At 68.9% G+C, this 110,464-nt stretch carries 111 protein-coding genes, 1 tRNA gene and 2 pseudogenes (2 of these 114 only partly in view); 51 read left to right on the forward strand and 63 right to left on the reverse strand.

Annotated elements, in window-relative coordinates:
* From ACZ6SF_RS16935 to ACZ6SF_RS16950, 4 genes are all read left to right on the forward strand, one after another.
* Positions 1-53, forward strand: partial view of an acetate--CoA ligase family protein gene (locus ACZ6SF_RS16935; RefSeq protein ID WP_466063066.1) — the 3' portion only. 2,065 nt of this gene lie to the left of the window's left edge; only the last 53 of its 2,118 coding nucleotides appear in the window; the start codon falls outside the window, past its left edge; the stop codon is at positions 51-53.
* Positions 54-143: 90 nt separating this feature from the next.
* Positions 144-1,265: an ABC transporter ATP-binding protein gene (locus ACZ6SF_RS16940; RefSeq protein ID WP_466063067.1), complete on the forward strand. Its 1,122-nt coding sequence runs from the start codon at positions 144-146 to the stop codon at positions 1,263-1,265.
* A 1-nt stretch (position 1,266) separates the two neighbouring features.
* Positions 1,267-3,021 (forward strand): ABC transporter permease, encoded by a 1,755-nt coding sequence (locus tag ACZ6SF_RS16945; RefSeq protein ID WP_466063068.1) that lies wholly within the window; start codon positions 1,267-1,269, stop codon positions 3,019-3,021.
* 37 nt (positions 3,022-3,058) lie between these two features.
* Positions 3,059-4,192: an ABC transporter substrate-binding protein gene (locus ACZ6SF_RS16950; RefSeq protein ID WP_466063069.1), complete on the forward strand. Its 1,134-nt coding sequence runs from the start codon at positions 3,059-3,061 to the stop codon at positions 4,190-4,192.
* Between the two features lie 143 nt (positions 4,193-4,335).
* Here the strand turns inward: ACZ6SF_RS16950 and ACZ6SF_RS16955 are convergent, their stop codons facing one another.
* From ACZ6SF_RS16955 to ACZ6SF_RS16985, 7 genes are all read right to left on the reverse strand, one after another.
* Positions 4,336-4,806: a MaoC family dehydratase gene (locus ACZ6SF_RS16955; RefSeq protein ID WP_466063070.1), complete on the reverse strand. Its 471-nt coding sequence runs from the start codon at positions 4,804-4,806 to the stop codon at positions 4,336-4,338.
* Entirely contained in the window at positions 4,803-6,014 is a 1,212-nt protein-coding gene (locus ACZ6SF_RS16960) for an acetyl-CoA C-acetyltransferase (protein WP_466063071.1), read from the reverse strand. The genes ACZ6SF_RS16955 and ACZ6SF_RS16960 overlap by 4 nt, the downstream gene beginning before the upstream one ends.
* A gap of 94 nt (positions 6,015-6,108) precedes the next feature.
* Positions 6,109-6,849: a 3-oxoacyl-ACP reductase FabG gene (gene fabG, locus ACZ6SF_RS16965; RefSeq protein ID WP_466063072.1), complete on the reverse strand. Its 741-nt coding sequence runs from the start codon at positions 6,847-6,849 to the stop codon at positions 6,109-6,111.
* Positions 6,846-8,078, reverse strand: coding sequence for a CoA transferase (locus ACZ6SF_RS16970; RefSeq protein WP_466063073.1), 1,233 nt, complete (start codon positions 8,076-8,078; stop codon positions 6,846-6,848). The genes fabG and ACZ6SF_RS16970 overlap by 4 nt, the downstream gene beginning before the upstream one ends.
* A complete protein-coding gene (locus tag ACZ6SF_RS16975; RefSeq protein ID WP_466063074.1) occupies positions 8,075-8,863 on the reverse strand; it encodes an enoyl-CoA hydratase/isomerase family protein in 789 nt (262 codons plus the stop codon). The genes ACZ6SF_RS16970 and ACZ6SF_RS16975 overlap by 4 nt, the downstream gene beginning before the upstream one ends.
* Positions 8,864-8,915: 52 nt before the next feature.
* Positions 8,916-10,115: an acyl-CoA dehydrogenase family protein gene (locus tag ACZ6SF_RS16980; protein WP_466063075.1), complete on the reverse strand. Its 1,200-nt coding sequence runs from the start codon at positions 10,113-10,115 to the stop codon at positions 8,916-8,918.
* A gap of 173 nt (positions 10,116-10,288) precedes the next feature.
* Positions 10,289-11,038, reverse strand: a complete 750-nt coding sequence (locus ACZ6SF_RS16985; RefSeq protein ID WP_466063076.1) for a GntR family transcriptional regulator — start codon at positions 11,036-11,038, stop codon at positions 10,289-10,291.
* A 209-nt stretch (positions 11,039-11,247) separates the two neighbouring features.
* Between ACZ6SF_RS16985 and ACZ6SF_RS16990 the strand changes: the two genes are divergently transcribed.
* Positions 11,248-12,792 carry an alanine/glycine:cation symporter family protein gene (locus ACZ6SF_RS16990; RefSeq protein ID WP_466063077.1) on the forward strand — a complete coding sequence of 515 codons (1,545 nt, stop codon included), beginning with the start codon at positions 11,248-11,250 and terminating at the stop codon, positions 12,790-12,792.
* A 144-nt stretch (positions 12,793-12,936) separates the two neighbouring features.
* Entirely contained in the window at positions 12,937-14,145 is a 1,209-nt protein-coding gene (locus ACZ6SF_RS16995; RefSeq protein WP_466063078.1) for a cytochrome P450, read from the forward strand.
* Between the two features lie 33 nt (positions 14,146-14,178).
* Here ACZ6SF_RS16995 and ACZ6SF_RS17000 read toward each other — a convergent pair whose 3' ends face one another.
* Both ACZ6SF_RS17000 and ACZ6SF_RS17005 read right to left on the reverse strand, forming a co-directional pair.
* Entirely contained in the window at positions 14,179-14,586 is a 408-nt protein-coding gene (locus ACZ6SF_RS17000; protein WP_466063079.1) for a winged helix-turn-helix transcriptional regulator, read from the reverse strand.
* 140 nt (positions 14,587-14,726) lie between these two features.
* On the reverse strand, positions 14,727-15,962 hold the full coding sequence (locus ACZ6SF_RS17005) for a cytochrome P450 family protein (protein ID WP_466063080.1): 1,236 nt from the start codon (positions 15,960-15,962) through the stop codon (positions 14,727-14,729).
* A 416-nt stretch (positions 15,963-16,378) separates the two neighbouring features.
* Here ACZ6SF_RS17005 and ACZ6SF_RS17010 point away from each other — a divergent pair, with 416 nt between their 5' ends.
* From ACZ6SF_RS17010 to ACZ6SF_RS17025, 4 genes are all read left to right on the forward strand, one after another.
* Positions 16,379-17,194, forward strand: a complete 816-nt coding sequence (locus ACZ6SF_RS17010) for a class I SAM-dependent methyltransferase (protein ID WP_466063082.1) — start codon at positions 16,379-16,381, stop codon at positions 17,192-17,194.
* 91 nt (positions 17,195-17,285) lie between these two features.
* A complete protein-coding gene (gene msrA, locus ACZ6SF_RS17015; protein WP_466063083.1) occupies positions 17,286-17,798 on the forward strand; it encodes a peptide-methionine (S)-S-oxide reductase MsrA in 513 nt (170 codons plus the stop codon).
* Positions 17,799-17,889: 91 nt separating this feature from the next.
* The gene (locus ACZ6SF_RS17020; protein WP_466063084.1) at positions 17,890-19,494 is read left to right on the forward strand and encodes a phosphatase PAP2 family protein; all 1,605 of its coding nucleotides are present in this window, start codon (positions 17,890-17,892) and stop codon (positions 19,492-19,494) included.
* A gap of 130 nt (positions 19,495-19,624) precedes the next feature.
* Positions 19,625-21,334, forward strand: a complete 1,710-nt coding sequence (locus ACZ6SF_RS17025; protein WP_466063085.1) for a hypothetical protein — start codon at positions 19,625-19,627, stop codon at positions 21,332-21,334.
* 63 nt (positions 21,335-21,397) lie between these two features.
* On the opposite strand, the gene ACZ6SF_RS17030 is transcribed toward ACZ6SF_RS17025, so the two are convergent.
* A complete protein-coding gene (locus ACZ6SF_RS17030; RefSeq protein WP_466063086.1) occupies positions 21,398-23,038 on the reverse strand; it encodes an MFS transporter in 1,641 nt (546 codons plus the stop codon).
* 28 nt (positions 23,039-23,066) lie between these two features.
* Entirely contained in the window at positions 23,067-23,489 is a 423-nt protein-coding gene (locus tag ACZ6SF_RS17035; RefSeq protein WP_466063087.1) for a VOC family protein, read from the reverse strand.
* Between the two features lie 286 nt (positions 23,490-23,775).
* On the opposite strand from ACZ6SF_RS17035, the gene ACZ6SF_RS17040 reads away from it, so the two are divergent.
* Positions 23,776-25,209 (forward strand): glutamate decarboxylase, encoded by a 1,434-nt coding sequence (locus ACZ6SF_RS17040; protein WP_466063088.1) that lies wholly within the window; start codon positions 23,776-23,778, stop codon positions 25,207-25,209.
* Between the two features lie 90 nt (positions 25,210-25,299).
* Here ACZ6SF_RS17040 and ACZ6SF_RS17045 read toward each other — a convergent pair whose 3' ends face one another.
* From ACZ6SF_RS17045 to ACZ6SF_RS17135, 19 genes are all read right to left on the reverse strand, one after another.
* Complete coding sequence (locus ACZ6SF_RS17045) at positions 25,300-25,722, reverse strand: hypothetical protein (RefSeq protein ID WP_466063089.1); 423 nt, start codon at positions 25,720-25,722, stop codon at positions 25,300-25,302.
* Between the two features lie 195 nt (positions 25,723-25,917).
* A complete protein-coding gene (locus ACZ6SF_RS17050) occupies positions 25,918-27,120 on the reverse strand; it encodes an NADH:flavin oxidoreductase (protein ID WP_466063090.1) in 1,203 nt (400 codons plus the stop codon).
* Positions 27,117-27,695, reverse strand: a complete 579-nt coding sequence (locus tag ACZ6SF_RS17055) for a TetR/AcrR family transcriptional regulator (RefSeq protein WP_466063091.1) — start codon at positions 27,693-27,695, stop codon at positions 27,117-27,119. The genes ACZ6SF_RS17050 and ACZ6SF_RS17055 overlap by 4 nt, the downstream gene beginning before the upstream one ends.
* A 102-nt stretch (positions 27,696-27,797) precedes the next feature.
* A complete protein-coding gene (locus ACZ6SF_RS17060) occupies positions 27,798-29,063 on the reverse strand; it encodes an amidohydrolase family protein (RefSeq protein ID WP_466063092.1) in 1,266 nt (421 codons plus the stop codon).
* Positions 29,032-30,090 carry an acetamidase/formamidase family protein gene (locus tag ACZ6SF_RS17065; protein ID WP_466063094.1) on the reverse strand — a complete coding sequence of 353 codons (1,059 nt, stop codon included), beginning with the start codon at positions 30,088-30,090 and terminating at the stop codon, positions 29,032-29,034. The genes ACZ6SF_RS17060 and ACZ6SF_RS17065 overlap by 32 nt, the downstream gene beginning before the upstream one ends.
* A gap of 2 nt (positions 30,091-30,092) precedes the next feature.
* The gene (locus ACZ6SF_RS17070) at positions 30,093-30,494 is read right to left on the reverse strand and encodes an allophanate hydrolase-related protein (protein WP_466063095.1); all 402 of its coding nucleotides are present in this window, start codon (positions 30,492-30,494) and stop codon (positions 30,093-30,095) included.
* Positions 30,495-30,546: 52 nt separating this feature from the next.
* The gene (locus ACZ6SF_RS17075) at positions 30,547-31,164 is read right to left on the reverse strand and encodes a GntR family transcriptional regulator (RefSeq protein WP_466063096.1); all 618 of its coding nucleotides are present in this window, start codon (positions 31,162-31,164) and stop codon (positions 30,547-30,549) included.
* A gap of 41 nt (positions 31,165-31,205) precedes the next feature.
* Positions 31,206-32,111 (reverse strand): hypothetical protein, encoded by a 906-nt coding sequence (locus tag ACZ6SF_RS17080; RefSeq protein ID WP_466063097.1) that lies wholly within the window; start codon positions 32,109-32,111, stop codon positions 31,206-31,208.
* 64 nt (positions 32,112-32,175) lie between these two features.
* The gene (gene allB, locus ACZ6SF_RS17085; RefSeq protein ID WP_466063098.1) at positions 32,176-33,549 is read right to left on the reverse strand and encodes an allantoinase AllB; all 1,374 of its coding nucleotides are present in this window, start codon (positions 33,547-33,549) and stop codon (positions 32,176-32,178) included.
* A gap of 28 nt (positions 33,550-33,577) precedes the next feature.
* Positions 33,578-34,636 (reverse strand): ABC transporter substrate-binding protein, encoded by a 1,059-nt coding sequence (locus tag ACZ6SF_RS17090; protein WP_466063099.1) that lies wholly within the window; start codon positions 34,634-34,636, stop codon positions 33,578-33,580.
* 47 nt (positions 34,637-34,683) lie between these two features.
* Entirely contained in the window at positions 34,684-35,487 is an 804-nt protein-coding gene (locus ACZ6SF_RS17095; RefSeq protein ID WP_466063100.1) for an ABC transporter permease, read from the reverse strand.
* Positions 35,484-36,245 carry an ABC transporter permease gene (locus tag ACZ6SF_RS17100; protein WP_466063101.1) on the reverse strand — a complete coding sequence of 254 codons (762 nt, stop codon included), beginning with the start codon at positions 36,243-36,245 and terminating at the stop codon, positions 35,484-35,486. Before ACZ6SF_RS17100 ends, ACZ6SF_RS17095 begins: the two co-directional genes overlap by 4 nt.
* Entirely contained in the window at positions 36,242-37,054 is an 813-nt protein-coding gene (locus ACZ6SF_RS17105; protein WP_466063102.1) for an ABC transporter ATP-binding protein, read from the reverse strand. The genes ACZ6SF_RS17100 and ACZ6SF_RS17105 overlap by 4 nt, the downstream gene beginning before the upstream one ends.
* A 326-nt stretch (positions 37,055-37,380) precedes the next feature.
* On the reverse strand, positions 37,381-37,830 hold the full coding sequence (locus ACZ6SF_RS17110; RefSeq protein ID WP_466063103.1) for a hypothetical protein: 450 nt from the start codon (positions 37,828-37,830) through the stop codon (positions 37,381-37,383).
* Between the two features lie 30 nt (positions 37,831-37,860).
* A complete protein-coding gene (locus tag ACZ6SF_RS17115; protein ID WP_466063606.1) occupies positions 37,861-38,562 on the reverse strand; it encodes a hypothetical protein in 702 nt (233 codons plus the stop codon).
* A 145-nt stretch (positions 38,563-38,707) separates the two neighbouring features.
* Positions 38,708-39,532 (reverse strand): AAA family ATPase, encoded by an 825-nt coding sequence (locus ACZ6SF_RS17120; RefSeq protein ID WP_466063104.1) that lies wholly within the window; start codon positions 39,530-39,532, stop codon positions 38,708-38,710.
* 47 nt (positions 39,533-39,579) lie between these two features.
* Positions 39,580-41,109: a nitric oxide reductase activation protein NorD gene (locus tag ACZ6SF_RS17125; protein WP_466063105.1), complete on the reverse strand. Its 1,530-nt coding sequence runs from the start codon at positions 41,107-41,109 to the stop codon at positions 39,580-39,582.
* Positions 41,110-41,292: 183 nt separating this feature from the next.
* The gene (locus tag ACZ6SF_RS17130; protein ID WP_466063106.1) at positions 41,293-41,901 is read right to left on the reverse strand and encodes a TetR family transcriptional regulator; all 609 of its coding nucleotides are present in this window, start codon (positions 41,899-41,901) and stop codon (positions 41,293-41,295) included.
* Positions 41,902-42,000: 99 nt separating this feature from the next.
* The gene (locus tag ACZ6SF_RS17135; protein WP_466063107.1) at positions 42,001-42,351 is read right to left on the reverse strand and encodes a DoxX family protein; all 351 of its coding nucleotides are present in this window, start codon (positions 42,349-42,351) and stop codon (positions 42,001-42,003) included.
* A gap of 109 nt (positions 42,352-42,460) precedes the next feature.
* Between ACZ6SF_RS17135 and ACZ6SF_RS17140 the strand changes: the two genes are divergently transcribed.
* Positions 42,461-43,381 carry a LysR family transcriptional regulator gene (locus ACZ6SF_RS17140; protein WP_466063108.1) on the forward strand — a complete coding sequence of 307 codons (921 nt, stop codon included), beginning with the start codon at positions 42,461-42,463 and terminating at the stop codon, positions 43,379-43,381.
* Between the two features lie 37 nt (positions 43,382-43,418).
* Here the strand turns inward: ACZ6SF_RS17140 and ACZ6SF_RS17145 are convergent, their stop codons facing one another.
* The gene (locus tag ACZ6SF_RS17145) at positions 43,419-44,333 is read right to left on the reverse strand and encodes an MBL fold metallo-hydrolase (RefSeq protein WP_466063109.1); all 915 of its coding nucleotides are present in this window, start codon (positions 44,331-44,333) and stop codon (positions 43,419-43,421) included.
* Positions 44,334-44,571: 238 nt separating this feature from the next.
* On the opposite strand from ACZ6SF_RS17145, the gene ACZ6SF_RS17150 reads away from it, so the two are divergent.
* The 4 genes from ACZ6SF_RS17150 to ACZ6SF_RS17165 all read left to right on the forward strand — a co-directional run bounded on the left by ACZ6SF_RS17150 (position 44,572) and on the right by ACZ6SF_RS17165 (position 47,786).
* Complete coding sequence (locus tag ACZ6SF_RS17150) at positions 44,572-45,081, forward strand: Arc family DNA-binding protein (protein ID WP_466063110.1); 510 nt, start codon at positions 44,572-44,574, stop codon at positions 45,079-45,081.
* 72 nt (positions 45,082-45,153) lie between these two features.
* Positions 45,154-45,996: a DUF4097 family beta strand repeat-containing protein gene (locus tag ACZ6SF_RS17155; RefSeq protein WP_466063111.1), complete on the forward strand. Its 843-nt coding sequence runs from the start codon at positions 45,154-45,156 to the stop codon at positions 45,994-45,996.
* 30 nt (positions 45,997-46,026) lie between these two features.
* Positions 46,027-46,983, forward strand: a complete 957-nt coding sequence (locus ACZ6SF_RS17160; RefSeq protein ID WP_466063112.1) for an ATP-binding cassette domain-containing protein — start codon at positions 46,027-46,029, stop codon at positions 46,981-46,983.
* A complete protein-coding gene (locus ACZ6SF_RS17165) occupies positions 46,980-47,786 on the forward strand; it encodes an ABC transporter permease (protein ID WP_466063113.1) in 807 nt (268 codons plus the stop codon). Before ACZ6SF_RS17160 ends, ACZ6SF_RS17165 begins: the two co-directional genes overlap by 4 nt.
* Before the next feature lie 82 nt (positions 47,787-47,868).
* Here ACZ6SF_RS17165 and ACZ6SF_RS17170 read toward each other — a convergent pair whose 3' ends face one another.
* From ACZ6SF_RS17170 to ACZ6SF_RS17180, 3 genes are all read right to left on the reverse strand, one after another.
* A complete protein-coding gene (locus ACZ6SF_RS17170; protein ID WP_466063114.1) occupies positions 47,869-48,297 on the reverse strand; it encodes a pyridoxamine 5'-phosphate oxidase family protein in 429 nt (142 codons plus the stop codon).
* A gap of 78 nt (positions 48,298-48,375) precedes the next feature.
* Positions 48,376-49,950: an ATP-binding protein gene (locus ACZ6SF_RS17175; protein WP_466063115.1), complete on the reverse strand. Its 1,575-nt coding sequence runs from the start codon at positions 49,948-49,950 to the stop codon at positions 48,376-48,378.
* Positions 49,951-50,033: 83 nt separating this feature from the next.
* Positions 50,034-50,828: an IclR family transcriptional regulator gene (locus tag ACZ6SF_RS17180; protein ID WP_466063116.1), complete on the reverse strand. Its 795-nt coding sequence runs from the start codon at positions 50,826-50,828 to the stop codon at positions 50,034-50,036.
* 83 nt (positions 50,829-50,911) lie between these two features.
* Here ACZ6SF_RS17180 and ACZ6SF_RS17185 point away from each other — a divergent pair, with 83 nt between their 5' ends.
* From ACZ6SF_RS17185 to dmpG, 3 genes are read left to right on the forward strand one after another with little or no spacing between them, the layout of a single operon-like run.
* Positions 50,912-51,757, forward strand: a complete 846-nt coding sequence (locus ACZ6SF_RS17185; RefSeq protein WP_466063117.1) for a 2-keto-4-pentenoate hydratase — start codon at positions 50,912-50,914, stop codon at positions 51,755-51,757.
* On the forward strand, positions 51,757-52,716 hold the full coding sequence (locus ACZ6SF_RS17190; protein WP_466063118.1) for an acetaldehyde dehydrogenase (acetylating): 960 nt from the start codon (positions 51,757-51,759) through the stop codon (positions 52,714-52,716). Before ACZ6SF_RS17185 ends, ACZ6SF_RS17190 begins: the two co-directional genes overlap by 1 nt.
* Before the next feature lie 32 nt (positions 52,717-52,748).
* A complete protein-coding gene (gene dmpG, locus ACZ6SF_RS17195) occupies positions 52,749-53,789 on the forward strand; it encodes a 4-hydroxy-2-oxovalerate aldolase (RefSeq protein ID WP_466063119.1) in 1,041 nt (346 codons plus the stop codon).
* Between the two features lie 99 nt (positions 53,790-53,888).
* Here dmpG and ACZ6SF_RS17200 read toward each other — a convergent pair whose 3' ends face one another.
* Positions 53,889-54,497 carry a TetR/AcrR family transcriptional regulator gene (locus tag ACZ6SF_RS17200; protein ID WP_466063120.1) on the reverse strand — a complete coding sequence of 203 codons (609 nt, stop codon included), beginning with the start codon at positions 54,495-54,497 and terminating at the stop codon, positions 53,889-53,891.
* On the opposite strand from ACZ6SF_RS17200, the gene ACZ6SF_RS17205 reads away from it, so the two are divergent.
* A complete protein-coding gene (locus ACZ6SF_RS17205) occupies positions 54,423-54,749 on the forward strand; it encodes a hypothetical protein (RefSeq protein WP_466063642.1) in 327 nt (108 codons plus the stop codon). The two genes, ACZ6SF_RS17200 and ACZ6SF_RS17205, sit on opposite strands and share 75 nt — an antisense overlap.
* Positions 54,750-54,821: 72 nt before the next feature.
* Entirely contained in the window at positions 54,822-56,570 is a 1,749-nt protein-coding gene (locus tag ACZ6SF_RS17210; protein WP_466063121.1) for a hypothetical protein, read from the forward strand.
* Positions 56,571-56,586: 16 nt separating this feature from the next.
* On the opposite strand, the pseudogene ACZ6SF_RS17215 reads toward ACZ6SF_RS17210, so the two are convergent.
* Positions 56,587-57,102 (reverse strand): annotated as a pseudogene (locus tag ACZ6SF_RS17215) (GNAT family N-acetyltransferase); the annotation flags it as partial.
* Between the two features lie 78 nt (positions 57,103-57,180).
* On the opposite strand from ACZ6SF_RS17215, the gene ACZ6SF_RS17220 reads away from it, so the two are divergent.
* Positions 57,181-57,786: a TetR family transcriptional regulator gene (locus ACZ6SF_RS17220; protein ID WP_466063122.1), complete on the forward strand. Its 606-nt coding sequence runs from the start codon at positions 57,181-57,183 to the stop codon at positions 57,784-57,786.
* 41 nt (positions 57,787-57,827) lie between these two features.
* Here ACZ6SF_RS17220 and ACZ6SF_RS17225 read toward each other — a convergent pair whose 3' ends face one another.
* The gene (locus tag ACZ6SF_RS17225; protein ID WP_466063123.1) at positions 57,828-58,622 is read right to left on the reverse strand and encodes a thioesterase family protein; all 795 of its coding nucleotides are present in this window, start codon (positions 58,620-58,622) and stop codon (positions 57,828-57,830) included.
* Positions 58,623-58,795: 173 nt separating this feature from the next.
* Here ACZ6SF_RS17225 and ACZ6SF_RS17230 point away from each other — a divergent pair, with 173 nt between their 5' ends.
* Both ACZ6SF_RS17230 and ACZ6SF_RS17235 read left to right on the forward strand, forming a co-directional pair.
* Entirely contained in the window at positions 58,796-59,449 is a 654-nt protein-coding gene (locus ACZ6SF_RS17230; protein WP_466063124.1) for a GntR family transcriptional regulator, read from the forward strand.
* Positions 59,446-60,645, forward strand: coding sequence for an MFS transporter (locus ACZ6SF_RS17235; protein WP_466063125.1), 1,200 nt, complete (start codon positions 59,446-59,448; stop codon positions 60,643-60,645). The genes ACZ6SF_RS17230 and ACZ6SF_RS17235 overlap by 4 nt, the downstream gene beginning before the upstream one ends.
* 14 nt (positions 60,646-60,659) lie before the next feature.
* Here ACZ6SF_RS17235 and ACZ6SF_RS17240 read toward each other — a convergent pair whose 3' ends face one another.
* The 3 genes from ACZ6SF_RS17240 to ACZ6SF_RS17250 all read right to left on the reverse strand — a co-directional run bounded on the left by ACZ6SF_RS17240 (position 60,660) and on the right by ACZ6SF_RS17250 (position 63,562).
* On the reverse strand, positions 60,660-61,721 hold the full coding sequence (locus ACZ6SF_RS17240; RefSeq protein ID WP_466063126.1) for a hypothetical protein: 1,062 nt from the start codon (positions 61,719-61,721) through the stop codon (positions 60,660-60,662).
* Positions 61,722-61,800: 79 nt separating this feature from the next.
* Positions 61,801-63,018 carry an NAD(P)/FAD-dependent oxidoreductase gene (locus ACZ6SF_RS17245; protein WP_466063127.1) on the reverse strand — a complete coding sequence of 406 codons (1,218 nt, stop codon included), beginning with the start codon at positions 63,016-63,018 and terminating at the stop codon, positions 61,801-61,803.
* A gap of 70 nt (positions 63,019-63,088) precedes the next feature.
* Positions 63,089-63,562 (reverse strand): RrF2 family transcriptional regulator, encoded by a 474-nt coding sequence (locus tag ACZ6SF_RS17250; RefSeq protein WP_466063128.1) that lies wholly within the window; start codon positions 63,560-63,562, stop codon positions 63,089-63,091.
* Positions 63,563-63,693: 131 nt separating this feature from the next.
* Here ACZ6SF_RS17250 and ACZ6SF_RS17255 point away from each other — a divergent pair, with 131 nt between their 5' ends.
* Positions 63,694-64,077: a hypothetical protein gene (locus tag ACZ6SF_RS17255; RefSeq protein ID WP_466063129.1), complete on the forward strand. Its 384-nt coding sequence runs from the start codon at positions 63,694-63,696 to the stop codon at positions 64,075-64,077.
* Between the two features lie 16 nt (positions 64,078-64,093).
* Here ACZ6SF_RS17255 and ACZ6SF_RS17260 read toward each other — a convergent pair whose 3' ends face one another.
* The 3 genes from ACZ6SF_RS17260 to ACZ6SF_RS17270 form a co-directional block, all read right to left on the reverse strand.
* A complete protein-coding gene (locus ACZ6SF_RS17260) occupies positions 64,094-64,411 on the reverse strand; it encodes a DUF222 domain-containing protein (RefSeq protein ID WP_466063130.1) in 318 nt (105 codons plus the stop codon).
* A 216-nt stretch (positions 64,412-64,627) separates the two neighbouring features.
* Complete coding sequence (locus tag ACZ6SF_RS17265) at positions 64,628-65,107, reverse strand: NUDIX hydrolase (RefSeq protein WP_466063131.1); 480 nt, start codon at positions 65,105-65,107, stop codon at positions 64,628-64,630.
* A gap of 76 nt (positions 65,108-65,183) precedes the next feature.
* Entirely contained in the window at positions 65,184-65,777 is a 594-nt protein-coding gene (locus tag ACZ6SF_RS17270; protein ID WP_466063132.1) for a TetR/AcrR family transcriptional regulator, read from the reverse strand.
* 79 nt (positions 65,778-65,856) lie between these two features.
* Here ACZ6SF_RS17270 and ACZ6SF_RS17275 point away from each other — a divergent pair, with 79 nt between their 5' ends.
* A complete protein-coding gene (locus tag ACZ6SF_RS17275; RefSeq protein ID WP_466063133.1) occupies positions 65,857-66,204 on the forward strand; it encodes a DoxX family protein in 348 nt (115 codons plus the stop codon).
* A gap of 112 nt (positions 66,205-66,316) precedes the next feature.
* Here the strand turns inward: ACZ6SF_RS17275 and ACZ6SF_RS17280 are convergent, their stop codons facing one another.
* Positions 66,317-67,153: an oxidoreductase gene (locus tag ACZ6SF_RS17280; RefSeq protein ID WP_466063134.1), complete on the reverse strand. Its 837-nt coding sequence runs from the start codon at positions 67,151-67,153 to the stop codon at positions 66,317-66,319.
* Positions 67,154-67,238: 85 nt separating this feature from the next.
* Between ACZ6SF_RS17280 and ACZ6SF_RS17285 the strand changes: the two genes are divergently transcribed.
* Positions 67,239-68,165: a LysR family transcriptional regulator gene (locus tag ACZ6SF_RS17285; RefSeq protein WP_466063135.1), complete on the forward strand. Its 927-nt coding sequence runs from the start codon at positions 67,239-67,241 to the stop codon at positions 68,163-68,165.
* A 150-nt stretch (positions 68,166-68,315) separates the two neighbouring features.
* A complete protein-coding gene (locus tag ACZ6SF_RS17290) occupies positions 68,316-69,905 on the forward strand; it encodes an AMP-binding protein (protein WP_466063136.1) in 1,590 nt (529 codons plus the stop codon).
* A gap of 90 nt (positions 69,906-69,995) precedes the next feature.
* Here the strand turns inward: ACZ6SF_RS17290 and ACZ6SF_RS17295 are convergent, their stop codons facing one another.
* From ACZ6SF_RS17295 to ACZ6SF_RS17320, 6 genes are read right to left on the reverse strand one after another with little or no spacing between them, the layout of a single operon-like run.
* Positions 69,996-70,733: a TetR/AcrR family transcriptional regulator gene (locus ACZ6SF_RS17295; RefSeq protein ID WP_466063137.1), complete on the reverse strand. Its 738-nt coding sequence runs from the start codon at positions 70,731-70,733 to the stop codon at positions 69,996-69,998.
* A gap of 10 nt (positions 70,734-70,743) precedes the next feature.
* Entirely contained in the window at positions 70,744-71,943 is a 1,200-nt protein-coding gene (locus ACZ6SF_RS17300) for a thiolase C-terminal domain-containing protein (protein WP_466063138.1), read from the reverse strand.
* A gap of 19 nt (positions 71,944-71,962) precedes the next feature.
* Positions 71,963-73,117 (reverse strand): thiolase domain-containing protein, encoded by a 1,155-nt coding sequence (locus ACZ6SF_RS17305; RefSeq protein WP_466063139.1) that lies wholly within the window; start codon positions 73,115-73,117, stop codon positions 71,963-71,965.
* The gene (locus ACZ6SF_RS17310; RefSeq protein ID WP_466063140.1) at positions 73,114-74,184 is read right to left on the reverse strand and encodes a lipid-transfer protein; all 1,071 of its coding nucleotides are present in this window, start codon (positions 74,182-74,184) and stop codon (positions 73,114-73,116) included. The genes ACZ6SF_RS17305 and ACZ6SF_RS17310 overlap by 4 nt, the downstream gene beginning before the upstream one ends.
* Positions 74,177-74,650, reverse strand: a complete 474-nt coding sequence (locus tag ACZ6SF_RS17315; RefSeq protein WP_466063141.1) for a Zn-ribbon domain-containing OB-fold protein — start codon at positions 74,648-74,650, stop codon at positions 74,177-74,179. Before ACZ6SF_RS17315 ends, ACZ6SF_RS17310 begins: the two co-directional genes overlap by 8 nt.
* The gene (locus ACZ6SF_RS17320) at positions 74,650-75,108 is read right to left on the reverse strand and encodes a DNA-binding protein (RefSeq protein WP_466063142.1); all 459 of its coding nucleotides are present in this window, start codon (positions 75,106-75,108) and stop codon (positions 74,650-74,652) included. The genes ACZ6SF_RS17315 and ACZ6SF_RS17320 overlap by 1 nt, the downstream gene beginning before the upstream one ends.
* 234 nt (positions 75,109-75,342) lie before the next feature.
* On the opposite strand from ACZ6SF_RS17320, the gene ACZ6SF_RS17325 reads away from it, so the two are divergent.
* Positions 75,343-76,878 carry an aldehyde dehydrogenase family protein gene (locus tag ACZ6SF_RS17325; protein ID WP_466063143.1) on the forward strand — a complete coding sequence of 512 codons (1,536 nt, stop codon included), beginning with the start codon at positions 75,343-75,345 and terminating at the stop codon, positions 76,876-76,878.
* 72 nt (positions 76,879-76,950) lie between these two features.
* Here the strand turns inward: ACZ6SF_RS17325 and ACZ6SF_RS17330 are convergent, their stop codons facing one another.
* The 3 genes from ACZ6SF_RS17330 to ACZ6SF_RS17340 form a co-directional block, all read right to left on the reverse strand.
* Complete coding sequence (locus ACZ6SF_RS17330) at positions 76,951-77,619, reverse strand: VTT domain-containing protein (protein WP_466063607.1); 669 nt, start codon at positions 77,617-77,619, stop codon at positions 76,951-76,953.
* A 126-nt stretch (positions 77,620-77,745) separates the two neighbouring features.
* Positions 77,746-78,258 (reverse strand): glycine-rich domain-containing protein, encoded by a 513-nt coding sequence (locus ACZ6SF_RS17335; RefSeq protein WP_466063144.1) that lies wholly within the window; start codon positions 78,256-78,258, stop codon positions 77,746-77,748.
* A 976-nt stretch (positions 78,259-79,234) separates the two neighbouring features.
* The gene (locus tag ACZ6SF_RS17340) at positions 79,235-79,684 is read right to left on the reverse strand and encodes a nitroreductase family deazaflavin-dependent oxidoreductase (protein ID WP_466063145.1); all 450 of its coding nucleotides are present in this window, start codon (positions 79,682-79,684) and stop codon (positions 79,235-79,237) included.
* A gap of 83 nt (positions 79,685-79,767) precedes the next feature.
* On the opposite strand from ACZ6SF_RS17340, the gene ACZ6SF_RS17345 reads away from it, so the two are divergent.
* Positions 79,768-80,091 (forward strand): hypothetical protein, encoded by a 324-nt coding sequence (locus ACZ6SF_RS17345; RefSeq protein ID WP_466063146.1) that lies wholly within the window; start codon positions 79,768-79,770, stop codon positions 80,089-80,091.
* 157 nt (positions 80,092-80,248) lie between these two features.
* Positions 80,249-80,322: transfer RNA gene (locus ACZ6SF_RS17350), tRNA-Ile, on the forward strand.
* 255 nt (positions 80,323-80,577) lie between these two features.
* Here ACZ6SF_RS17350 and ACZ6SF_RS17355 read toward each other — a convergent pair.
* From ACZ6SF_RS17355 to ACZ6SF_RS17365, 3 genes and pseudogenes are all read right to left on the reverse strand, one after another.
* Complete coding sequence (locus tag ACZ6SF_RS17355; RefSeq protein ID WP_466063147.1) at positions 80,578-81,837, reverse strand: SGNH/GDSL hydrolase family protein; 1,260 nt, start codon at positions 81,835-81,837, stop codon at positions 80,578-80,580.
* Positions 81,834-83,072 carry an MFS transporter gene (locus ACZ6SF_RS17360; protein WP_466063148.1) on the reverse strand — a complete coding sequence of 413 codons (1,239 nt, stop codon included), beginning with the start codon at positions 83,070-83,072 and terminating at the stop codon, positions 81,834-81,836. The genes ACZ6SF_RS17355 and ACZ6SF_RS17360 overlap by 4 nt, the downstream gene beginning before the upstream one ends.
* 165 nt (positions 83,073-83,237) lie before the next feature.
* Positions 83,238-83,357 (reverse strand): annotated as a pseudogene (locus tag ACZ6SF_RS17365) (SDR family NAD(P)-dependent oxidoreductase); the annotation flags it as partial.
* A 173-nt stretch (positions 83,358-83,530) separates the two neighbouring features.
* Between ACZ6SF_RS17365 and ACZ6SF_RS17370 the strand changes: the two are divergent.
* On the forward strand, positions 83,531-84,433 hold the full coding sequence (locus ACZ6SF_RS17370; RefSeq protein WP_466063149.1) for a LysR family transcriptional regulator: 903 nt from the start codon (positions 83,531-83,533) through the stop codon (positions 84,431-84,433).
* Positions 84,434-84,590: 157 nt separating this feature from the next.
* Positions 84,591-85,028, forward strand: coding sequence for a DoxX family protein (locus tag ACZ6SF_RS17375; protein ID WP_466063150.1), 438 nt, complete (start codon positions 84,591-84,593; stop codon positions 85,026-85,028).
* A 403-nt stretch (positions 85,029-85,431) separates the two neighbouring features.
* Here the strand turns inward: ACZ6SF_RS17375 and ACZ6SF_RS17380 are convergent, their stop codons facing one another.
* Positions 85,432-86,325, reverse strand: coding sequence for a class I SAM-dependent methyltransferase (locus ACZ6SF_RS17380; protein WP_466063151.1), 894 nt, complete (start codon positions 86,323-86,325; stop codon positions 85,432-85,434).
* 131 nt (positions 86,326-86,456) lie between these two features.
* On the opposite strand from ACZ6SF_RS17380, the gene ACZ6SF_RS17385 reads away from it, so the two are divergent.
* Together ACZ6SF_RS17385 and ACZ6SF_RS17390 are read left to right on the forward strand one after the other, a co-directional pair.
* The gene (locus ACZ6SF_RS17385) at positions 86,457-87,596 is read left to right on the forward strand and encodes a helix-turn-helix domain-containing protein (protein ID WP_466063152.1); all 1,140 of its coding nucleotides are present in this window, start codon (positions 86,457-86,459) and stop codon (positions 87,594-87,596) included.
* Between the two features lie 149 nt (positions 87,597-87,745).
* The gene (locus ACZ6SF_RS17390; protein ID WP_466063153.1) at positions 87,746-88,051 is read left to right on the forward strand and encodes a hypothetical protein; all 306 of its coding nucleotides are present in this window, start codon (positions 87,746-87,748) and stop codon (positions 88,049-88,051) included.
* A 128-nt stretch (positions 88,052-88,179) separates the two neighbouring features.
* Here the strand turns inward: ACZ6SF_RS17390 and ACZ6SF_RS17395 are convergent, their stop codons facing one another.
* Positions 88,180-89,478: an NtaA/DmoA family FMN-dependent monooxygenase gene (locus ACZ6SF_RS17395; protein WP_466063154.1), complete on the reverse strand. Its 1,299-nt coding sequence runs from the start codon at positions 89,476-89,478 to the stop codon at positions 88,180-88,182.
* A gap of 211 nt (positions 89,479-89,689) precedes the next feature.
* On the opposite strand from ACZ6SF_RS17395, the gene ACZ6SF_RS17400 reads away from it, so the two are divergent.
* Entirely contained in the window at positions 89,690-90,088 is a 399-nt protein-coding gene (locus tag ACZ6SF_RS17400; protein ID WP_466063155.1) for a PPOX class F420-dependent oxidoreductase, read from the forward strand.
* A 21-nt stretch (positions 90,089-90,109) separates the two neighbouring features.
* On the opposite strand, the gene ACZ6SF_RS17405 is transcribed toward ACZ6SF_RS17400, so the two are convergent.
* Together ACZ6SF_RS17405 and ACZ6SF_RS17410 are read right to left on the reverse strand one after the other, a co-directional pair.
* A complete protein-coding gene (locus ACZ6SF_RS17405; RefSeq protein WP_466063156.1) occupies positions 90,110-91,072 on the reverse strand; it encodes a DUF2332 domain-containing protein in 963 nt (320 codons plus the stop codon).
* Positions 91,073-91,465: 393 nt separating this feature from the next.
* On the reverse strand, positions 91,466-93,115 hold the full coding sequence (locus ACZ6SF_RS17410) for a GMC family oxidoreductase (protein ID WP_466063157.1): 1,650 nt from the start codon (positions 93,113-93,115) through the stop codon (positions 91,466-91,468).
* A 345-nt stretch (positions 93,116-93,460) separates the two neighbouring features.
* Between ACZ6SF_RS17410 and ACZ6SF_RS17415 the strand changes: the two genes are divergently transcribed.
* From ACZ6SF_RS17415 to ACZ6SF_RS17425, 3 genes are all read left to right on the forward strand, one after another.
* Complete coding sequence (locus ACZ6SF_RS17415; RefSeq protein WP_466063158.1) at positions 93,461-94,426, forward strand: SDR family NAD(P)-dependent oxidoreductase; 966 nt, start codon at positions 93,461-93,463, stop codon at positions 94,424-94,426.
* Positions 94,423-94,989 (forward strand): TetR/AcrR family transcriptional regulator, encoded by a 567-nt coding sequence (locus ACZ6SF_RS17420; protein ID WP_466063608.1) that lies wholly within the window; start codon positions 94,423-94,425, stop codon positions 94,987-94,989. Before ACZ6SF_RS17415 ends, ACZ6SF_RS17420 begins: the two co-directional genes overlap by 4 nt.
* A gap of 119 nt (positions 94,990-95,108) precedes the next feature.
* Entirely contained in the window at positions 95,109-96,392 is a 1,284-nt protein-coding gene (locus ACZ6SF_RS17425; RefSeq protein WP_466063159.1) for a M24 family metallopeptidase, read from the forward strand.
* Positions 96,393-96,469: 77 nt separating this feature from the next.
* Here the strand turns inward: ACZ6SF_RS17425 and ACZ6SF_RS17430 are convergent, their stop codons facing one another.
* Positions 96,470-97,180 (reverse strand): DsbA family oxidoreductase, encoded by a 711-nt coding sequence (locus ACZ6SF_RS17430; protein WP_466063160.1) that lies wholly within the window; start codon positions 97,178-97,180, stop codon positions 96,470-96,472.
* A gap of 219 nt (positions 97,181-97,399) precedes the next feature.
* Between ACZ6SF_RS17430 and ACZ6SF_RS17435 the strand changes: the two genes are divergently transcribed.
* Positions 97,400-97,936 carry a hypothetical protein gene (locus tag ACZ6SF_RS17435; protein WP_466063161.1) on the forward strand — a complete coding sequence of 179 codons (537 nt, stop codon included), beginning with the start codon at positions 97,400-97,402 and terminating at the stop codon, positions 97,934-97,936.
* A 15-nt stretch (positions 97,937-97,951) separates the two neighbouring features.
* On the opposite strand, the gene ACZ6SF_RS17440 is transcribed toward ACZ6SF_RS17435, so the two are convergent.
* Entirely contained in the window at positions 97,952-98,347 is a 396-nt protein-coding gene (locus ACZ6SF_RS17440; RefSeq protein ID WP_466063162.1) for a nitroreductase family deazaflavin-dependent oxidoreductase, read from the reverse strand.
* A 156-nt stretch (positions 98,348-98,503) separates the two neighbouring features.
* On the opposite strand from ACZ6SF_RS17440, the gene ACZ6SF_RS17445 reads away from it, so the two are divergent.
* Positions 98,504-99,427 (forward strand): DAPG hydrolase family protein, encoded by a 924-nt coding sequence (locus tag ACZ6SF_RS17445; protein ID WP_466063163.1) that lies wholly within the window; start codon positions 98,504-98,506, stop codon positions 99,425-99,427.
* On the opposite strand, the gene ACZ6SF_RS17450 is transcribed toward ACZ6SF_RS17445, so the two are convergent.
* Positions 99,409-100,326, reverse strand: a complete 918-nt coding sequence (locus ACZ6SF_RS17450) for a LysR family transcriptional regulator (protein WP_466063164.1) — start codon at positions 100,324-100,326, stop codon at positions 99,409-99,411. The two genes, ACZ6SF_RS17445 and ACZ6SF_RS17450, sit on opposite strands and share 19 nt — an antisense overlap.
* 114 nt (positions 100,327-100,440) lie before the next feature.
* Here ACZ6SF_RS17450 and kdgD point away from each other — a divergent pair, with 114 nt between their 5' ends.
* The 10 genes from kdgD to ACZ6SF_RS17500 form a co-directional block, all read left to right on the forward strand.
* Complete coding sequence (gene kdgD / locus ACZ6SF_RS17455; RefSeq protein ID WP_466063165.1) at positions 100,441-101,367, forward strand: 5-dehydro-4-deoxyglucarate dehydratase; 927 nt, start codon at positions 100,441-100,443, stop codon at positions 101,365-101,367.
* 43 nt (positions 101,368-101,410) lie between these two features.
* Positions 101,411-103,042 carry an aldehyde dehydrogenase (NADP(+)) gene (locus tag ACZ6SF_RS17460; protein ID WP_466063166.1) on the forward strand — a complete coding sequence of 544 codons (1,632 nt, stop codon included), beginning with the start codon at positions 101,411-101,413 and terminating at the stop codon, positions 103,040-103,042.
* A 111-nt stretch (positions 103,043-103,153) separates the two neighbouring features.
* Positions 103,154-104,002 (forward strand): ABC transporter permease, encoded by an 849-nt coding sequence (locus tag ACZ6SF_RS17465; RefSeq protein ID WP_466063167.1) that lies wholly within the window; start codon positions 103,154-103,156, stop codon positions 104,000-104,002.
* Complete coding sequence (locus ACZ6SF_RS17470) at positions 103,999-105,051, forward strand: ABC transporter substrate-binding protein (protein WP_466063168.1); 1,053 nt, start codon at positions 103,999-104,001, stop codon at positions 105,049-105,051. The genes ACZ6SF_RS17465 and ACZ6SF_RS17470 overlap by 4 nt, the downstream gene beginning before the upstream one ends.
* A gap of 36 nt (positions 105,052-105,087) precedes the next feature.
* Positions 105,088-105,867 carry an ABC transporter ATP-binding protein gene (locus ACZ6SF_RS17475; protein ID WP_466063169.1) on the forward strand — a complete coding sequence of 260 codons (780 nt, stop codon included), beginning with the start codon at positions 105,088-105,090 and terminating at the stop codon, positions 105,865-105,867.
* A 61-nt stretch (positions 105,868-105,928) separates the two neighbouring features.
* Positions 105,929-107,578 (forward strand): aminopeptidase P family N-terminal domain-containing protein, encoded by a 1,650-nt coding sequence (locus tag ACZ6SF_RS17480; RefSeq protein WP_466063170.1) that lies wholly within the window; start codon positions 105,929-105,931, stop codon positions 107,576-107,578.
* 21 nt (positions 107,579-107,599) lie between these two features.
* Positions 107,600-108,082 carry a RidA family protein gene (locus ACZ6SF_RS17485; RefSeq protein WP_466063171.1) on the forward strand — a complete coding sequence of 161 codons (483 nt, stop codon included), beginning with the start codon at positions 107,600-107,602 and terminating at the stop codon, positions 108,080-108,082.
* 79 nt (positions 108,083-108,161) lie between these two features.
* The gene (locus tag ACZ6SF_RS17490) at positions 108,162-109,352 is read left to right on the forward strand and encodes an NAD(P)/FAD-dependent oxidoreductase (RefSeq protein ID WP_466063172.1); all 1,191 of its coding nucleotides are present in this window, start codon (positions 108,162-108,164) and stop codon (positions 109,350-109,352) included.
* Positions 109,353-109,362: 10 nt separating this feature from the next.
* Positions 109,363-110,298 carry a sigma-70 family RNA polymerase sigma factor gene (locus ACZ6SF_RS17495; RefSeq protein WP_466063173.1) on the forward strand — a complete coding sequence of 312 codons (936 nt, stop codon included), beginning with the start codon at positions 109,363-109,365 and terminating at the stop codon, positions 110,296-110,298.
* Positions 110,299-110,357: 59 nt separating this feature from the next.
* Positions 110,358-110,464: the start of a hypothetical protein gene (locus ACZ6SF_RS17500; protein WP_466063174.1), read on the forward strand. The gene runs 109 nt beyond the window's last position; the window shows 107 of its 216 coding nt (coding positions 1-107); the start codon lies at positions 110,358-110,360; its stop codon lies off the right edge, out of view.

A 110,464-nucleotide genomic window follows, 5' to 3' on the forward strand; every position in this document is an offset into this window, starting at 1 on the left:
GCGGGGGCGTGGTCGCCCTCGACGCCCTCGTCCGTCTGTCTCAGGAAAGGTGAGACCACCGTGCAATCCCCGCCCCGCCCCCGGCCGGCCGCCGGACGGCGACTCCGTCCCAGATTCCATCCCCGCAGGAGCCAGTGATCCCCATGGACGTGCGCATCGACGACCTCTCGCTCACCTTCGGTGAGTTCACCGCCGTCAGGCACCTCGACCTCCACATCCAGGACGGCGAATCCCTCGTCCTGCTCGGACAGTCCGGGTGCGGCAAGACCAGCACCATGCGCTGCGTCGCCGGTCTGGAGGACCCGAGCGGCGGCACCATCACCATCGGGGGCGCGACGGTCTTCGACGCCGGTCGCAAGGTGAATCTGGCGCCGAACAAACGCAATGTCGGCCTGGTCTTCCAGTCCTATGCCGTCTGGCCGCATATGACCGTGCTGGAAAACGTGGCCTTCCCGCTGAAGATGAAGAAGCGCCCGAAGGCACAGGCGCGGGCCAAGGCCATGGAGACCCTGGAACTGGTCGGGCTGGCGCATCTCGCCGCGCGGGGCGCGAGCATGCTGTCGGGCGGGCAGATGCAGCGGGTCGCCCTGGCCCGCAGCCTCGCGATGGAACCGGCCGTGATGCTGCTCGACGAACCACTCTCCAATCTGGACGCCCGGTTGCGCGAGGACCTGCGGGTCGAACTGCGCAGGCTCCAGCTGGAACTCGGTCTCACCTGCATCTACGTCACCCACGATCAGGGTGAGGCGCTGGCGCTGGCGGACCGGATCGCCATCATGCAGGGCGGCCGGATCTCCCAGCTGGCGGATCCGTGGGAGACCTACCGGGCGCCGGCCTCGGCGTCCATCGCGGGATTCCTCGGTGTGTCCAATATCTTCCCCGTCCGCCCGCCGGAGCAGCGCTCGGACCGGCTCCGGCTCCGCGAGCACGACCTCGAGGTCGCCTTCGGTACCGAGCTCCCTGGCGATACGAGCGATCTGAGTGTCTGCATCCGGCCCGAACATGTACGCCTGGGCGCGGCCGACGGTCCGGACCCGGCGCCGCAGCGGCCGAACACGTGGCCGGGCAAGGTCGAGATCAGCGTTTTCCAGGGTTCGTTCGCGCGGTGCTCGGTGCGTCTGGACGCGGGCCCGGTGATCGAGGTGCAGAGCCACGAGGAATCCGCCGGCCTGTTCCGCAAGGACGACCGGGTCGTGGTCGAGGCCGATCCCAAACATGTCCGGGTGCTGCCCGGCGAGGTGCCCACTCCCGGAGAGGAATCCTGATATGGCACTCATGACCTCGGCCCCCGAGGCGCCGGTGCCGCCCGCGCGCAAGCCCTCGTCCGGTGGACGCTCCACGCTTCCGTGGCGTAAGAGATGGCTGCCCTCCGGCGCGCTGCTGGTGGTTCTCGCGGTGCTGATCGTGCTGCCCGCCGCACTGGTCGTTCTCGCCGCCCTGAGCACGAGCGTGCCGCGACCCGGCAATATCGGCTTCGATCTGACCCTGGACAACTTCCGGATCTTCTCCGCACCGGAGGTGCAGGGCGCGTTCGTCAACTCCCTCGTGCTGGCCGTCAGCGCGACGGGGCTGGCCTGCGCGATCGGGGGCGGGCTGGCCTTCCTGGCGGCGCGTTCGGATATCCCGCTGCCGAAGTTCGTCTACCTGATCGGGCTGATGCCGCTGTTCCTGCCGTCCTATGTGGGCGCGCTGGCCTGGTCCATCCTGGGCAGCCCGACCGCGGGCCTGCTCAATATCGCCCAGCGCGATCTCGGCTGGTCGTTGCCGCTCGATATCTACTCGCTGCCGGGAATGATCTTCGTTTTCGCGGTGTACTACTCGCCGTACACATTCCTGCTGGTCCACGGCGCGATGTCGATGATGAGCCCGGACCTCGAGGAAGCGGCCCGCGTCCACGGCGCCACACCGCGCCGCATGCTGGGCCGGGTCTCCTTCCCGCTGGCCCTGCCGGCATTGATCGGTTCGGCCATCCTGACCTTCACGCTGATCTTCGAGAACTTCCCGGTCGCGCAGGTGCTGGGGACCCCCGGCGGAGTGGATACGCTGCCCACCTTCATCTTCCGGCTGCTCAACGCGACCCCGTCGCGGGGTAACGAGAGCGCGGCCATCGCGGTGGTCCTGGTGGCGATCGTCGTCCTGGTGACCTGGCTGCAGAACCGGGCACTGCGCAAGCGCTCCTTCACCACGGTGACGGGCAAGGGTGTGCGGCAGAAGAAGTTCGCCCTGGGCAAGGCGCGTATCCCGCTGTTCCTGCTGACCCTCGGCTTCTTCGGCCTCTCCATCGTGCTGCCGATCCTGGCGTTGACGATCGCCGCCGGCCAGACCTCGCCCTATCTGACCTCCATGAGCCGGCTCACCGAGCCCGGCGGCCTGGATTTCGGCTCCTTCGGCGAGGTGCTGGGTTCCTCCGGGTTCCGCGAGGCCGCGCTGAACAGCGCGGTGGTCAGCCTCTTCGCTGCCGTGGCGGGGACGGTCCTGGCCTTCCTCTGCGGCTATGTGGTCTACCGGTCGAAGGCGTCCGGGCGGTCGCTGGTCGAAACCGTGTCGATGATGCCGCTGGCGATTCCCGCGGTGGTCCTCGGCATGGGCCTGCTGTGGACCTGGCTGGTGCTGCCGGTACCGCTCTACGGCACCCTGGCCGTACTGGTCGTCGCGTTCCTGGCGGTGCAGGCGCCGCAGGGATTCCGCGGCGTGGCCGCGTCCATCATGGCCACCGACCGGGATCTCGAGGACAGCGCGGTCATGCTCGGCGCGGGCCGCACCACGGCCGTCGCCCGGATCACGGTGCCGCTGATGAAGGTGGGTCTGCTCTCCACCTTCCTGCTGCTGCTGATGCTGAGCATGCGGGAACTCACCGTGCCGCTGTTCCTCTACACCAGCGAGACCGAGATCCTCTCGATCGCCATCTACGACGCGTTCGAGAACGGCGGCGCCCTGCGGCAGGCAGCCGCGATGAGCGTGATCTACACCGCCTTCATGTTCGTCCTGTCCTATATTCCCCGCCGGCTGGCCCGTCAGTGACGGACCCGGCGTAACCGCTCGAGAAGGAGCCAGAACCATGAAGCTCACCAGATGGGGCGCCGTAGTCGCCGCCCTGTTCCTCAGCGCATCGCTGGTCGCCTGTGGCGGCGGCGGGGGCGGATCGGACGCCGCCCGCACCGAGGAGATGCTGGCCATGCCCGCGATCGACGACTCCGACGGACTCGTCATCCACGGCGAGAAGATCGGCGACGCCGCACTGCTGGCCGCGGCCCGCGGGGAGGCGCTCACCTGGTACACCGCGTCGGGTGCGGAGAGCGCCGAGCTCACCGCCGCCCGGTTCGAGGCCGAGACGGGGGTGAAGGTCAACATGACCCGCCTGCCGTCGGGCAAGCTCAACGAACGCGTGCTCAGCGAGCACGGCGCCGGCCGGCTGTCGGCCGGGGTGGTCACCATCACCGATCCGATCCTGGCCGAGGGCTTCGCCGCGGCGGGCGTTTTCGTCCCCTACCGGACGCCCACCTACGACAAGCTCGCCGGGATGGGCGACGTGGTGTGGCAGGACGGCCGGTACTACACCGTCTACTACTCGGCCTACGCCTTCGCCTACAACGATCTCGCGGTCGAGAAGGACCAGGCCCCGTCCTCCTGGGACGATCTGCTCGACCCGAAGTGGAAGGGCAGGATCGGTGTGGTGAACGCCGGCGCCGGTGGCACCGTCCAGGGCCTGGCCGACTTCCAGGAGCGTGTCCTGGGGCCGCAGTACTGGGCGGGCCTGGCCGCCCAGCAGCCCCGGGTCTTCGACACCACCTCGGTGCAGCTCGATGCGCTGGCCCGCGGTGAGATCGAGGTGGCCACGGTCGGTTTCAACAGCACCTACGGCGCCGAGACCGCGGGCGCACCCATCGAACTGGTGGTTCCGGAGAAGGGTGTCTCGGGCACCTTCAATATGCAGGGACTGACCGGGGCGGGCGCGAACAGCCCGGCGGCGCAGCTCTTCATGAACTGGACCATGTCGCGCTCCGGTCAGGAGTTCGCGGCGGCACAGGGTTTCGTGGGGTCGCGCACCGATATCGACCAGGTCCCGACCGGTCACTACCAGTTGCCGAAGGCCGATGACGACGGCTTCGTGGTCTACACCCCGGAGGACGCCCGGAACCGTGGCCAGGACATCGTGTCCCGGTGGAATCGGACGTTCGCCTTCAGCGGCTGATACCGGCGCCGGGCAGACCGGCCCCATAGGTCACGGTCGTCGCAACCTCGATGAGGAAGGTTGCGGCGACCGTGTCTTTTCGGGCATGTGGATCCGGTCGGGCCCGCCTCCACTCACGTGAGCGGAGGCGGGCCCGGCCGGTATCAGGTGAGCAGGACCAGCGACATCTTGCGGGCCACGCAGGCCGGCCGATCGCTACCGGCCAGGTCCACGGTGAAGTCGATGGGTACCAGAAGGGCGTCTTCCCGTGGACGGACCTCGGCGATCGTGCAGCGCAACCGCACCCGGCCACCGACCGGGACGGGGGCGGGAAATCGCACCTTGTCCAGGCCGTAGTTGAGCCGCGCCGTGCCGAGGCGGAACTCGTAGAGGTCCGCCGCGAGCGAGGAAATGAGCGAGAGCGTGAGATAGCCGTGGGCGATCGTCCGGCCGTACGGACCGTCGGCGGCCCGTTCGGTGTCGACGTGGATCCACTGGTGGTCACCCGTCGCGCGGGCGAACAGGTCGATACGCTCCTGGTCCAGAGTGAGCCACGGGCCGGGGCCGAGTTCGACCCCGACGAGTGCCTCCAGTTCCTCCCGGGTGCCCGCGATGGCGGGGCCGGGCGCGCTCAACCGTCGACCCGCTCGAGCACGGCAGCCAATCCCTGACCGCCGCCGATACACAGCGTGGCCAGACCGTAGCGGCCGCCGATCCGGGTGAGCTGGCGCGCCAGCGTCCCGGCCAGCCGGGCGCCGGTCGCGCCCACGGGATGGCCCAGGGAGATACCGGAACCGTGCGCGTTCACCCGCTCGAGGTCGCCGCCGGTGAGCTTCCACTCCCGCAGCACCGCGAGTGCCTGGGCCGCGAAGGCCTCGTTGAGTTCGATCCGGTCCATATCGGCCAGGGTGAGCCCGGCCCGCTCCAGCGCGGCGGCGGTGGCCGGTACCGGACCCATTCCCATGGTGCGGGGCGGGACGCCTGCCACGGCCCAGGAAACCAGCCGGACCAAGGGGCGCAGCCCCAGCTCGGCCGCCCGCTCCGGCGTGGTGACCACGCATATCGCCGCGGCGTCGTTCTGCCCGCTGGCGTTGCCGGCGGTCACGGTGGCGTCGTCGAGGGTGCGTCCCATGATGGGCCGCAGGGCGGCCAGGGACTCCGGGCCGGTATCGGCGCGCGGGTGCTCATCGGTATCGACGACGGTGTCGCCCCGTCGCCCGGGCACCGTGACGGGCACGATCTCCTCCGCAAACACCCCGGACCGCTGGGCGGCCACGGCGCGGCGGTGCGACTCCACGGCCAGCGCGTCCTGGGCCTCGCGGGTGATGCCGTATTCGCGACGGACGTTCTCCGCCGTCTCGATCATGCCGCCGGGCACGGGATAGTCCGGACCGCCGGCGGTGGTGCGGGCGCGGGCCAGCCCGTCGTGCATCGTCATACCGCCGCGCGCCGCGCCCCAGCGGGCGTCGGTGGTGTAGAACGGCACATTGCTCATGCTCTCGGTACCGCCCGCGACGACCACCCGGGCCGCTCCGGTCTGCACCGCCATCGCCGCGTTGATGATCGCCTGGAGCCCGGACCCGCACCGCCGGTCGATCTGCTGGCCCGGCACCTCGACCGGAAGACCGGCGGTGAGCGCGACCACGCGCCCGATCGCCGGTGCCTCGCTGTTGGGGTTGCAGTTCCCCAGGATCACATCGTCGACGGCCTCGGCCGGCAGTCCGCGGGCCAGGAGTTCGCGCAGCACCGCGACCCCCAGATCCACCGCGGTCAGGGAGCGGAAGACACCGCCGTAACCGCCGATGGGGGTGCGCAGTGGTTCGCAGATGACAGCGTCGTACATAACTCTCCTGGGTCGGGCGGCCCGGCGGTGCCGGTGTGGATCGGTGGTCGAAGCGGGATCGAGCTCGGGGCGGATACGGCGCGGCGCCCCGGGCTCACATGAACCGGCCGCCCGTCACCTCGGCGACGGTGCCGGTCATATACGAGGACAGCGCCGAGGCGTAGAACAGCGCCACCCCCGCGACCTCGTCCGGTTCACCGGGTCGCTGCATCGGGATCTCGGCCATCTTCTGGTCCCAGGCCTTCTGCGGCATGGCCTCGGTCATCGCGGATCGGATCAGCCCCGGCTGGATCGCGTTGATCCGCACCCCGTGGTGGGCCATCTCCTTGGCCGCCGCCTTGGTGAGTCCGACGATTCCGGCCTTGGCCGCCGAATAGTTGGTCTGCCCAACCATTCCGACCTTCCCCGACAACGAGGAGATATTGACGATCGCGCCCGACTTCTGCTCCCGCATCCGGGCCGCGGCCAGCCGGGTGCCGTTCCAGGTGCCCTTGAGATGGACCCGGACGACGAGGTCGAAATCGTCCTCGGTCATGGTGCGCATGGTCGCGTCGCGGGTGATACCGGCGTTGTTGACGAAGACGTCGAGGGATCCGAACTCGTCCACGGCGGTGTCGACCAGGGTCTGCACCTGCGCGGCGTCGGTGACGTCGCATCGGACGGCGCGGGCCCGGTCGCCGCCGAGTCCCTCGGCGGCGGCCCGGGCGGCGGCTTCGTCGAGGTCGCCGAGGATCACCCGGGCGCCGTGCTCGACGTACAGCGTGGCGATCGCCAGGCCGATACCCTGCGCGCCGCCGGTGATGACGGCGGTTCTGCCGGTGAGAAGTGCGGTCATGAGGAACCTTCCTGTCGGTGCTGCGGGTCGCATGCCACCACCCGCCGGTCGTGCAGCCGGCCGATCTCGTGGCCGGTCAATCCCAGTTCGTGCGCCAGCACCCGCTCGGTGTCGGCGCCGAGGAGCGGGGCGGGTACGGGAGCCGAAGCGGTGTCGTTCCAGCGGAGCGGATTCCCGGTGGCCAGCATCTCCCCGATTCCGGGTTGTTCGACCGGCCGGGCCAGCGAACCCGGATCCGCCCGGGCCGTCGCGGCGGCCTCCCGGACCGATCGGTAGGGACCCCACAGCACCCGCGCGTCGTTCAATCGGGTGGTCAGTTCGTCGAGGGTGCGTGCCGCGAACCAGGGCCGCAGGATCGAGGCGATGGTCTCGCGGAGTGCGTACCGTTCGGATTCGTCGCGCAGGTCGGTGCCGAGCGCGGCTTCGAGGGCGGCGAAAACCGTTGCGGTACCGGTGGCCTCGCAGAGCGCTTTCCACTGACCTTCGGTCAGCGCGACCACCATGACGCGCCGGCCGTCGGACGTGGCGAAATCCGTACCGAAACTGCCGAAGAGATGGTTACCGAGCGGCGGCCGGTCCCCGTCCTGTTCGGCCTCGGCCAGCCAGCCCAGCGCACCCACCGCGGACAGGGCCACATCCGAGAGTGCGATATCGAGCCGCGACCCTTCGCCGGTCCGGTCACGCCGGCTCACCGCGGCCAGCACACCGAGCGCCGCGGACGCCCCCGCGAGCAGATCCCAGGCCGGCAGCACATGGTTGACCGGCTGCGCGGCGCCGGCCGGTCCGGTCATATTCGGCACCCCGACCGCGGCGTTCACGGTGTAGTCGACTCCGGGACGTCCGTCGGGGAAACCGAGCACATGCACCGAGATCGCATCGGACCGGCGCGCGGTGAGATCGTCGTGGGTCACCCGGTGGCGGCCCACCATGTTGTCGACGAGGATCCCCGCGCCCGGCCCCGGCCTGGTGCACAGCGCCACGAGCAGTTCGCGTCCCTCCGGGGTGCGGTAGTCCAGTGCGACCGACCGTTTCCCCTTGTTGAGGTTGGCCCAGTAGAGGCTGGAACCGCTGGGGGCCAGGGGCCAGCGCAGATGGTCGCTGCCCCCGCCGGGGAGGTCGACCCGGATGACCTCGGCACCCAGCTGGGTGAGGCTCATACCGCAGGAGGGCCCGGCGACGAAGGTGGCGCATTCGACCACCTGGAGATGGGCCAGCGGGGTGGCGTTCATGAGAAGCGGGGCTCCCGTCGTTCGAGGAAGGCGTGGCGTCCTTCGTGTGCATTCGTCCCGTGTCCGGCCAGGGCCATCGCGGCGCGTTCCTGGGCCAGGAACTGCCCGAGGTCGGCGCGGTCCTGCGCGAGCAGTGATTTGGTGAGGGCGTTGGATTGGGCCGGGCCGGCCGCCAGCGTTTCCGCAAGTTCGAGGGCCCGCGCGGTCGCCTTCCCGGACGGCACGGTCTCGGTCACCAGACCCGCCGCGCGGGCGTCCGGGGCGGTGAGGGGTTCGCCGAGGAAGAGATGGGCGGCGGCGCGCTGCTGACCCAGCCGGCGGGGGAGGTGGTATGCGGTTCCGGCGTCGGCGGTCATTCCCCGCGCGGCGAAGGGCGCCTGGAAATACGCGTCGTCCCCGGCGACGACCAGATCGCAGGCCAGCACGATGCCCCAGGCGGCGCCGATCGCGTATCGCTCGACGGCGGCGATGATCACCTGATCGGCCCGGACTATCGAGGTCACCAGCGCGTGAATCGAGGTCAGGCGTTCCGCCGGGCCGAAAACGCCCGTGTCCGTGCCGGGCATCGACGCCACATCACCACCGGAGGAGAAGAAGTCGTCGCCCCCGGTGAGGACCACGGCCGCGTCCCGCCGGCGGGCGGCCTCGGCGAGGCCGTCCCGCAGCAGTTCCACGGTCCGCGCGTCGAGGGCGTTGCGCCGGTGCGGGCGGTCGAGCCGCAGCACGGTGACCCCGGAGCCCGGGTGTTCCTGGTGGACGGGGGCCTGTGTTGTCTCGGAGGTCATAATCTATAGAAAATATAGTATGTCTTGACGGGTGTCGATGCTTTCGCCGCGGTCAGGCATCGATCCGGTACTCCGCCAGCAGCGCCCGGCCGATGATCATCTTCTGGATATCGGAGGTGCCCTCGCCGATCAGCATGAACGCGGCCTCGCGGTACAGGCGTTCGATCTCGTATTCCTTGGAGTAGCCGTAACCGCCGTGGATGCGGAAGGCGTCCTGGACGACTTCGTTGCAGTACTCCGCGGCCAGCATCTTCGCCATACCGGCCCCGACGTCGTTGCGTTCACCGGTGTCCTTGAGCCGCGCGGCCCGGACCATCATCGCGTGGGCGGCCTCGACCTTGGTGGCCATCTCGGCGAGGCGGAACAGGATCGCCTGGTGATCGGCGATCCGCTGACCGAAGGTCTCGCGCTGCTGGGCGTAGGCGATGGCCAGCTCGAAGGCCCGCAGCGCGATACCGCAGGCGCGGGCGGCGACATTGACGCGGCCCACCTCGACACCGTCCATCATGTGATAGAAGCCCTTGCCGGGGACGCCGCCGAGAATCCGGTCGGCCGGGATCCGGTGGCCGGCGAAGACCGCTTCGGTGGTGTCGACGCCCTTGTAGCCCATCTTGTCGATCTTTCCGGGGATGGTCAGGCCCGGAGCCGTCTCGCCGTAGCCGGCGTCCTTCTCCACCAGGAACGTGGTGAGGTTCTTGTACACGCTGCCGGCGCCCTCGTCGGTCTTCACCAGCACGGCGATCAGGTTGGAGGTGCCGCCGTTGGTCAGCCACATCTTCTGGCCGTCGATCGTGTACCAGCCGTCCTCGCCGCGGACGGCCCGGGTCTTGATCGCGGCCACATCGGAGCCCAGCCCCGGCTCCGACATCGAGAACGACCCGCGCACCTCGCCGGTGGCCATGCGGGGCAGGTACATCCGCTTCTGTTCGTCGGTACCGTGCCGCATGAGCATGTAGGCCACGATGAAGTGGGTGTTGATCACGCCCGAGACGCTCATCCACCCGCGCGCGATCTCTTCCACGCACAGCGCGTAGGTCAGCAGGGATTCACCCAGGCCGCCGTACTCCTCGGGAATCATCAACCCGAAGACGCCCAGCTCCTTCAGTCCGTCGACGATGTCCTGGGGGTACTCGTCGGCATGCTCGAGTTCGGTGGCCACCGGGAGGATCTTCTTCTCCACGAATGCCCGGACCGTGGCGATGATCTCGGTCTGGTCCTCGGTCAGTCCGTCGGTGCCGCATAGCCGGCCCATACCGGATCCTCCTTGTTCGGCGACCGGGCGCCGGCGCGCTCACGGCCGGGCGCTGTCGCGCACCCGTGCGGGAGGCTCGTCGGGGGCTCGGTCTGGAAAGAATGTCGATCCGGTCATTTGTAGCATAAGTACGTACAAATGGTGCGTGATTGTTCGTGGAGCCGGTGGCGGCGTCAGAGTGTGTTGCGGCGCAGCGTCACCCGGTAGGTGTAGTGCTCGGGCAGGAAGTAGCTGACCGACAGATCGACGGCCCGGCCGTCGGCGTCGGAGTACAGCCGGTCGACGCGGAGCATGGGATGGCCCTGCTCGCAGCCGAGCCCGGCCGCGACCTCGGCATCGGCGCCGGACACGGTGATCGACTGGGCGGCCTCGACGATGGGGTCGCCGAGATGGGGTTCGAGCAGTCCGATCACGGTATGGGAACTCTTCCCGCCCACCCCGACCTCGGCGCGGCCGGTGAGATGCCTGCCGATGTGCTCGGGCAGGTACACGGTGGTCACGACGAACGGAACACCTTCGTGGATGCGGCGGAAGGTGACCGTGTGGACGATATCGGTATCGAGCCGCAGCCGGCCCGCCGCCGCGATGTCGACCCGGCGGTGCAGGGGGGTGAGCACCTCCATCGTGGTGTCGGAGGACAGGCTCATCAGATCCTCGATCGAACCGTGATGGCGCAGGTAGTGGCCCTCGGATTCGGTGACGAACGTACCGCGGCCCGGAACCCGGTAGACGCTGCCGTCGGCGACGAGGTCCTGGAACGCGCGGCGTACCGTCTGGCGGCTGACGCCGTACTGCTGCGCGAGTTCCGCCTCGGTCGGCAATCTGCCGCCGTCGCGGTAGTCGCCCGCGGCGATACCGTCGCGCAGGGCCCGCGACACCACCTGATGGGCCGGCTCCACGCCCCGTTCCCGGTCTGTCTTCATACTCTCCTGCCCTCTCGGCGGCGCGATATGTACGGATATTATGCCGACAATGTCTGGTGCGGGCGGTCCGGAGGTGCGGACGATGCCGCGATCCGGATCGATCGGTCCGGCGGCCTCGATGTCTTACACGGATTTGACCGTTCGGACATCGGGCCGGAGGTGGTCTGTGCGAGTCTGCCGACCGAAGCCGATCGGAAGGAATACCCACCGTGGCCGACTTTCTGGACACGATCAACGGTTACATCTGGAGCGACACTCTCGTCTATCTTTGTCTCGCGGCGGGGGTCTATTTCTCGGTACGGACCAGATTTCTGCAGATCCGGCAGGTGCCGGAGATGATCGGACTGATGCTGAAGGGGGAGAAGTCCCCCGACGGGGTGTCGTCGTTCCAGGCCCTGGCCATGTCGCTGTCCGGGCGGATCGGCACCGGCAATATCGCGGGCGTCGCGACCGCGATCGCGTTCGGCGGGCCCGGCGCGATGTTCTGGATGTGGGCGGTGGCGTTCCTCGGTGCGTCCACCTCGTTCGTGGAATGCACGCTCGGCCAGATCTACAAGACGCGTGATCGTCTCACCGGCGAATATCGCGGCGGCCCGGCGTATTACCTGAGCCGGGCGATGGCGCATACCAAGGCGGCGCCCGCGTTCACCGTGTACGGGTTCGTCTTCGCCGCGGTGAGCGTGCTGTCCTGCGGAGTGCTGCTGCCCGGCGTCCAGGCGAATTCGATGGCGCTGGCGATGAACGAGGCCTGGGGACTGTCCGAGTGGGTGGTGGCGATGGGCACGGTGATCGTGCTCGCCTTCGTGATCATCGGCGGCGTGAAGCGTATCGCCGCGTTCGCGGCGGTGGTCGTCCCGTTCATGGCGGTGTGCTATATCGCGTTCGCGCTCGTCGTCGTGCTCCTCAACGCCTCGGCGGTGCCCGAGGTGCTCCGCACGATCTTCGCGAGCGCGTTCGGCGCCGATGCCGCGTTCGGCGCGATCGTCGGTGCGGCCGTTATGTGGGGGGTCAAACGCGGCGTGTACTCGAACGAGGCCGGGCAGGGCAACGGGCCGCATTCGGCGGCCGCCGCCGAGGTGTCGCACCCGGCGAAACAGGGATTCGTCCAGGCCTTCGCCGTGTACATCGACACCCTGTTCGTCTGCAGTGCCACCGGGTTCCTCATCCTCGGTACCGGCGCCTACCGGGTGTTCGAGGGGGAGACCGCCGACGGCGCGGTCATCGCCGAGGGCGGTGCGCTGCCGTCGGATGTCGTGGTCGGCCCGAGCTTCGTCCAGACCGGTTTCGATACCTTCTGGAGCGGCGCCGGGTCGACGTTCGTCGCGGTATCGCTGGCGTTCTTCTGCCTCACCACGATCATCGCCTACTACTACATCGCCGAGACCAACCTGCGATTCCTGCTCGGCAGGTTCGGCACCGTCGCTGTGCCGGTCGTGCGCGGTTCGGTCGGCTCCGCCACGACGCTGCTGCTGCAGGCGCTGATCCTGATCTCGGTGGTGATGGGTGCGGTGTCCACCGCGGCCGAGGCGTGGACACTCGGTGATATCGGGGTCGGGTTGATGGCCTGGCTCAATATCGTCGGAATCCTGATCCTGCAGCAACCCGCCTACAAGGCGTTGCGCGATTACGAGAAACAACAGAAGGCCGGGGTGGACCCAGTGTTCGACCCGGTGGCCCTGGGGATTTCCGGTGCCGACTTCTGGGAGAGCTACGAGCCGTCGAGCGGAGGCGAACGCACCCGCGCGCCCGTTTAGTACTCCCTCTGCCGAACCTGCTCGGCAACAGGCGATTACGCGGTGGCGCCGGTTCCGGTGCGGGGACGCTGCGCTGGAAGCGGCCCCGGGGCCGCGAGTAGGGTCGAACGGGCAGTCCGTGGTGCCCACAGATCGGGGGAGAGCATGGCGACCGATATCGAGACCCGGGCCGGTCGGTTGCTGGCCGCGCTCGCCGAGCCCGCGGGGCAGGCCGACCCCTATCCGCTGTACCGGGAGCTGCGGGAATTCGGGCCGGTCGTGCAGTCGCCGGACGGTTCGCTGGTGGTCAGCGGATACCGGGCGGCGACCGCGCTGGTGCGCGACCACCGATTGCAGAAACGGCCCGAACGCAACCTGGCGGCCGCCGGATTCGCCGAGTGGCGCGAACGGCCCGGGCTGCGGCTGGTCTTCACCAGCATGCTGGTGCGCAATCCGCCGGATCACACCCGGTTGCGCCGGGCGGTGTCGAGCGCCTTCACCGCCCGGCGGGTCACCGGCCTGCGCACCGCGATCGAGCGGATCGTCGCGGATCTGCTCGCCGGAATGCCGGGTGCGGGCACCGTCGATTTCGTGGACGCGTTCGCGTTTCCGTTGCCGGTCACCGTGATCGGTGAACTGCTGGGCGTGCCGGAGGCCGACCGGGCCCGGTTCCAGCCGCTGGTGCGCGATTGGACCGCGGTGCTGGACCGGTTGGACGAGGGCACCGTCGCGAAGGCCGATATCGCCGCGACCGAGATCGCCGGCTACCTGGCCGGACTGGTCGCGCACCGCCGCGCGCGACCGTGTGAGGACCTGCTGTCGGCGCTCGCGGCCGACGGCGGACTCGACGACGACGAAGTGGTGACCATGGCGGCGCTGCTGTTCGCGGCGGGTTTCGAAACCACCACGGGACTGCTCGCGAACGGTCTGCGCGCCCTGTTCGACCATCCGGAACAGGCGCGGATGTTGCGCGCCGACCCCGCTCTCGCGGTCACCGCGACCGAGGAACTCCTGCGGTACGACTCACCGGTGCAGGTGCTCACCTCGCGCACCGCACCCGAGGAGATCCGGGTCGGCGCACACACCCTGCCGGCCGGGCAGCGGGTGATCACCCTGCTCGGCGCGGCCAACCGCGATCCCGAGGTCTTTCCGGAGCCGGATGTACTGCGCGTGGATCGGGACGGTGATCCGCCGCTGTCGTTCGGCGGAGGGCTGCACTACTGTCTCGGCGCGCCGCTGGCCAGGCTCGAGGCGCAGGTAGCGTTCCCGGCACTGCTGCGCGCGTTCCCCGGCCTCGCGCCGGCCGGGCCCACCGTGCCCCGGGAAGGCCTGGCCCTGCACGGCCTGATCGCGATGCCGGTCGACACCGGATAGGGCGTCGCCGGATCGTCCTCCCGGGTGTGGGTGTCAGGGGTTGGCCGCGTCGAACTCCGCGCGGCAGCGTTCGATATCGGCGTGGTTGTCGCGGGCCCAGGCGGCCATCGCGAGGATGGCGGTGGCGAGCCCGTCGCTGCGTTCGGTGAGCGCGTATTCGACCTGGGGTGGCGCGGTCGGATAGACCGTGCGGCTGATCAGCCCGTCGCGCATCAGATTCCGGGTGCAGACGGTGAGCATGCGCTGGGACAACCCCGGCACCGCCCGCAGGAGATCACTGAAACGCCTTGGGCCACTGTGTAGCTCGACCAGGATCAGCAGACTCCACCGGTCGCCGAGGCGTTCCAGCAGTTCCTTGATCCCGCAGTGATCCCCGCCACAGGGACCGGAATCGGCGGTGGTATCTGCCTGGTCGGTTACGTCGGTGTGTGCAACGGTCATGAAAGTGCCTCCTGTCGGGCCTGCCCCGGGCTCCACCACAATCATGATGTCGCCGTGGTGACCGGGCTTGGCGAAAGAGGGGGCGACAAGCCCGCCACCGGCAGCGGATCAATCCTCGCACGGTGGCCGGATTCCGGCGGTTACCGGATGAACGGCGGTGACGGCGGGAAGGTCACCGGCAGCGAGGTCAGAGCGCGGTAGAAGGGACCGGGGCGCCAATCCGGCCCGCCGGGCAGGTCCGGCCGCAGATCCGGCAGGGCGTCGAGGAGCTGATCGATGGCCTCCTGCGCCACCAGGTAGGCCGGTGTCTGGGCGGGGCAGGAGCGCCGGCCCAGCCCCCAGGACAGATGCGACCGGTTGCCGCGGTGGTCGTCGGCGCGGATCGCGGGGTCGTGATTACAGGCGGCGATACCGATGACGACCGGCTGATGGGCGGGCAGCCAGACATCGTCGATCAGCATCGGCTGACGCGGATAGGTGATGAGGAAGTTCGCCATCGGCGGGTTGTCGAACAACACTTCGTCGAGCGCGTCACGCGTCGAAAGGCTGCCACCGAGAACACTGCCGCCGAAACGGTCCTCGGTGACGATGAGCAGCAGGGTGTTGGCGATGAGATTCTGCTGGAATTCGAGCACCGCCCCGTACAGACCCGCCAGCTGGTGCATGACCTCCTCCTCGTCGAGCCCGGCCTCGTGCCGCAGCAGCCGTGAGGTGACGTCCTCGCCCGGATGCTCGCGTTTGAAGGCGACCAGTTCGGTGAGCGCGGCATTGATCATCGTGCTGCCCTCTTCGGCGCCGCCGCCGAACATCGCCGCCATCCCGGCCGCGACCCGCCCGCCGATCTCCGGCGGACATCCGAGCAGCGCGTTGCAGACGCCGAAGGCCAGCGGGAAGCAGTAGTCGCGCAGCAGATCGGCGCTGCCCCGCTCACAGAAGGTGTTGATCAGCGGGGTGGCCAGATCGTCCACCGCGGCGCGCAGTGCGTGCAGGTCGACCTGGTCCAGGGCGTCGGCATTGGCCGCGCGGTACCGGCGGAAGTCCGCCCCGCTGTTGCGCGCCGGGACCGGGCGCCACTCCAGGATGGGCAGCACCGGGCAGTCCGCGGGCACGGTGCGCTGCCAGGCGCGGGGGTCGGCGGGGAAATGTTCGTGGTCGTTGAGGATCCGGACGGCCGTCCGATGCTCGATCACCAGGGTCGCGGGCACACCCGGCGCCAGGTCCACCGGCACCATGGACCGGTGCTCGCCGCGCATCCGCCGGTAGACCGCATGCGGGTCGGCCGCGAATTCGGGGGCGTAGAGCGGGATCCGCGGGCCGGTGTCCGCGAGCGGGGATCCGTGGGCGGTCGGGGGATTGCCGGGGGCGCTGGTGGTCAAGAAAAGCTCCATAGGTACGTGCAGTGTGCCGTGAGCTTCCGACTGAGTGTTGTCGCTCTCGGACGCTGTAGGACCCTACGCGAAGATGAAATGTATTTCCCTGTGGCGCAATCGAGAAGGGAAATTTTCCGGTTGACCGGTGGTGCGCCCGTACGGGTGTGAAGCGCCTCGCCCGGAATGTGTCCACTCGGCGGACGGCGCGCCGTCGGGCGGCACGTCCGGCCCGGCGGAACCCCCGGTGCCGGCGCGCTCCGGCCGGGGATTGCGGGCGGTGGGGGAGAGGCGGACAATGAACGCGGCTCGACAGCGATCTGACCAGCTGTTTTCGATGAAGAGTATGCGGCCGCGTGGAGAGGTACCGAGGGGCGGCGTGCCGTCGACAGGTCCGAGGTTCCGATCGACCCCAGGAGCACACCATGACGCAGTCCGTTTCCAGTGAACTCAAGACCAAGCACAGAGCGATGTGGGCGTCGGGTGACTATCCGCGCGTGGCCGTGGATGTGATCCCCGAACTCGGGCGGCGGCTGGTCGCCGCCGCGCCCGTCGGACCGGGCAAGAGGGTGCTGGATATCGCCGCCGGGGCGGGGAACGCCGCGATCCCGGCGGCGCGGACCGGTGCGGCCGTCGTCGCGAGCGACCTCACGCCGGAGCTGTTCGAGGCCGGCCGCCGCAATGCGGCCGCGGCCGGGGTGGCGGTCACCTGGGAGCAGGCCGACGCCGAGGCGCTGCCCTACGACGACGGCGCCTTCGATGTGGTCCTGTCCTGTGTGGGGATCATGTTCGCGCCGTTCCACCGGACCGCGGCCGACGAAATGATCAGGGTCACCGCGCCCGGCGGCACGATCGCCCTGGCCAACTGGACACCCGGCGGTTTCATCGGCCGGATGTTCGCCACCATGAAGCCCTACGCCCCGCCGCCACCCGCCGGTGCGCAGCCGCCCCCGCTGTGGGGTGATGAGGCGCATGTGACGGAATTACTGGGTGACCGGGTCAGCGGCGTGGAGATGCGCCGTGAGATGTTGCCCGTCGATGTGTTCGCCGACGGCGCCGCGTTCCGTGACTTCTTCAAGACCAACTACGGCCCTGCGATCTCGGTGTACAAGACCTTGGCGGGCGATCCGGACCGGGCCGCGGCACTGGACCGCGACCTCGCCGAACTCGGCGCCCGCAGCGATCTCGGCGGCGGCCGGATGGAATGGGAATACCTCCTGGTGACGGCGCGGCGAAGCTGAGCGGACCCTGTGGATCGGGCCGGACGGGACTTTCCCGGTCCGGGGGCGGGTTGTACCGAGGGCCCATAATGAGGGGGACGAAGGAGGAAGCGTGACCGAAACGCGGAAGGCGATCCTGGCCGGCGGGTGCTTCTGGGGTATGCAGGAACTGATCCGCAGGCAGCCCGGAGTGGTCTCGACTCGTGTCGGCTATACCGGCGGCAGCAACGACCACCCCACCTATCGCAACCATCCGGGGCACGCCGAGGCGGTCGAGATCGTCTACGACCCGGCGCGGACCGATTACCGGGCGCTGCTGGAGTTCTTCTTCCAGATCCACGATCCGACCACGAAGGACCGGCAGGGCAACGATATCGGCAGTAGCTACCGGTCGGAGATCTTCTACGTCGACGACGAGCAGAAGCGGGTCGCGCTCGAGACCATCGTCGATGTCGAGGATTCCGGGTTGTGGCCGGGCAAGGTCGTCACCGAGGTGAACCCGGCCGCCGAGTTCTGGGAGGCCGAACCCGAGCACCAGGACTATCTGCAGCACTTCCCCAACGGCTACACCTGCCATTTCCCGAGGCCGGGCTGGAAGCTGCCGAAGCGGCAGGCCACCGCCTAGCGTGCCGGGCGGGATTCCCGGCTCCACCGGCGCGATCCCGCGGGCCACTTCGGCTCGCGGGGTCGATGTCGTGCTGGGTAGTGTCGGTCGGGTGAGTAGGTGGACGCGCCGCAGGTTTCGCAAGATCGGCAGGATCGATCGGGCGGTAGGCGATACCGTGGCCGGATTGCCCGCCTCGAATCTGGACGCCGGATTGTTGCGCCTGACCTCGAGCGCCGATCACAGTCTGCTGTGGATGGGTGCGGCGGCACTGCTCGCGAGCAGCAGCGGATCCACCCGGCGGGCCGCGATGCGCGGGGTGGTCTCGGTGGCGGGCGCCAGTTTCGTGACCAATGTGGTGCTCAAATCGGTTTTCGCCCGGCGCCGCCCGGCGGCCGAGCTGATGCCCGGGTACCGGCGGCTGTCGCCGGCGCCCACGTCGTCGTCGTTCCCGTCCGGGCACAGCGCCAGCGCCGCGGCGTTCGCCACCGCGGTGGCGATGGAGAGCCCGCGCAGCGCGCTCTTCGTGGCCCCGGTGGCCGCCGCGGTCGCCTATTCGCGGGTCCACACCGGGGTGCACTGGGGTTCGGATGTGCTGGTCGGCGCGGCGGTCGGATCCGGTATCGCGCTCGCCACCCGGCGCTGGTGGCCGGTGCGGGAATCCGATGAGGCCGAGGCGAGTCCGGTGCCCGAGGTGCCGGTCCTGGCCGAGGGCAAAGGGCTCGTGGTGATGGTGAACCCGGTATCCGGCGATGCCAACTACGATCCCACCGATGATGTGATGGCCGCCCTGCCCGCCGCGACGGTCGTGCGGACCCGGCCGGATATCGACTGCGCGGATCAGCTCGAGCAGGTGCTGGCCGAGCAGCAGGAACCGGTGCTGGCCGTGGGCGTCGCGGGCGGCGACGGCACGGTGGCGTCGGTGGCGGCGCTGGCGCTGGGCAAGGAGCTGCCGCTGGTGGTGATCCCCACCGGCACGCTGAACCATTTCGCTCGCGACCTCGGCGTCTACGATCTGCGCGAGGTGATCGACGCGACCGGGGTGGGCGAAGCGGTCGCGGTCGATATCGCCGCTGTCGAATACGGCGACGAGAACGAGACGAGCACACGGCATCTCATCAACACCTTCAGTCTCGGGTCCTATCCGGATCTGGTCCGCCGCCGCGAGAAATGGGAGAAGCGCTGGGGTAAATGGCCGGCCTTCGCGGTGGCGCTGGTGGTGACCCTGCGCCGCGCCGAACCGATCGAGATCTTCCTCGACGGCCGCTGGCAGAAGGTGTGGTTCCTCTTCGTCGGCAACGGCCCCTACCATCCGCACGGTGCGGTGCCCGCCTTCCGGGACCGCCTCGATTCCGGTCTGCTGGATGTGCGCTGGCTGCGTGCCGATCTGCGCTGGTCGCGTACCCGCGCGGTGGTCGCGCTGGTACTGGCGGCGATCGGGCACAGCCGGGTGTACGGGGAACGGCAGCTACCGGAGTTGATCGTGCAACTCCCCGCCGCCGAGGCGCTCGCCGCGGACGGCGAGGTCATCGGCAGCGCCACCCATCTGCGGTTCACGATCGCGGGTCAGCTGCCGGTGTACCGGCGCGACGAATCCAATCCGCTGTGGATCAACCGCAGCCGTCCGCACCATCGGCGCGCGCCGTGGTTGCCGGAGGTGTTCCGGTTTCCGCGCAGCGGCCGGATGCTCCCCGACAACCGCGGTTCCGGCGCCTGATCCGAGCTGCCCGGGTTCGTGAATGCGGGCCTGCCAGGGGCGCGGCGATCCTACGATATGAGCACGTCGGCGAGTGACCGCTCGGCGACGGGTTCCACCGGCCCCGGCCGGGCTCGAGTAGGGCCGTCGTATGAGAAGTACCCTCGTTCCGATTCTCGCGGCGGCCGGGGTGCTGTTCGCCGCTACCGTGACCGCCGCCGCGGCCCCCGATCCCGCCGGCCGGACCGAGACGCCGGTCGCGTCCAGCTCGCCGGTCACTTCCGTACTGGAAACGGTTGTCGGCCTGCGTATCCCGCTGCCCGACTCGGCCGGGCCGCGGCCGGCGGCGTGTGACCGTCTCGCCTATCTGCGCTGGCGGCACGCCGAAGGCCCGGCCCGCTCCGCCGACGCCGACGCGGTACTCGTCGCCCAGCCCGGGGTTTTTGAGGGCGCCGCGGCTTTCGACACCCTGGCCCGCAACACCGTCGCGGCCGCGGCCCGCAACGGTCGCCATATCGAGTTCTGGGCCCTGGACCGCCGTTCGAACTGCCTCGAAGACCACACCGGGCGGCTGGCGGCCCTGGCCGCCCGCGACCCGCACCTCGCGGTCGACTACTACTTCCGCGGCGCCGCGGTGGCCGGGCGGACCTTCGCGGGATACGTCCCCGACTCCGCGCTGGGCTGGCTGGGCCGGGTCGGTCTGGCGCAGACCGTCCGCGATCAGTACGACCTGCTCACCGCCGAACTGCCGGATCCGGCGGTGCGGGCGCGGAAGGTGCTGTGCGGCGGGCATTCTCTGGGCGGTCTCATCACCGGGTTCTTCGCCGAATGGGATTTCGCCGGGGTGGCCGGCCGGGACCAGTGCGCGGGTTATTTCGCGCTCGACACGGCGGTCGGGACCTCGCTGTCCGCGCTGAGCGGCCTGCCGGACGCCTTGTTCGCGCCGGCCGGTCTCGGCTACGGGCCCACCCAGGCGGCCCTGGCGAGCGGCGTTCTGCCGCGGACCCTCGCGCTGCCCGCGGTGATCAATCCCGAGACGATGAATCTGCTGGGTATCGTCGGGCTCGCCGCCGCGGTGGCGCCCGCGGCCGAATCCGATCTGGCCCGCTACATCCCGCCGAACGCCAACCAGGACGCCACCTACCGGATCCTGCTGTCGCGGGATGTGCCGACCGCGCTGAGCGGCACACCGTCGGTGCGGGATTTCCGGGTCACCAACGCGGCCGCACTGGGGGCGTTCCTGGATGCCAACTCGCAGCCGGTGTCCATCCTGAAAACCGGTATCGGCTTCTTCGACGGCGGCCCGTTGGTGGACAAGGATTTCCCGCCCGATACCGCCGCGCTGTCGGCGCTACCCGGCCTGCGGGCACTCGCGGGGATGCTCGGCGGTGATGATCCGATGGCGATCACCGGACAGCCGCACGGGCCGCTCTACAGCTGGCGCGATTACAACGAGATCGCCGGTGCGCCGATTCCGGCCGGACGGAACGGCCGGCCTTTCACCACCGCCGCCGACGAGGTCACCAGCGTGCACGATCTGGCCCGCGGCCTCGCCGAGCATCCGCTGGATTTCACCGAGTGGTACTTCCCGCTGAAACTCACACTCGATATCGCCCAGAGCGGCGCACCCGAGATCACCCGCTACCGCCGCCATCCGGGGCCGGGCGCCGCGCCTGTCGTCACGCTGCTCGGCGGTTCCGGAATCGTGGTCGCGGCCGGTGGATACGGCGCTGGTGAAACGGTCGTCGCGCCCGGCTACCACCACCTGGACGTGATCACCGCGGCGGCGGTGCAGAACGACGGTGGTCCGGAGATCGTGTCCACGAGTCTGGCGCGCTTCGCCGCTCGCGTCACCGACTGACACCGGTTCGCCGCGTGCCGGCCGGAGTGCGGGGGACGACATCCGGTCGGTCGTTCGACGGAGTCACGGGTTCGACCGGCCGGTACCGGCGACCGGCGGTGCGGTCGGCGACCGGATGGGCAGCAGCCGGGTACCGAACAGCGCGGTGACCGCGAGCAGCGCGGTCGCGGCGAAAGCGGTCTGGAGTGCGTCCAGCCGCGCATCGGTGTTGATCGAGACCACGGCGTCGGCGGTGGCACCTCCCACCCCCGCGGTATCGAGTGCGTCGAGCAGCTGGGCGTCGGAGAGGAACGGGACACCGGCGGCCAGCTCGGTCGTCGCCTGCTCCTGTACGGCCGCCGGGACATCGGGATTGTTCTCGATCCCGTCGATCACCGAGGAGGTGAGCGCGCCGATGAGGATCGATCCGATCAGCGCGGTGCCCAGGGAGGCGCCCAGATAGGAAGCGGTGTTCTGCAATCCCCCGACCTCCGCGCTGCGGGATTCGGGCACCGCCGATACCGTCACCGCCCCCAGCTGTGAGGCCAGTGCGCCCAGCCCCGCGCCCATCAGCAGCATCGGCACCGCGACGACCCCCGCGTTCACCCCGGGGTCCATCCCGGCGGCGAGCAGCAGGATGCCGATGATCATCGACACCAGGCCGAGCCGCACCACGCGGCGCGGGTTCGCGCGCGGCAGGAACTTCGGAATCCCCAGCGCGGCGACGATCAACGCGATCGACAGCGGCAGCAGCCGGGCGCCGGTTCCCAGCGCACTGAGTTCCAGCACGACCGACAGGAACAGCGGTACCGCGAAGAACACCCCGGCCTGGACCGCGAACTGGGCGAAGAACATGGTGAGCCCGCCGGTGAGCTGCCCGTTGGTGAGCAGGCGCGGATCGAAGAGCGGTTCCCGTCCCGCCCGCACCCGCGCGGCCAGCCGCTCCCGGAACAACACCAGCACCAGCAGTCCGCCGAGCAGTAGCCAGATCACCGGCGACAGCCCGAGCACCACCGGACCGCCGGGGCGCGGCTGTATCCAGCCCCATTCGCCGGAGCGCAGGACGCCGTAGACGACCATGCCGAGACCGGCCACCGAGAGCGCCGCGCCCAGCAGATCCAGCCGGGCCCGCTCCGGCGGGCTGTCGGCCATCCGCCGCAGCAGCAGCATGATCACGGCCACCACGGCCACCTCACCGAAGAACACCAGCCGCCAGGAGGCGTAGGTGGTCACGGCGCCGCCCAGCAGCGGTCCCACCGCGACCGCGGACGCGCCGGCGGCCGCGATCAGCCCGTAGGCCGCGGCCCTCCGCTCGGCCGCGACATTGGCGGCCACCAGCGCCACGATCGCGGGCATGATGAGCGCGGCGCCGATCCCCTCCAGCAGCGACCAGCCCACCAGTAGTACGCCGAGATTCGGCGCGAGACCGGTGACCAGCGATCCGGTGCCGTAGACCAGCAGTCCGAGCGCGAAGACCCGGCGCCGGCCCACGATCGCGCCGATTTTGCCGCCGGTGATCATCAGCGACGCCATCACCAGGGTGTAGAGCGTGATGGCCGTCTGGATCCCGGTGATACTGGTGCCGACATCCTGGGCCACCGTCGCCATCGACACGTTCATCACCGAACTGTCGAGGGTCATCAGGAACTGCCCGGCGGCGAGCACCGCGAGCACCAGCGCGGAACCGCCGCGCGGCGGGGTGCCCGCGGCGCGGTCGCCGTTCACCGGATTCCCCGGAGTCGGGGCGGCACGGCTATTGCGCGCTGTAGTCGAACATCCACGGAATGGAGAAGCGGTCGGTGAGCATGCCGAACAGCTCCGTCCATTCGGTCTTCGCGAGATGCATATCCACCTTCCCGCCGACCGCGAGCGCTTCGAACACCCGCTCCGCCTCGTCCTTGTCACTGACCTCGAGACAGACGTTGAAATTCGGGCGCGACGAGACATCGACGGTCTGCCCGGGCGGGCAGTCCGAGCCCATCAGAATCTGCTCGGTGCCGTTGAGCGGTAGCGATACGTGCGCGACCAGGTTCTTCGCCTCGTCGGGGAGACCGGCGGCCTCACTCATATCGGCGAACCGGACCACTTGCAGTTCACCGCCGAACACGGATCGGTAGAAGGTGAACGCCTCTTCGGCGTTGCCGTTGAACATCAGGTACGGGTTGACCGACTTCACCTGGATCAGCTCCTTGACGTCGTTGTGCCGGGATGTCGGGATCGACGGAACACCTCTGCTGCCGCCGTCGCGGGGGAAGGCGGCCGTCGCATGGACTGACCGGCCGAGCGTATCCCCGATGAGCGCGATCCGGGGCAGATCCGCGGGACCGTGACCCGCGCGCGTCGCCCGACCCGCCCGGTGCGCGCGTCCTGCGGAAACTCACCCGGCGCCGGGTGAATACTCGGAGGTGTCCAGCGCCGCCCTCCGGGTGACGAGGCCCGGCCCGATGCTTGTGGAGGTTTCCATGGCATTGACCCACCCCGCGCACGAGCCGTCGTGGCAACGCGACGAGATCACCGTGAACCCGGTCTTCACCCGGGAACCGCTCGACATACCGCGTAACCGGCTGCCGTCCGGTGAGCTGGACAGCGATACCGCCTATCAGGTGGTCCACGACGAACTGCTGCTCGACGGCAACGCGCGGCTCAATCTGGCCACCTTCGTCACCACCTGGATGGAACCGGCGGCGCGGGTGCTGATGAGCGAATGCTTCGACAAGAACATGATCGACAAGGACGAATATCCGCGCACGGCCGAACTCGAACAGCGCTGTGTGCGGATTCTGGCCGATCTCTGGAACGCCGCCGACCCGGACGACGCGATCGGCTGCTCGACCACCGGATCCAGCGAGGCGTGCATGCTGGCCGGGCTGGCGTTGAAACGGCGCTGGCAGCAGCGGCGGCGGGCGGCCGGGCAGTCCACCGACCGGCCCAATCTCGTGATGGGCGCCAACGTGCAGGTGTGCTGGGAGAAATTCGCCGAGTACTGGGACGTCGAGGCGCGGCTGGTGCCGATGTCGGGGGAGCGGTTCCACCTCACCGCCGAGGAGGCGGTCGCCCGGTGCGACGAGAACACCATCGGGGTGGTGGCGATTCTCGGGTCCACCTTCGACGGCAGCTACGAACCCGTGGCCGAGATCTGCGCCGCCCTGGACCGGGTACACACCGAACAGGACTGGGATATCCCGGTGCACGTCGACGGGGCGTCGGGGGCGATGTTCGCGCCGTTCTGCGATCCCGGGCTGGAATGGGATTTCCGGCTGCCGCGCGTCGCCTCGATCAACACCTCGGGTCACAAATACGGACTGATCTATCCGGGTGTGGGATGGGTGCTGTGGCGCGACCGCGCGGCGCTACCCGACGAGCTGGTGTTCCGGGTGAACTATCTGGGCGGCCAGATGCCGACCTTCGCGCTGAACTTCTCCCGGCCGGGTGCGCAGGTGGTGGCGCAGTACTACACCTTCCTGCGGCTCGGCCATCGTGGTTACCAGCGGGTGCAGGGGTACTGCCGGGAGGTGGCCGCGGCCCTGGCGGACCGGATCGGGGCCCTGGGGCCGTTCCGGTTGCTCACCGACGGCCGGCAGTTGCCGGTGTTCGCGTTCACCCTCGCGCCGGAGGAGACCGGCTATTCGGTGTTCGATGTCTCGGCGGCATTGCGGGAACAGGGCTGGCTGGTTCCGGCCTATACGTTCCCGGCCGATCGGGAGGATCTCGCGGTACTGCGGGTGGTGGTCCGCAACGGATTCAGCCACGACCTCGCCGATCTGCTGGTCGAGGCTCTGCAGCGGGCGCTGCCACGGTTACGGGCCCAGCAGGCGCCGCAGCGCGGTCCCGAAGCCGCCTCGTTCTCGCACGGGGCCGACACCCATGTGCAGGGTGCCGGCCCGGCCGCGAGATGACCGGCCGAGCCCGAGGCCGGTATCTCCCGTCCTATCGTGCGGTACCCACACGATAGAGATCTACCTGGATGATGGACCGTTGTTCAGCGGTCAGAAAGCGCTGCCGGTGCCGGGGAGATAGATCCGGGGCAGGGGCAGGCCGTGGCCCTGGTTCCAGCCCCGGTTCCAGCCGCGGCCGTGGTTCCAGCCGCGGTTCCAGTCGTTGTCCCAGCCCTGATTCCAGCCGTGCCGGTTGCGGTTGCGGTGGCCGCGATCCCAGTCGATGCCGTCGTCGAACCAGCCGTTCCAGCTGCGCTGGCCGCGGTCGTGACGACCCCACCCGCGGTCGTGACGACCCCATCCGTCGTGGTCGTGGCGGCCGGGCCGGCTGACGTCCTCGACTGCGGCGTTGGGGGCGGGTGCGGGCGCCTCGGCGAGCGCGGGGGCGGCGGTGATCGCCAGCGGGGCCAGGGCGATCGCGGCGGTGGCCGCGATCCGGACGATGAGCCGGCGGGTCTGCGGGGTGCGATGCATAGTCGGTCCTCGGTCGGTGCCGCCGCGGCGGCGGCACGGTGTCGGTCGGATCTGACGCACTCGGGGTGCGATGTCGATGACCTGAACCGTACCGCTAAACAACGGCGCATTCAATAGGTGTCCGTTAATTGGGAAGAATCACCTGGTTCCGAGGACCGTTGTCCCGCACCCGGTTCGGCGACCGGGCGCGGCGAACTAGCCCGCCTCCGCCGTCCGGCCGGGCGCGGGCGCCGGCGGATCCAACCGCAGGACGCAGCGGGTCCGGGTGTAGATGGTCGGCATACATTCGTTGCAGTGCACACACGCCGACTCCGCCGACGCGTCGGCCCGGATGCGGTGCAGCAGATCCGGTTCCCGCAGCAGCGCCCGGCCCATGGCGACGAACTCGAACCCCTCCGACATCGCCAGATCCATGGATTCGCGGTCTGTGATCCCGCCGAGCAGTACCAGCGGCATGGCCAGTTCCCGCCGGAACTGGCGGGCGCGCTCCAGCAGATAGGCCTTCTCGTAGGGGTATTCGCGCAGGAACGCGCGGCCGATCATCCGGAACCCCCAGCGCGCCGCACCGGGCAGGGTTTTGGCGAACTCCTTGCGCGGCGCGTCGCCGTGGAACAGCAGCATCGGGTTCAGCAGCGAACTACCGGCGGTGAGTTCGAGGGCGTCGAGCGCGTCGTCGGCTTCCAGCCAGGCTGCCACCTGCAGTGATTCCGGCAGGGTGAAACCGCCGCGGATACCGTCCTCCATATTCAGTTTCGCGGTCACCGCGATCCGCTCACCCACCGCGTCGCGGACGGCTCGCGCGATATCGCGGGCCAGCCGGGCCCGATTCTCCAGCGAGCCGCCGTAGCGGTCCTTGCGCCGGTTGAGCAGTGGGCTCAGGAACGAACTCACCAGGTAGTTGTGGCCGAAATGGATTTCCACGGCATCGAACCCGGCCTCGATCGCCAGCCGTGCCGCGTTCGCGTGGGCGGCCACCAGTTCATCGATCTCGGCCTGGTCGGGCACTTTCATCGGACTCATCCCGAGCGGGCTGAAGAACCGGCTCGGAGCCAGGGCGGGGAGGCGATTGGACGCCGAATTGGCCACCGGCCCCGCGTGTCCGATCTGCGCGCTCGCGGCGGCGCCCTCGGCGTGGACGGCATCGGTGAGGCGGCGCAGGCCGGGTACCGCCTCGGGGCGCATCCAGATCTGGTGCCGGTCGGTGCGCCCGCCGGGGGCCACCGCGCAGTAGGCGACGGTCGTCATCGCGACCCCGCCCGCCGCGACCTCACGGTGGAATTCGACGAGGTCGTCGGTGACCAGTGCGTCGGGGGTGCGGCCCTCGAAGGTCGCGGCCTTGATCACGCGGTTGCGCAGGGTGAGCGGGCCCAGCGTGGCCGGGGCGAATACGTCGTTCATACGTTGTCTCCTGTCGGAGCGGTCAATCCGGCCACCACGAATTCGCGCAGGGTCGCCACGGCTCGCGGGGTCAGCGGGCGGTCGTCGACGGCCGCGCCGCCGAATCGGGTGATGATCAGGTCGAAGGCGAGCATCCAGCGGCGCCCGCTCTCGCGTTCGTCGATACCGGGCAGCAGTCCGTACCACGAATCGATCCGGAACCACTGCTGCTGCCACGGCCCGATCTGCCGGCCCAGGACGCACTGTGCGAGCAGGCGCAGGTGCAGGCGGCCGAGGGGGTCGGCGGTGAGATCGGTGAACGGTTCGAGGACCGCGTCCACGATCCGGTGCACGGGCAGCGGATCGGCGGTGACCTCGGCGAGCCGGTCGGCCCAGAGGGCCCCGAGGCGGTCCTCCAGCAGGGCCGCTACCAGGGCTTCCTTGGATCCGAAGTGGTAATGCACGGCAGCCGGGTTGGCCCCGGCGGCCGTGCAGATACCGCGGACCGAGACATCGTCGTATCGCTCGGTGAGCAGGAGCCGTTCGGCGGCGGCGAGCAGCCGCTCCCGGGTCCCGGCCGAGACTTTCTGGGGCATGCGTGTAGTGAACCACCGCGACGGGCTATTTTCAATCATTGATTGAAATATTGATTGATCGAAATCGGTCGATGCGGCGGTGCGGTGCGCCGGCCGGTCGGTTCAGTCGGCGAAGGCCGTCACGGTGGAACGCTCGGACCTGCTCGCGGCGACCAGACGGCCCCGCGACAGCACATAGCGGTCGGTGGGGGCGGTAGCGATGGCATCCTCGGTCCCGGTCGCCCGGATCGCCAGCAGATCCGCCCGGGCGCCGGGGACCGGTCCGGCGGCGGGCAGGCCCATGACCGCGCGGGCGCCGTCGCTCACCGCCGCGTACGCCTCCGCCGGAGTGAGATGTCCGGCCGTGACCAGCAGCATCGCGGTTTCCAGGGCATCGCCGCGGCCCATCGGATTGAAGGGGTCGCGGATATTGTCGGCGCCGGCCGCCAGCGCGATACCGGCGTCCAGCAACGCCCGGACCGCGGTGAGCCCCCGGGGTTTCGCCGCGTCGTGGTCGCGCCCCTGGAGATACAGATTGGTGATGGGCAGCGTGACGACGCCGATATCGGCCGCCGCGACCGCGGCGACGACCCGGGCCAGCACCTCCGGACCGGCCATACCCAGGCTGACGCAGTGACTCGCGGTGACCGGCATGGTGTCCGGCCGGTCGCGCATCTCGTGCGCGAGTTGTTCGAGCGTGAGCATGGCCGGATCGAGGCGTTCGTCGGTGTGCAGATCCACCCCGACCCCGCGAGCCCGGGCGATACCCAGTAACCGCCGCAGGTTCGGCCCGGGTTCGGGCGTCTGGTGCGGATGTCCGCCCACGAGATCCACGCCGAGATCGAGGGCGCCGTGGATCGCGGCGTCGGTCGCGGTGTAGGGGGCCAGGACCACCAGTTGGATATCCATGACCCCGGCCAGTTCGTCCCGTACCCGCACCAGCGCCCGTACCCCGCGCAGGGGGTCGTCACCGGCCAGCAGATTGATATGCGAGCGGACGGCGGTGGTGCCGTTGGAGAGCAGGCGCAGCGCCGCCCGGCGCGCCCGGTCGGCGATGGCGCCGACGGTGAGCCGCGGCCCGTAGCTCTCCCAGGCCGCGATGGCGGTCCCGAGATCGCCCGGCGGCGGGCCGATCTCGTCGAAGGACAGCGCCTTGTCGAGATGGACGTGCGGTTCCGCGGGCGCCGGAAGCAGCAGATATCCGGTGAGATCCAGTTCGCCGGGCTCCAGCGGGGTAGCCGCGGCGTCGAGCACCGAACCGACCCGGTCGCCCTCGATCCGGACGTCCACCCGGCGGCCGCCGGCCAGCCGCGCGTTGCGCAGTACCGGTACCGGCCGTCCGTCCGCGCGCCGGAAGCTAGGCGCCGAAGTCGCGTTTGCGGATCGCACAGTGGACTCCTTTCACGATATCGACCACCTGGGTCACCGAGAAATCACCGGCGGCGCTGAGGTAGAGATAGGCCTCGGTCGGCGCCATACCGGTTCGGGCGGAGAGGAATTCGACACTGCGGCGGGCGCAGTCGCGCATGGCGATATCGAGGCTCTCGTGCATCCCGAGCAGGATCCAGTGCTCGTCGGTCTCGGCGATCGGCCATCCGACGGGAGCTCCGGGTATCGACGTCACCACCGACAGCCGGGCGGTCACCCGCAGCGACCCCTCGAGCGCGGTGAGCGCGATCTCCCCGTTGCCCTGGGCGAAATGCGGGTCGCCGAGATAGAAACCGGCGCCCTCCACCTGAACGGGCAGGAAAAGCGAGCTACCGGAGACGATTTCGCGCAGGTCGATATTGCCGCCGAAGGGGCCCGGCGGGATCGTGCTCAGCGGTTCCCCGGCCGCGGGGGTGACGCCGCACAGACCCATGAACGGGCGCATCTCGATCCGCCCGCTCCCGCCGGCGAACTCGAACACCGCGGCGGGACCGTCGAGCGAACAGAATTTGCTGACCACCGGTGCGACGCCGCCGTCGGCGGTACGCGGCAGCGTCTCGGGCAGTGCGCCGCGGCCGTGCCTGCTGGAGATGATTCCGTACGGGACACGCGGGGCGAGGTCGAGGAAATCGACCCGCAGCCAGTCGCCCGGCGCGGCGCCGCGCACCCGCACCGGACCGAGCACGATATGCGGGCCCGGCGGGTTCGCTTCGCGGTGCAGCCCGGACTCCGCCAGCGCGACCGCGTCCGGCAGTACCGCCCGCGGGTCCACCCCGAACTGCCCGAAATAGGCGACCGGGTCGCGCCCCTGATCCTCCATCAGGCCCTCTTGGGAGACCGTATCGAAGGTGACGGTCTGCCCGCTGTCCACCACCAGGACCGGGGGTGTGCGCGGTACGGGCAGCGAACCCCAGCGCACGGTTTCGGGGGTGCAGTACAGGTAGTGATCCGCGGTGCCGGGGTCCGTACCGGCGGTCAGGATATCCACGGCTACGTGTGGTCGGCGAGGATCGCGCGGTGTTCGCGCCAGCCGCCCGGCGCGATGATCTCGCGGGCCGGATCGCCCGGTCCGGGCAGCCGGCGGCACACCATGCTCAGCGAGCCCCGGCCGTCCTCCAATTCGATCACCGAGAGTTCCAGTTCGGCGGGTTCCCGGGGCAGCAGGTTCTCGCGCAGATCGGCATAGGACACCCGGTAGATCTCGCCCGGTACCGGCCAGCCGCCTTCGGAAACCCTGGCGAGGCCGGGGAATACGTCGTCGAAGGAGAAGAACCGGTATTTCGGCGCGGTACGCACCGCGCCCAGGTACCGGGCCGAGGCGAGGGCGTCGTTGAGCGACCCGCCACGCATGGCCTGGCCGTTGACGAACATGAGAACGGCGTCGTCGGACATGATGAAGCTCCTTTGCGGCGTCGCGCTGCGCGCGGATACGCGGACTACGTGACTAGATGAGGGTGGTGTTACCGGGACCGCGCAGCGCGTGGATACGGGCGGCCGTGGTGGCGCGCTCGAGGTCGCCGCTGGAGAGGTCGTCGAGCAGGGTGCGGTGCTGCGACACCGGTTCGTGTCCCGGCTGCTGTACGTAGTCGTCGGTGGGGTAGAGGAACGCCTGGCGTTGCAGGAACGACGAGGTGACCGGGGTGAACGCCGCCCGGTTGATGGCCATGTGGAAGTCCAGGTGAGCCATCGAGTACTGCGGCGAACCGACGCCGTACTCGTGCAGCGCGGCGCCGAGGGGATCGAGCAGCGCGTACAGCGCGGGCCAATCCACGGTCTCGGTTTTTGCCGTGAGCATCTTCGCCGCCACCTGGTCGAAGGCGATACGCAGTTCGTGGAGTTCCGCCCGGGCCGCGGCGTCGAACTCCACCACCACGAGCTGGCCGCGCCGCACCCGCTCGACCAGTCCGTCGCTGGTGAGCCGTTGCAGCGCCTCCCGGATGGGAGTCCGGCTGACACCGAGTTCCTCCGCGATCTGCTCCTCGGTCAGCCGGATCCCACCGGCGTACTGACCGGTCGTGATCTGCTGGCGCAGGAAGCGGTACACCTGTTCGCGGACGCTCATCTGTTCGCGCGCAGGGGTGAGCCCCGTACCGGCCGGGGGGTTCACCGCGGACCCGCGCTCAGCAGGGCCGCGCGGCAGGCGTTGGTGGCGCGCTGCATGAAGGTCCCCGACATCACGTTCATTCCCGCCCGCAGTGCCGCGGTCTGGAGTGCGGAGACCCGGTTGTTCAGATCGAAGTAGCCGTTGCCCGGGCCGGTGATCTCGGCGAAATCGAAAGCGAAGGGGCGAGTCTCGGAATCGTCGGTCTCACCCCAGGTGGTGGTGTTGACGATCAGCGCCGGAAGCTGTTCGGCGCACAGCGCTTTCAGGTCCGGGGGCGCCACCTGCGCGGCCTCGAAGCGCCGCGCCCAGCCGGCCAGCGCCTCCGGATCGCGGGCGCTGCCCACCAGCCGGGCGCCGGGCCAGGCCCGGCGGCAGGCCAGCGCGACCGAATTCGAGGAACCGCCCGCGCCCAGGACCAGGACGCTGTCCGGTACGCGCCCGCCCATGATCGTCTCCATCGCCGCCTGGGCCGCCCAGCTGTTGGTATTGACCCCGGCGGTCGTACCCGCGCCCCGCACCACGGTGTCCACCACACCGGTACGCGCCGCCGATTCGGTCAGGGTTTCCAGCCGGCCCGCCACCTGTTGTTTCCACGGGCTCAGCACCAGGGCCAGATCCCAGGAGCCGTCGGCGACCAGCGCGTCCGGATCGGGAAACGGGAGGGTGTCGGCCACTTCGACATCCTGGGCGGTGAGCGCGTCGAGCAGCAGTGTCCCGCGCAGCGCATGCGGCGCGGTGGTGCCGATTCCGGCGATCACCGCGAGTGCACCGCCACAGGTCTCGGTGGCCGCCGCGCCGGTGATCCCCAGCCGGCGCACCTCGTCCAGACAGCGCGCCACGGTGTTGCGTATCGTGGCGGCGCCGTCGCCGCCGGAGTCGAGCAGAGATACTTGTGTCTCGGTCACGACTTCTCCCTCGTGATGGTCATGAACCGCGTGATATTCGCGGGCCGACGGATTGTCGCGGCACTCAGGATGCCGCGGTGACGGGCCGGCGGGCCGGGATCACCTGGCGGCCCGCGGGTTCCCCGATGATGTCACCCTTTTCGTAGACCAGACGTCCACGCAGATAGGTCGCCAGCACCGAACCGGTCAGCGGCCAGCCGTGGTAGGGCGTCACCGTATGTTTGGAGTGCAGCCCGGCGGAGTCGAGGGTGGATTCGGCGGTGGGATCGACGAGGACGAAATCGGCGTCGAAGCCCGGGGCCAGCTGCCCCTTCGACGCGATGGACCAGCGCTGTGCGGGCCGGTAGCAGCACAGCCGCACGATGTCCTCGATGCTCAGCCTGCCCCGGGCCGCCGCGGTGAGCAGCAGCGGGAGCATGGTCTCCACCCCGATGAAACCGCCGTAGGCCTTCCAGACATCGGTTTCGGCCTGCTCCTCGGCCGTATGCGGGGCGTGGTCGGTGGCGATGATGTCGACATCGCCGCGCGCGATCCCCTCCCACAGGGCCGCCACATCGGCGGCGGGCCGGATCGGCGGATTGAGTTTGACCAGGTTGCCGTAGTCGTCGTAGGCGGAGTCGTCGAGGAACAGATGGGCGACCAGGGTTTCGATCGTCACCCGGTGCCCCTGCGACCGCAGATCCATCACCCGGTTCAGGCCCGCCGCCGTGGACAGATGGTGGATATGCAGTTTCGTGCCGGCCTCGGTGGCCATGGTGATGATCCGAGTGACCGCCTCCACCTCCACGAATGCCGGCCGTCCCTCCAGATGCGCGCGGGGATCCTTGCGCCCGGACGCCTGTAACCGGTCGCCGAACATCCGCAGCAGATGGTCGTTCTCGGCGTGGACGCCGACCACCAGATCGGCGGCCGCCGCCGCTTCCAGGCCGCGGAAGATCGCCGCGTCGTTCGGGCAGCGGTTGTCGCCGGTGGTCTGGCCCATGAAGAGTTTGAAACCCATGGCCCCCAGTTCGGCCATCCCCGCGATCTCGTCGGCGTTGTCGTGGTCGAGCATGCCGTAGAGCCCGAAATCGACATACGCCTTGCCGCGCACCAGTTCCAGCTTGTCCCGATACCGCTCGGCGGTGGCGACGGGCGGTTTCGTATTCGGCATATCGACCACGGTGGTCACCCCGCCGGCTGCCGCGGCGCGGGTACCGCTGGCGAAGTCCTCCTTCTCGGTCATACCGGGTTCGCGCAGGTGGACGTGCATATCCACCAGACCCGGCAGGACCAGCAGACCGGTCGCGTCGAGCGTGGGGACGCCGTCGGCGGCGAGTCCCGCACCGACGGCGAGGACGGTGCCGTCCTTGACGGCGATATCGTGCCGGTGACGGCCGTCGTGAGAGACCACGGTGGCGCCGGTGACCACATAGTCCGGAGTGCTGAATGCGGGCATGAACTGGCCTTTCGAAAAGCGGCGGGAATCAGGACAGGGCGAGGTCGGGGTTCTCGGCGTACACCTCGCGGATGGGGCCGAGTTCGAAGAGATCGCCGACGGACAGTTTCAGCCCGCCGCCCGCGATCGAGGCGATATTTGCGGCGGCGTCCTCGTCGGAGATCGCGACGATCTGCTGGCCGGGGGTGCCGTTGCGGATGAGTTCGTTACCCGCGAGACAGCAGTCGAGGGTGGCGGCGCGGTCCAGATCGAGGGTGCGGCCGTAGTCGTCGACGGTGATATCGGCGGCCAGCTTCGGATCGGCCAGCACATCCTTCCAGCCGCGGATCTCGGCCTTCAGGAACGCCTTCAGTTTGTCGCGGTGGTTGTCGATATTGTCCTGGGTGGTGATGTAGGTCTGGCCCACCAGCGGGAAACCCATATCGGCCAGCAGCCGGGCATGGATATCGAAACCCTTGTGCCGCAGATCCACGACCTGGCTGTTGATGAACCCGAGGTAGCCGTCGATCTCCCCGGCGGTCATCCCGATCGGATCGCCCTGCACCGGGACCGTGGTGATCCGCGACTGGTCGAGACCGAGCGCGGCCATATAGGTCCGCCACACCGGTTCGCTGGACGAGGCGCAGCCGATGGTCTTGCCGTAGAGGTCCTCGGGGCTGTCGATGGGTTTCGCGCCCATAGACATGATGCAGCCGGCGTAGCGCTGATACACCGCGCCGACGATTTTCAGCGGCGCGCCCTTGGCGACCGCCGACCCCACGATGGGCACCTGCGAGACACCGGCGAAGGTGCGGGTGAGGACATCGGATTCGATGGGCGGCGCGGTCGGACCACCGGATACCAGATCCGATCCGGTGAATCCGGCCTCGCGGTAGTAGCCGTTGCGGTCGGCGAAATAGCTGCCGGCGAATTGGGTGTTCTTGATCCACGCGAGGCGCTGGGAGGCGACGCCGAAACCGTCGCCGGACCCGGTGGCGGCCGAGCCGCCGGATACGCAGGCCGTGAGCGCGGCCGAACCGGCCAGGGCCAGCCCGCCGGCGGCGAGGCTGCGAGTAAGGAAGGCGCGGCGGTCGAAATGTGCAGACATGGGTGCTCCGGGTAGTTGTGCGAGAGGGGAGTGGTCGGTGGGAGGGCTCAGCGAGGAGCGCTCATCCGGGCGGCGACGAGTTCCTCGACGATGGCCACGGCCTGATAGATCAGCACGCAGACCAGCGTGAGGACCACCACCGACGCCCACAGCCGGTCGAACTGGAATTCGTTGGCGGCCCGCAGCATCTGGCCGCCGAGACCCTCGCCGGTCGCCAGCCATTCGGCCAGTAGCGCGCCGACGACGGAGGTGGTCACCGCGACCCGGGCCGCCGCGAACCAGGTCGGAATCGCATGCGGCAGGGATACCTTGCGGAACGCGGTCAGCGGAGACGCGCCGAAGGCGGTGATCATATCGAGATCGGTACGCGGGGTCGCCCGGATACCGTGCAGCATGGTGAGCAGCGCCGGGATCACGACCACCGCGGCGCCGATGACGGCGGTGGCCAGGGCGCCCCGGCCGAACACCAGCACGAGGATCGGGGCGACGGTCACCATCGGGATCGCGTGCATCGCGGTGAGGGCCGGGGTGAACATGGCCTCGACGGTCCGGGAGAAATAGAACAGCAGCGAGACCGCGGCCGCCAGCCCGAGTCCTAGGACGTAGCCGTAGGCGGCGTCGGTGAGGGTGCGCAGGAGGTCCGCGGCGATGGCGGACCTGTTCGCCGCGGCCTCCGGGGCGGTGAGCAGATAGCCGAGCACATCGCCGGGGGATTTCGCGACGAACGGACTCACGTTCACCATGCGCAGGAAAACCGTCCAGACCAGCACGATGGCCACCACGGCGCCGGCGAAGGTGAGCAGGGTGCGGGCGGTGCTGCGCGCGAGACGATCGACGAGGAGCGTGTTCATACCCGGGCCTCCGTGTCGGTTCCGGCGGCCCAGGGGGTGGCGATACGTTCCACCGCCGCGACGAGCAGGAAGCAACCGCCCGCCAGCACGCTGCACACCAGCGTGATACCCCAGGTGCGCACCACGTCGCTGGACTGCTGCGCCACCACCAGGGCGGCGCCGAGTCCGCGTTCCTGGCCCATGAATTCGCCGATCACCGTGCCCAGCAGCGCCGCCGGTACGGCGATCTTCAAGGCGGTGAGGATATTCGGCAGCGCGTAGAGCAGTTGCACCTTGCGCAGCACCAGGTAGCGGCCGCCGCCGTAGGCGCGGACCAGATCCGCGCAGACGGGGTCGGCGTGGCGCAGCCCGTTGAGCGTGCCGACCAGGGTGGTGAAGAACACCGAGACCGCCGCCATGATCGCCGAGGTCACCGGCCCGTTGAAACAGGCCGCGAGAATCGGCGCGATGGCGATCAGCGGAATACAGGCCGAGGCGATACCCATCTGCAGGACCAGCTTCTCCACCGCCGGAACCGTGAGGACCAGGGCCGCGCAGCCTATCGCCGCCACATTGCCCCAGAAGAAACCGGCCGCGGCCGAGGCCAGCGTGACGGGCAGATGCAGGTTGTAGAAGGCGAATCCGTCGTCCGCCAGACCCCCGAGAATCTCCGTGGGCGGCGCGATGGCCGGTCCGAGGATTCCGGTGGCGCCGGTGAACTGCCAGATGGCGAGCACGATCAGTGTCCCGGCGATCGCCAGGTATTTCCGGTTGTTCACGACGGCGCTCCCGCGGCGACGGGCGCGGCGGCGTGCTCCGGGGCGCCGAACAGGACCCCGGAGAGCAGATCGACGTATTCGTGGAACGCGCTGGTCCGCATCATCTCCGGGGTGCGGGGCCGGGGCAGGTCGATCTCGACCACCTTCTGGACCCGGCCCGGCCGCGGGCTCATCACCACCACCGTGTCCGACAGGAATACCGCTTCGGAGATCCCGTGGGTCACCATCAGGGTCGTCGCGGGGCGTTCGGTCCAGATCCGCAGCAGTTCGACGTTCAGATTCTGGCGGGTCATATCGTCGAGCGCGCCGAACGGTTCGTCCAGCAGCAGGACCCGCGGTCGCACCACCAGGGCGCGGGCGATCGCCACCCGCTGCCGCATACCGCCGGACAGCTGCGCCGGGCGGGCGTTCTCGAAGCCGGTGAGGCCGACGAGGTCGATGAGGGCGTCGATGGCATCGTCGTCGGCCTTCTTCCGGGAGACCTCCAGCGGCAGCCGGATATTGGTGCGCACCGAACGCCAGGGCAGCAGGGCCGCGTCCTGGAACGCGATACCGAGATGATCGTGGCGGCGCATATCGCGCGGGGTCTCACCGTGGACCAGGGCCACTCCGGACGTCTGCGGTTCCAGCCCGGCCAGGATGCGCAGCACGGTGCTCTTCCCGCATCCCGAGGGGCCGAGCAGGGTGACGAATTCCCCTTCGCCGGATTGGATGTCCACGCCGTCGAGGGCGGTCACTTCCTTGCGGCCCGCCTTGAATGTCTTGGTCAGACCGCCGATATGGATGCCGGGTGCGGTAGGCGAGACCATAGGTTCTCCTCGATCGAAGCACTCCGTCTTGTATCCGAGTTTGGATCCAAGCTCGGATACGAAGCTACGGACGCCACGTTTCGTCGCCGTGAATCGAGGGCACGGTCGCATTACATTCCGCTCACCGGCGCACCCGTAATCCGCCGCCGGACCCCGGATTACGCCGGGTGCGGGGGATCGGTGTGGAGAATCGGCCGGCCGGCGGGAACTGCATGTCCGCCCGGACCGTCTTCCCGTCCAGGGTGAAGGTCACGACGCTCGGACCGCCCTGCGGGCACCCGGCACGGCGGCGGGATATCCCGTGGGACACCCCGCCGCCGATCGGATCACCTACCGGGTGGCGTCTGTTGCTGCTGCGCCTCCTGGCGGGCGATGCGGTCCTCGTGGATCCGGACCAGTTCGCGGAACCCGATCCGGTCCCAGCCGGGTTTCGGCTGGATACCCCAGTCGTCCTGGGCCGTCCGCTGTCCCGCGGCTTCCGGCGGACCACCGAACGGCGGGCCGGACAGGGGGTAGGGGTGTTCGCATTCGAGGGTGTCGTCGGAGTAGCGGACCTTCATCAGTTCGCTGCAGATCTCGGTGAACGACAGGGTCGGCCAGCCGTACCACAGCGCCAGCGCCGGGACGGTGAACGCGCCCTCGATCACCAGTGCGAAGAGGCAGACGAAGATCGCGCGCCGCAGCCAGCGGTGCATCCGGGCGTAGGGAGCGGTGGTGCCCAGTGGCAGTTCTTCTCTACCGGCATCGCTGGTGGTGGGTGTTTTCTCTGTGCTCATGGGGGTGTCCTTCGAGCGGGGGCTGCCCGGTCAGTCGGAGAAGATCTCGCGGTTGACGGTGTGCAGATAGGGAATCGCCAGGAACGGCGTGATGTAGAAGATGTCGTAGAGCCACCAGCCGATCACCGGCAGTACGACCCCGTCGTAACGCACATCGGCGTACATGGTCATGTTGAACGTGTAGCCGATCCAGATCACCAGGCCGAACCAGCAGGTGACGATCATCCACTGGTGACCCCACCGCTTCATCTGCAGGAACGCGATGGCGGCGGCGATGCGCATCGGGAAGACGGTGAGCATCAGGGCGACCTCCCAGCCCTTCTCACCCGGTGCGCCGGCTCCGCCGATCCACAGTTCGTTGTAGTGCCAGAAGTAGCCCGCGTCGAAGAAATTGCCCCAGGCGGTGAGGATCACGCGGTTGATCAGGGTGTGGTTGGCGATGAGGTCCAGGGCCCAGCCGAGACTGTTCAGCGCGGCGTCCAGGATCACCAGATAGCCGATCAGCGTGACGATGATGGGCCGCACCGAGAGTCCGGACTGCTGGGCCCGGCGCTGCAGCCACACCCCGCGCAGGAAGATCGGCAGGCCGACGATTCCGAGTACCAGGGTGCCCATCAGCAGCGTCCCGGCGGTGAGCCACCAGTCGGCCTCCCGCTGGGCGCGGCGTGATTCGTCGTGGTGTTCGTCGTAGGCGTCCTTGGGCCCGGCCGTCACGGCGCCGCGCCAGGGCAGCGGGAATGTCGAGAGTTTCACGAGGGCTCCTACCAATCCCGGACCGAATACATATGCAACTGGATGAGGAACATCGCCAGTAGGAATCCATAGGCGAAGATCTGGACGGCGATCAGCGCGCGGCGGCGCCTGCGATCCTGTTCGTTCACGGTCGGTGGCCTCCTTCTGGATCCGACTGCGCGGCGGGGGGTTGCGCGGCGGCCAGGCCGGCCGCCGCGATCTCGCGCAGACCTTCGTTGATCGCGCCGTTGCTGCTCAGCGGCGCCAGCACACAGGCTTCGGCGGCCTCCCACTCACCGGCTCCGGCGGCGATGAGATGCGCGGTGGTCACCAGGACCCGGGTGGACGGCGGCTCGAAATGGAAGACCTCGTCGGCTTCGCGGATGGTGCGCGCGCACCGGACCAGCCGGGCGGCGATCTCCGGGTCGACACCCGTTTCCGCGACGATCACCTCGGCTTCGCGCGCGGCGTCCAGATAGTTCATGGCCAGCGTGACGAAGCGCTGCCGGAACGAGGGCTTCAACTCCTTGAGCGAACTGCGGTAGGCCGGGTTGTAGGAGCAGACCAGCATGAACGTCTCCGGTGCCGGCACCACCTCGTCGGCGCGGTCCAGGTACAGCGTCCGGCGATGATCGGTGAGCGAGTGCAGGACGGCCAGTGAATCGTGGCGGGCCTCCACCACCTCGTCGAGATAGCAGATCGCCCCGTTCTTCACGGCGGTGGTGAGCGGCCCGTCCTTCCACACCACATCGCCGCCCGACACCAGGAACCGGCCGACCAGATCGGAACTGGTGAGATCGTCGTGGCAGCTGATGGTCACGACGGGACGGTCCAGCAGGCGGCCCATATGCTCGACGAAGCGGGTTTTGCCGCAGCCCGTGGGCCCGGTGAGCATCACCGGCATCCGCCGCTGGAACGCTCTGCCGAACAATTGGATATCGGGGCCGGTGGCGTAGTAGTCGGTACTCATCCTCACCTCTCGGTGGCTGTTCGTCCTCACCGAACGGTGAGGGATCGCTAGGCGGCGACCAGTTCGCGGTGGACGTGCGCGAGCACCCGGGGTAGTTCCTCCACCCGGCGGATGCGCTGGGAGCGGCGGTCGCCGAAGACCGTGGGTAGCGGGTCGACCCGGACGGGGCCGATGCCCAGGTAGTAGACGGCGACTCCGGCCTCGCCGGCTTCGGTCACGGCGTGCGCGACATCGGCCCAGGCGTAGCGGCCCTCGTACCCCTCGTCGGAGATCAGGCCGTCACCGATCACCAGCAGGAGCCGCCGTTCGGCGGGCCGGGCGAGCAGGCGGGCGGTCAGATGCCGGATGGGTGCGCCGAGGCGGGTGTAGCCGCCGGTCTCCAGGCCGAGGCCGCCCGGGTCGACGAAACGGGGTTCGTCGAAATCCTTCAGGCATCGGACCTCGACCCGGTGCCGGGTGTTGCCGGTGAACACGAAGATGCCGTGGCGTTCCCCGGCCGCGGCCATGGCGTGGGACAGGGCGTCGGCGCAGGCCAGTTCCAGCCGGAAGGCCCGGCCCTGATGGATCCCGAGCGACGAACTGCCGTCCAGCAGCACCGCGGTGGCGACATCGCGGGAATCCGGCATCAGCTCGCGGAACACCCGGGGCTGCGCCGCGGCGCCGGTCATCAGATCGGAGTAGTAGGCGATATAGCGGTCGATATCGAGGTCCGAACCGTCCTCGAGGCCGCCGGTGATCGCCCGGTGGGTGTGCTGGCGGAACCAGCGCCGGACATCCACCGCCGCCGGTGCGGCGGTATGCGCGGGGCGGGGTTGCCTGCGTTCCAGGACCGCGACGTGATCGGGGAGGAACCTGCCGGTCCAGGCGTTCCATTCGGGATAGGGGATCCCCGCACGCCGGTCGGGACGGATCTCGAGGTCCTCGTTCTCCGGCCGGCTCGGCGGCGGCAGATTCGGATTGCGGACGCCGCCTTCACCTCCCACCGGCACGGACATGGCCCGGTAGGAGTCGGTCCGCGGTGACGTCCACGGCATCCGCCCGTACATGCGCCGCGCGGCCAGCGCGACCCGGCCGCGGGCGGGGATCGTCAGAGGCGGGGAGCCCAGGATCGGGTGCGCCGCCGGCGCCCGGCCGGAGCGCGCCGCCGCGACGGCACGGTCGAGGATGCCGAGGCCGTCCAGGTCGGGGTCGGCGAGCTCCAGATCCGGTAGCAGACGCCGCAGTTCCGGCATCAGTCCCGGAAGGTGCGCGGCGACCCAGCCGAGCGCGACTCCGCCTTCGACCAGCGAAACGCTCGCCAGCTCACGGGGTGAGAGCTCGTGCAGGGCGTACCGCGCGATCCGTTCCTTCGAGGGGGCGCATTGCAATGCCACACCGCAGGTCACGGTCCGGCGCGACCACGAGGGCGGCGGCGGATAGGGCACATGCACGACGGTGTGGGTCGCGTTCAGCCCGAAGGCCCGCCGCTCCCCGGTGATCAGCCGGGCCCCGTCGCGCCGGCGCCCGGAGAATGCCACCGCGGTCACCGCGCAACTGCGCTCCAAGGCCCCCGCGGGGGTGGGTTCGCTGATATCCATGGCCGGTCATCCTCGGCGCGGGAGCTCAGAAGGTCCCGATATTGCGCATGACCCAGTACCAGAAGCCGATTACGGCTCCCATGGATCCCCACGCGACGATCAGGCGCACGATGTCCTGCCACATGAGATACCTCCGTTGTGTTGCTGTTGCCCGTCCCGGGGTTCCGGTCGGTGTGCGCGCGTTCATCGGGGCTCCAGACCCCGTAGCGCGGTGAGCACGTAGTTGTCGAGCATCGCGGCCCGTACCGATTTCGAATCACTGGTGGTGGTCAGCAGGGCATACAGCCCGAGCAGGAAGAACACCGCGCTGTGGAACGGATCGACCTCGGAGGCGGCCTCCCCGGCGTCACGGGCGCGGGCGATCTCCTCGACCACCGCCACGATCAGCGGGTGGTCGGTCCATTCGTCGTCCGGCGGGCGGGTCGGGGCGAAGTGCAGGCCCAGGACATCTTTGAAGAGGATCGCGCCGACGCGGCGCTCCACCGACAGCACCAGCCGCACGGCCTTGTTCAGCGCTCCCGGCAGATCGTGCGGGGTGGCGACGAACCGGGCGAATTCCTTGGCGACGCGGGCCTCTTCGCGGCGTTCCAGTTCCAGCAGGACGTGTTCCTTGCTGGGGAAGTGGAAGTAGAAGGTCCCGCGCGCGACACCGGCGGTATCGATGATGGCGCCGACATCGGCCCCCGCGGTACCGGTGCGCTTGAACTCCGCGACGGCGGCGTCGAACACCCGCTTCCGGGTCTCCAATCGCTGGGCTTCCCGGCCCCGTGGTTTCTGCGTCGGCGCGTTCACGGCATCCATGAGACGGCTTTCGCTGAAAAATGTCAATAAAAGATTTCAATGACCATTGTCAGTGAGAGATGTGTTGTACTGATGCGCGGCGGTTTCGGATCACCGCGTGGCGGCGAGGACCGTGGCGGCCACGGCCAGTGCGAAGTAGGCGCCGGGGAAGGCGAGGTTGTAGAACACACGAGCCCGCAGGTGCGTGACGAGGGCGCCCGCGAAGAACAGCACCAGGCCCGCACCCGCGGCGAGGCCCACTCCGCGCATGCCGAGGAGTCCGCACAGCAATCCGAGCGCGCCGGCCGCCTTGAGGGTCGCCAGCCAGGGGATCCAGGTGCGCGGCACACCGACTTCGGCCGAATTGGCCAGGACGAAATCCGCGCGGGTGAAGTCGGCGACGGCCATCCCGGCATTGGCGGCGACGGCGGTGAGGGTGACGACGAGGTAGGCGGTGTGCATCGGCGGGCTGCTCTCGGACGGGTCGGGCGGAGGTCGGACTCCGGGTACGGAATCCACTGTTCTCGGACCCGCTCCTATACACCAATACCTGCATCCATAACCTGATGGAATGGATGTCGACACCCGGTTGCTGCGCTATTTCGCCGCCGTCGCGGAAGAGGGCAACCTGACCCGGGCCGCCGAACGTCTCTACGTCTCGCAGCCCGCGCTGACCAAACAGATCAGGCAGTTGGAGAACCTGCTCGGCGTGCGATTGTTCGATCGGTCGCGCAGCGGTATGGCGCCGACGCCGGCGGGTGTGGCCCTGGCCGCCGAGGCGCCCGCGGTACTCGGCGCCTGGGACCGCGCCCTGCGCGAGACCCGCCGGGAGTCCGGACGTGCCGCGAAGGTCCTGCGGGTGGGATTCCTCGCCAGCGCCGCCAACGAGGCGACCCCGGAGATCATCGCGGAATTCGCTCGCCGCCTGCCCGGCTGGCGGGTGGATATGCGGCAGGCGTCCTGGGGCGATCCGAGCGGTGGTCTGGGCACCGCCGAGGTCGATGTCGCGATAGTGCGGCTGCCGTTCCCCGGTCAGGACGCGCTCCGGGTGCGGGAGCTGTTCACCGAGCCCCGGTGGGTGGCGCTGTCCACGTCACACCCGCTGGCGGCACGCGAAACGATCGACTTCGGTGAGCTGCTCGACGAGGCGTTCGTCGCGGCCCCGGCCGAAACCGGGGCCTGGCGTGACTACTGGCTCGGGGTCGGCGAACGGGCGGGCCGGCCGCCGGTGATCGGTGCGGTGACCGACCGGCCCGACGAATGGCTCGGCGCCATCGCCAACGGTTACGGCGTGGCGCTGGCGCCCGAATCCAGTGCGCGCTTCTATACCCGCCCCGGGATCGTCTACCGGCCGGTGACCGGGGTGGCGCCGAGCCCGGTCGCCGTCGCGTGGCCACCCGGCGCCGAGACGCATCAGGCGGTCGCGGTGTTCGTCGGCTGTTGTCTGGACATCGTTGCCGCCGGGGCGAACCGGCCGGGGCATCCGGCCTGACCTCCCGCCCCGCCGCTCGGTGCGGAAACCGCGCAGGTCAGGCGTCCCACCACGCCGGCACCCAGCGGAACGCGTTACCGGCCGCCGCCACCCGCCCCACGGAGGGGAACGACAGATGCGTGGCGATCAGTGATTCGCCGGTCGACTCCAGTTCCCGGAAGAGGCCGACCCGGACGCGCGCGGCCTCCGCGGGATCGTGCTCGAATCCGTTGAACCAGTCCGGGTGTTCGAACGCGACCGGGAAGACGGCATCGCCGGCGAACGTCAGCCGGTCGCCTCCGGATTCCAGCCGGACCACGCTGTGGCCCGGGGTGTGGCCGCCGGTCCGGCGGACGAGCACCCCCGGCGCGACCTCGTACTCGGTCTCGAACGGCCGCAGGCGGGTGCGGTATTCGTCCAGGAACCGGGTGGCGGCCGATCGCAGCGCGTCCGGTACCCCGGGCGGCATCTCGGTACGGGTGAAGTCCGGCGATTCCCAGAACTCGGCCTCGGCGGCCGCCACATGCACCCGCAGATCCGGTCGCAGCCGGGACCCCAGCCCCTGGTCGAGCAACCCGCCGACGTGGTCCATATGCAGATGTGTGAGGACGACGTCGGTCACCGACGCGGGATCGATCCCGGCCGCCTGCAGTCGCATGGCCAGCAGTCCGGCCCGGGGGAAGTCCGGGAACTCCGTCCCCAGCCCGGCATCGATGAGGATCGTCTGCTCCCCGCTGCGGACCACGACCACGTTGAGCGGCCACGCGAGCAGGTCGTGCGGCAGGAACATCTCGTCGAGCCAGGCGTCCCGGGCGCCGGGAGTGGCATTCGTGGACATGGTCACGGGCGGCAGCGGCAGCACTCCGTCGCTGATGACCAGCACGTCGATCGCGCCGACCCGCAGGGCGTAGCGCGAGGGGGTCGGCTCGTCGGTTTCCGGCGGAATCGGGGGTGCGATGTTCTCCGAACTCACGGTCGTCTCCCTCGGTCGGTGCGATTCGGTCCGGGGCGGGGATGGCGTTTCATGCGGAATGCGGATGTCAGTATCGCCGAGCCGTGTGTGTTCGTCATGCCCGGAACGCGGCGAGTCGCGGGCCTCGGCGGGCCGATATTCCTGCCGTGAGCTGCGATGATGCGTGTTGTGCCAAGTTGGTGCCAAATATGTGCCACAAATTCTTGTGCGTGTGCCATCTGTGTGCCATAGTGGTGCCATGGACTTGAGCAGCTACGTGAGCAACCTCGGACGAGAGTTCGCGACCCTCGCCGAAACCAGCGGTGCGGAGGCTCGCGCCCTGGTCGAACAGCTTTCCGGCTCGCTCGAATCGGCGATCCGGATGACCCTGCTCGAAACGCTGGCGGCCGCCGCCGACGAGATCACCGTGGAGCTGGCGCCCGGATCGGTAGAACTGCGGCTGCGGGGCCGCGATCCGGATTTCGTGGTCACCGCGCCACCGTCCGAGCCGGCCGGTGACACCCCGGCCACCTCCGTCGGCGTGGCGGACGCCGAACCGCTGATCGGCGAGGACGGTCCCGCCGCGCGGATCAATGTCCGCATGCCCGAACAGCTCAAGACCGCGATCGAGGAGGCCGCCGCCGGGGAGGGGCGTTCGGTCAACGCGTGGCTGGTCCGGGCGGCCGCCACCGCCCTGCAGCGCCCCGAGCCCGCATCGCGCCCCGCACCCCGCGGCGCCGGACAGGCCTTCACCGGCTGGGTGCGTTAACCGCCCCGCACCTCTTCACTCCGTTCCCCGACCTGCGGTAACGGCTCACCTACTCATGATGTGGAGACACCCATGCCAAAATACGACACCCCGGAACCGGTTTCGGTCGTCATCGAGCTCGGATTCGGGCATGTGCGGCTCGCCGCGACCGACCGGGCCGACACCGTGGTCGAGGTCCGCCCCACCGACGAATCCGACGATTCGAATGTGAAGGCCGCGGGGCAGGTCCGCGTCGACTACGTCGACGGAGAACTGCGGATCACCGGCCCACGGCGGCGCATCGACTTCTCTCGCAAGTCCCGGTCGGTCGATGTGGATATCGAACTGCCCAGCGGTTCCCGGATCTTCGCCGATCTGCACGCCGGCGATATCCGCGGCACCGGCCGGCTCGGAGAATGCGGGCTCGAAACCTCCGCCGGCCAAATCCGGCTCGACCGCACCGGTCCGCTGCGGGTGAAGACCGCGGCGGGTCATGTCACCGCCGGGGTCGTGGCCGGTGACGCCGAGATCTCCACCGGCTCCGGCAAAGTGCGGCTCGGCGAGGTGCAGGGCGTCGCGGAGGTCAAGAACTCCAACGGCGAGACCGTTATCGGTGCGGTCACCGGCGAGGCGCGGGTGCGCGCGGCGAACGGTGATATCCGTATCGAACGGGCCGGCGCCGATGTCCGCGCGAAATCGTCCAACGGCGGTATCCGGCTCGACGAGGTGGTCCGCGGCTCGGTCGAGATCGAAACCGCCATGGGTGACCTGGAGGTCGGGATCGCCGAGGGCACCGCCGCCTGGGTCTCGGTGAACACGAAATTCGGGTCCGTCCGCAATACCCTCACCGATACCGCCGGGCCCGGGAAATCCGACGAGACCGTCGAGGTGCGCGGCCGCACCTCCTTCGGCGACATCACCATCCAGCGCTCCTGACCCGTATCCGGTCCAGAGAAAAGGAAAATCATGACCAGCCGACCGTCCCCGGCAATCGCCGTCACCGGACTCCGTAAATCCTTCGGAGACAAACTCGTCCTCGACGGCGTCGATCTGACCGTGCCGCGGGGGACCATCTTCTCCCTGCTCGGCGCGAACGGCGCCGGTAAGACCACCACCGTCCAGATCCTGTCCACACTGATCAACGCCGACGACGGCGATATCCGGGTCGCCGGCCACGATGTAGCCCGGGAGCCGGACGCGGTCCGTGCCGCGATCGGTGTCACCGGCCAGTTCTCGGCGGTCGACAATCTGCTCAGCGGCGAGAAGAACCTGCTGCTGATGGCGGATCTGCACCACCTCACCCGCCACCACGCCCGGCAGCGCACCGCCCAGCTGCTCGAACAGTTCGACCTGGTGGAGGCCGCCCGGAAACCGGCCTCCACCTATTCCGGCGGTATGCGGCGGCGTCTCGATCTCGCGATGACCCTCGTCGGCAGCCCGCGGATCATCTTCCTCGACGAGCCGACCACCGGGCTGGACCCGCGCAGCCGGCGCAATATGTGGCAGATCGTCCGCGATCTGGTCGCGGGCGGGGTCACCATCTTCCTCACCACGCAGTACCTGGAGGAGGCCGACGAACTGGCCGACCGGATCGCGGTTCTCGACCACGGCCGCATCGTCGCCGAAGGCACCGCCGACGAATTGAAACGCCGGATTCCCGGCGGGCACGTGCGATTGCGCTTCGCCGAGCAGCAGGGGCTCGACCTGGCCCTGCGCGTTCTGGACCGGGCGACGCGCGACCACGACGCCCTTGCCCTGCGGGTGCCGAGCGACGGCAGTATGCGGTCGCTGAAAACCGCGATCGATCTGCTCGACGAGCGGGCGATCGAGGTCGACGAACTCTCCGTGCACACCCCCGACCTCGACGATGTCTTCCTCGCCCTCACCGGCAAGCCCTCCGACGCGAAAGTGACCACCCGATGACTACTCCCGCTCCCACCGCGCCGCCGCGTTTCCATCCGCTGCGCGATTCGGCCACGATGCTGCGCCGCAACCTCGACCATATGCTGGCGTACCCGTCGTTGACGGTGATGCTGGTCGGGATGCCGGTCGTGTTCCTGCTGCTGTTCGTCTACGTCTTCGGTGGCACCATGGGCGCCGGACTCGGCGGCCCGACCGGCGGGCGCGGCGAATACGTCGATTTCATCGCCCCCGCGATTCTCCTGATGACCATTACCGCCGCCGTCCAGGGGACCATGATCTCGGTGGCCATGGATATGACCGAGGGCATCATCGCCCGCTTCCGCACCATGCATATCGCCCGGGTCTCGGTACTCACCGGACACGTGCTGGGCAGTCTCATCCAGACGATGATCAGCCTGACGCTGGTGCTCGGGGTGGCCGTCCTGGTCGGGTTCCGGCCCGCGGCGAGCCCACTGGACTGGCTGGTCGCGGCCGGGTTCCTGATGGTGGTGACCTTCGCGCTGGTCTGGCTGGCGGTCGCCCTCGGTCAGGCGAGCAAGACCGTGGAATCCGCGAGCAATATCGGAATGCCGCTGCTGCTGCTGCCCTTCCTCGGGTTCGCCCCGCCGGAGTCCATGCCGGCCGGGCTGCGCTGGTTCGCCGAATACCAGCCCTTCACACCCATTATCGAAACCCTGCGCGGCCTGCTGATGGACGAGCCGCTGGAGAACAACCTGTGGATCGCCCTGGCCTGGTGCGCCGTCACCGCCCTCGGCGGGTACCTGTGGTCGAAGAAACTGTTCAACCGTGAGCCCTCGCGGTAACTGCCGTAACCAGCCGTGAAGCGCGTCCCCTGTGGGGTCGCGCTTTTCGGGTGTGTGCGGTGGGGCCGTCCGCCGGAAACTCTCAGAGGGCGTAGCGGCGGACGGTGTCGGGGTGGATGACGAAACGGACCCATTGCTCGGTGAGCATGCCGGCGAGGGTGCCGGCGTGGGCCGGGTCGTCGAGATCCCAGTAGCGGGCGGCGAGGCGGGCGCACAGATCGCCGGCGCCGTCGGGTTCCACCGTGGCGCGGCCGGCGACCGACACCCAGCGTTCGGATTCCCCGGCCGGAGCGGCGACGACGAGCGAGGCGCGGGGGTCCTTGCGCAACTGCCGCACCTTGAGCGAATCCGGTCCGGTGAACAGCTGGAGGGTGCCCTCGGCGGTGACCTCGAACCACACCGGCCGGGGTTGCGGCGGGACCGGCCCGCCGGCCACGGAGAGGAACCCGTGCAGGGGGCGTCGGAGGAATTCCAGATCCGCGGTGGTCAGCGAACCGTTGTCGATGCTCATGAGCCGATTGAACCCGGTGGGCGCCGACGATCCCATACGTAAAACGCCGGGCTTCCTGTGCATTCGTCTACGAGCCGGTCAGGCGCGCAGGAGGGTCACCGGCCTGCCAGCGGGCGAGGTGGTGTCGCTGAACCGGGTGCGCTCGTCGATCGGCGCGGCGGCGGCGCGGCGGTCGAAGATCACCAGGACACCGGTGGGCAGCCCCATCCGGTCGAGGTATCCGTCGAGTTGGGGCAACCCCTCATCCAGTGGGTCCTTGCGGCCGTCACGCCAGACCTTCAGCTCCAGGGCCTCGCGTTGTTCGGCACGTCGGCCGTCGCCGTCGGTGTAGGGCTGCCGGACGAGGAGATCGATCCGGCCGCGGCCGACGCCGTATTCGCGGTCGATATAGCCGCCGCCGTTCACGATACGGTGCAGGAATGCCATGAGCACGAGCTGCGGTGCCACCTCGTGGTAGCCCTGCTCGGCGGTCAGGATTTCGCCGTTGAGTTTCCAGAAGGCGGCGAATTCGGTGAGTAGCCGGGCGAAGTCCAGCCGGCCGTCCGGTAGCCGGAAATCGGCGGGAGCGGCGATCACATTGGCTTCGACGCCGGAGCCCAGTACGCGGAGGATGACTTCGTTGTAGATGGGATTGGCCACCTGTACCGGGTTGGTCCGGGTGATCAGTCCGAGGTCGGACACATACGACCGGGCATCGTCGAACTGCGGATCGCTGTCGAGAGTCAGGCCGGCGATGAGCGGCTCGATGACCTGCTGCACCCGGGGGTCGGTGAGTTTGTCGACCAGGGAGTCCAGATGTGTTGCCCGGGCGACGATCAAGCGCTCCTTGGCGGTATCGACGTGGTCGTCGGTGATCGTGGTTTCCACGCACATCTCGTCGATGATCTCGGCGGCGAGTGCGTTGACGAGCCAGGGTTGACCACGTGTGTAGTGGTAGGCCAAGTCGACGGCCCGGGGAGTGAAGACCTGATCCGTAGCGGCGGTGTGCTGAGAATAGAGTTCCGCGACCTCGGCGTGAGTGAAGTCCGCGAGTCGTAGGGATTTCACCTTGATGTTGAACGGGCTCGCACTGCCCAGCCGGGTCGGATCGCCACCGGCCGCCGCCTTGTAGTCGCGGACGTCGCGCAACCCGCAGAGCGCGATCGAGTGTACGAATCCCTCACCAGCGGTGTACCCGTCGCGTAGCTGTCGAAGTACGCTGACCAGACTCACGCCGCGCAATGCATCGATCTCGTCGAAGAACAACACCAGCGGTCGCGGACACTGTGCGACCCAGGCCGCCAGCGCTGTGCCGAGCATGGCTCCCGGTTCGGCCTCGGGCCAGGGCTCGGGTGGGAGGAGATCGGGAGTGAGGTCCGCGGCCAGTGCGGCGGCACGTATTCGCCCGAGCACCACGCGTTCGGCGGCCGCGATATCGTCACCGAACGGTTCGGCCATCTCGCAGGAGAATCGTAGAGCGACATAGTCGCCCTCGGCGGTCAGCAGTCGCGCGAGGTCCGCCAGACTGGTTGTCTTTCCTGTCTGCCGCGGTGCATGAACGACGAAGTACTGCCCTCGCGCGATGTAGCGGTCGACGTCGGGCAGGCGTTCGATCGCGGGCAGCATGTAGTGCCGGTCCGGCCTGCACGGCCCCGCGGTGTTGAAATACTTCACGACAACCCCCTGCCTGATCGCGGACAGAACCGGTTCGAGGACCGTACGCAGGCAGCTTACGGGTAGGCATCAGGTCGGCCGGTCTAGGTCACCGGGTGACTTCGCCGGGCCAGGATGGACGCCACCCCGGCCGCGGCCGCCTGGACCGAGGCCGCGTGTGCCTCGGGATGGAAGCGGCCGGCGGGGCCGGTCACCGAGATCGCGGCGACGGGGCGGTCGTCGGTGCCGAGGATCGGGGCGGCCACACAGACGATCCCGACCGCGGACTCCTCGTACTCGTAGGCCACGCCGCGTTCGGTGATCTGCGCCAGCTGCGCGCGCAGCAGCCCCGGGCCCACCACGGTGCGCGGGGTACGCCGCACCAGCGGACCGGCCAGGATGCGGTCGACGGTATCGGGACCGGAGTAGGCGAGCAGTGCTTTGCCGATCGCGGTGCAGTACAGCGGCATCCGGCCGCCGATCCGGGAGGGGGAGCGGGCCTGGCGGTGACCACCGATCTTGCTGATATAGACCACTTCGTCGCCGTCGCGCACCCCGAAGTGGACGGTTTCGCGGGTACGGGTGAACAGGTCCTGGAGAAACGGGACGGCGACCTCCAGCAGGGTCCGTTCGGTGGCCGCCCGCATCCCCAGCTCGAACAGTCCGCGGCCGAGCCGGTAACCCTCCGCCGACGAACTCAGCAGCCGGGCCGTCACCAGATCCCGGCACAGGCGGTGCACCGTCGCCTTCGGCAGGCCGGTGCGCCGGGTGAGTTCGGACAGTCCGACGGCCCCGTCCTCGACCTCGAACGACTCCAGGATCAGCAGTGCCCGGCCCAGAACCGACCGCTGATCGAGCTGGTCAACCGGCATCACGGCCTCTTCTCCGAACTGGTCCATTCAGTGGACCAGTTTACTGGTCAGCGCTCTGCCCAGGGTGTGCACTGGGGATTACCCCAACGAAGAGGAGAACGGAGGTCGCGGTGGCCACCACTGTCGACAGCATCAGCGACAGCGGGCCCGGTATCGACGAATCGATCGTCGCCCGGGCAGCGCAACGCCTGATCACCGCCGCGGAGACGCGACGGACCTGCGCGCCGCTGCGCGAGGATTTGATCGGCCCCGACGATGTCGCCACCGCCTACCGGATCCAGGAGCGTTTCAACGCCGCCCGGATCACCCCGGAGGTCACGGTGGTCGGCCGCAAGATCGGCGCCACCTCGCAGGCCGTCCAGCAGCAGCTGGGCGTGGACCAGCCCGATTTCGGGGTGCTGTTCTCCGATATGGCCTACGTCGACGGCGATGTGATCCCGATCGACCGGCTGCTGCAGCCGAAGGCCGAGGCCGAGGTCGCGTTCATCCTGGGCGAGGACCTGGCCGAGGGGTCGCTCGATATCGCGCAGTGCCGGGCGGCCGTCGCCGAAGCGGTGGCCGCGCTCGAGATCGTGGACAGCCGGATCACCGATTGGAACATCTCCTTCGCCGATACCGTCGCCGACAACGCCTCGAGCGGGCTCTACGTACTCGGCACCGAACGCCGCGCCCTCGACGATTTCGACCCGATCGATGTCGTCATGAGTATGCGTATCGACGGCGAAGAGGTGTCCACCGGTAACGGCGCCGCCTGCCTCGGCGACCCCCTCAACGCCCTGTCCTGGCTCGCGCAGCAGGCCCGCACCTTCGGTGAGCCGCTGCGGGCCGGGCAGGTGATCCTCTCCGGCGCGCTCGGCCCGATGCGGCCGCTGCACCCCGGCGCCACCGTCACCGCCGCCATCTCGGGCCTCGGGACGGTCTCGGCTTCCTTCACCACCGCCTCGGAGGTCTCCTGATGAGTGACAACACCACCCGCACCAAGGTCGCGATCATCGGATCCGGCAATATCGGCACCGATCTGATGATCAAGGTGCTGCGGCATTCCCGGTTCCTGGAAATGGGCGCGATGGTCGGCATCGACCCCGAATCCGACGGCCTGGCCCGCGCCGCCCGGATGAAGGTGCCCACCACCCACGAAGGGGTGGAGGGTCTGATCGCGCTGCCGAATTTCGACGAGATCGAGATCGTCTTCGACGCGACCTCGGCGAAAGCGCACGAGCAGAACCACGCCCGGCTCGCGCCGCTGGGCAAACGCCTGATCGACCTGACCCCGGCGGCGATCGGCCCGTTCGTGGTGCCCGCGGTCAATATCGAGGAACATCTCGGCGCGCAGAACGTGAACATGGTGACCTGCGGCGGCCAGGCGACGATTCCGATCGTGGCCGCGGTCTCGCGGATCGTGCCGGTGGCCTACGCCGAGATCGTCGCCTCCATCGCGTCCAAATCGGCCGGACCGGGCACCCGCGCCAATATCGACGAGTTCACCGAGACCACCTCGCACGCCATCGAAACGGTGGGCGGCGCCGAACGCGGTAAGGCGGTGATCATCCTGAATCCGGCGGAGCCGCCGCTGATCATGCGCGATACCGTGTTCTGCCTGGTGAACGCCCCCGACGAGGATTCCCACGACCGGATCAAGGCGTCGGTGGTGAAGATGGTCGAGGATGTGGCCGCCTACGTTCCGGGCTACCGGCTCAAGCAGGAAGTGCAGATCGACGCGATCCCGGCCGACCAGCCGGTGCACACCCTGCTCGCCAAGGACAACGACAAATTCCCGACCCACCGGGTGTCGGTATTCCTCGAAGTCGAGGGCGCGGCCCATTATCTGCCCGCCTACGCCGGCAACCTCGACATCATGACCTCGGCCGGACTGCAGGTCGCCGAGCGGATCGCGCAGAACAGCCAGACCGCGTGAACGCCGCGCCCGATACTCAAGGAGAATCCACGATGACCTCGACCGAAGCGGCGCCGTCGGTTTTCGTCCAGGATGTGACGCTGCGTGACGGTATGCACGCCATCCGGCACCGGATCACCCCGGAGAACGTCGGCAAGATCGTCGCCGCGCTCGACGACGCGGGCGTCGACGCCATCGAGGTCGCCCACGGTGACGGCCTCGCGGGCGGTTCGGTGAATTACGGCCCCGGTTCGCACAGCGACTGGACCTGGCTCGAGGCCGCCGCCGCCAACCTGAAGAACGCCCGGCTCACCAGTCTGCTGCTGCCCGGCGTCGGCACCGCCGAGGATCTGCGGCGCGCGTGGGGGCTCGGGGTGCGGTCGGTGCGGGTCGCGACCCACTGCACCGAGGCCGATGTCGCCGCCCAGCACATCGCGACCGCGCGTGAGATCGGTATGGACGTCTCGGGCTTCCTGATGATGAGCCATATGGCCGAACCGGCGCAGCTGGCCGCGCAGGCCAAGCTGATGGAGAGTTACGGCGCGCATTGCGTGTACGTCACCGATTCGGGTGGCCGCCTGACCATGAACGGTGTGCGCGACCGGCTCCGCGCCTACCGCGATGTGCTCAACCCGGAGACCGAACTCGGTATCCACGCCCACGAGAATCTGTCGCTGTCGGTGGCGAATTCGGTGGTCGCGGTGGAGAACGGGGTCCGGCGCGTGGACGCCTCGCTCGCCGGTCACGGTGCGGGTGCGGGCAATACGCCGATCGAGGCGTTCGTGGCGGTCGCCGATGTGCTCGGCTGGCAGCACGGCTGCGATGTCTTCAAATTGCAGGACGCCGCCGACGATCTGGTCCGGCCGCTGCAGGACCGGCCGGTGCGGGTGGACCGCGAAACCCTCACCCTCGGCTACGCCGGTGTGTACTCGAGCTTCCTGCGGCATGCCGAGGCGGCCAGCGAACGCTACGGAATCGACGTCCGCACCCTGCTCATGGAGGCCGGCCGCCGCCGTCTGGTGGGCGGGCAGGAGGACATGATCGTCGATATCGCGCTGACGATGGTGGCCGAACAGGAGAAGCAGGCCGTCTGAGCGGTTGTTCCCGGTGGGCCGCCGGGGCCGCGGTCGGTGACCGTGTGCTCCGGCGGCCTTCGCGTTTCCGGCAGCGGGGACCGCACGGCCGACCGCGGACTACTCCGAGCCGCCGTGTGCCAGCTGGTGGAAGGCGGGGCGCAGGAGTTCGATGATGCGGTCCGGTGCCGCATCGCCGACCGCGTCCAGGTGCAGTAGCTGACGCCCGATCACCACGCCGAGGGTGAGTGCCCCGATGAGGCCGGCTCGCAGTTCGGCGTCGTCGTCGGCGAGATGCCCGGCCGCCTGCCGCTGGCGTTCGGTTATGGCCGCGCGCACGCTGCCGGCCGACTCCGCATGGGTGAGCATGGCCCGGACGGCCGCCAGGGTCGCGGTATCGGGTTCGCCGCGGATCTTCGCGGCCAGCGATTCGAGGAGTTGTTCGGCCGCCTGTTCCGGTGTGCCGCCGACGGGTTGCTCCGGTTCGGGCACCGCCACCCGCGCGAACAGTTCGTCCTTCGAGCCGAAATACCGCATGACCAGGCTCGGATCGGTATCGGCCGCGGCGGCGACGGCCCGGATCGTGGTGCGTTCGTAGCCGGCCTCGCCGAAGAGGCGGGTGGCCGCTAGTTTCGGACTACAGGCGTTGACCGAATGGGGTGGCTCATGTGGCAGACGATGATCCTGGCCTTCGCGGCCGCGGTGATGGGCGTGAACGCCTTCCCGCATTTCGCCAAAGGGATGATGGGGGAGGAGTTCCCGAACGTCACCGGTAATGCTCCGGTGCGCAACGCGGTCGCGGGCACGCTCGGGTTCGTGATCGCCGGGCTGCTCGGCTGGTGGGCGGACCCCGGCGCGCATCCGTGGCCGGCTTTCGTGGCGGCCTGCGCGGGCGCCTTGGTGATGACCGTCTTCCACGGGTTGCGCGGGGCCTTCTGGCTGAACCGGGTGCTGGGCAAACCCATCCCGGTGCCGGCGTAAAGACCGCGCCCGGGCCCGTAAGGCTCCCGTCAGGAGTCATTCCGGTGGGCTATGCCCGAAATAGCTTGAATTGTGGGCATTTTCGGGTTCACCTGGGCCGACGGCGGTGCGTTCGTCGGCGGGGCGCTGGGCGCGGCCTTCTTCGGGCCACCCGGGGCCATGCTCGGCTCGGCGGCCGGGTCGTTCGCCGGTGGGGCGCTGGGCGACGACAAGGGTGCGGGCGCCGCGTTCGAGGAGGCGCTCGTCGCGGGTATCGGCGCCGCCGGTGGCGCGTGGGCGACGAATCTCGGCGGGAAGCTGCTGAAGGACGGGATCGCCTCGGCGGCGGCGAAAGCCCTCCCGGCGGGGGCGGCGCAACGCGTGGACAAGGTCGCGGCGAAGACGCTGCTGCCCTGGAATCCGCACGGCGGCGGGCCGGTCGCCGCACTCGGCGGCGCCTTCGGCGGATACGAGGTGTCGACGCAGGCGCGGCCGCTCGTCCAGGTCGCCACCACCGATATCGGCAACGGGGGTTGTCCCGCGCAGATGTCGAATCTGCGGATGCCGGCCGGCCTCACCGGCAGCGTCGGCGAACTGTATATCGGGCTGCCCGGATATCTGTGCGAGGTGTGGCGCGGTTTCGGTACCGGGACCAGGAAGGCGCCACCGGCGCCGAAGGTGCCGAAAGAGATGGACGGCGTGGCGGCGAGCGGTATCGCCGACTATCGCGCGAAAGCGCGACGTCTCGACACCGTGATGGCCGGATTCGCGGACCTGGACGCGCGCGCCGTGGCGCTGATCGGCCGTGATTCCGAGCGGATCTCGCGCGAGGGGCGGCTCGCGGTGGGGTCGTTGATCGACACCGTCAACACCCGCGCCGCCGAGACCCCGGCCGAGGGCATATCCGGGGAGATCCACGCGATGGATCTGCTCGACGAGGCATTCGGCCGCGGCAGGGAGATCCTGAGCCAGGCGGTGACCGCGAGCGATCGGGTGGCGGCCGAGGTCGACGATCTGACGAAGGAGCTGAAGGCACTGCGCGACGAGTTCGCGGATTACCGCGAGGAACACGAGCGTGAACACCCGCCGGGCGGGTTACCCGTGCTGCCGCCGGCCCCGGTGTACCCGCCCGCTCCGGGCGCCCCCGCGCCGATGCCTGTTCCGCCGGGGTACGGCACCGCGCCCGCGCCCGGCTCCGCACCCGGGGCGTCCACCACCGAGGCTGCGCCCGGTATCGCGGCGCGGCGTCCCGGTACGGAATTCGAACCGGGAAGCGGGACATCGTCGGGCGCCTCGAACTCGTCGCCGGTTCCCGGTACCGGAGCGGCGGGTCCGGTCGGCGCGCTGCCGACCCCGTGGGCGCAGCGGACCGGAACCCGCTCCGCCGCTGAGCAATCCGATATTCCGCGGGCCTCGGCTCCGGAAGCCGCGTCCGGCGGGGTGGCATCGACGGATCAGGCCACGCGCTGGACGGTCCCGTCCTATGTTCCCGTCGGATGGTCCGGTGGGGGAGTCGCGTCACCGGATCCGGCCGGTCCGCGAACGGCGGGTCCGCAGGTGGCGGGTCCGCAGGTGGCGGGTCCGCAGGTGGCGGGTCCGCAGGTGGCCGGTTCGCAGGTGGCCGCTCCCGCCGGCCGCACCCCGTGGACGGATCTCGCGGCCGTGACCGCGCGCTCGGAGCACGGGGTGCTCTGGGCCCCCGGCCGGGTCCCGCCGGGAAACCGTGCCGGAGATTCCGGAGCACGGCCTGAGACCGCGGAGGCCCTGGATGCCCCGGTCGAGTCGCCGCCCTACGAATTCGAACCGGAGCTGTCGCCGGTTGTCTCCGTCGCCCCACGGTGACGGCCACCGGAATCGGCTACAGCTCGCGCGACCAGTTCTGGCCGACGAGGTCCTGTCCGAAACTGTGGTGTCGGTTCTCGTCGACCAACCGGAACCCCTGGGACCGGTAGATCCGCCGAGCCGAACCCAGCACGCTGTTGGTCCACAGGGTGATGCGCCGGTAACCGGCCGTGCGGGCGAAGTCCAGGCAGGTCGTCACCAGGCGCTCACCCAGGCCGTGGCCGCGCGCCTTCGGATGCACCAGCAGGATGCGCAGTTTCGCGGTCTCGTCGTCTTCGCGCACACAGAAGACGCATCCGACCCGTTCGCCGTCGAGGGTGGCGATCCAGCCCGCGTCCCGATCGGGGACCGAGTTCTTCGCATAGTCGGCGACGATCCCCGCGACGAGGGCCTCGAACTCGGTGTTCCAGCCGAACTCGGTCGCGTAGAGCTCACCGTGTGCCTGGATCACCCAGCCCAGATCGCCGGGTCGGCCGATCGGCCGGATCTCCGGTCGTGCCCCGGTGGCAGCGTATGCCTCGGTCATTCGTCTCCTCCTCGTTCGGCATCATCGCCACCCGTTTCACCGGCCCGACTGAAACGAGCGTTTCAGTGATGTCAGAATGCTCCTATGACGGACCCCGGCGCAAATCCCTCGGCTCGGCGCACCGAACTACTGGACGCCGCCTACCGGTATGCGCTCGACCACGGGCTCGCGGAGTTGTCGTTGCGGCCGCTGGCCAAGGAGATCGGGTCCAGCCCGCGGGTGCTGCTGTACCTGTTCGGAAGTAAGGACGGGCTGGTCCGGGAGCTGCTCGGCCGTGCACGGACCGAAGAGCTCGCGCTGCTCGGGGAACTCGGCGCCGGCGACCCGGCCGGGGATACCGACCGGCTACCGGTGGTCGCCGGGCAACTGTGGACCTGGCTCGCCGATCCCCGGCACCGGCCGCTGCTCACCCTGTGGCTGGAGGGTTACACGCGGTCGCTGGTGGAGCCGCGGGGTTCGTGGGCGGGGTTCGCGCGCGCGACGGTCACCGACTGGCTGGCGCTGCTGGCCTCGGCCCAGCCGGCGCGCATCCGCGATACCGAGGCGGGACAGGCCGAACGCACCCGTGTGCTGGCCCTGCTGCGGGGTGCGCTGATCGATCTGCTGGCCACCGGCGAGGCCGAACGGGTCGGCGCGGCGGTTCGCCGCGACCTCGCCGGTTCGCCGGCCGGGCCCGGCGTGCCTGAATGAATCGGTCTCGATTCCCCGGTTCGCCGGTTATGCGTCGCCGCTCAGCGCGGGCCGAGGAAGAGGGTCTGGGTGCTGCGGCCCAGCGGGCCCTTCTCGTCGAAGAGTTCCGATTCGGCCAGTCCGATGCCGTGCGGCTGCGGGTGGGTCACCGCGTCGAGGCAGACCCATTCCCCGGCCGGTTGCCGGTGCAGCGTGACGGTCAGATCCGTGTTGATGAACAGGTAGCGGTTCCAATCCAGGACCGAGCTCACGCCGTTGCCGGAGTCGGCGGCCGCCAGGGTGCGTTCCAGCGGGCTCGGGGTGGTGCCCGCGACGATCGGGTAGCGCAGCCGGATCCAGCAGATCGCGGGTCCGGGTGCGGCGAAGGTGCCCGAGACGAAGCGGTATTCGATACCGGTGTGGAAGCCCACCGGCTGGGCCGAGGGGAACGGTTCCGGGTCGGGCGCGTGATCCGGTCCGGGGCGTGCGCCGGTCGGCAGGAACTGCTCGGGTAGTTCCAGTTCCGGGTCGGCGAGTTTGAATCGCCACGCGTTCGCCCGCATCACCGGGCCGCGGTCGGTGGAGAGGGTGGCCTCGATCATCTCGACGCTGCGCCCGGGGCGCACCAGCCGGGCCTCGGCGGTGAGCGGAGCGAGTGGCACCGGGCCCAGGATCTCCACCGCGACCCGGCCGACCTGGAAACCCGGTCGCGGTTCGCAGCGTTCGATCACGTGGCCGAGCAGCGCGGACGGGGGACCGGCGTGCTGGGCGTCCGGTGACCACGGGCCGCGGGTCAGTTCGGTGGATTCGAACCGTCGCGGGTCCGCCGGATCGGGCAGGTAGAAGGCCTCGTGCACGTCGGTGTCCGTTTCTTCCGGTCGGCGCTCGCCGTCTGATGGGGACTGTGACACGACCGTACCGATGTCTCACCCGGGTCCGGTGGGCGGTGTCCCGGTCCGGATGGAAAGTGTGGAGTGAGCTGGCGTACATGCTTGCATACAAGCTTGTATCTATGGTCTACAGTGGCGGGGTGCGTAAATCATCGGATGACTCGGCTGCCGGTACGAGCGCGGCCGAGCGGGCCTACGCGCTCACCAAGGAACTGGTTCTCTCGGGCGAGTTGCCGGGCGGTCACCTCTTCAGCGAGACCGAGATCGCCGGCCGGTTGGGTCTGAGCCGGACGCCGGTGCGGGAGGCGTTCGTCCGGCTGCAGGCCGAGGAACTGCTGACCCTGGTGCCCAAACGCGGCGCGATCGTCGCGCCGGTACCGACCGGTGAGGCCGAGGATGTGCTCGACGCCCGCGAAGCGGTGGAAACCGCCGCCGTGCGCCGGCTGCTGCGCACCCCGGAACGTATCCCGGCCGCGGTCGCGGAGTTGCGCGCGGCGCTCGAGGTCCAGCGCGACCGCGCCGCCGGTGACGATCTGCACGCCTTCGCCGAGGCCGACGAACGTTTCCATCGCACCCTGGTGGAGGCCGGCGGCAACGCGCTGCTCATCCGCTTCTATACGAGCCTGGCCGACCGGCAGCGCCGGATGAATGTCGCCGCGCTGGGGCCGGTGCCCGGCCATATCCCCGTCATCCTGCGCGAGCACGCCGCACTGATCGAGATCATCGAATCGGGCGACGCCGCCACTTTCGCCACCGCGCTACGGGCGCACCTGGACGGGACGCACCGGCGATGAGAAACGGTTCCTGGCACGCGGCGGTTGCCGCGATCTTCGTCTGCGCCTGGGGCGGTAACCAGTTCACGCCGCTGTTGGTGATGTACCGCGACGCCGGCTATTCGCCGCTCGTGGTGAACGTGCTGCTCGGTGCGTATGTGCTCGGACTGGTACCCGGTCTGCTGACCGCCGGGGCGCTGGCCGCCCGGTTCGGCAGGCGGCCGGTCGCGGTCGCCGGTGTGGTCGCCTCCCTGCTCGCCAGTCTGCTGCTGGCGGGCGGCGCGGCCGGTATCGGCTGGATCGCCGCGGGGCGGTTGGTCACCGGGTTCGGGGTCGCCGTGGCGATGGCGGTGGGCACGACCTGGGTCACCGAACTCTCCGTCCGGGCCGGCGCGCCCGCGGCCACCGGGGCCCGGCGAGCCGCACTGTGGATGACCCTCGGGTTCGTCTTCGGGGCCGGTGTGGCGGGTGTGCTGGCGCAGTGGGGCCCGGCGCCGATGGTGCTGCCCTACCTCGTGCACGGGGCGCTGGCCTGCGCGCTGCTGCCGATGGTGTGGCGGGCGCCGGAGACCGGTGGCGCCGGAATCCGCGCCGGTCACGGCTTCTCGGGACTGCGGCATCCGCGGTTCCGGCGGGTGATCCTGCCGATGGCGCCGTGGATCTTCGGCTCGGCGGGCGTGGCCTACGCGATCATGCCGCAACTCGTCGGCGACCGGGTCGGTGAATGGGGTCTGCTCTACGCGACCGCGATCACCGTCGCCACCCTGGCCGTCGGTGTGCTCGTGCAGCCGTTCGCCAAACGGCTGGACCGGACCACCAGCGCGCGGGCGGTCGTGGTGTCCATGACGCTGGTGCCCGCCGGGCTCGGCGTGAGTATTCTCGCCGCCGCCGTGCGCTCGCCGGTACTCGCGTTCGCCGCCGCGCTGTCGCTGGGATGCGGCTACGGTATCGCGCTGGTCTCCGGTCTCCTCGAACTCCAGCGCCTCGCCGATCCCGCCGAATTGGCCGCGCTGACCGGCGCCTACTACGCCCTGGCCTACCTCGGCTTCCTGCTGCCGTCGCTGCTCAGCCTGCTCGAGCCGCTGGCCGGATATCCGGTGCTGCTCGGCGGCCTGGTCGTGGTCGCGTCGACCGGCACCGCGGTGATCGCCCGGCATTCCCGTTCGCATCTGCCGGTCGCCGAGCGAGCCGGCCGGGAACTCGTCGGCGCCGGATAGCGGCACACTGCCGATCACGGCCGTGTTCGGTCGCGCCAGGACAGCTCCGGACCGGTGTCGTCGCTGACCCAGGTCCGGGAATCGGGCCCGAGATCGACGGTATCGGTGAGCCAGTAGGTTTCGTCGGGTGACCATCCCGCGATAACGCTCGCCGTGCCGGAATCGACGTCGATCGCGGTGCCCGCCGCGGCCAGGTACCCGGCAACGGTGAGGTGCACGCCCGCATAGTGTTCGGCGCATCGCACCCAGTCGGGCAGGACCCATCGTCCCGATCGTCCGGTGGTCCGGTACCAGTCGTGCCGCTTCTGAGCGGTGACCTCGACGGGGAACCGCCCGCAGAGTTCCGCCCACGCCCGCGCGCCGTCGACCTCGTACACCGGCAGGCCGTCCGGTCGCCGCACCCGCCGCGCCACAGCCGGCTCCCACCCCATCCTGTCCTCGACGAACCACAGGCCGGCCGGGGTGCCGTCGAACAGGGCCCGGGTCGAACACCGCACCGGCGGGGTCGACCACCACAGCCCGGACCAGTTCGCCGACGGATCCGCCGGCCGCTCGCGTGCGGCCCGAACCTCCTCTTCCAGGGTCCGCTCGCGATCGGCTCGCAGCAGCTCTGCCGTAGAGGTCGATCCGCGTGCGGTCCTACCGGCGTCGTCCCAGCTCACCGACCACTGCTCGGATACTGCCGCGGCCGCCGTCCACCACTGTGAATGCGGAGATCGGGCGATATGCCCGGCGACCCGCCGGAGCTCGCGCCGCACCGGCCCGGTGGCGGCGAGGAGGTCCTCGCCGTCCGGTTCCTGCCAGTAGCGTGCCGCGTCCGTCGCCTCGGCGAGGGCCGAACGCAGCGCGACCGCCGTCACTTCGGGAAGTGACACCTCCGCGAGGCGATTCGCCACGTCCTCCGGAGTGACGACGGTCCGCCGGGCCTCGTCCGCGCCGGGGCCGAATATCACCGATGCGTTCTCCCGGCCGGACTCCAGGTGATAGGACGCCAGGAACAGCGCGGAGCCGAACGATCGGTCGGGGGAGCCCGATTGCCGGTCCTCATCGGCTCGCAGCGCGTAGGCGAGCAACATCCGTCGCCCACGTGGGCCGGCCGGCAAGGTATCCGCGGTAATCATCTGCCGACCAGCCTAGGCGGCGAGGGACGGCCGGTCAGACGGGTTCGCCGAGACGGCGGACGGAGAACCGGTAGTCGGCCTGGCGCAGCGTTTCGTCCGGGTCGTCGGTGGGGGGATAGATGAAGAGTTCGTTGACCTTTCGCTTCCGGGCCTTGGCGGTATCGCCGGTGGCGACCACCCGGCGGTCCCAGCCGTTGGTGAACACCGCTCCGGCCGAACCCAGATCGAGGCAGGTGACGTACGGGGTCGCGGTGAACGGTGCGGCGGGTAGACCCAGCACGTTCGCGGCGGCGTTGTGGCCGGCGTATTTGCCCAGTTGCAGGGCGTGCTGGCAGCACTGCAGTACCCGGTGGCCCGGTTCGGCCTCGGCGGCGGCGGTATCGCCGGCCGCGTAGACGCCGGGCACCCCGGTGACCTGGAGGTTCGCGTCGACCTCGAGCCGGCCCAGCCGGTCGTGGGTGCCGGGGATCGCGGCGGTGAGCGGCCCGGCCTGCACCCCGGCGGTCCAGATCACCGTGCGGGCGGGCAGCGAGGTGCCGTCGGAGAGCGTGACGCCTGCCGGGTCCACCGCCGACAGGCTCACGCCCAGGCGCCGCTGCACCCCCAGGGCATCCAGGGCGTCGAGGATCGGCTGCCGGGGTCCGTGGCCCAGCTCCGGGCCGACCACCTCGGACCGCTCCACCAGCACCACCCGCGCCTGCTCGCCGTCGGCCCGTGCCGCGGCGAGCGCGCCCAGCCGGTCCGCCAGCTCCGTGGCGATCTCGAGCCCGGTGAACCCCGCGCCGACGACCACCGCGGTGAATCGTCCGGCGCCGGAGGGTAGTTCCGCGAGCCGGTTCAGGTGGGCGTCCAGTGCCGCCGCCGACGGGAGGGTGTCCACATCGTGGAGCAGTTCGGCCCCCGGCAGTGCGGGCCGGACGAGTGTGCTTCCGGTGGCGAGAACGAGCCGGTCCCAGCCGATTTCCTCGTGACGGCCGCCGGCGACGGCCACGGTCACCGTGCGGCGGGCGGTATCGATCGCGGTGGCGGCGGCCGTGATCCGGTGCACGCCGATGGGGTCCAGGACCCGGTCCAGCGGGACCCGCATCCGATCGGGTCCGGCCTGATACAGCCGGGGCCGGATCACCAGATCGGCGCCGGGTGAGATCAGGGTGACCGGTAGGTCGCGGCCGGCGTCGCGGGCGAGCCGCACGGCCGCGGCGGCCGCCCACACTCCGGCGAAACCTCCGCCCACCACAGTGATTCCGGGCATGTTCTCCTCCTCGATGGATCGTGTTTCCGGTGCCTTGCGGCCCCGATGGGCCGACCGGGGTACGAGCGGATCACGGGTCGATCAGACCGCGCCGGGTGCGTTCGGCCGAACTGACCGGCGCGGCGGCCGCGAGATCGGCGACGGTCTGGGCCGCGAGTTCGCGCCGCCAGGCCAGTTCCGCCCGGCGCATCGCGACCGCGATACCGCAGGGCGCGGTGAATGCGGTGTCCGCGGTCGCCCCGCTGCGCCCGCGCTGTCTGATCTCGGTGCAGCGGAACGGGTCCACGCCGCCTTCGACAGCGGTCACCACCTCGAGCAGGGTGATCCGCTCCGGCGGCCGGGCCAGCCCGAATCCGCCCCGCACGCCCGGGGTGGAGGTCAGGATTCCGGCCCGGACGAGGGTCTGCAGCCGTTTCTTCAGGTACTCGGTCGGCAGATCGAACCAGGTGGCCAGCCGTGCGATCGAGACGGGCCACAGCTCTTCGGCCCAGGTCAGCGTGACACAGCAGTGCAGGCTCCATTCGACGCCCTCACCCATTTTCATAATAGGGATATTAAATGTCCCGGTTAGTTCGGGCAAGTAGGCTGACAGCAGGTTCGGTCCGTGGGCCGACCGGAGTTTTCGATTACTCCGGGACCGCGACGGTCCCGGCGCGTGGTTCGGGGGGTGACGGAATGTCTCCGGTCCTGATGGGTGTCGTCCAGATCTGTGTCGTGGCCGTGGCGGTATCGATCCGCTGGACGGCGGCGGGGTGGTTTCTGATCATCGGTTTCTTCGCCACCCTGGGACTTGTTCCGGCGATCGTGCTGGGGCCACTGATCTTCGCCGGTTTCGCCGCCCCCGTCGAAGCCTGGCCGCTGCTGCTGCTCGCCGACGCCCTGCTGGTGACCAGCGCGCTCACTCTCGTCGACGGAGGTGACAACGGGCCGCTGGTTCCGGTGCTCGACAGCAGGGCCGACGGACGCACCGTCGACCGCGTGGGGCGCGTCGGGCTGATCGCGGGAGCCGCCTACCTGATCACCCTGGTGCCGCTGCTGATCTGGTCGGTGGTCGGCTGATCGCCGGGAACCGGCGTCAGCTGGCGGCGGCCAGCGCCCTCCACACCTTCCTGGAACGCGAGCGGGCCTGCGGAGTCGCGTATTCGATTCGCCGGCGCGCTTCCTGGGCGCTGATACGCAGCAGGTCGGTCAACAGCTCCACGGTGTCCCCGTAGCCGGTGTCCGCGGCCAGGCCGCGCCGCTCGGCCTCGGCGACCGCGGCGCGCATGACGGCGTTCAGTTGCCTGCGCCGGCGTTCGGTTTCGACGAGGGCGCGCAGCAGGTCGACATCGGCCAGATCCGGCCATCCTGGGGTTCGGGTATCCGGTGCCGGCGCGGTCGAATGTATGTTCACCCGAGCGAGGCTACCGCACGATAGAACGTATGTTCGACAATTGTGCCGGTGGTTTGTTGCCGTGTCGGCGACCGCGGCGGTGCGTTGTCGCTGGTCCGGCGAGGTCTCCCGTTAGCCCGCGCGGTTCAGGGCGGTTGACCCCACGGATTGTGCTCCGCGTGCGGGACGACCACCGCCGCCACGGCATCCCGGATCGTGATGGGCGGACACCGCCGGTCAGGCCTGCGGCCGCTCGAACCAGGCGGGTTCGGACGCCAGGGCCCGCTCGATGCGGAAGCGGTGGGACTCGGAGAGTCCTTCGGGCAATTCGTCCGGCCCGAACCATCCGACCGCCAGTGATTCGTCGTCGTTGACGCGTGCCGCGCCGGCTACGGCGCGGGCCGCGAAGCAGATGTTCACGAACTGGCAGACGTCGCCGTTGGCATAGGTCATCGGCTGTTCGGAGTGCACCGCGACCAGACGCTCGATCACACAGCGGACGGCGGTCTCCTCGAACACCTCGCGGGCGGCGGTGGCCGCCGGCTGCTCGCCCGGCTCCGGGATACCGGAGATCAGCGCCCATCTCCGGTCGTCCGCACGCTGATGCAACAGAACCCGGCCCGTCTCATCGAAGACGACGACGCTGACTCCGGGAAGCCAGAGCAGGTCGTTACCGATATCCGCGCGCAGCCGGCTGATGAAATCAGGAGTGGGCATGCCCCGACCCTATCGCCGGGCCGGTGCCGGGTTCGGGTGGTCGACCTGCTGTACCGCGGCACTCGCCGAGGAGTGGTCACTTGCCGGTGGCATCGCTGGGGTCTCCAGTTCCTTCGCCGGGTCGCAGTAGGCCGGCGATAACGGCGTCCAGAAGCAGGCGCGGATCCATGACCGGCACGCCGAGGGCGATGCGGTCCAGTGCGATGCCGGTGAAGACCGAGCCGAGGGCGTCGATCTGTTCGTCGGTGGCGTGTGGATAGCGGGCTCGGAGGGTGGCGGTGAGTTGCCGGAGCGCGCTGGCGCGGAGCCGGCGCATGAGGTCGGCGAGTTCGGGGTCGCGGGCCGCGGCCAGGGTCAGCTCGGTCCGGGCCAGGAGCCGGTTGCGGGCCACGCCGGAGTCGGGATCGGCGAGGCCGGCGAGCAGATCCGCCGGGTCGCCGCCGGCGGCTGTGGCGAGCCGGTCCATCTCGGTGAGTTGATGTTCGAGCAGTCGCTGAGCGATGGCCTGGTACAGCGCGGCCCGGGTGCGGAAGTAGTTGGAGGTGGTGCCGGCCGGGACGCCGGCGGCGGTGTCGATGGCGCGGTGGGTGACCTGTGTCAGGCCTTCTCGATCGATGAGGTCCAGTGCGGTATCGGCGAGTAGTTCGCGGCGGGACGTCTTTCTCGGCATGCCCTTGACACTACTACGTTGTAGTACTACATGTTAGTACTACAACGTAGTGAATCGATTCTCGATGAGGAGCAATCCCATGAACACCACCTTCGTCGTCGTCACCGTGCTGGCCGCCCTCTGGGTCGGATTCTCGGCCGTCTCGACCTTCATCGGCGCCGAGTGGGTCGTGAAACCGCTGGCCGAATACGGTGTGCCCCGCCCCTGGTGGCCCCGGCTGGCCGCGGTGAAGGCCGCGGGCGCCCTGGGCATGCTGGCCGGTGTGTTCGTGCCGGTCCTCGGCGTGGCGGCGGCGATCGGCCTGATCGGATACTTCCTCGGGGCGGTGGTCACGGTGCTGCGAGCGCGCGCGTACTCGCATATCGCCTACCCGCTGCTGTACCTGGCGCCGGTGGCAGCCGCCCTCGCGCTGGGGTACGCCGCCTGAGTGCCGCTGCCGGACACGTGCGCGGAGGCATGGCAACCGCCCTGCCCCGCGCCGCCGGGTGCCGGGGGTACCCGAAGACCCGAGGCGTCGTTCCGGAGGGTGCGGGGCCCCGCTATTCGAAGGCGGTGGCCCGGGAAACCTTCTCCCATTCGGTGATTTCCCCGCGCACGGTGTCGAGATGCCCGAGCAGGGTGTCCACCGAATCGGCGCCCAGTGGCAGCCGCAGCGGTGTGCGCTCGGCATCGAGGGCGGCACGGATGGCGGCGGCGGCCCTGGTGGGGTCGCCGGGCTGGGTGCCGTTGTTGTTCTCGACCATTCGGCGCGTGGCCCCGGCGGTCTCGGCGTATATGTCGGTTTCCGCGCTGAAATAGGCCGCGCCCGGGCCGAACAGGCCGGTGCGGAAGGCGCCGGGTTCCACCACCAGTACCCGGATCCCGAAGGGGATCACCTCGTCGGCGAGGGCTTCCGCGTAACCCTCGAGTGCGAATTTCGTGGCGCTGTAGGCGGAGAAACCGGCGAAGGACATCTGCCCGCCGACGCTGCTCATCATGACGATCGCGCCCGACCCCTGGTCCCGCATATGGGGCAGGACCGCACGGGTCAGGGCGGCGGGGCCGAAGAAGTGCAGATCGAACAGATCCCGCAGTTCGCGGTCGGTGGTTTCCTCGGCGGCGCCCACCTGGGTGCGGCCGGCATTGTTGACCAGGACGTCGATGCGGCCGTGCCGCGCGGCGATATCGGCGACCACCGCGTCGATCCGGTCCACGGCGGTGACATCGAGCGCGATGGCCTCGACCTGATCGGGATGGGCGGCCACCAGATCGTCGAGCGCCGCGGTACGTCGCGCCACCGCGACAACGGTATCGCCGGCATCGACGGCGGCCTCGGTGAGCGCGCGGCCGAAACCGCTGCTCGCGCCGGTGATCAGCCAGATCTTCGGATTACTCACTGCTGTCTCCCTGGTTCGTGTGCTGAGAACGATCCTGATCCGCGGTGGGGACGATGTCCAAGACCTGCTGTGATAACCATTGGTTATGGATGTCCACGGACGGGATCTGCGCTACTTCGTCGCGGTCGCCGATGAATTGAACTTCACCCGGGCCGCCGCGGCGCTGTTCGTCTCGCAGCCCGCGCTGAGCAAGCAGATCCGAGCCCTGGAACGGCAACTCGGCGCGCCGCTTTTCGACCGGGACGGCAGGTCGGTCCGGCCGACCCCCGTGGGCGAGGCGCTGCTTCCCTATGCCCGGCGCATGCTCGCGGTATGGGGTGAGGCGAGCGGCGAGGTGGAGGCGGCCAAGGCGCGGCAGCGCGCGACGCTCACGATCGGTATCAGCACGAGTCCGCAGCGGGGGCTGCTCCCGGCCATCCGGTCCCGGTTCGCGAGGTCGCATCCGGGGGCGAAACCGGTGCTGCGCCAGGTGGGCTGGCCGGACCCGACGGCCGGTCTGGCCGACGGTTCGAGCGATGTGGCCTTCGTCTGGTTGCCGTTGCCGGGCGCGGAGCGTTTCGACCGGGTGGTGGTGGCCCGCGAGCCCCGGGTGGTGGCGCTGCCCGGAACCCATCCGCTGGCGGGCCGCGACGCGATAGATTTCGCGGATCTGCTGGACGAACCGTTCCTCGCGCTACCGGAATCGGCACGGGAACTACGCGACTATTTCCTGGCGGTGGACGAACGCGGCGGCCGGGCGCCGATCATCGGTGGCGAGATCGCGAGTACCGAGGAGACCTACGAATCGGTGCTCGACGGCGACGGCGTGGTGCTGCTGGCGGCGGGCAACGCCCCGCTGGTGGCCCACGACGGTGTGGTGGTGCGGCCGGTGCGCGGGGTGAGTGCGAGCGAACTGGCCCTGGCCTGGCGCGCGGACGATGACCGCCCGCTGGTGCGCGGTTATGTGGCGGCCTGCCGGAGCGTGGTCGCGGGTGCGGCCGAGTCCGCGGGATCCACTCCGCCGTTAAAGTAGAACGTGTTATAGTTTTGGCGGTTTGCGAGCCCCGGTGGGCGGTTCGCCTGCCGCGGTGAGGCGACGACGGCCCCCGAGGTTCGGCGGCCCCGCCGGAGCACCGGTCGATATCGCTGGGCCGTCCTGCGGGACGGCCCGAAAGGCAGACGAATGAACACTGAACCGCACGTCGACGACACCGCCCTCCTGCACCGCGAGCCGCTGGCCGTGGATCTGCTGGGTAAGGCCCTCGAGCGTTACGCCGACCGCACCGCGGTCCATATCGACGATGCGACGCTGACCTACCGCGACGTGCGCGATCAGATCAGCCGCTTCGCGCAGGCGCTGGCCTCGGCCGGGCTGGGTGTCGGCTCGCCGGTGGCGGTGCTCTCGGCCAACCGGCCGGAGGTGATCTTCGCCCAGGGCGCCAACAACGTGAACGGTTCGCGGGCCATGGCGCTGCATCCGATGGGCTCGCTCGACGATCACGCCTACGTCCTGGAGGACGCCGGAGTCGAGACCCTCATCTACGATCCGACCGGTTTCGACGAGCGCGCCGCGCAGTTGCGCGACAAGGTCCCGGGATTGCGGAACTTGTTCTCGTTCGGGCCCTCCGAGTCGGGTACCGATCTCATCGAACTGGCGGCCGGTTTCACTCCCGCGGCGGTGCGCGGACCGGACGTGGACCCCAACGCCACCATGAGCCTGGCCTACACCGGCGGCACCACCGGTAAGCCCAAGGGCGTGGAGATGAGCTTCCGGGGCAGCACCACCATGCTGCGCATCCAGATGACCGAATGGGAATGGCCGGACGAGGTCCGGTTCCTGGTGTGCACCCCGCTCAGCCATGCCGGCGCCGCCTTCTGGAACCCGACCGCGCAGCAGGGCGGTTCCATCGTGGTGCTGCCGTACTTCCATCCCACCAAGGTGCTCGAGGCGATCGAGAAGTACAAGATCACCGCGACCATGCTGGTCCCCACCATGCTCTACGCGCTGCTCGACAGCCCGGACCTCGACAAATACGATCTGTCCAGCCTGAAGACCGTGTTCTACGGCGCTTCCGCCATCTCGCCCACCAGGCTGGCCGAGGCGATCCGGAAGTTCGGGCCGATCTTCTTCCAGTTCTACGGTCAGGCCGAGAGCCCGATGACCATCTCGGTGCTGCGCCGCGGCGACCACGACCTGGACAAGCCCGAGCGGCTGGCCAGCTGCGGGCGTCCGGTGCCGTGGCTGAATGTCGCGCTGCTGGACGAGAAGGGCAACGAGGTACCGCAGGGCGAGCCGGGCGAGGTCTGCGTGCGCGGGCCGCTGGTGATGAACGGGTACCTGAACAAGCCCGAGCAGACCACCGAGGCCACCGAATTCGGCTGGCTGCACACCGGCGATATCGCGCGGCAGGACGAGGAGGGCTTCCTCTACATCGTCGACCGCAAGAAGGACATGATCGTCTCCGGTGGGTTCAATGTGTTCCCGCGTGAGGTCGAGGATGTGCTCTCCGCGCATCCGGCGGTGAGCGCGGCGGCCGTGATCGGCGTGCCGGACGAGAAATGGGGCGAGGCGGTCAAGGCCGTGGTCGTACTCCGCGACGGGCAGACCGTCGAGGTCGAGGAACTGCAGGCGCTGGTCAAGGATCGTAAGGGCGCGGTGTACACGCCGAAGACCGTCGATTTCGCCGACAGCATCCCGGTGAGCCCGCTCGGAAAGCCGGACAAGAAGGCCCTGCGTGCCCAGTACTGGGGCGAGGGTCGTCAGGTCAACTGAGCCGGACCGCTCGGCCGGCCGGGGATTCCACGGCCCCGGCCGGCCGCTGCGGGCGTCACGTCAGTCGCCGGATCCGGCGCGCGGCGGCCGTCACCGGTCCGGCGGACCTGTGAGAATCGCGGTGACCGTATCGATCAGTTCGGCGAGCAGTTCGTCGCCGGAGAGCCGGGTTCCGCTGAGCGCCAGCATGCCCCGCAGCCCGTCCGGGTCGCCGAGGGTCTGGAAGGTCAGGTTCATGGCCTGGGTGAGGCGGAAGCGGATGGTGCGGGAACTCGCGCCGGGCGCGGTCTGCTCGAGCAGGGTCTTGAAACGCAGGGCCTGCGGGGCGAACCCTTCGGTGAGCCGGGCCAGCGCGGGATGATTACCGCTCATGATGCCCGCGACCAGCCGGATCCACGGGGTACCGCCCGCGGCGGCGAGTTCACCGACCGGACGGACGAAGGCGTCGGCCAGCGCGCGGGCGTCGGGGGCGCCGGCGGCCTCCACAGCGTCGAGCAGTTCGGCGCGACGGGTGTGCAACTGTTCGCTGCGCCGGCTGATCAGTGCCTCGACCAGGGCGTCCTTGGATCCGAAGTGATAGTGGACCGACGCCACGTTCGCGCCCGCCTCCGCCATCACCGAACGCAGTGACACGGCGTCGATCCCGCGTTCGGCGAAGAGCCGTTCGGCAGCCAGGATCAGACGCTGATCGGTGGGGAGATCGGCCTCGGGCGCGGGCCCGTGGCCGGGGTCCGGGCCTGCCTCGCCGCCGGCTCCGGCCGGACCCCGGCGCGGGGGTGCGGCGGGCGAGTGTGTCACCCGCCCGGACCGCACCCGGCTTCTCGTCATGACCGGAACTCTAGGAGACCGCGCCCGGAGCGCCGTACAGGGTCACGACACAGGCCCCGCCGAGCCCGAGATTGTGGGCCAGCCCCAGCCGGGCACCCTCGACCTGGCGCTCACCCGCCGCGCCGCGCACCTGGGTCACCAGTTCGGTGCACTGGGCCAGCCCGGTCGCGCCGAGCGGATGTCCCTTGGAGATCAGCCCACCCGACGGGTTCACCACCCAGCGTCCGCCGTAGGTGGTGGCGCCCGATTCGACCAGCGGGCCGGATTCGCCCTCGCCGCAGAGGCCGAGCGCCTCGTAGGTGAGCAGTTCGTTGATCGAGAAGCAGTCGTGCAGTTCGAGCACGTCGATATCGTCGATCCCCACCCCGGCGGTCTCGAGCACCTTCCGGCCCGCGATCCGCGCCATCGGCGCGCCCACCACGTCGATCATGGAGCCGGATTCGAACGAGGCGCCGGTATCGGTGACCAGTTCCTGCGCGAGGATCGGCACCGCCCGGTCCAGGCCGTTCGCGCGGGCATAGCGTTCGCTCACCAGCACGGCGGCGCCCGCGCCGTCGGACATGGGGGAGCACTGCGAGCGGGTCAGCGGATCGGACACCAGTTTGTCCTCCAGCACCTGCTCGAGGGTGTAGGCGTCCTGGAACTGGGCTTTCGGGTTGCGGGTGGAGTGGTCGTGGTTCTTCACCGCCACCTGCGCCAGCTGCTCGCGGGTGGTCCCGTACCGCTTCATATGCTCGTTCGCCGCGGCGCCGAAGAACTGGGCGGTCATCGGGGCGCTGCTGAAACCGGCGGCCGATTTCAGCGCGGACATGTGCTGGTCGACCGTGGTGACCTTCGGGACGGTGCCGTCACCGGACATCGCCGCCTTGGTCATCTGCTCGAACCCGACCGCGAGCACGATATCGGTCAGCCCGGCCTGCACCCATTCGCGCGCGAGCACCAGTGCCGTCGACCCGGTGGCGCAGTTGTTGTTCACGTTCACCATCGGGATACCGGTGAGGCCGATATCGTAGAGCGCCCGCTGGCCGGCCGTGGACGGCTGGAAGACGTACCCGACGGCGGCGCGCTGCACCTCGTCGTAACGCACCCCGGCGTCGGTGAGCGCCTGGCCCACCGCCTCGGCGACCATCTCCGGGTAGGTCCAGTCCCGCGACTGGATCTTCTCGAATTTGGTCATCCCGACCCCGGCGACATACACCCGCTCGGTCATTGTTCTCTCCTTGTCCTGGTCAGGAATTCGGTGGTTCGGAACCGACCACCCACAACGCGTGGAACTGGGCCGCGCCGCCCATGGCGTGCCCGATCGCGCGCCGGGCGCCGGGCACCTGGTGTTCGCCCGCGGTGCCGCGCACCTGCATGGCCGCCTCGGCGAAGCGCAGCAGACCCGTGGCGCCCGTGGGGTTTCCGGAGAGCACCCCGCCGGACGGGTTGATCGGCAGTGCCCCGCCGAACGCCGTACTGCCGGAGTCCACCACCTTCCACCCGGAGCCCACCTCGGCCAGGCCCACATTCTCCAGCCAGATCGGCTCGAACCAGCTGTAGGGGATGTAGAGCTCGGCGGTATCGATCTCGCGGGCCGGATCGGTGATCCCGGCCTGCCGGTAGGCCTCGGCCGCGCATTGGCGCCCGGCCTCCGGGTTCACCTCGTCGCGTCCGGCGAAATGCCCGGTCTCGGTGCGCCAGGCCATCCCGTGGATCCACGCGGGCGGGCGGCCGGTGTGGTGGGCGTCGTCCTCCCCGGTGATCACCACCGCGCACGAGCCGTCCGAGGACGGGCACGATTCCAGGAACCGGATCGGATCCCACAGCATCCGCGATTCACGCACCTGCTCCACGGTGATATCCGGAAGCTGGATATGGGCGTAGGGATTACGGGTCGCGTTGAGGCGGTGATTGACCGCGATCTGCCAGCCGATGTGCTCGGGAGCCTCCGACCGCCGGATGTATTCGCGGATCACCGGCGCGAAATGCGCGCCCGCGCCCGCGCCGAGCTGCGCGCTGAACGGCAGACCGCGCGAGAGCGCCCAGGTGAAATCGCCCTCGGATTCTTTGGAATACGCCACCACCAGCACCCGCCGCGCCAGCCCCGCCTGCACCAGATGGGCGCCGTAGATGGCGGCGTGCCCGCCGACGCTGCCACCGGTGAACACCCGGGTCACCGGAAGCCCGCGGGCCCCCATCGCGTCGGCGAGATACAGCTCCGGGTTCATCACCCCGTCGAACAGATCCGGGGTTTTCGACAGCACGATCGCGTCGATATCGCCGAAGTCCAGTTCGGCGTCCGCCATCGCCTCGTCCACGGCCTCGCGCACCATCGCGCCGATGGTGACCTTGCGCTTCTTGGCCTGTTTGCTCTGTCCGATTCCGACGACCGCGAGTTTCACCGGTCTCCCTCCATAAGGCAGATCATGTTCTGCTGGAGCGCGGGCCCGTTGGTGGCGTGCGCCAGGGTGCGGTCCGCGCGACCGGTCAGGATGTGCTGTGCCGCCGAACCGATCCGGATCAGCCCGGTCGCGGTGGTGGGGCGGGCGACCAGCGGCCCGCCCGTGGGATTGATCGTGGCGCCCGACAGTCCGAGCGCGGCGCTCAGCAGCGGTTCCTGATAGCTGTACTCGGTGTGCAGTTCGGCGATCCCGACCTCGCTCGCGCCGAAACCGGCCTGGTGGGCCGCTTTTTCGGCGGCCAGGGTCACGGTATCGACGCGGGTGAGGTCGCGGGTGCCCGGATAGTGCGAATCCATCCGGTGGTCCGCGCCGCGCACCCAGGCGGGCCGTTTCGCCAGCCGCCGGGCGGTATCGCCGGCGGCGAACACGATCACGGCCGCGGCGTCGCCGATGGGTCCGCGATCGTGTTCGCGCAGCGGCGACGCCAGATACGGTGCGGCCAGCAGTTCGTCGACCGTCACCGCACCCGACACCTGCGCCGCCGGATCGCCCACCGCACCCGCTCGGGCCCGGGCGACCACCTCGGCCATCTGCTTCTCGTCCAGCGCGCCGGCCGCGATCAGCGCCTGCGCCTGCAGCGCGGCGATCGCGTCCTGATGCGGCCGCAGCGGCGCCAGATAGTAGGGGTCGAGCTGGGTCGCGGTGACCTGGTCCAGATCGTGGGCCAGCGAACCGCGCCCGATCCCGTACACCACCGCGATCTCGCCCTCGCCGAGCTGCAGCCACGACCACGCCTCGTAGGCGGCCCAGGCGGCGTCCATCTCCACATGGGATTCCGAGATCGGCGGCCAGGCGCCCACCGCGTCGAGCGATTCGATATAGGCGAAGGTGCGGCCCTCGTGGAAATCGTGGCTGCCCGACGCCCAGAAATCGACCTCGGTGCGGTCGATCCCGGCCGCACCGAGCGCTTCCCGCATCACAGGCAGCAGGATCTCGGCCATATCGTCGGTGCGATCGGCCGTCGTTCCCGGCGACTGGGCGAATGCCACCACCGCGACATCACGCATCGGTTCCTCCTGCGATCGGCCGGTAATAGCGGATGCTGTTCATGGATGTGTCGAGGTCGGAATCGGCGCACCACACCGGTTCCACCCGCATCCCGATATGCACCTCGCCCGGTTCGACCTCGCGGATCAGGTGCATGAGCGTGGTATCGGCGCCGTCGACCTGGATATAGGCCACCAGGTAGGGCGGGTCGATCATCTGGCCGGGGAACGGGAAGTTCACCACGCAGAACGTTTTCACCACGCCCGTGCCACCGAGTTCGAACGGCTCGGACAGCACCTCGAGGCAGCGGGAGCAGAACTCCGGCGCGGGCAGATACACCCGGTCGCAGGTGCCGCAGCGGCGGGCGAGCAGGGTGCGGTGCGCGAGTCCGCGCAGGAAGGTGGACCGTCCGGTGCCGGCGACGAAGGTGTAATCCACCTTGTGCGGGCTGGTGAACGATTCCACCGGAGTGGGCAGGGTGCTCATCACGCCTCCACCGGTTCGAAGCAGACGATATCGCGGATACTGCCCACCCGTTCGGTGCGCCAGCGCGGCGTCACCCGCAGGCCGGCGGTGAGGCGGGCCGGGTCGCCGCCGGTATCCACGGCGTGGAAGAAACCGCCCTCGGCGCCGTCGATGGTGATCAGCGCCCACGCGAAATGGCCGGCGTCGATCTCGTCGCCGGGGCGGGTGGGGACCCAGGTCCAGTGGGTGACGGTGCCGGTCGGTTCCAGGCGGACCAGCTCGCCGGTGTGGGCGCCGGTGGCCGGATCGAATTCCACGACCGGGCACAGCACCGCACCGGTTCCGGTGCGCACGCCGTAGATCTCGCCGTCGCGCAGACCGCCCAGGAACGTGCCGATCTTCTCGCCGACCGTTCTGTTGTACGGGAATTCGATGGTGTAGGGCGCGGTGAGACTCGCGTCCGGGGATTCGGCTGACATCGCCTCTCCTGCCGACGGGTGGCACGGTCCGGGGGCCGGACCGCGCCTCGATAGTGACCCCCGCCACCGGCCCGTGTCAATCACTTGATTGAATCAGTTGATAGGTCGCGAGGTTGCTCCCTGGCCGCTGCCCCCGGATCGTGTCCGCGATCCTCGGTGCGGGGCGTGCCGCCATGACGTAAGCTCCGAATTAAAGTAGAACCTGTTCCAATTCCTCGGTGAGGAGAGATCACCATGGCCATCGTTGAACAGCTGGAGCCGACCGCCGACGGACGTCGCCGGCTCGAGCTGCGCAGCCCCGCTACCCGTGAACGCGTCGGCGAGATCGAGGTGAGCACGGCCGACGATGTGGCGGCGGCCCTGGCCACGGCCCGCGCCGCGCAGCCCGGCTGGGCCGCGCGCCCGGTCTCCGAGCGCGCCGCGATCATCCGCAACGCGGTCTCGGTGCTGCTGACCCGCCGCGACGAGATCGTCGAAACGGTGATGCAGGAGACCGGTAAACCCCGGGTCGAGGCGCTGGCCGTGGAAATGGTGCCGGCCTGCGATTTCCTGAACTACTGGAGTGGCCGCGCACCCAAGGATCTGGCCGACGAGAAGCGGCGCCTGCACGGCTATATGCTGCCGCTGAAGAAGCTGGTCATCAACTACCAGCCGCTCGGCGTCGTCGGTGTGATCACCCCCTGGAACGGCCCGTTCATCCTGTCGCTGAACCCGATCGCCCAGGCTCTGCTGGCCGGCAACTCGGTGGTGCTGAAGCCGTCGGAGGTCACCCCGCATTCGGGCGAGTGGGCGGTCAAGGTCCTGCACGAGGCCGGCGTCCCGAAGGACGTCCTGCAGGTCGTGCACGGTGACGGCGAAACCGGCGCGGCCCTGGTCAACGGCGATATCGACAAGATCTCCTTCACCGGCAGCGTCGGCACCGGCAAGAAGATCGCCGCCGCCTGCGCGCAGCGGCTGATCCCCTGCACGCTGGAACTGGGCGGTAAGGACGCGATGATCGTCTGCGCCGACGCCGACCTGGACCGCGCCTCGCTCGGCGCGGTGTATCTGTCCATGTTCAACACCGGACAGGTGTGCGTGGGTGTCGAGCGGATCTACGTGGTGGAGAGCATCGCCGACAAGTTCATCGAGGAGGTGCGCAAACGCGCCGCCGAGGTGACCTACGGCGCCTCCGGTAAGGATGTCGGCCCGCTGTTCTGGGACCGCCAGCTCGAGATCGTCGAGAAGCATGTCGAGGACGCCCGCTCCAAGGGCGCCACCATCCTGCTGGGCGGTGAATCCGATACCGCCGAGGGCGTGTTCTTCAAGCCGACGGTGGTCGTGGACGTCACCCACGATATGGACATCATGCAGGAGGAGACCTTCGGCCCGATCGTGTCCATCATGCGGGTGAAGGACGAGGATGAGGCCGTGCGGATGGCCAACGACTGCCAGTACGGGCTCAGCGGCAGCGTGTTCACCAAGGACAAGGACAAGGTCCTGCGACTGGCCAAACAGCTCCAGACCGGCTCGGTGGTGCAGAACGACGCCTCGGTGATCTACGGCGTGGCCGAGGCGCCCTTCGGCGGCCGCAAGGACAGCGGTATGGGCCTGGTGAACGGCCGGGACGCGCTGCGCGGCTTCACCCATCCGCAGCCCGTGCTGCTGGATCGGTGGGGTCTGAAGAAGGAGAACATCTGGTACCCCTACAGCGAGGCCACCGCCGCCACGCTGGAGAAGACCATCGGCACCCTGTTCGGCAACAAGATCCTGCGCCGCCTCGTGCGCTGACCTCGGCGCGCTCGACCCCTCACAGCACTATGGCCCGGTGGATACCGGGCCATAGTGCTTTTTCCGTCCGGCTCAGGCCGGGTGGTCCGCCGGCTCGTCGTCGCTGTTCGCGGGTTCCTTGCGACCCGCGCGGTACCGCTTGACGACCTCCCACACGATCGGCAGCACCGATACCGCCACGATCAGCAGGAAGATCAGGTCGACGTTGTCGCGCACGATCGCGATCTGCCCGAGCAGATAGCCGAGCATCGTGACACCCGCGCCCCACGCGATACCGCCGACCACGTTGTAGGTGAGGAACACCGAGTACTTCATCTTCGCCGCACCCGCCACCAGCGGCGCGTAGGTGCGCACGATGGGCACGAACCGGGCCAGCACGATGGTGATCGGCCCGTGCTTCTCGAAGAAGGCGTGCGATTCGTCGATATAGGACTTCTTGAAGATCTTCGCGTCGTCGCTCTTGAACAGCGCCGTCCCGCCGCGGGCGCCGATGACGTAGCCCACCTGGTCACCCAGGATCGCCGCGATGGGTATCAGGACCAGGAGCACCCCGATGGGTGCGAAGGGTTCGATCTCGGCCGATTTGGACGCCGCGATGAGTCCGGCGGTGAACAGCAGTGAGTCGCCGGGAAGAAGCGGGAACAGCAGACCCGACTCGATGAACACCACGAGCAGCAGACCCAGTAGGACCCAGGTGCCGAACGAATTGAGCAGATTGACCGGGTCCAGGAATCCCGGCATCAGGGCAAGTTCGGTGGTGACCGCTGTGGCGGCTGAGTAACTCACCCCGCCGAAGATACCGCAGGACCCTCCGGGCGATATTTCCGGATTGCCTGATTCACGTGGTTGTAGCGAACAGGTAGCCGATCAGGCCACGCCCGCCTGCCGCATCGACTCCGCTATCGACGCTACCCGCTGCGCGGGGATCCCCCACGGATGCGCCAGACCCAGCCGGGAGTCCAGATCCCAGAGCACGCATTCCTCGTCCGGCCGGGCGACCAGCGACCACGCCACCACCGTCCGGCCCAGCTGCCCCGCCATATCGCCCGCGCCCGCCGCCGGCTCGTCCGCGCCGTCCGGGTAGTGGTGCAGGAACCGTCCGTAGGCCCGGTCGCAGAAATCCGCGTACCGCCGCGTGCACAGGATGAAACCGTGCCAGGCCTCGTCCACGGCATGCGACGGGATCCCGATCACCTGATCGTCTGCCATCGCCGGCCCGCAGCAGCGCAACCACTGGCGCAGACCGGTCTCGACGAGTGCCCGGGGCTGCCACGGGCAGGTCTTGAAAACGGCCTCGGGGAGTTCGAGCTCGCCGACCGCGCGTTCGACGGCGGCAGGATCGATCCCGCGGCGGCGACGGGGTGTGGCGAAGGAGAGCACCCCGCCATTATCGCCCCGCGCGCTCCGGACCGCCGGTTCCGGCCGGTGGCCGGGTGTGATCGATTCCGGCTTCGTCTGCCCGCGAGCGAACTCCCCGATACCGTTGATCAATGGAAATTCTGCTGAGCTTGTTCGTCCTGTTCGTGTTCGGGGCGCTGTGCATCGGCTCCATAGCGGGGATCATCTACGCCATCGTCAAGGCGACGACGAACAGGGCGCCGCGCATGCCCGGCGGAACCTACTCGGCGGGGACATATATCAGCGGCCATCACTGGAGCGGTGACAGCGGTTCGGCTCCGTGGGAGCACGGTGATTCCGGGTCGAGCGGCGGAAGTAGCGGCTGTGGGGGAGGAAGCAGTTGTAGCGGTGGAAGTAGTTGCGGTGGTGGCGGGAGCAGCTGTGGCGGAGGTGGAAGCAGTTGCGGCGGTGGGAGTTCGTCCTGATCCGGCCGAATGCCGGGTGAATATCGTCGAAACAGGCGGAACAGAGTGCGTTTTCGAGCACGTTTGGCTGTAACCCGAAGTTGCGTGTAATGTTCCGGGCGGAGCATACGAAACCATTTGTGGGACCACACAGAGTTTCGCTCGCGCGATTGGACTCATCGACCGCTGTGTGATTTTCGCCTCTGCCGGGCGTGTCTCATGCCGGTACCGATTCGGTATCGTCCGGAACTGGGCAATTTCACACTCTGGCATGGACTTTCATGATATGTATCAAAATATTCGGCCCCGGTTGAGTACGGGCGAAAATCCGTCATTTCCGGCAAAACGGTCTAGCCCGAATAGGCGCTGCCGGCGCGCACCATAGACCGTTCTCGGGTGCGGTGTCCACCCCCGATCATTACTGTGCTGCGCGTGGTTACCGCATTGGTAGTACTCGCAATCCTGATTCTCGTTGCCTCCGTAGTCCATCTCGCCAGCCGGCCACCGGCGGATCTGACGGCGCGTAGAGAGCGGGTGCGGGCCGGCTCGGAGAGTTACTCCGACTGACCCTCGGCATCCGCGGGAGTCAACACCACGACCGCAATCGGACGCTTCGTTTTCTTCTGGTACTCGCTGTACCGGCCTTTGTTCACAGCGTCCACCAACCCCCAGCGGCGCGCGTAATCCGGATCGCCGGGCAAGGTAGCCCGGGCCCGAACCGGAAACGCGCGCCGCCCCACTTGGATCTCGACCTCCGGCCGCGCCTTCACATTCGCCAGCCACCCCGGCGGCCGCGGCGACCCGCCGTTCGAGGCGGTCACCAGAAAATCCTCCCCGTCCTTCGCATAGGTCAGCGCCGACGTCCGCGCCAGCCCGGTCTTGCGCCCCACGGTCCGCAGCAGCAGCGTCGGGTTCCCGAACAGCAGCCGATGCCCCACCAGCCCGCCACTGTTCTCGTACACCCACTGATGCGCCTGCAACGCCCGCACGAACAACCCCGCCACATGCCCTCCTCAGCTTCGCGAAAGCCCTCGAAACGCATTGTGGCATCATTCCCTGGCCGGGTTCAGAGAGGGATCGAAGCCATATGATCAAACCGACGTCGTTCGCCACCGCACTCACCGCGGCAGCGGCCCTTCTGCTCTTCTTCCCCGCCGCCCCCGCGCAGGCCCAGTCGCCCCTGTGCGACCGCGCCATCGAGTTCGTGAACACCGCGGTCGACACGAGCGGCGGCACCATGGACGCGGCGACCGCGACAGCGCTCTCCGACCGGCTGAACGGCCTGGCCGTTCTCGCGCAGGGCGAGGAGAAGGCGGTCATCACCGGCTACGCGAACGCGCTGGTCGACGACAACATCACCGACCTCGACCCCTACACCGCCGAACTGAACCGGGTCTGCGGCCGGGCGTGAGGTCCCGGGGCGGGAGGCCACCCGGTCGACCGCCCCGCTCCACCCCGATTCACCCCACGCCACCGGGCCCTTTCCGCACGCGCACCCGGAGTCGGTGATTGGCCACCGTTCCACCGAGCGGGTACCATCCCACACTTGCGACCCCTGGTCGCGGCAAGGGGCGGTAGCTCAGTCGGTTAGAGCCGTGGACTCATAATCCATTGGTCGTGGGTTCGAGCCCCACCCGCCCCACAAGTCTGCTTCTACCAGCGGAAATGCCGAAAATGGCAGCCGAGTTGATCCAGCACAACGCTCCGGCAGCAATGTATTCTGCCGGTAGAATCCGGCCAGGGGGATGGACCGGACGGCATACGTGAGCTTGCGGCAGACTTCGCAACCGAATCGCTGTGGAAAAGCAACCGGGTATCCCCGGTCGGCCGAACTCGCTCGGAAGCATCCGGCGTGATGTGCCGATGATCGTTCACCGGCACATCACGTTCGAATGCTCTATGCGAGCAGGGTGTTCAGTTCGACAGCTGCCGCCATCGCTTGGTACCCGGCCGCGTTGGGGTGTTTGTGGTCGCCGGAGTCGTAGGCCGGGTTCAGCCGTTCCGGGTCGGCGGGATCGGCCAAGGCCGCGTTGAAATCGGCGACGGCGTCGTACTCGCCGCTGGTTCGGATCCAGTGGTTCACTGCCTGGATCTTCGCCGCCGAGGTGTCGTTGTAGTACTCGGCACCTTTCATCGGCAGCAGGGTGGCGCCGATTACGGTGACCCCGGCGTCGTGCGCGCGGGCGATCAGGTCGCGGTAACCCTGGATGAGTGCCTCCACCGGGACGTCCGGGTTCGGCTTGTAGGTCGGCAGATCGATCTCGGAGAATCCGATATCGTTCAGCCCGCCGAGAATGATCACGGTGCGCACCCCACGGTTGGCGAGCACGTCACGGTCGAAGCGCCGTAACGCGCTTTCGCCGAACCATCTCGAATCGCTGAGGATCATATTGCCGCCGATCCCCGCGTTCAGTACGGTGCGCGGAGTGCCGGTCGCGGCGAGCCTGTCGGCGAGCGCGTCGGGATAGCGGTTGTCGCCGTCATTATCGGATCCGAAGCCATCTGTGATGGAGTCGCCGAACGCGACGATCGAGTCGGCGGCCTCGATTCCGCCGGATACTTCCAGATCCGAGAGGTAGTACCAGGAGTGTGTCTTTTCCGCGAAGGCCGTTCCTTCGACATCCCCGGCGTGGTCACCGTCGGCGCGGTATGTACTTGCGTAACCCTGGGCGTGGAAAGTCGCCGGGCCGGTTCGGTCGGCCAGGTACAGCGTGACGGTCGCTGATTCGAGCGGGGCCAATGACAACTCGGTGGCGTCGCTTGTCACTTCCGCGTTCGGTGCGATGGCGACCGAGTCGGCGCCGCCGAAACGGAGGGTGCGTAACGTCTCCGGGTGTACCGCCGCGCCCTCGCCGGCTCGAGCGATGGTGGCGCCGGCGATTCGGAGCGTGCCTTCGCCGAAGCGGTTCGACAGGGTGATCCGGGCACGGGTACCGCCACCGGTAACTCGCACTGTTTGCCGGACCGTGTGATCAGCGAAGCCGTCGGCCCAATTCGGTTCGAATCCTTCGCTCGGGAGCTGCATCGGCACCGACCACGCGGTGGTCCACGTATCGGACGTGTTCAGGTCGGCCGGGGTGGGTGAGCATGCCGCCGTGACGCCTGCGGCGACCACCGAGGCCAAGAGCGCGGCGAACCATGTGATCCTGAGTTTCATTTGTTCTTTCCAATCCGAGAAGTGGTGGTGGAAGACGTATCGGAGGTTCGGTCCATGGCGCCGGACAGCAAGGCCAGACCCAATGCCGCGGCGGCGAGGATCGCGCCGATCCAGAGGGGAGCGGTGAGGCCGAATCCGTGGTCGATCGCGGTACCCCCGAGCCAGGAGGCGCCCGCTATGCCGATGTTGAAGGCGGAGATATTGGCCGCCGACGCCAGCGCGGACTCGCCTCCGGTGGTGTTCAACACCCGCATCTGCACAGCGGGCACGATGGCGAAGCCGGTGGCGCCGAGCGCGAAGATCACGACCACGGTGGCGCCGGCATGGTGCGCGGCGGCAACGAAGATCAACAGAACTACGACCATGGCGGCGAGCGCACCCGTCAGCGTTCTCATCAGCGCCCGGTCGGCGAGTCGTCCGCCGACGAGGTTTCCGCCGAAAAGCCCGAGCCCGAATATCACCAGAAGCCACGGCACCATCGACTCCGGCAACCCGGTGATTCCGGTGATGATGGGCTCGAAATAGGTGAAGGCGGCAAATACCGCTCCGAACCCGAGAGCCGTGATCGCCAGCGCGAGCCAGACTTGAACTCGCCGGAATGCCGCGAACTGGCCGCGCACCCCGACGCTTCGGCCACGATCCTGGTCGGGCACCAGTAGCGCGATCGTGGACAGTGCGGCGACGCCGAGGGCTGTTACGACCCAGAAGGTCGAACGCCAGCCCCACTGCTGTCCCACTGCCGTTCCCAGCGGCACGCCCGCCACGTTCGCCAGTGTGAGGCCGGTGAACATCAGCGCGATGGCGGCGGCTTTCCGCTCGGGGGCGACCAGGTTGGCGGCCACGATCGAACCGATACCGAAGAACGCGCCGTGCGCCAGCGCTGCCACGATCCGCCCGGTCATGAGCAGCCCGTACCCCGGGGCGAGTGCGGAGAGCAGGTTGCCCGCGATGAATAGGCCCATCAGCAGCATCAGCATGACCTTGTGCGGTATCCGGGCGCCCGCGGCGGTCATGATCGGAGCTCCCACCGCGACACCGGCGGCGTAGCCCGATACCAGCAGGCCGGCGGTCGGGACAGAAACATTCAGGTCGTCGCCGATCACTCCCATCAGCCCGACGATCACGAATTCGGTGAGTCCGATGCCGAAGGCGCCCAGTGCGAGCGCGAGTAGTGCGGCAGCGGGACGAGCGGAGGCGGCGGGTCTTGCTCGCGGCACCGCGTGTGTGGTTGTCATACGAACCTCAACTTCGTTAACGGGAAATTTGTTCCATTAATAATGGGCAGCCGGGAGCCCGGACGTTCGCCTCTACAGCTCCTCGGGGAACCCGGCGTTGATCGAGAATCCGGTTCCTGTCGTACTGGCCGGGTCTCGGCGAAACCGTGTTCACCCAGAGGTGCGGGTGCGCGAAGCGACCACCACGCGTGCGCCCTCGGTGCGAAGTGTTCGGGCGATGGCCGGCCCGATGCCCTTCGACGCGCCGGTGACGACCGCGACCCGTCCGGACAGCTGCAAATCCATTGTGATTCCTTGTCTCGTGGCGATCTTGCGTTTCGAGCTTGCGGCGGGAGCGCGGAAGCGAACAATGAGCAACTGCTGAACCAGCGATCACGCTGGGTTATCGTTCCTGTTGAGAGCCGAGTGAGACGGGCGATTGACGCTCCGCCGGGACGCTCGGAAAGAGGCGGAGTTATATGGAGCGGCAAGAGTGGGAGATTTTCCTAGCCCTGGCAGAGGAATTGCATTTCGGGCGGACAGCGCAGCGGTTGCACATTTCTCAGGCCATGGTCAGCCAGACGATCAAGAAAGTCGAACGGCGGATCGGAGGGGCGCTGTTCGAACGCACGAGCAGACAAGTGCGGCCGACCGAGCTCGGCACCCGGTTGCGTGCAGACCTCGAGCCGCATGTGCGCGGGATCGACCGCGCGGTGCGTAATGCCACCGACACGGCTCGCGGTGTCGCGGGGGTGCTGGATGTCGGCTTCTCGGGGCCATGGTCCGGAAAATTGGTGCTCACGCTCTCCAGGGCGTTCACCGAACGTCATCCCGCCTGTGAGATCCGTACCCACGAGATTCAGTTACACGATCCGTTCGGGCCGATCCGATCAGGCAATGTCGATGTGCAGATCACCGAATTTCCGGTGCGAGAACGGGATTTGGTGGTCGGTCCGGTGATATTCAGCGAGCCACGAGTGCTGGTGGTGCCGGCCGGCCACGCCTTTGCTCTGCTCGAATCGGTGTCGATGGAAGATCTGGGGGATGACCCCTTCGTCACCATATCGGGCGCAGTGCCCGACTACTGGGTAGCCCATCATTTCTTCAGGGCGACACCGTCGGGCAAGCCCATTCCGCAAACAGCTCCGGTCCAGTTCTTTCAGGAGATGCTGTCGATCGTGGCAGCGGGCAAGGGCGTCTTCGCTGCGGCTGCCGCGGCGTTGGATTTCCACAGCCGGGCGGATGTCGCGTTCGTTCCGATGCACGATGCTCCGCCCATCGACTACGGATTGGTGTGGCGGGCGGCAGGCGAGACACCTCGGGTGCGTGCCTTCCTCGATGCTGTCTCCGACCACGTCCGGGCGGACCGCCGTTCGACGTGACCCAGTGGCAGCGGACCACAGCATATGGCTCCGTGCGATGTAGATAGATTGCGGGATGCAAGGCTTTTTTGCGGGCACCGATGAGTACTCGGATGACGCGCCGTCTTATCGGTTGAACGCGCTACCAACCCGGCGCGACCGACCCGAAGGACCGGATATGACCACCGCCAACCCCACCGCCGGCTACTCCGACACCACCGCCTACCGTCCCGGTAAGGTCCGTAACCGTGTCCTGTGGACCTTGCAGATCCTGCTGGGCCTGTTCTTCATCATCGCTTCGGGTGGGCCGAAGCTCGTGATGCCGAACTCGCTGACCGAGAACGCTCCCGAGAACCTGACGATCCCGTTCGGGTTGCTGATCTTCATCGGGATCGTGGAGGTCGCGGGCGGTATCGCGCTGATGGTGCCGCGCCTGAGCGCTGTGGCTGCCGCGGGGCTGTCGGTGCTCACGGTGCTGGCCGCGGGGACGCAGGCTTTCCTGGCCGGTGAGCCGGCGATGGCGATCTTCCCGCTGGTGCTGGCGGTGATCTTCGCCTGGATCGCCTACGAGCGTCGCGGCACGGTCACCGATCTGCGTAACTCGCTGTCGCGGTGACGATTCGCTGAGTACGGGCGGCGGCCGGTGGGTTATCCCACCGGTCGCCGGTCGTGCGTTCCCGGATCGGTTGCCTGTCGGGTTGGCGGCAACCGATCACGCGGCCATCTGGTCGACGGCGCCCCTGTGCGCGGGCGCCGCGCCAGGTGGCCGCGCTCGTATCGGGTACACCTCATGGTCCAGGCGGAACTGCTGCACGATGTCCAGCCGTCCGCCTCGATCGACCTCCCACAGCCGGCCCGGGGTTCGCCGTAGGTGTTCCAGTACTCGAGGAGGTCGGCCTCGTCCAGCAGCCGGAACCCCAGCGGTTCGCGGAATCCGATATGGGCGAACGAGAAGCCGCGACCGTTGCCGCAGATCCGGCGCTCCGCCGGACCCACGGGAAAAGAACTCGCGGGAATTCTCAGCGGCGGCCGACTCGCAGGATGCGGACCGGGCGCAGTGCCTGGGGCGGTTCGTCCGCGAATTCCGCGGATCCGTCGAGGTACTCGGCGATGAGTTCCGTGGCGGGGTGGTCTTCGATATCGGTGAAACCGAGGGCGCCCAACTGTGCGGCGAGGTCGTCAGGAGTGAAGTAGCTGAACCAGGGCTCGCCGACAGCTTTGGCGCGCTGCGCGCGGGCCTGCAGACCGGCACGATCCTCGTCGGTATCCGCCGCCCGCAGATAGTCGAAGACAACCTCGACGGGCTCGGCTTGACCCGCGATGTATTCGAGCGTGCCGCGCGCGGCATCGGGGGTCAGGTAGTAGACGACACCGAGCCATACGAAGACGGCCGGATCGGTCCGGCTGAAACCGGCGGACTCCAATCCCGCTTCCAGCGTGTCGGTTTCGAAATCGACCGGCGCGAAGGACACATTCTCGGGCCGGTCGATACCGGAGGCGGCGAGGCGCTGATGCTTCCAGGCCTGGGTGGCGGGATGGTCCACCTCGAATACCCGCAGGCCGGGATGTGGGTTGCGGTAGGCGAAGGTGTCCAGGCCCGCGCCGAGGATCACGACCTGTCGCGCACCGGCGGCGACGGCCGTCGCCACGCGGTCCTCGGCGAAGCGGGCGCGAGTGGCGAAGAACAGGCGGCGAGGCCGGTCACTGACCGCCAGCGACAGGACTCCGGAGTCCGCACCGCTGATGGGAGGATTGTCCGCCGGCCGGCCCAATGCGGTCAGCTCATCCGCGGTGACACCCAGTAGGCGGGCCGCCAGCGGATCGGTGAGGATCCTCGGCCGGTCGGCAATTTGGTGGTAGGCACGGGCGTAGGCGGTGGCGAGCGCTGTCCGGCTGGGACCTTCGTTGTCCATGCTCAACGACGCTACTCACGAACGCCCCGCCCGCACCGTGAACTCGGCCACTCCGGACTTCGGGCGGAGGGTGGGTCCGGAAGGGTGTACGAGAATGCGGCTTGCGTCCGAATCGGCTTAGCCTTGTAACTATGGACCTCGGGGAACGGCTCCAGAGTATTCGTAAGCGGTGTGGTCTTACGCAGCGTGAACTCGCCGAGGCCGCAGGTGTGTCCCTATCGCTCATCCGCAAGATCGAGCAGGGGGAGCGTGACGCCCGGATCGATACGCTGCGCAGGCTTGCCGTCGCTCTCGGCCGACCGCTCACAGCCCTGCTCGGTCCCGACCCGGCCATTCCGGATTCAAGCGGCGCCGGCAAGCTGTGGGGACCCACGCGAGACGCGCTCACAGCGTCGGCGGATGGTGAGCCGGGGTCTGGTCTGGAGGCTGCGCTGGCGTATGCGACGCGGTTGTACCACGACAACGAGTACGAGAAGCTCTCCCGCGTTCTGCCCCGGTTGATTCGGGAGGGGAATGCCGCGGGGCCGCTGTTACGTTCACGGGTGCTGCAACTCGCGGGTTCGGTGCTGGTACAAACTCGCCAGCCGGAGCCTGCGCGGCTCGCCTTGGATCGATCGCTGGCGGATGCGGAATCCACCGGAGATGTGCTGGACGCTGCGTCCGCCGTGATCACCCTGTGCTGGCTGCTGATCGTGGAGCGGCGCTTCGATCGGGTACGCGGCCTGGCCGCGGAGTGGGCCGATCGGGTGGAACCTCGGTTGTCGGTCGCGACGACGCGGGAGATATCCACCTGGGGCTGGCTGCTGCTGCGGGGTTCGGCGGCAGCCGTGCGCGACAACCGGGCCGACGAAGCGGACGAAATGATGCGTCTCGCCGGTGCGGCCGCCGTGGCCGTGCGACCCGAACGAACGCCCTATCACCAGTACTGGACGACATTCGATTCCGCGACGGTCGCGATGAAACGAGTCGAGAACGCTGTCGTGGACGATCGGCCGGACCTCGCGCTTCGCTTGGCGCGGGGCATCCCGCAGGATCTTCGGCCGACGTCCGACAACCGCAACCGGCATCTGCTGGATGTCGCACTGGCCGAGGTCGAATTGCGCCGCTACGACCTGGCTTTCGAAGTCCTCGAAAGGCTGTCCCGGGAAGCGCGGCCGTGGTTCGTGGAGCAGCGGGCGGCGCGCGACATTCTCGGCCGCATCATCGCGAAGCGGCGCACCCTCACACCGGAGATGCGGGAGCTGGCCGATGTGATTCGCCTCGAGTACTGACGTGGTACTCCCGGCCTCCCGCAACCGGAAAGTGTCATAGCAACAGAATCGCCTCCTGCACAAAGCTTTCAATCGGTTCCGCCGTGGGGTTCGCCATGTTTCGTCGGCGGGAGCAACTCAGCGACCGCAGGAGACACAGGGGGCACTCGATGCGAGACCGGCCGACCGCGCTCGGATATGTGGATCTCGACGCGAGTACATCACTGGCCTGGGATCGGGCGCAGGTTCGACGACTGGCACGCCGTCTGGGCTATCTCGTCGTCTGGCCCGACCTGTCGTCGCTGCTCCCGTTGTTCGATCAGGTCCGGGCTGCCGATGTGGACGCGGTGGTCGTGCCGGGTCCGCACCACCTCGGTCCGATCGAGCTGAACAGGGTGATGGGTATCGCCGACGTGGAGACGGTGTTGCCCCGGTTGTCGTTCGCTCGGTGGTCACTGGCGAGGCATGAGCGGTGATCGTGCTGGGGTATGTGATCGCGATCGGGTTGCCGTCGGCCGTGCTGGTCTGGGCTCTGGTCTGGCCGGAGCCGGCAGAACGCCGGACCGTGCACGAGCGACGACGAGGGGTTCCGAAAGGTGTGGCCTCAGAAGCGTTGCCGGAGCGGGAGGTCGGCGGGGGTGTCGCGGTAGATGCCGCGGTCGATGAGGCGGGGGACGACCTCGTCGATGAATTCCCGGATGGCTGTCGAACCTGTCGCGAACATCAGGTTGAAGCCTCCGACATTGCCGTCCTCGTGCCAGGCCGCGAAATCGTCGACCAGGGCGTCGTAGGTGCCCACGAATTTGCGGTGGGTGGCTCCGCCTCGGCCGACCGCCTGGGCGACGACCTCGCGCACGGTGACACCGGGGCGTTCCTGGGCCCAGTTGTAGAGGCCGACGTAGTTGCCGAAGGTGCTCTTGATCGTCTGTTCGACGTCTTCCGGCCGGGGTAGCAGGTGGGTGGGGAACGGGTCGTCGATATCGCCGAGCGGGACTTCGATGCCGAACTGGCCCAGAGCATGTGGGGCCAGGGGTTCCCAATAGACGTAGCTGTCGAGTTCCCGGAGTTTCTCTTCGGCCTCCGCGGCGGTGCGGCCGAGGTAGGGGATGAGTCCGGGGATGGCGGGGACGGTGCCGGGGGGCCGGCCTTCGTCGATGAGGGCCTTGTCCAGGGCTTGGCGGTAGGTGGCGGCGCTCGCGCGGGTGGAGGAGTTGGTGAACACCATCTCGGCGTGTTTGGCGGCGACCGCGATACCGGGGCCGGAGCCGCCGGCCTGGGCGATGAGGGGGCGTTGCTGCCTGCTGGGTGCGATGTTGAGTGGGCCGGCGACGTCGAACAGCGGGCCGTGGTGGTCGATCGGGTCGGCGTGGAAGCGGGGGCGGCCGTCGGGGCCGGGGCGCATGGATCGGTTGTCCCAGAGTGCTCGCAGGACCTGCAGGAACTCGTCGGCGCGTCGGTAGCGCGCTTCGCGATCGAGGTGGGCCTGCAGGCTGTAGTTCTGGGCGAAACGGTCGATCACCGAGGTGACGGCGTTGTATCCGGCGCGGCCGTCGGAGACCTGGTCGAGTGAGGCGAGCAGGCGGGCGAGGTTGTAGGGGTCGTAGAACGTGGTCGACGCCGTCGCGATCAGGCCGACGTGGCGCGTGTGTTGTGAGATCGCGGTGAGCGCGGTGATGGGTTCGGCCGGTCCGCCGTCGAAGGCCGGGGAACTCTGCAGGCCGGGGATGTCGCCGACGAAAAGGGCTGTGAACAGGCCCTCGTCGCCGAATTGGCCGTATTCGAGCAGGCGCTCGAAGGCGCTGCGGTCGGGAATACCGTGGGCTCGTTCGTAGGTGTGGGCGCCCTGGTGCAGGTTGATGTCGTTGGCCACCAGGTTCAGGTGCAGATAACGGCGCTCCGCCATCGGAGACTCCTGTCGTAGAACTTGTTCCGAGAGTAGGCGGACCACGGCGGGAACGGGGCGGACTGCCGGAGGCGACCGCGGGACATCGGAGGGCGGCAGGATGTCGCCGAGGTCAGGATCTAGCAGTGCTAGACAACGTAGCGCGCCGATGTTATCTTTGCTTCAGTTTCTAGCGATGCTAGATATGCAAATCGACCGAGGAGTACACGACATGAGCTTCACCGCCAATGAGCAGCAGTTCCTTGCGGAGGCCGGGATCGGCCGGCTGGCCACCGTGTCGCCGGACGGGGTGGTGCAGAACAACCCGACCAGCTACCGGGTTAACGCCGACGGCACGATCGATATCGGGGGTATGCAGATGCGTTCCAGCCGGAAATACCGCAATGTCGAAGCGGGCAGCCGGGTCTCGTTCGTCATCGACCAGCAGGTTTCGCTGGAGCCCTATGTGATTCGCGGTATCGAGGTGCGTGGCACGGCCGTGGCGCTCGAGGACGAGGAGCCGCCGTTCCCACCCCAGGAACGCGCCGTCATCCGCATTCGCCCAGAACGGGTCATCTCCTGGGGGATCGACGGCGGACCCTTCGACTTCGCCGGTCGTCGCGCCGAATAGGTGGGCAACGCGGGCGGGCGGTCAGGCGATCCAGTCGAGGGTCCGGCCGTGGGCTCCGGCGAGGGCGAACGGCCGGCCGTCGAGGGAGAGGACGAAGCGTCCACCGATCCGCTCGGCGGGGGCCGGGATCCGCTGGGTGATGTCCGGGAGCACGGCGGGTCCTTCGTTCGCGATCCAGCGGCAGGGTAACGCTCGGACGGTTTTCTCGAAGGCGGCGCGTGCGTCGCTGTCGAGGTAATTGAGTACGGCGCTGTGGAAGACGACGACGGTCGTATCGGCGGGGGCTCGATGCACCAGGTCGGCGACCGTGGTGACGAGGTCGCCGCGGATCAGGTGTGGGCGATCCTCTCGGGCGAGGTCGGCGGCCCGGTGGAGACGGTCGCGGCGGTCTCGGTGTTCGGGCCATATGAGGCTGTCGAGCCAGGCGATATCGTCCGCGTCGGCGACGTCCAAGGGGTTGAGGTCGACGCCGGCGCGGTGGGTGACGGTGGGAAGCCGGTCGGGTAGGGGTGGGTTGCCGGTCGTGGTGCAGGTGAGCAGGACCGGGGACGGTCCCGATACCGGGTCGAGGCGCCGGTGGTCGTCGTAGAGATAGCTGTACCGGTCCGGATAGAGGCACAGGCCGGCGGATGCGCCCACCTCGATCAGGGACAACGGACCCTCGAACATCCCGAGCAGGGGCAGCAGCACCGCGGTGCGGCCCGCCTCGTTCGTCTGGGTGGAGCGGGTCAGCGCGGTCCGTTTCACCGTGGGCCAGTTGTCGAGCGTCCACGCACGGAACGCCGGATACGCGTGGGTGGGCCCACCGTGGTGGCGGGTGGCGCCCAGGATCAGGTTCGGTTGGCGTCTGTGCTCGGGGAGTTCGTCGATGAGCGCCAGGATTTCGGGGTCGGCGGCGATTTCGAGGGCGAGCGATTCGTAGGTCGGGGAGGATCCGTGCGCCTCGAGCCGGGCGAATCGCCGGTACCTCTGTGCGGTGCTCATGGGTGATGACTACTACGAATATCGTGGCGGGGGAACGGTTCCGGTCGGGAAGAACGGCGTGCGGACCGCGGCCGGGTGCCGAGGCCCAGTGTCGACGTTGCTCCGGGGCGACCCGGTTGTACACGAGGTCGAAGACTCGGGTGCCGGTGGTGTCGTACCAGCCGTCGGCGCTGCGGGGGTAGAGGGTGTTTCCTGCTGGATCGACCCAGCGGTGACCGACGCGCCGCGAGCCGGGCCGGTTCCGTAGCGCGGGCGAATACGACAGTCGGCCCGCACCGATCCGGTGCGGGCCGAGAGTCCGGGGTGTTCAGCGCTGGTGGGCGACTGTGCCGGCACTCAGGTCGGAGATACGGGAAACGCGCGCATTCCAGCCGGCTCGAGTGCCGTAGACGCTCACCAGTTCGCGCCGCCGAGGATGATCTCCGCCGCCTTCTCACCGATCATGAAGCACGGGGCGTTGGTGTTGCCGCCGGTGATGCTCGGCATGATCGAGGCGTCGACGACGCGCAGGCCCTCGATACCGCGCACTTTGAGCCGGGGGTCGACGACGGCACGCTCGTCCACGCCCATCCGGCAGGTGCCGACGCCGTGGTAGACCGAGGTCGACCGCTGTTTGAGTGCGGTCCGGAGTGCTTCGCCGTTCGGAACGGACGTGCCGGGATGGATCTCGGTCTTCACGCCGCCCCCGAAGACCGGCGATGCCATGATCTCGCGGATCATCTCGGTGCCCTGTGCGAGCACCTCGACATCGTGCGGATCGGTGAAGTACTGGTAGTCGATCAGCGGCGCGGCCATCGGATCGGCCGAGGCGAGCCGGATGGTGCCGCGGCTCCTGGGATAGATCAGCGTCGAGAAGACCGTCAGGCCCGGCCGCGGGTCGGGCATATGCCGGACCGGCTCGTCCTGGTTGGGGCTCGGGTAGGTCCACGGCAGGGCGTGCAGCTGGATATCCGGTACGTCGGTGGCCATGCTGCTGCGCACGAAACCGACCGATTCGAAGACCGAATTGTTCAGGAACGAATCGCCGCGGAAGACGTCGCGGGCGACGCCCTTGGCGAAGGTCCACGGGTTGCCGCGGTAGGCGATGGAGGGGACGTGGAACGAGAGCGGGTGGAAGAGGTGATCGTGCAGGTTGTCGCCGACCGGCAGGTCCGCGATGGTCTCGATGCCGAGGGCGGCGAGATGGTCGGCGGGCCCGATACCGGAGAGCATCAGCAGCTGCGGGCTGTTGATGAAGCCGGCGGAGAGGATGACCTCCTTACCGGCGGAGATGAAGCGCGGGGCGCCTTTGCCGCCCTTGTCGCGCACCTCGACGCCGGTCGCGCGGCCGTTCTCGACGACGACCTTGGTGACGTGGACCCGGGTCTGGAATTCCAGGGTGGGCGGGGCGAGGTGGTGCACGTAGCCGCGGGTGGAGGAGTAGCGCAGGCCGTCGGCTGCGTTCTGCTGCATCCGGGCGATGCCCTCCTGCTCGGCGGCGTTGTAGTCGTCGAGGATCTTGACGCCGAGGGTATCGGCCGTGGCCTGGATGAACTGCAGTGTCGCTTCCTGCGGCATCTTGTTGCGACTGATCTTGATCGGCCCGCCGGCGCCGCGGAACTCGTTCGCGCCGTCCTCGAAGTCCTCGTAGCGCTTGTACGCGGCGTTGACCTCGTCCGCCGACCAGCCGGTATTGCCCTCGGCGGCCCAGGAGTCGTAGTTGGCGCGGTTGCCGCGGACGTAGACCATGCCGTTGACCGAGGAGGATCCGCCGCCGACCTTGCCTCGCGGCGCCGGCATCCGGCGCCCGTCCAGGCCGGGCTGGGGCACCGAGCGGTAGCCCCAGTCGAAAGGCTTCTCGAGCCGGGGCTCGGAGTGCATCGGGCCGATCATGCCGGGCTTCTTGGTGAAGTAACCGTGCATGCCCTTGTCGTCGGACTTACCGGCCTCGAGCAGGATCACGGTCGCGCCCGACTGGGCGAGCCGGCCCGCGACGATCGCGCCGGAACTACCGGATCCGACGACCACGTAATCGGCTTCGTTGCCGGGCGCGCGCTTGGCCATGCTGCTTCATCCTTCACTCGGTGATCGGCCGGGCGTGGGCGACCGGCTACGGATAACTGTAACGCGTTCTAATTTCTTCGGGAAAGTCCCACCTGGTTCCGCTCCGGCGCGGTGCGATCGCCCGGGCGGGTTCGCGGTGCGGAATCGAGCCGGTCGAGGCTGATCGCCCCGGCCGGGAGGATGGTGGACGGCCGGTCGACGGGCCTGCGCAGGTGACCGTGGAGATCGCGGTGCTGGTGTGGATCGGCGGCATCGTGTTCGTGTGTGGCCGGTCGTAATGGTTGACGTTGTCAACTCGTATGCATAGGGTGGGTTGACGATGTCAACCTACTCCGAGGGGTGGCCATGCCAACAGTTCTGATCACAGGCGGACATTCGGGTATCGGTCTCGCCGCAGCACGCGAGCTCGCCGCCAAGGGCAACAGCATCGTGCTGGCCGGGCGCAGCTCGCAGCGCATGCAGCCGACTGCGGACGAGCTGCGCACGCGGTGCGGAGTGCCGGTGACGATGCTGGAACTCGATGTATCGTCCCTTGCATCCGTCCGGACCGCCGCTGCGCGGTTCGACTCGCTGCGCGAGGGCGGCGAGGTCGAACCGCTCGACGCGATCCTCTGCAACGCGGGCGGTCGTTTCGACGGGGATGTCACCTACAGTCCCGACGGATACGAGACGACCTTCGCGACAAACTGTCTCGGGCATTTCCTCCTCGTCGAGTTGCTGCTTCCGAGCCTCATCGAGGGGGGCAGGGTCGTCTATACCGCCAGCGGCACCCACGACTCGCAGTCGATGGACGGCAGGCTGGTCGGGGCCGCCGTCGAGCCCGACGCCACGGCGCTGGCGAACGACGGCAAGAACGGCGTCAAGGCGTTGAGTGCGGGAAAGCGTTACAGCACCTCGAAGCTGTGCACGGTGATGTACTGCTACGAGCTGGATCGTCGGTTGCGTCGATCGGCGAGTTCGGTGGTCTCGCTCGTTTTCGATCCGGGTTCCGTGCCCGCGACCGGGCTCTTGCGGGGGATGCCGGGACCGGTTCGGTGGTTATCGCGGACGTCGTTGATGAAGTGGGTGTCCCGGCGGATGGGGGTTGTTACGTCGGATGTGGAATTTTCCGGTGCGTCCTTGGCGGCGTTGGCAACCGATTCGGACTATCTGGACCGTTCCGGTGAGTACTTCCAGGCGCAGGAGGGCAAGCTTTCCGCGGTACGAACCGCGCAATTGTCCTACGACAAGCGGCGTGCGCGGAAGCTGTGGGACGATTCGAAGCAACTCGTCCACTTGACCGCCGATGAGGAACCCGTGTGCCTGAGATGAACACGGCTGATCGACTGGTTTGTGCCGCGGCGCAACTGCTCGATGCCGGGGGCGAGACCGCGGTCACCCTTCGATCGGTCGCCGCCGCGGTCGGTGTCTCTCACAACGCGCCCTACAAGCACTTCGCCGGCCGGGACGCCCTGCTCGCCGGGGTCGCGGCGGCCGATTTCATGGTCTTGACGGATACCTGGGAGCGGATCCGGACGACACCCGAGGAACCGACAGCACGCCTGCTCGGGGCACTCGATGTCGTCATCCGCTTCAGTCAGGAACATCCCGCGCGCTATCGCCTGCTGTTCGGCAGTCCCGGCATCGCGGCGCTGGGCGGTCCTCTGACCGATGCCGCCAACCGGGCCCTGCGCGGATTCGCTGCCATCGTCGAGGACTGTCAGACGGCCGGCGCTCTGCCCGTGTCCCCTGGGAACAACCTCGCGATCGTTCTGTTCGCGGCCACGCACGGCCTGATCGACGCCGACGCCAGCGGCCGACTCCGAGCCGAGTCGGGCTGGGCCGACATCGGTTCGGGCATGGAGCTTTTGATCGGCCTTCTGAGTAACCGTTAGACGGCACAAGGGCGTTACCGCGATGAGCAGCCCCGGCTGTCACCGACAGCGGGCGGCCATCCGGAACCAGCGAACCCCGGGACGTCTCAGGCGTCGCCGAAACACCGAGGGAAATAGATATGTCCGACTCCGAAATACCGACCTTCTCGTTGGCCGAGCGTGATCGCCGATGGGCATTGGCACGCACGTTCATGGAGCATGAGGGCCTCGATGCGCTGCTGGTCTTCGGCGAACACGAAGACGCGGGCCCGGCCCCGGTCGCTTACGACACCTGGTTCACCAACGGCCGGGCCGGCACGACGGTCCTCATGCCCCGCTCCGGAGACCCGGTCTCGCTGCTCCCGGGCCCGATGTTCATCATGGACCACCTGGAATCATCGCGCCGGGGCGAGACCATGTGGATCCCGCCGAAGAATCTGCGCGGCGGCCGTCATTCCGGGATGATCGCCGAGACGCTCGACGAACTGGGGCTGGCCGAAGCCGTCATCGGTGTTGTCGGTCTCGGCTCCCACATGCCTTGGCATCCCGAAGGAATCATCCCCTACGGGCTTTGGAACAGTGTCTTGACGCGCCTCCCGAAGGCCGACTTCCGGCCGGTGGATGTGCCCTTCGGTCGACTCGTCATGCGGCTGGGCCCTGAGGAAATCGCCGCGCTGCGACACTCGGCCGAGATCGGTGACGCCATGGTGGAAGTCATGGTGGCAACAGCCGCCCCCGGCGTTCCGGAAAGCCGGGTGTATGCAGCGGCTATGGCCGAGGGGTACTGTCGCGGGTCACTGCCGGCGGCTATGCACCTGTGGTCAGGACCGGACGTGGTCGCAGCGGGACCGCCGGCCTGGGCCCATCGCCCACAGGCTCCCCGCGTCCTCGCCGAGGGCGACATCATCTACGCCGAGGTATTCTCCAACTTCGGAGGGCGTCACACCCAGCACCAGGTGACCCTCGCCGTCGGCGAGGTGCACGAGGACTTCTACCGGGCCGCGAAAGTCGCACGCGCCGCATACGACGCCGGCCTCCAAGTCCTGCGGCCAGGGCGAACGTTCGGCGAAGTCGTCGACGCGATCCACGAGCCGATCGACGCCGCCGACGGCCGGCCGTTCCTCATCGCCATACATTCGCTCAATCCCGGACTTTCGCTGGGCAAGGGCCGCGGACTCTTCGGCGACCTCCCCGGAGCAGAGGAATATCCACGCGTCTCCGACCACCCCACATTCCTGCCCGATATGGAACTGGAGCCGGGAATGAGCTTCGCCTTCGAGCCGAACTACGCATTCGGACGTCATCTGGCCCACCTCGGTGGCACGGTGGTCGTCGGCGAGGACGAACCGATCGAGCTCAGCCCGTACACAGCCCAGATCCTGCCGGCGGCAGGCAGCGCCACGCACCTCGAATATTATGAGTGACTCGTATCACACTCCGCTGCTGTCGACGCCACCGCGCTCTCCGACGGTGCCGGCTCGGCCGAGGCGCTGCGTCACGCTCATCCCTCGCTGTCTTTGTTCACGATCCCGTCGAGATCGATCAGCGTGCCGCGCTCGATGCTGACCCAGTCACGCCCGCGCACGTAGGGCCGCAAGCGGTCGGCGATATGAGCGGTGTCGGCCGGTGACTTGGGGCGTTGCAACTCATACACCTGCGGCAGTGCGGCCATCCCGGTCACTACCCGCCACAACGCCACCGCCTCCTCGGCCGCCGGGGGATCGACCAGCACCGGACCGAACAGGCACTGCTTGTCGCCGAGGAACAGGGTCGGCACCCCGAAACCCCCGACGCCGGTCACTCGGAGGTGATCGCGCTCGATGTCGGCATGGGTGGTGGGGTCGGCCAGAGCCGCCTCCACGACCTGTGCGCCGAAGCCGAGGTCGCCGAGAATCCGCTCGGCGACCTCTCGGCGGTGCGGCGAGCCGCCCCGGTCGTGCAACTCGGCACCTATCGCCGTATACCAGCGATCCAGATCCGCCATTCCGTCGCGGCGCAGCAGCGCGCCGATCCGCATCAACGACCAGCCGTAGGACCACTCGCGCTCCCACGGGTACTTCTTCCCGTCTACGTGGTTGATCCATTCCAGGCTGAAGAATCGCCAGTTCACCGTGATGCCGAGCTGCTCACGCACCCGCCGGATCCACACCGAGGCCTGGTATGCGAATGGGCACATCGGGTCGAAATGGAAATCCACACTGTCCGGACTCATGCAGCCACCTCCGCAGCCATGTTCCCATGCATCCGGATCAGCGTCGCCGCCCTTGAAAAGGGGCTCGTGTTTCTCGCTCCCGGGGAGCTCGCGATGCTCCTGGCGCGGTGTGGCCGGGGAGGCGGGTTCGTGGTGCAGAATTCAGCCGATCGCACCCGACCGCCCAGGCCGAGCGTGACGGCCGGAGTCGGCGGGTTGTCCGAGCGATGGAAGGGGCCAATGGACGCCGACCCGTATTCGAAGTTGCATCGTCCGCTGTTCTCGCATGGTGCGCCGCTGGACCGCGGTACCGCGGCGAGCCGGATCAGTGCGTACATCTACGGCAACGTCCTGGTGCTCACGGCATTGGTGCCGGTGGTGACCAGTGCGAAGCATGTCGGGATCCTGGTGGTGCTGGGGACGGCGGCCTCGACGTTCGTCGCGCACAGTTTCGCCGAGGCGGTGGGCGACAGTGTGCGGGAGGGGCGGACCCTCTCCGTCGCGGACCGCTGGCGGGCGCTGCGGAATTCCGTGCCGATCCTCAGTTCGGCGGTGCTGCCGTGCGTGATCCTGGCGACCGGGCTGCCGGGGTGGCTGGACCCGCGGACCGCGCAGGTGGTCGCGGAGGTCGCGGTGCTGGTGCGGATCGGAGGGATCGTCTTCGTGATCCGGCGGTTGAAGGGGGAGCCGCCGACGCGGGCGTCGGTGTTGTCGGCGGTGCTGCTCACGGTGGCGGCGACGGCGGTGGTGATCGTGAAGGTCGTGCTCACCCACTGATTCGGCACCCGGGCGTCATGCCACGTCGAAAACGATCACTCCGGCGATCCGGTTGCCGATGCGCGCGAGGCGGGGCGTCTGCGCCGGGGCCTCGCGGGGTGGCGCCACCCTGGGGTTGCGCACGGTGAGGGTGGCGCCGCGGTAATGGACGCGGGCCTGTCCGGCGGCGACGATATTCCTGGCCCAGTCGGTTTCGCCGTGCAGCAGCACCACCGCCATCACGCCGTCGCCGCGGAACAGGCTGACCGGGGTGCGGTACGCGGTGCCGGATTTCCGGCCGGTGTGCTCGACCACGGCGAAGCCGGGCAGGGAGGGCGCGAGCCGGCGCATCAGGGGGTTGAGGTACCGGTCGCCGAGCCGATCGGCCCATTTCGGAAAGTAGTGGGGCAGCGGGCCTTCGGTGCTCGTCATATCGACGAGCCTAGAAGCGGGTTGCCGCCGGGACATCCTTCCGTGGGCGGAAATTCGCACGGGTCCGTCTGTGCTCCGATCCGCTTGTGGGACAGTGCGGTTGTGGTGTCGCACAGTCGCCCGTCCGAAGTGCGGTGACGCCGGTAGTCTCGACGGATGTCGAGGCCGACGGTGACCCGCCGCGGGGCGCTCGCGCTCGCGGCCGGTGCGGGTGCGCTCGTCGCGGGGATGGGGCGTTCCGCGACCGCGCGCGCCGAGGATCCGGTGAACGACCGGCGCTATCGCGGATACTCCGACGCGGACCGCGCCCGGCCGTACGCGTCGTTCATGGCCGGCCACACGGCCGCCCCGCAACCCGCCGTCACCGCCGCGTATGCCGGGCCGCCCGTACCGTCCGGGCGGATTCCGCCCTTCGAGGGTATGGCCCGCGAACTCGGGATCAGCGGATATTCGCCGATCGAAACCGGTTACGGGCGGATGGAGTCGGGGCCGGTCTGGGTGGCGGTGCGTACCGAGATGCCGCGCGTGACGGCCGCCATGTGGGACTGGTGGTTCGGCTGGCATCTGGTGGAATCGGCTCGGTACAAGCTGTGGCATCCGGACGCGCATATGTTCGCCGAAGTGGCCGCGGATCGGCGCGACCGGGCCGGATCCGACCGTGAGCGGTATATCGGCAACGTCTCCTATGTGGACGAATACGTCGGCCCGAAACTGCAGCAGCTCGCCATCGCCTTCCACGATCCGGTCGGCTACGGGTTCACCGTTCCCGACGGGCATACCGTGATCCTCGGCCGGGTCGGCAGCAGTGTGGCGCCCGTCGACCTGGGGTGGCTGGCCCACCAGGTGCGGCCGATACCGGGCGGGTGCGAGATGCGCAGCCGCTTCTATCTGGGTCTCTACGGACTGCGCGGTGTCGACGTGCCGCACGCCGCCCGGGCGGTCCGGCGCGGGGCGGCGGTGGACCCGGGTGATCTGCTCCCGGGGCTCGACCTCGCCCGCGATCTGCTGCTGCACTGCGGGCAGGAGATGAACCACCTCGCCGGGTTCCTGCCGGAGCTGTATCAGCGGTTCGCGGCCTGACCGGCGACGGTCTCGGCCACCTCCACCACCAGGTCGCGGACGGCGTGCAGGGCGGGATTCTCGTCGTCGGCCCGCCAGGCGGTGACCAGTTCCACCGGCGCGCCCTCGATCCCGTCCACGGGACGCAGCACCACCCCGTCCAGCCCGAACGCCTCGGCCGCGCGCGGGACCAGCGCGAGCCCCAGGCCCGCCCGGACCAGGGCCAGGATCGTATGCACCTGGCTCAGATGCTGTACGTACCGGGGCGCGATCCCGGCGCCGCGGAAGACGCCGACGAGGACCTCGTAGAAGTAGCGTGCCTCCGAGGGGGAGTACATGACGAACGGTTCGTCGTCGAAATCGCGCACATGGGGGATCGCGTCCCGGGCCGCGAGGGGGTGCCCGGCCGGAATGGCGGCCAGCAGGGGTTCGCGGTGCAGCGGGTGGTGGGCGAGTTCGCTCCCGCGCACCGGCGGCCGCACCAGCACCAGATCGAGTTCGCCGGCGCGCAGTTCCTCGAGCTGGGTGCCCGATACCCGCTCCCGCAGCACCAGGTCGACGCCGGGCAGGCGGGTGCGGGCGGCGGCGACGAAGGCGTCCAGGATCGAATGCGCCGATGAGGCGGTGAAACCCATTGCCACCGTGCCGATTTCACCCGCGGGCACGCGGCGCACGGTGAGTGCGGCCTGTTCGGACAGGCCCAGGATGCGCCGGGCGTCGCCGAGGAACGCCTGACCGGCGGTGGTGAGCCGGACCGCGCGGCCGGTGCGGTCGAACAACTCGACCCGTAGCTCGCGTTCCAGCAACTGGATGCGCCGGGACAGCGGCGGCTGGCTGATCGAGAGGCGCTCGGCGGCGCGTCCGTAGTGCAGCGTCTCGGCGACGGCGACGAAGCTCTCCAGCTGGTTCAGCGTAAACACCGATTCATAATAGGTATCGGTAGATGCGGAAAGAGTGTTGGACAGGTATTACTCCTGATTCTTACGGTGGTCGCAGTCACAACGCACAGCCGTCACCCGCAGGAGGAGAACCCGATGCCCGCCTTCACCCCGACCGAACTCGCTCGGCAACTCGGTTCCGGCCTGCTGTCGTTTCCGGTCACCCATTTCACCGGGGATCTGGAGTTCGACGAGCCCGCCTACCGGGAGAACATCATCCGCCTCGGCAAATACGAGGTCGCGGGCCTGTTCGCCGCGGGCGGCACCGGCGAGTTCTTCTCGCTGACGCCCGAGGAGGTGGGCCGGGTGGTGCGGGCCGCCGTGGAGAGCGCGCCCGAGGGCACTCCGATCCTCGCGCCGGCCGGGTACGGCACCGCGCAGGCGGTGGCGATGGCCCGTGACGCCGAGGCGGCCGGGGCCGACGGCCTGCTGCTGTTCCCGCCCTATCTCACCGAGGCCTCGCCGGGCGGGCTGGCCGACCATGTGCGCGCGGTCTGCGCCGCCACCTCGCTGAGTGTGGTGGTCTACGCGCGGGCCAACGCGGTCTACACCCCCGATATCCTGGCCGAACTCGCCGATACCTGCCCCAACCTCATCGGCTACAAGGACGGTCTCGGCGATCTGGAATCGATCACCCGGATCCACTCCCGCCTCGGCGACCGCTTCGTCTACATCGGCGGGCTGCCCACCGCGGAGACGTTCGCGCTGCCGTATCTGGAGCTGGGGGTCACGACCTACAGTTCGGCGATCTTCAACTTCCTGCCCGAGTTCGCCCTCGACTTCTACGGCGCGGTGCGGGCCGGAGATCGTCCGACGGTGCGCCGCCTGCTCGACGAAATCGTGCTGCCCTACACCGCGATCCGCGATCGCAAGGCCGGCTACGCGGTCAGCATCGTGAAGGCCGGAATGCGTCTGACCGGCCACGATGCCGGCCCGGTGCGCCCACCCCTGACCGACCTGGACCAGGCCGAGACGACAATGTTGTCGGACGTGGTCGAGAAGTCGCGCTCCCTCACCCGCTGAGCCCGGCTCGATATACCGCCACGAAAACGCAGAAGGAGATCCCGTGTCCGATCGCTCGCTGAACCCTCCGGCAGGCGCCCTGATCCTCGGAGCCGAGCCCGTAGCGGGTGCCGGTGCCGAGGTGCGGTCCGCCGATCCCCGGACCGGAGCACCGCTCGAGCCCGCCTACCGGGCGGCCTCGGTCGCGCAGATCGACCGGGCGTGTGAACTGGCCGAACAGGCTTTTCCGGAGTTCCGGGCGACCACCCCGGAGCAGCGGGCCGGGTTCCTCGAGCGGATCGCGGAACTGCTCGACGAACGCCGTGCGGTGCTGGTCGAGCGGGCGCATCTCGAGACCGCGCTGCCCCTCGCGCGGCTCACCGGTGAGGTCGGCCGCACCAGCGGTCAGCTGCGGTTGTTCGCCGGCGAACTGCGGGCGGGCACCTGGCAGGGCGCCCGGATCGATCCGGGCCGCACCGGTGACGCGCCGCGGGTCGATATCCGGCAGCGCCGCGTGGCGCTGGGACCGGTCGTGGTGTTCGGGGCGAGCAATTTCCCGCTGGCCTTCTCCACCGCGGGCGGCGATACCGCTTCGGCGCTGGCGGCCGGGTGCCCGGTGATCGTCAAGGCGCATCCGGCGCATCTGGGCACCGCGGAACTGGTGGCCCGGGCCGTCGCCGACGCGGTGGCCGATACCGGAATGCCCGTGGGGACGTTCTCGCAGCTCGTGGGCGTCGGGAACGATATCGGGACCCGGCTGGCCGGTGATCCGCGGATTCGCGCGGTCGGGTTCACCGGTTCCCGGCGCGGCGGGCTGGCGCTGGCGGCCGTGGCCGCGGCCCGGCCGGTGCCGATCCCGGTGTACGCGGAGATGAGCAGTATCAATCCGGTGCTGCTGCTGCCCGCGGCGCTGGCCGGGCGGGGCGCCGAACTCGGCGCCGGGTTCGCCGGATCGCTGACCCTCGGCGCGGGCCAGTTCTGCACCAACCCCGGGCTGGTGCTCGCGGTCGAGGGGCCGGGCCTGGACGCGTTCGTCGAGGCGGCGGCCGGTGCGGTCGCCGCGAACGCGGGCGCGGTCATGCTCACCACCGATATCGCCGGACACTACGAAGCCGGGGGCGATGCCCTGGCCGCCCGCGACGGTGTGGGCCAGGTGGCCTGCGGCGCGCGGCCGGAGGGCGCGGCGGCCGCCGCGGCCCGGCTACTGACCGTCGACGGATCGCGGTTCCTCGCCGAACCGGAGCTGCAGGCCGAAGTGTTCGGGGCGACCTCGCTACTGGTCCGCTGCGCGGATACCGCCGAACTCACCGCGGCGGTGCGGGTGCTGGAAGGCCAGCTCACCGCGACCGTCCACGCCGCCGAAGCCGACCATCCGCTGGCCGCGGCGCTGCTGCCGCTGCTGGAGGAGCGGGCGGGGCGCATCCTGTTCGGCGGCTGGCCCACCGGGGTCGAGGTCGGGCACGCGATGGTGCACGGCGGTCCCTTCCCGGCCACCACCGACGCCCGGACGACCTCGGTCGGGACGCTCGCGATCGAGCGTTTCCTGCGACCCGTCGCCTACCAGGACGTACCGGCCGAACTGCTGCCCCCCGAGGTGCGTGACGACAATCCGCTCGGAGTGTGGCGGCGGGTCGACGGCGAACCCGGACGCGCCGCGCTGCCCGGCGTCGCGCACAGCTCGGCGCACCGTGCGTGAGTTCCCGGCCCGCGTCACACCGCCGGCCGTCCCCAGCCCGTTTCCACCGGTCGCCTGCTTTCGGCCAGGCGCCCTCCGCGCATCGCGCACCTGTTGATCGGAGTCACCATCATGGCCTCGCCCGAAATCACCTCGGACCCGCCGCGTCCGGCCGCCGAGCCGGAACTCCGCGGCCGGGCGCCCTCCCGGCCGTGGATGCCGCACCGCGATTCGCTGGTCACCGGTGCGAAAGCGGTCGCCGGAATCGTCGGCCTGTTCGCTGTCTGGCAGTTGCTGGTGGTGCTCTTCGATCCGCCGGAGTACCTGCTGGTGGGCCCGATCTCGGCATTCCAGGAACTCATCGAGCGGCCCGAGTACTTCGCGACCAACACCTTCGTGACCCTGCAGGAGGCCCTCGCCGGATTCGCGCTGGGCACCGCGCTGGGTGTGCTGTGCGGCGCGACGCTGCACTATTCGCCGACGATCCGCAGTTTCCTGTATCCCGCGCTGGTCGCGATCGACACGATCCCCAAGGTGGCGCTGGCGCCGCTGTTCATCGTGTGGTTCGGATTCGGGTTCGAGTCCAAGGCGTTCGTCGCCATGGCGATCGCGTTCTTCCCGCTGGTGATCAACACCTATGACGGGCTGAGTTCGGTACCGCACGAGCTGCAGGAGCTGGCGCGGATCAACCGGGCGTCGCAGTGGAAGAAGATGTCGAAGATCGAGATGATCTACGCGCTGCCGGCGATCTTCTCCGGCGCGAAGATCTCCATCTCCCTGGCCGTCGGCGGCGCCGTGGTCGGCGAGTTCATCGCCGGCTCCAAGGGCCTGGGCTATGTGATCCTGCTCGCCAACAGCCAGGTGGATCTGCCCTCGATGTTCGCGGCCTTCATCGTGCTCGCGGCCATCGCGCTGGCGCTGTTCTTCCTCGTCGATCTGGCGGGACGCAAGTTGATTCCGTGGAAGAAGCACGCGAAATGAGCACGGGATCGGAGATTCGGATGCGCGCACCGCGGCGCCGGCTGGCCGCGATCATCGGGGCGCTGGTACTGGCGCTGGCGCTACCGGGCTGTGCGTCCGGCGGCGGCGAGAACTCGATGACCCTCATGATGGACGTGGGATACCTGCCCAAACACGCCCCGTTCTTCGCGGCCGTGGACCGCGGTTTCTTCGCCGCGGAGGGACTCGACGTCACCATCATGCCGGGGTCGGGCTCCACCAATACTGTCACCTCGGTCGAGACCGGCCGGGTGGACGCCGGATTCGCGGATTTCGGCACCACGGTCCTCAACCAGGGTCGCGGCGCGGCGGTGAAGCAGGTCAACCTGCTCCAGTCCCGGTCCGCGTACGCGGTCGTGGGTCTCGCGGACAGCGGCATCAAGAGCTGGGACGATCTGCGCGGCCGCACCCTGGCCACCGAGGGCGCCGGCGCCATGACCGCGATGTGGCCGCTCGCCCTGAGCCGGCTGGGGTTCACCGATAAGGACGTGAACCTCGTCCACGCGTCCAGCGGGTCGAAGATCCCGGGGCTGATGGCGGGGCAGTGGGACGCCAACCTCGCCCTCTACATCTCCGACGAGCCCGCTATCGACGCTCTGGAACGGCAGGCCGTGGTGCTGAAATGGTCCGATCTCGGGATCGACCTCTACGGCAACGGAATCGTCGTCTCCGACGAGAAGCTGCGCGGCAACCCCGATCAGGTACGCCGGTTCAACCGCGCGCTGCAGAAGGGTTTCCTCTGGTCGTGCGACCACCCGGAGGACGCCGCGCAGGACTTCCAGCGGGAGGTCACCGGTTACGAGATCCCGACCATCGCACTGGCGATCCGCGAACAGTGCTCGCTGAACTGGAATGCCGACGAATCGGTGGACGAATTCGGCGTGATGGACGACGCGGGCGTCGGGAAAGTGCTCGACGTGGCCGAACAGTTCCTCGGCCTGAAACCGAACAGCGGACTCAGCCCGCAAGACATCTACAGCAACGACTTCCTGGAACCGCTGCATCGCGGTGCGGAAATCGCAGCCCCGTAACGATCCAAGCCCCGTAACAGCCGGGCGGAGGGCCCCATGAACAACGAATACGCCATCTCGGTCAACGATGTCGGAGTGACCTATCGGTCCCGCGACGGTCACGACAACACCGTGCTCGAAGGTCTGGACTTCCATGTGAAGCCGGGACAGTTCGTCTCGATCGTCGGGCAGTCGGGTAGCGGTAAGACCACGCTGCTCAAGACGATCTCCGGGCTGCAGCAGCCCACCGCGGGCGAGATCCTGGTCAAGGGCCGTCCGATCGACGACGGGGTCGAGGACATCGCGATGGTGTTCCAGAGTCCGGTCCTGCTGCCGTGGCGCAACAACATCGACAATGTGCTGCTGCCGCTGGAGTTCCGCGGCACCCGCACCGAGGAATCGCGCCGCTACGCCCAGGAACTGCTGGACATGGTCGGGCTCGGCGATCGCGCCAAGCGCTACTCCTACGAGCTCAGCGGCGGGATGCAGCAGCGGGTCGCCATCTGCCGGGCCCTGGTTTCGCGTCCGGAACTGCTGCTCATGGACGAACCGTTCGGCGCGCTCGACGCCATGACCCGCGATTCGATGAATTTCGAGATCCAGCGCATCTGGCAGGCCGCGGGATGCAGCGTCCTGTTCGTCACCCACAGCATCCCCGAGGCGGTCTGGCTCGGGGACCGGGTGGTCGTGGTCGGCGGGCGCCCGGGGCACATCGTCGCCGATATCACCATCGATCTGCCGCGACCGCGCGGTAAGGAACACCGCTACTCGAAGGAGTTCTCCGACTACACCACCGAGATCGAATCCCATATCGGGGTGACCGCCGGTATCAGCTGATATCCCGGCGCCCGAACCCGACACCGATTCCCGTACCGAATCCCGACACCGAAGGCACGAAATGCTGCGTATCACCGCCGACGCCGGCCAGGTAGTACAGACCTACGGACTGGACGCGCGGAAGAGCCTGCTCTTCTCCGCGATCCGCCTCGACTCCTATCCGCTCGTGGCGCCGCTGATCGCGCGGACCGGGGACCGGGAGTATCTGCTGGTCCGCCAGCAGGAGCAGGGCAACGCGCTGTCGGCGGGGGTGCCGAAGGACAAGATCAGGTTCTACGCGCCGTGGGTGACCATCGATCCCCGGGTCGTCGCCGACACCCCGGCCTCGCCGTCGCTCACCGACCTGGTGTCCGAACTCGCGGCGGGCGCGCCGGTGACCCTGGCGGCCGAGGTGGTGTACAGCCACTACCGGGCGCTGGCGGGTGCGGTCGATCTGGTCGCCGAGGAGCAGGCGCCCACGCCGGTGGTCGCCTGGGAGATCGACCAGGACGCGGTCCGCGCCCGGTTCGCCGGATGGCGGGAGGCGGGTATCGGCACCGCGCGGCGAATGATCGAGGGCGTCGCGCACCTGTCCGGGCTGGAGGCGGAGTTCACCGCCGCCGAGGACAGCCGGTACACCGCCCTGCGCGCACTGGTCGCGGACCGTTCGCTCGACGCGCTGCTGATCGCGGCACCGCCGAACTTCACCGAGGTGACCGGATTCGCGCAGCCGGACGCGGCGGTCGCGCTGTGGGTCGCCGAATCCGGGAAGCTGCTGGTGCTGGCGCCGGAGGAGGCCGCCGGGATCGACGGCGCCCGGGGCGAGCGCTATCCCTCGGTGGGTGCCGCCGTCCGTGCCCTCGCCGGCGGTCCGCGGGTGGGTGTCGAGGACGAATGGATCGGAGTGGGCCTGGCCCGCGAGCTCGAACGCGAAGGGGGCGAGCTGGTTCCGGTCTCCCACGAACTCGGGCACTGGCGCGATATCCGCGACCACGAGGATCTCGCCTTCCAGGTGATCGCCGCGCGGACCAGCGTGTACGCCATCGAGGAGGCGCTGGCCTGGGCGGAGGCGGGGCTCGCGGCCGGGCGCGAGTTCACCGAACTCGATATCTACGCGGTGTATCTCGACAAGATCGACGAATTCCGGACGGCCAACGAGATCCCGTTCGGCGTCGAGGCCTACTTCACCAACCTGCATTCCTCCAACCGGATGCTCTTCCCGGGCCCGCCCGTCGACTTCCCGATCAACGCCGAGACGACCTGTATCCAGCTGGACGCGGGGGTGCGGGTGGTCATCGACGGCGTGGTGGTCGCGACCTCCGATATGGCCCGGTCGCTGCCGCGTACCTCGGCGGCGAAGGAGGCCTACGCGTTCTTCTTCGAGGTGGTGCGCGAGGGCATCATCGGGCAGCTCGCGCCCGGCGTGCTGTGCGAGGACGTGCACGAGGGCACCCTGCGCTATCTCGCGCCGCATCTCGACCGGATGGTCGAAATCGGCATGCTCGGCACGGATATCGACTTCGATACCGAATACCGCAAACGCAATGTCGGGCACCTCATGGGCAAACAGGAATCCTTCGCCAACGAACTGCGTCCCGGATACAAGCACGTCCTGCACGTCGGCTCGTACGGGGCGGCCGAGATCCCGTGGCGCTACGAGAACGCCGCCATCGGTACCGAGGATCTCTGGTACATCGGCCGGGATCGCACCTACATCGTCAGCAAGCGCTGAACCACCGGAGCGGAGCGAACAATGACCGATACCACGACCATCATGTCCGATATCCGGGACCGCCTCGCGGCGGCGAACCTGGAACTTCCCCGGCTCGGCGCACCCCGGTACGCCTATGAGGCGACCACCCGGTGGGGTGATCAGCTCTGGGTGTCCGGCCAGATCTCGCGGACCGCGTCCGGGGAGATCCTGGGCGGCCGGGTGGGGGAGACCGCCACCGTCGCGGACGGGATCGCCGCCGCCGAGGTGTGCGCGCTCAACCTGCTGGGCCGGATCGACGACGCCGTCGGGCTGGAGAACGTCGCCCGGGTGCTGAAACTCAATATCTGGGTGGCGGGTGCGGTGGATTTCGCCGACCAGCCCACTGTGGCAGACGGTGCGTCGCGCCTGCTGCGCACCGTGCTCGGCGAGGCGGGAGGGCACGCCCGGACCGCCCTGCCGACCCGGGTACTGCCGCAGGGCGCGCTCGTGGAGCTCGACGCCACGGTGGCCATTCGGGAGTGATCTATGTCACATAAAACTCCTGTCATGGATTCGGGTGCCATCTCGTTCAGAGTGCACGCGAACAGACAGGAGCAACGACATGAAGCACCGCATCATCGTTCTCGGAGCCGGATACGCCGGGGCCTACACCGCCGGTAACCTCGCCCGCCGCCTGCACCCCGACGATGTGGAGATCACGGTCGTCAACGCGGAAGCCGATTTCGTGGAACGGCTGCGCCTGCATCAGCTCGCGGCCGGTCAGGAGTTGCGGCGCTACCCACTGGCAGAGGTGTTCGCCGGGACGGGAATCCGGCTGCGCACCGCGTACGTCACCGGGGTCGACGCCGACGACCGTACCGTCACCGTGACGGACGACGCCGGGACCGAGAAACTCGGATACGACACCCTGCTCTACACACTGGGCAGCACCATCGCCGATCACGGTGTGCCCGGGGCGGCCGAACACGCCTTCCACGTCGCGGGCCGGCCGGCCGCGCTGCGCCTGCGGGCCCGGCTGGACGAACTGGACGGGCACGGGACGGTCGTGGTCGTGGGCGGCAACTTGACCGCGATCGAGGCCGCCACCGAATTCGCCGAATCCCGGCCCGGCCTGCGGGTCGAACTGGTCACCAGCGGTGAACTGGGCGGCTGGCTGAGCCCGCGCGCGCGGCGGCATCTGCTGGCCGCGTTCGAGCGGTTCGGGATCACGGTGCACGAGCACGCCACCGTGACGCGGGTCGACGCGACCGGTGTCGTGACCGCCGACGGGTCCGTGATCTCCGGTGATGCCACGGTGTGGGCGGCGGGGTTCGGTGTAGACACCCTGGCTGCCGCGAGCGGACTCGCGGTCGAGGACACCGGGCAGATCACCGTCGACCGGATGATGCGGTCGGTCTCGCATCCCGACGTCTACGCGGCCGGCGACAGTGCGTTCGTGCTCGGCGAGAACGGCCGGCCGCTGCCGATGTCGTGCGCGTCGGCGGGATTCACCAGTATGCAGGCGTCGGCGGCGATCATCGGCGATCTCACCGGGCGCACGATCGGCACGACATCCCTGCTGTACGTGGGCAACCACATCAGCCTCGGCCGCCGGGACGGCATCGTCCAAGCGGTCGGCAAGGACGCGCGGTCGACATCGTGGTCGCTGCGCGGCCGGGCCGCCGCGCGATTCAAAGCGGCCGTGCTGGGCGCGAATCCGTGGAGTCTCACCCATCCGACCTGGGGTCTTCCGGCGCGCCGGCATCACCTGACAGCCGCGTCGGCCCGGACCGGCAGGGCGGTCGCGGCCTAGGCTGATGCTCATGGACACCGCCACCGTGGCGCGATTCGAGGCCGGCCGGGCCCGGCTGGCCTCGTTGGCGTACCGTCTGCTCGGTTCGGCCGCCGACGCCGAAGATGTGGTGCAGGACGCGTTCCTGCGCTGGCAGGCCGCCGACCGCGAGTACATCGAGACGCCGGACGCGTGGCTGACCAAGGTGGTCACCAATCTGTCGCTGGACCGGTTGCGGTCCGCGCAGGCGCGGCGGGAACGCGCCGCGGGGGCCTGGCTGCCGGAACCGCTGCTCGACGGCGACCCGATGCTCGGCCCGGCCGAGACCGCCGAACAGCGCGAATCGGTGACCTTCGCGGTCCTGCGGTTGCTCGAGACGCTCGGGCCGGTGGAGCGGGCCGTATACGTTCTGCGGGAGGCGTTCTCGCACAGTCACGCCGAGATCGCCGATATCCTCGAGATCACCGAATCGGCGAGCCAGCAGCACGCGCACCGCGCCCGGCGCCGGATCACCGCCGGTCGCGAGGCCGCCGAGGTCGACCTCGCCGCCGCGCGCCGGATCGTGGAGGAGTTCGTCGCCGCCGCGTCCTCGGGGCGGACCGAACGGCTGGTGGCATTGCTGACCGACGACGCGACCGCGCTCACCGACGGCGCGGGTCTCTCCGAATCGCTGCGCCTGGTCCCGACGCCGGAGAAGATCGCCGCCATGACCCGGGCGGGCTTCGTGCCGACCCCGGCGAAACGACGGCTCGTCGGCGCCCCGGTGTCGATCTACGCCGGGGTGGTCAACGGATCGCCCGCGATGATCGCCGCGACCGCGCAGCGGGTGATGGGAGTGGTGGTACTGGAGGTGCGCGGTGGCAAGATCGCCGCGGTCGCCGGGATGGCCTCCCCGTCGAGGACCGGCCGGGTGAACGAGCAGTGGCAGCGCGGCGGTCACCCGGATCCGCTCGTCGAGGCCTGGTGACGCGGAAGGGCTTCGGTGCGGAGGTTGCCGAATTCGCCGCCGCTGATTGACTGGCGGGTATGAGTGACAAGCGTTCCGGCACGTGGCGATCGACCGTGCTCGCCGCCACGCTGGTCGGATTCCTGTGTGGAACAGCGGTGCTGGTGGTCTCGCTCGTGTGGTGGCA

This window comes from Nocardia sp. NPDC049935, from assembly GCF_055586645.1.

Coding starts and splice junctions, on each gene's coding strand:
- ACZ6SF_RS16940 (WP_466063067.1), top strand. CDS start 144: ATGGACGTGCGCATCGACGACCTCTCGCTCACCTTCGGTGAGTTCACC.
- ACZ6SF_RS16945 (WP_466063068.1), top strand. CDS start 1,267: ATGGCACTCATGACCTCGGCCCCCGAGGCGCCGGTGCCGCCCGCGCGC.
- ACZ6SF_RS16950 (WP_466063069.1), top strand. CDS start 3,059: ATGAAGCTCACCAGATGGGGCGCCGTAGTCGCCGCCCTGTTCCTCAGC.
- ACZ6SF_RS16960 (WP_466063071.1), bottom strand. CDS start 6,014: ATGTACGACGCTGTCATCTGCGAACCACTGCGCACCCCCATCGGCGGT.
- fabG (WP_466063072.1), bottom strand. CDS start 6,849: ATGACCGCACTTCTCACCGGCAGAACCGCCGTCATCACCGGCGGCGCG.
- ACZ6SF_RS16970 (WP_466063073.1), bottom strand. CDS start 8,078: ATGAACGCCACCCCGCTGGCCCATCTCCAGGTGGTCGAATGCGCCACC.
- ACZ6SF_RS16975 (WP_466063074.1), bottom strand. CDS start 8,863: ATGACCTCCGAGACAACACAGGCCCCCGTCCACCAGGAACACCCGGGC.
- ACZ6SF_RS16980 (WP_466063075.1), bottom strand. CDS start 10,115: ATGGGCCGGCTATGCGGCACCGACGGACTGACCGAGGACCAGACCGAG.
- ACZ6SF_RS16985 (WP_466063076.1), bottom strand. CDS start 11,038: ATGAAGACAGACCGGGAACGGGGCGTGGAGCCGGCCCATCAGGTGGTG.
- ACZ6SF_RS16995 (WP_466063078.1), top strand. CDS start 12,937: ATGGCGACCGATATCGAGACCCGGGCCGGTCGGTTGCTGGCCGCGCTC.
- ACZ6SF_RS17000 (WP_466063079.1), bottom strand. CDS start 14,586: ATGACCGTTGCACACACCGACGTAACCGACCAGGCAGATACCACCGCC.
- ACZ6SF_RS17010 (WP_466063082.1), top strand. CDS start 16,379: ATGACGCAGTCCGTTTCCAGTGAACTCAAGACCAAGCACAGAGCGATG.
- ACZ6SF_RS17025 (WP_466063085.1), top strand. CDS start 19,625: ATGAGAAGTACCCTCGTTCCGATTCTCGCGGCGGCCGGGGTGCTGTTC.
- ACZ6SF_RS17040 (WP_466063088.1), top strand. CDS start 23,776: ATGGCATTGACCCACCCCGCGCACGAGCCGTCGTGGCAACGCGACGAG.
- ACZ6SF_RS17045 (WP_466063089.1), bottom strand. CDS start 25,722: ATGCATCGCACCCCGCAGACCCGCCGGCTCATCGTCCGGATCGCGGCC.
- ACZ6SF_RS17050 (WP_466063090.1), bottom strand. CDS start 27,120: ATGAACGACGTATTCGCCCCGGCCACGCTGGGCCCGCTCACCCTGCGC.
- ACZ6SF_RS17055 (WP_466063091.1), bottom strand. CDS start 27,695: ATGCCCCAGAAAGTCTCGGCCGGGACCCGGGAGCGGCTGCTCGCCGCC.
- ACZ6SF_RS17070 (WP_466063095.1), bottom strand. CDS start 30,494: ATGTCCGACGACGCCGTTCTCATGTTCGTCAACGGCCAGGCCATGCGT.
- ACZ6SF_RS17075 (WP_466063096.1), bottom strand. CDS start 31,164: ATGAGCGTCCGCGAACAGGTGTACCGCTTCCTGCGCCAGCAGATCACG.
- allB (WP_466063098.1), bottom strand. CDS start 33,549: ATGCCCGCATTCAGCACTCCGGACTATGTGGTCACCGGCGCCACCGTG.
- ACZ6SF_RS17090 (WP_466063099.1), bottom strand. CDS start 34,636: ATGTCTGCACATTTCGACCGCCGCGCCTTCCTTACTCGCAGCCTCGCC.
- ACZ6SF_RS17095 (WP_466063100.1), bottom strand. CDS start 35,487: ATGAACACGCTCCTCGTCGATCGTCTCGCGCGCAGCACCGCCCGCACC.
- ACZ6SF_RS17105 (WP_466063102.1), bottom strand. CDS start 37,054: ATGGTCTCGCCTACCGCACCCGGCATCCATATCGGCGGTCTGACCAAG.
- ACZ6SF_RS17110 (WP_466063103.1), bottom strand. CDS start 37,830: ATGAGCACAGAGAAAACACCCACCACCAGCGATGCCGGTAGAGAAGAA.
- ACZ6SF_RS17120 (WP_466063104.1), bottom strand. CDS start 39,532: ATGAGTACCGACTACTACGCCACCGGCCCCGATATCCAATTGTTCGGC.
- ACZ6SF_RS17125 (WP_466063105.1), bottom strand. CDS start 41,109: ATGGATATCAGCGAACCCACCCCCGCGGGGGCCTTGGAGCGCAGTTGC.
- ACZ6SF_RS17135 (WP_466063107.1), bottom strand. CDS start 42,351: ATGCACACCGCCTACCTCGTCGTCACCCTCACCGCCGTCGCCGCCAAT.
- ACZ6SF_RS17140 (WP_466063108.1), top strand. CDS start 42,461: ATGGATGTCGACACCCGGTTGCTGCGCTATTTCGCCGCCGTCGCGGAA.
- ACZ6SF_RS17150 (WP_466063110.1), top strand. CDS start 44,572: ATGGACTTGAGCAGCTACGTGAGCAACCTCGGACGAGAGTTCGCGACC.
- ACZ6SF_RS17155 (WP_466063111.1), top strand. CDS start 45,154: ATGCCAAAATACGACACCCCGGAACCGGTTTCGGTCGTCATCGAGCTC.
- ACZ6SF_RS17160 (WP_466063112.1), top strand. CDS start 46,027: ATGACCAGCCGACCGTCCCCGGCAATCGCCGTCACCGGACTCCGTAAA.
- ACZ6SF_RS17165 (WP_466063113.1), top strand. CDS start 46,980: ATGACTACTCCCGCTCCCACCGCGCCGCCGCGTTTCCATCCGCTGCGC.
- ACZ6SF_RS17170 (WP_466063114.1), bottom strand. CDS start 48,297: ATGAGCATCGACAACGGTTCGCTGACCACCGCGGATCTGGAATTCCTC.
- ACZ6SF_RS17180 (WP_466063116.1), bottom strand. CDS start 50,828: ATGGACCAGTTCGGAGAAGAGGCCGTGATGCCGGTTGACCAGCTCGAT.
- ACZ6SF_RS17190 (WP_466063118.1), top strand. CDS start 51,757: ATGAGTGACAACACCACCCGCACCAAGGTCGCGATCATCGGATCCGGC.
- dmpG (WP_466063119.1), top strand. CDS start 52,749: ATGACCTCGACCGAAGCGGCGCCGTCGGTTTTCGTCCAGGATGTGACG.
- ACZ6SF_RS17205 (WP_466063642.1), top strand. CDS start 54,423: ATGGGGTGGCTCATGTGGCAGACGATGATCCTGGCCTTCGCGGCCGCG.
- ACZ6SF_RS17200 (WP_466063120.1), bottom strand. CDS start 54,497: ATGCGGGAAGGCGTTCACGCCCATCACCGCGGCCGCGAAGGCCAGGAT.
- ACZ6SF_RS17220 (WP_466063122.1), top strand. CDS start 57,181: ATGACGGACCCCGGCGCAAATCCCTCGGCTCGGCGCACCGAACTACTG.
- ACZ6SF_RS17235 (WP_466063125.1), top strand. CDS start 59,446: ATGAGAAACGGTTCCTGGCACGCGGCGGTTGCCGCGATCTTCGTCTGC.
- ACZ6SF_RS17240 (WP_466063126.1), bottom strand. CDS start 61,721: ATGTTGCTCGCCTACGCGCTGCGAGCCGATGAGGACCGGCAATCGGGC.
- ACZ6SF_RS17245 (WP_466063127.1), bottom strand. CDS start 63,018: ATGCCCGGAATCACTGTGGTGGGCGGAGGTTTCGCCGGAGTGTGGGCG.
- ACZ6SF_RS17250 (WP_466063128.1), bottom strand. CDS start 63,562: ATGAAAATGGGTGAGGGCGTCGAATGGAGCCTGCACTGCTGTGTCACG.
- ACZ6SF_RS17255 (WP_466063129.1), top strand. CDS start 63,694: ATGTCTCCGGTCCTGATGGGTGTCGTCCAGATCTGTGTCGTGGCCGTG.
- ACZ6SF_RS17265 (WP_466063131.1), bottom strand. CDS start 65,107: ATGCCCACTCCTGATTTCATCAGCCGGCTGCGCGCGGATATCGGTAAC.
- ACZ6SF_RS17270 (WP_466063132.1), bottom strand. CDS start 65,777: ATGCCGAGAAAGACGTCCCGCCGCGAACTACTCGCCGATACCGCACTG.
- ACZ6SF_RS17275 (WP_466063133.1), top strand. CDS start 65,857: ATGAACACCACCTTCGTCGTCGTCACCGTGCTGGCCGCCCTCTGGGTC.
- ACZ6SF_RS17285 (WP_466063135.1), top strand. CDS start 67,239: ATGGATGTCCACGGACGGGATCTGCGCTACTTCGTCGCGGTCGCCGAT.
- ACZ6SF_RS17290 (WP_466063136.1), top strand. CDS start 68,316: ATGAACACTGAACCGCACGTCGACGACACCGCCCTCCTGCACCGCGAG.
- ACZ6SF_RS17295 (WP_466063137.1), bottom strand. CDS start 70,733: ATGACGAGAAGCCGGGTGCGGTCCGGGCGGGTGACACACTCGCCCGCC.
- ACZ6SF_RS17300 (WP_466063138.1), bottom strand. CDS start 71,943: ATGACCGAGCGGGTGTATGTCGCCGGGGTCGGGATGACCAAATTCGAG.
- ACZ6SF_RS17310 (WP_466063140.1), bottom strand. CDS start 74,184: ATGCGTGATGTCGCGGTGGTGGCATTCGCCCAGTCGCCGGGAACGACG.
- ACZ6SF_RS17315 (WP_466063141.1), bottom strand. CDS start 74,650: ATGAGCACCCTGCCCACTCCGGTGGAATCGTTCACCAGCCCGCACAAG.
- ACZ6SF_RS17320 (WP_466063142.1), bottom strand. CDS start 75,108: ATGTCAGCCGAATCCCCGGACGCGAGTCTCACCGCGCCCTACACCATC.
- ACZ6SF_RS17325 (WP_466063143.1), top strand. CDS start 75,343: ATGGCCATCGTTGAACAGCTGGAGCCGACCGCCGACGGACGTCGCCGG.
- ACZ6SF_RS17330 (WP_466063607.1), bottom strand. CDS start 77,619: ATGCCGGGATTCCTGGACCCGGTCAATCTGCTCAATTCGTTCGGCACC.
- ACZ6SF_RS17345 (WP_466063146.1), top strand. CDS start 79,768: ATGATCAAACCGACGTCGTTCGCCACCGCACTCACCGCGGCAGCGGCC.
- ACZ6SF_RS17355 (WP_466063147.1), bottom strand. CDS start 81,837: ATGAAACTCAGGATCACATGGTTCGCCGCGCTCTTGGCCTCGGTGGTC.
- ACZ6SF_RS17360 (WP_466063148.1), bottom strand. CDS start 83,072: ATGACAACCACACACGCGGTGCCGCGAGCAAGACCCGCCGCCTCCGCT.
- ACZ6SF_RS17370 (WP_466063149.1), top strand. CDS start 83,531: ATGGAGCGGCAAGAGTGGGAGATTTTCCTAGCCCTGGCAGAGGAATTG.
- ACZ6SF_RS17375 (WP_466063150.1), top strand. CDS start 84,591: ATGACCACCGCCAACCCCACCGCCGGCTACTCCGACACCACCGCCTAC.
- ACZ6SF_RS17380 (WP_466063151.1), bottom strand. CDS start 86,325: ATGGACAACGAAGGTCCCAGCCGGACAGCGCTCGCCACCGCCTACGCC.
- ACZ6SF_RS17385 (WP_466063152.1), top strand. CDS start 86,457: ATGGACCTCGGGGAACGGCTCCAGAGTATTCGTAAGCGGTGTGGTCTT.
- ACZ6SF_RS17390 (WP_466063153.1), top strand. CDS start 87,746: ATGCGAGACCGGCCGACCGCGCTCGGATATGTGGATCTCGACGCGAGT.
- ACZ6SF_RS17395 (WP_466063154.1), bottom strand. CDS start 89,478: ATGGCGGAGCGCCGTTATCTGCACCTGAACCTGGTGGCCAACGACATC.
- ACZ6SF_RS17400 (WP_466063155.1), top strand. CDS start 89,690: ATGAGCTTCACCGCCAATGAGCAGCAGTTCCTTGCGGAGGCCGGGATC.
- ACZ6SF_RS17405 (WP_466063156.1), bottom strand. CDS start 91,072: ATGAGCACCGCACAGAGGTACCGGCGATTCGCCCGGCTCGAGGCGCAC.
- ACZ6SF_RS17410 (WP_466063157.1), bottom strand. CDS start 93,115: ATGGCCAAGCGCGCGCCCGGCAACGAAGCCGATTACGTGGTCGTCGGA.
- ACZ6SF_RS17415 (WP_466063158.1), top strand. CDS start 93,461: ATGCCAACAGTTCTGATCACAGGCGGACATTCGGGTATCGGTCTCGCC.
- ACZ6SF_RS17420 (WP_466063608.1), top strand. CDS start 94,423: ATGAACACGGCTGATCGACTGGTTTGTGCCGCGGCGCAACTGCTCGAT.
- ACZ6SF_RS17425 (WP_466063159.1), top strand. CDS start 95,109: ATGTCCGACTCCGAAATACCGACCTTCTCGTTGGCCGAGCGTGATCGC.
- ACZ6SF_RS17430 (WP_466063160.1), bottom strand. CDS start 97,180: ATGAGTCCGGACAGTGTGGATTTCCATTTCGACCCGATGTGCCCATTC.
- ACZ6SF_RS17435 (WP_466063161.1), top strand. CDS start 97,400: ATGGACGCCGACCCGTATTCGAAGTTGCATCGTCCGCTGTTCTCGCAT.
- ACZ6SF_RS17440 (WP_466063162.1), bottom strand. CDS start 98,347: ATGACGAGCACCGAAGGCCCGCTGCCCCACTACTTTCCGAAATGGGCC.
- ACZ6SF_RS17445 (WP_466063163.1), top strand. CDS start 98,504: ATGTCGAGGCCGACGGTGACCCGCCGCGGGGCGCTCGCGCTCGCGGCC.
- kdgD (WP_466063165.1), top strand. CDS start 100,441: ATGCCCGCCTTCACCCCGACCGAACTCGCTCGGCAACTCGGTTCCGGC.
- ACZ6SF_RS17465 (WP_466063167.1), top strand. CDS start 103,154: ATGGCCTCGCCCGAAATCACCTCGGACCCGCCGCGTCCGGCCGCCGAG.
- ACZ6SF_RS17470 (WP_466063168.1), top strand. CDS start 103,999: ATGAGCACGGGATCGGAGATTCGGATGCGCGCACCGCGGCGCCGGCTG.
- ACZ6SF_RS17475 (WP_466063169.1), top strand. CDS start 105,088: ATGAACAACGAATACGCCATCTCGGTCAACGATGTCGGAGTGACCTAT.
- ACZ6SF_RS17480 (WP_466063170.1), top strand. CDS start 105,929: ATGCTGCGTATCACCGCCGACGCCGGCCAGGTAGTACAGACCTACGGA.
- ACZ6SF_RS17485 (WP_466063171.1), top strand. CDS start 107,600: ATGACCGATACCACGACCATCATGTCCGATATCCGGGACCGCCTCGCG.
- ACZ6SF_RS17490 (WP_466063172.1), top strand. CDS start 108,162: ATGAAGCACCGCATCATCGTTCTCGGAGCCGGATACGCCGGGGCCTAC.
- ACZ6SF_RS17495 (WP_466063173.1), top strand. CDS start 109,363: ATGGACACCGCCACCGTGGCGCGATTCGAGGCCGGCCGGGCCCGGCTG.